General features: G+C 32.7%; 84 protein-coding genes and 1 pseudogene (1 of these 85 cut by a window edge). 45 read left to right on the top strand and 40 right to left on the bottom strand.

Annotated elements, in window-relative coordinates; all coding sequences use genetic code 11:
- Positions 1-39: 39 nt before the first annotated feature.
- Positions 40-3,024, bottom strand: a complete 2,985-nt coding sequence (locus tag DZ60_RS0108890; RefSeq protein ID WP_081740446.1) for a carboxypeptidase-like regulatory domain-containing protein — start codon at positions 3,022-3,024, stop codon at positions 40-42.
- Positions 3,025-4,077: 1,053 nt separating this feature from the next.
- On the opposite strand from DZ60_RS0108890, the gene DZ60_RS22750 reads away from it, so the two are divergent.
- The gene (locus DZ60_RS22750; protein WP_025741739.1) at positions 4,078-5,196 is read left to right on the top strand and encodes a M12 family metallopeptidase; all 1,119 of its coding nucleotides are present in this window, start codon (positions 4,078-4,080) and stop codon (positions 5,194-5,196) included.
- 230 nt (positions 5,197-5,426) lie between these two features.
- Here DZ60_RS22750 and tsaD read toward each other — a convergent pair whose 3' ends face one another.
- Positions 5,427-6,449 (bottom strand): tRNA (adenosine(37)-N6)-threonylcarbamoyltransferase complex transferase subunit TsaD, encoded by a 1,023-nt coding sequence (gene tsaD / locus DZ60_RS0108880; RefSeq protein ID WP_025741738.1) that lies wholly within the window; start codon positions 6,447-6,449, stop codon positions 5,427-5,429.
- Between the two features lie 286 nt (positions 6,450-6,735).
- Between tsaD and DZ60_RS0108875 the strand changes: the two genes are divergently transcribed.
- The 5 genes from DZ60_RS0108875 (at position 6,736) to DZ60_RS24140 (ending at position 15,478) form a co-directional block, all read left to right on the top strand.
- On the top strand, positions 6,736-11,115 hold the full coding sequence (locus tag DZ60_RS0108875; protein WP_025741737.1) for a translocation/assembly module TamB domain-containing protein: 4,380 nt from the start codon (positions 6,736-6,738) through the stop codon (positions 11,113-11,115).
- Positions 11,116-11,280: 165 nt separating this feature from the next.
- Positions 11,281-12,267, top strand: coding sequence for a 6-phosphofructokinase (gene pfkA, locus DZ60_RS0108870; RefSeq protein ID WP_025741736.1), 987 nt, complete (start codon positions 11,281-11,283; stop codon positions 12,265-12,267).
- Positions 12,268-12,316: 49 nt separating this feature from the next.
- Positions 12,317-12,679, top strand: coding sequence for a methylglyoxal synthase (locus DZ60_RS0108865; RefSeq protein ID WP_025741735.1), 363 nt, complete (start codon positions 12,317-12,319; stop codon positions 12,677-12,679).
- 313 nt (positions 12,680-12,992) lie between these two features.
- Positions 12,993-13,568 (top strand): toll/interleukin-1 receptor domain-containing protein, encoded by a 576-nt coding sequence (locus DZ60_RS0108860; RefSeq protein WP_025741734.1) that lies wholly within the window; start codon positions 12,993-12,995, stop codon positions 13,566-13,568.
- On the top strand, positions 13,565-15,478 hold the full coding sequence (locus DZ60_RS24140; RefSeq protein ID WP_025741733.1) for a tyrosine-protein kinase family protein: 1,914 nt from the start codon (positions 13,565-13,567) through the stop codon (positions 15,476-15,478). The genes DZ60_RS0108860 and DZ60_RS24140 overlap by 4 nt, the downstream gene beginning before the upstream one ends.
- Before the next feature lie 777 nt (positions 15,479-16,255).
- Here DZ60_RS24140 and DZ60_RS0108850 read toward each other — a convergent pair.
- Positions 16,256-16,636, bottom strand: a complete 381-nt coding sequence (locus tag DZ60_RS0108850) for a Rid family detoxifying hydrolase (RefSeq protein WP_025741732.1) — start codon at positions 16,634-16,636, stop codon at positions 16,256-16,258.
- Positions 16,637-16,695: 59 nt separating this feature from the next.
- The gene (locus tag DZ60_RS0108845; RefSeq protein WP_025741731.1) at positions 16,696-19,545 is read right to left on the bottom strand and encodes a putative LPS assembly protein LptD; all 2,850 of its coding nucleotides are present in this window, start codon (positions 19,543-19,545) and stop codon (positions 16,696-16,698) included.
- A 288-nt stretch (positions 19,546-19,833) separates the two neighbouring features.
- Between DZ60_RS0108845 and DZ60_RS0108840 the strand changes: the two genes are divergently transcribed.
- The 8 genes from DZ60_RS0108840 to DZ60_RS0108805 all read left to right on the top strand — a co-directional run bounded on the left by DZ60_RS0108840 (position 19,834) and on the right by DZ60_RS0108805 (position 29,005).
- Complete coding sequence (locus tag DZ60_RS0108840) at positions 19,834-20,970, top strand: N-acetylmuramoyl-L-alanine amidase family protein (RefSeq protein WP_025741730.1); 1,137 nt, start codon at positions 19,834-19,836, stop codon at positions 20,968-20,970.
- 86 nt (positions 20,971-21,056) lie between these two features.
- Positions 21,057-22,007 carry an MlaD family protein gene (locus DZ60_RS0108835; protein WP_025741729.1) on the top strand — a complete coding sequence of 317 codons (951 nt, stop codon included), beginning with the start codon at positions 21,057-21,059 and terminating at the stop codon, positions 22,005-22,007.
- Between the two features lie 7 nt (positions 22,008-22,014).
- Positions 22,015-23,340: a (Fe-S)-binding protein gene (locus DZ60_RS0108830; RefSeq protein ID WP_025741728.1), complete on the top strand. Its 1,326-nt coding sequence runs from the start codon at positions 22,015-22,017 to the stop codon at positions 23,338-23,340.
- Between the two features lie 56 nt (positions 23,341-23,396).
- The gene (locus DZ60_RS0108825) at positions 23,397-23,843 is read left to right on the top strand and encodes an LNS2 domain-containing protein (RefSeq protein ID WP_025741727.1); all 447 of its coding nucleotides are present in this window, start codon (positions 23,397-23,399) and stop codon (positions 23,841-23,843) included.
- A 63-nt stretch (positions 23,844-23,906) separates the two neighbouring features.
- On the top strand, positions 23,907-24,698 hold the full coding sequence (locus DZ60_RS0108820) for a (Fe-S)-binding protein (RefSeq protein WP_025741726.1): 792 nt from the start codon (positions 23,907-23,909) through the stop codon (positions 24,696-24,698).
- Positions 24,699-24,968: 270 nt separating this feature from the next.
- The gene (locus DZ60_RS0108815; protein ID WP_025741725.1) at positions 24,969-25,454 is read left to right on the top strand and encodes a hypothetical protein; all 486 of its coding nucleotides are present in this window, start codon (positions 24,969-24,971) and stop codon (positions 25,452-25,454) included.
- A gap of 7 nt (positions 25,455-25,461) precedes the next feature.
- A complete protein-coding gene (locus DZ60_RS0108810) occupies positions 25,462-28,386 on the top strand; it encodes a glycoside hydrolase family 3 N-terminal domain-containing protein (RefSeq protein ID WP_241448736.1) in 2,925 nt (974 codons plus the stop codon).
- A gap of 169 nt (positions 28,387-28,555) precedes the next feature.
- The gene (locus tag DZ60_RS0108805) at positions 28,556-29,005 is read left to right on the top strand and encodes a hypothetical protein (RefSeq protein ID WP_025741723.1); all 450 of its coding nucleotides are present in this window, start codon (positions 28,556-28,558) and stop codon (positions 29,003-29,005) included.
- Positions 29,006-29,055: 50 nt separating this feature from the next.
- On the opposite strand, the gene DZ60_RS0108800 is transcribed toward DZ60_RS0108805, so the two are convergent.
- From DZ60_RS0108800 to DZ60_RS0108790, 3 genes are read right to left on the bottom strand one after another with little or no spacing between them, the layout of a single operon-like run.
- Complete coding sequence (locus DZ60_RS0108800; RefSeq protein ID WP_025741722.1) at positions 29,056-29,595, bottom strand: RsmD family RNA methyltransferase; 540 nt, start codon at positions 29,593-29,595, stop codon at positions 29,056-29,058.
- Between the two features lie 3 nt (positions 29,596-29,598).
- Entirely contained in the window at positions 29,599-30,393 is a 795-nt protein-coding gene (locus DZ60_RS0108795; protein WP_161634379.1) for a DUF3822 family protein, read from the bottom strand.
- Between the two features lie 13 nt (positions 30,394-30,406).
- Positions 30,407-31,051, bottom strand: a complete 645-nt coding sequence (locus tag DZ60_RS0108790) for a hypothetical protein (RefSeq protein ID WP_025741720.1) — start codon at positions 31,049-31,051, stop codon at positions 30,407-30,409.
- 123 nt (positions 31,052-31,174) lie between these two features.
- Between DZ60_RS0108790 and DZ60_RS0108785 the strand changes: the two genes are divergently transcribed.
- The 4 genes and pseudogenes from DZ60_RS0108785 to DZ60_RS0108775 all read left to right on the top strand — a co-directional run bounded on the left by DZ60_RS0108785 (position 31,175) and on the right by DZ60_RS0108775 (position 35,187).
- Entirely contained in the window at positions 31,175-32,602 is a 1,428-nt protein-coding gene (locus DZ60_RS0108785; protein ID WP_025741719.1) for an ATP-dependent DNA helicase, read from the top strand.
- Between the two features lie 153 nt (positions 32,603-32,755).
- Positions 32,756-33,460, top strand: a pseudogene (gene kdsB, locus DZ60_RS25575) (3-deoxy-manno-octulosonate cytidylyltransferase); the annotation flags it as partial.
- 84 nt (positions 33,461-33,544) lie between these two features.
- Positions 33,545-34,606, top strand: coding sequence for an iron-containing alcohol dehydrogenase family protein (locus tag DZ60_RS25570; RefSeq protein WP_025741718.1), 1,062 nt, complete (start codon positions 33,545-33,547; stop codon positions 34,604-34,606).
- A gap of 20 nt (positions 34,607-34,626) precedes the next feature.
- Positions 34,627-35,187: a 1-acyl-sn-glycerol-3-phosphate acyltransferase gene (locus tag DZ60_RS0108775; protein ID WP_025741717.1), complete on the top strand. Its 561-nt coding sequence runs from the start codon at positions 34,627-34,629 to the stop codon at positions 35,185-35,187.
- Here DZ60_RS0108775 and DZ60_RS0108770 read toward each other — a convergent pair.
- The 6 genes from DZ60_RS0108770 to DZ60_RS0108745 all read right to left on the bottom strand — a co-directional run bounded on the left by DZ60_RS0108770 (position 35,184) and on the right by DZ60_RS0108745 (position 39,483).
- On the bottom strand, positions 35,184-35,696 hold the full coding sequence (locus DZ60_RS0108770) for a hypothetical protein (protein ID WP_241448735.1): 513 nt from the start codon (positions 35,694-35,696) through the stop codon (positions 35,184-35,186). The two genes, DZ60_RS0108775 and DZ60_RS0108770, sit on opposite strands and share 4 nt — an antisense overlap.
- Positions 35,697-35,891: 195 nt before the next feature.
- Positions 35,892-36,617 carry a YebC/PmpR family DNA-binding transcriptional regulator gene (locus DZ60_RS0108765; RefSeq protein WP_025741715.1) on the bottom strand — a complete coding sequence of 242 codons (726 nt, stop codon included), beginning with the start codon at positions 36,615-36,617 and terminating at the stop codon, positions 35,892-35,894.
- Between the two features lie 86 nt (positions 36,618-36,703).
- Positions 36,704-36,994 (bottom strand): 4a-hydroxytetrahydrobiopterin dehydratase, encoded by a 291-nt coding sequence (locus DZ60_RS0108760; protein ID WP_025741714.1) that lies wholly within the window; start codon positions 36,992-36,994, stop codon positions 36,704-36,706.
- Positions 36,995-37,007: 13 nt separating this feature from the next.
- Positions 37,008-37,949 carry a hypothetical protein gene (locus DZ60_RS0108755; protein ID WP_025741713.1) on the bottom strand — a complete coding sequence of 314 codons (942 nt, stop codon included), beginning with the start codon at positions 37,947-37,949 and terminating at the stop codon, positions 37,008-37,010.
- A 39-nt stretch (positions 37,950-37,988) separates the two neighbouring features.
- Positions 37,989-38,576, bottom strand: a complete 588-nt coding sequence (locus DZ60_RS0108750; RefSeq protein WP_025741712.1) for a Maf-like protein — start codon at positions 38,574-38,576, stop codon at positions 37,989-37,991.
- Between the two features lie 4 nt (positions 38,577-38,580).
- Positions 38,581-39,483 (bottom strand): geranylgeranylglycerol-phosphate geranylgeranyltransferase, encoded by a 903-nt coding sequence (locus tag DZ60_RS0108745; protein ID WP_051477610.1) that lies wholly within the window; start codon positions 39,481-39,483, stop codon positions 38,581-38,583.
- A 359-nt stretch (positions 39,484-39,842) separates the two neighbouring features.
- On the opposite strand from DZ60_RS0108745, the gene DZ60_RS0108740 reads away from it, so the two are divergent.
- Genes DZ60_RS0108740 through DZ60_RS0108725 form a run of 4 tightly spaced genes read left to right on the top strand, consistent with a single transcriptional unit; the run spans position 39,843 to position 42,860 of the window.
- Positions 39,843-41,240, top strand: a complete 1,398-nt coding sequence (locus DZ60_RS0108740) for a sensor histidine kinase (protein ID WP_025741710.1) — start codon at positions 39,843-39,845, stop codon at positions 41,238-41,240.
- A gap of 3 nt (positions 41,241-41,243) precedes the next feature.
- Positions 41,244-41,930: a response regulator transcription factor gene (locus DZ60_RS0108735; RefSeq protein WP_025741709.1), complete on the top strand. Its 687-nt coding sequence runs from the start codon at positions 41,244-41,246 to the stop codon at positions 41,928-41,930.
- Between the two features lie 41 nt (positions 41,931-41,971).
- Positions 41,972-42,403, top strand: a complete 432-nt coding sequence (locus DZ60_RS0108730; RefSeq protein WP_025741708.1) for a hypothetical protein — start codon at positions 41,972-41,974, stop codon at positions 42,401-42,403.
- 43 nt (positions 42,404-42,446) lie between these two features.
- Positions 42,447-42,860, top strand: coding sequence for a hypothetical protein (locus DZ60_RS0108725; RefSeq protein WP_025741707.1), 414 nt, complete (start codon positions 42,447-42,449; stop codon positions 42,858-42,860).
- Positions 42,861-42,917: 57 nt separating this feature from the next.
- Here the strand turns inward: DZ60_RS0108725 and rlmH are convergent, their stop codons facing one another.
- Positions 42,918-43,391 (bottom strand): 23S rRNA (pseudouridine(1915)-N(3))-methyltransferase RlmH, encoded by a 474-nt coding sequence (gene rlmH, locus DZ60_RS0108720; RefSeq protein ID WP_025741706.1) that lies wholly within the window; start codon positions 43,389-43,391, stop codon positions 42,918-42,920.
- Between the two features lie 119 nt (positions 43,392-43,510).
- Here rlmH and nadC point away from each other — a divergent pair, with 119 nt between their 5' ends.
- The 7 genes from nadC to priA all read left to right on the top strand — a co-directional run bounded on the left by nadC (position 43,511) and on the right by priA (position 50,510).
- Positions 43,511-44,368 carry a carboxylating nicotinate-nucleotide diphosphorylase gene (gene nadC / locus DZ60_RS0108715; protein ID WP_025741705.1) on the top strand — a complete coding sequence of 286 codons (858 nt, stop codon included), beginning with the start codon at positions 43,511-43,513 and terminating at the stop codon, positions 44,366-44,368.
- Positions 44,369-44,371: 3 nt separating this feature from the next.
- On the top strand, positions 44,372-45,289 hold the full coding sequence (locus tag DZ60_RS0108710; protein WP_025741704.1) for a YihY/virulence factor BrkB family protein: 918 nt from the start codon (positions 44,372-44,374) through the stop codon (positions 45,287-45,289).
- Positions 45,290-45,324: 35 nt separating this feature from the next.
- Complete coding sequence (locus tag DZ60_RS0108705; RefSeq protein ID WP_025741703.1) at positions 45,325-45,888, top strand: chalcone isomerase family protein; 564 nt, start codon at positions 45,325-45,327, stop codon at positions 45,886-45,888.
- A gap of 134 nt (positions 45,889-46,022) precedes the next feature.
- Positions 46,023-46,586: a chalcone isomerase family protein gene (locus DZ60_RS0108700; protein ID WP_025741702.1), complete on the top strand. Its 564-nt coding sequence runs from the start codon at positions 46,023-46,025 to the stop codon at positions 46,584-46,586.
- Positions 46,587-46,667: 81 nt separating this feature from the next.
- Positions 46,668-47,102 (top strand): DUF2147 domain-containing protein, encoded by a 435-nt coding sequence (locus DZ60_RS0108695; protein ID WP_081740443.1) that lies wholly within the window; start codon positions 46,668-46,670, stop codon positions 47,100-47,102.
- A gap of 134 nt (positions 47,103-47,236) precedes the next feature.
- Complete coding sequence (locus DZ60_RS0108690; RefSeq protein ID WP_025741700.1) at positions 47,237-47,803, top strand: chalcone isomerase family protein; 567 nt, start codon at positions 47,237-47,239, stop codon at positions 47,801-47,803.
- 253 nt (positions 47,804-48,056) lie between these two features.
- Entirely contained in the window at positions 48,057-50,510 is a 2,454-nt protein-coding gene (gene priA, locus DZ60_RS0108685) for a replication restart helicase PriA (protein ID WP_025741699.1), read from the top strand.
- On the opposite strand, the gene DZ60_RS0108680 is transcribed toward priA, so the two are convergent.
- Positions 50,507-51,214 (bottom strand): LytR/AlgR family response regulator transcription factor, encoded by a 708-nt coding sequence (locus DZ60_RS0108680; protein WP_025741698.1) that lies wholly within the window; start codon positions 51,212-51,214, stop codon positions 50,507-50,509. The two genes, priA and DZ60_RS0108680, sit on opposite strands and share 4 nt — an antisense overlap.
- A 475-nt stretch (positions 51,215-51,689) precedes the next feature.
- On the opposite strand from DZ60_RS0108680, the gene rpsF reads away from it, so the two are divergent.
- From rpsF to DZ60_RS0108650, 6 genes are all read left to right on the top strand, one after another.
- Positions 51,690-52,028, top strand: coding sequence for a 30S ribosomal protein S6 (gene rpsF, locus DZ60_RS0108675; protein ID WP_025741697.1), 339 nt, complete (start codon positions 51,690-51,692; stop codon positions 52,026-52,028).
- Positions 52,028-52,327 (top strand): 30S ribosomal protein S18, encoded by a 300-nt coding sequence (gene rpsR, locus DZ60_RS0108670; protein WP_174407710.1) that lies wholly within the window; start codon positions 52,028-52,030, stop codon positions 52,325-52,327. Before rpsF ends, rpsR begins: the two co-directional genes overlap by 1 nt.
- 16 nt (positions 52,328-52,343) lie before the next feature.
- Positions 52,344-52,793: a 50S ribosomal protein L9 gene (gene rplI / locus DZ60_RS0108665; RefSeq protein ID WP_025741695.1), complete on the top strand. Its 450-nt coding sequence runs from the start codon at positions 52,344-52,346 to the stop codon at positions 52,791-52,793.
- A 227-nt stretch (positions 52,794-53,020) separates the two neighbouring features.
- Complete coding sequence (locus tag DZ60_RS0108660) at positions 53,021-53,503, top strand: DUF6495 family protein (RefSeq protein ID WP_025741694.1); 483 nt, start codon at positions 53,021-53,023, stop codon at positions 53,501-53,503.
- Between the two features lie 145 nt (positions 53,504-53,648).
- Positions 53,649-55,019, top strand: coding sequence for a histidine--tRNA ligase (hisS, locus tag DZ60_RS0108655; protein ID WP_025741693.1), 1,371 nt, complete (start codon positions 53,649-53,651; stop codon positions 55,017-55,019).
- A 72-nt stretch (positions 55,020-55,091) separates the two neighbouring features.
- The gene (locus tag DZ60_RS0108650) at positions 55,092-55,592 is read left to right on the top strand and encodes a hypothetical protein (RefSeq protein WP_025741692.1); all 501 of its coding nucleotides are present in this window, start codon (positions 55,092-55,094) and stop codon (positions 55,590-55,592) included.
- Between the two features lie 258 nt (positions 55,593-55,850).
- On the opposite strand, the gene DZ60_RS0108645 is transcribed toward DZ60_RS0108650, so the two are convergent.
- The 6 genes from DZ60_RS0108645 to DZ60_RS0108620 all read right to left on the bottom strand — a co-directional run bounded on the left by DZ60_RS0108645 (position 55,851) and on the right by DZ60_RS0108620 (position 60,944).
- Positions 55,851-56,264 (bottom strand): DUF6691 family protein, encoded by a 414-nt coding sequence (locus DZ60_RS0108645; protein WP_025741691.1) that lies wholly within the window; start codon positions 56,262-56,264, stop codon positions 55,851-55,853.
- Between the two features lie 66 nt (positions 56,265-56,330).
- Positions 56,331-56,888 carry a YeeE/YedE family protein gene (locus tag DZ60_RS0108640; protein ID WP_025741690.1) on the bottom strand — a complete coding sequence of 186 codons (558 nt, stop codon included), beginning with the start codon at positions 56,886-56,888 and terminating at the stop codon, positions 56,331-56,333.
- A 197-nt stretch (positions 56,889-57,085) separates the two neighbouring features.
- Positions 57,086-58,492 (bottom strand): MBL fold metallo-hydrolase, encoded by a 1,407-nt coding sequence (locus DZ60_RS0108635; protein WP_025741689.1) that lies wholly within the window; start codon positions 58,490-58,492, stop codon positions 57,086-57,088.
- A gap of 227 nt (positions 58,493-58,719) precedes the next feature.
- Positions 58,720-59,352: a Crp/Fnr family transcriptional regulator gene (locus tag DZ60_RS0108630; protein ID WP_025741688.1), complete on the bottom strand. Its 633-nt coding sequence runs from the start codon at positions 59,350-59,352 to the stop codon at positions 58,720-58,722.
- On the bottom strand, positions 59,349-60,128 hold the full coding sequence (locus DZ60_RS0108625; RefSeq protein ID WP_025741687.1) for a patatin-like phospholipase family protein: 780 nt from the start codon (positions 60,126-60,128) through the stop codon (positions 59,349-59,351). The genes DZ60_RS0108630 and DZ60_RS0108625 overlap by 4 nt, the downstream gene beginning before the upstream one ends.
- 87 nt (positions 60,129-60,215) lie before the next feature.
- Positions 60,216-60,944, bottom strand: a complete 729-nt coding sequence (locus DZ60_RS0108620) for a LexA family transcriptional regulator (protein ID WP_025741686.1) — start codon at positions 60,942-60,944, stop codon at positions 60,216-60,218.
- Between the two features lie 398 nt (positions 60,945-61,342).
- Between DZ60_RS0108620 and DZ60_RS0108615 the strand changes: the two genes are divergently transcribed.
- A complete protein-coding gene (locus tag DZ60_RS0108615) occupies positions 61,343-61,537 on the top strand; it encodes a hypothetical protein (RefSeq protein WP_025741685.1) in 195 nt (64 codons plus the stop codon).
- A gap of 355 nt (positions 61,538-61,892) precedes the next feature.
- Here the strand turns inward: DZ60_RS0108615 and DZ60_RS0108610 are convergent, their stop codons facing one another.
- The 15 genes from DZ60_RS0108610 to DZ60_RS0108535 form a co-directional block, all read right to left on the bottom strand.
- A complete protein-coding gene (locus tag DZ60_RS0108610) occupies positions 61,893-63,701 on the bottom strand; it encodes an acyl-CoA dehydrogenase family protein (protein WP_025741684.1) in 1,809 nt (602 codons plus the stop codon).
- 85 nt (positions 63,702-63,786) lie between these two features.
- Positions 63,787-64,977, bottom strand: a complete 1,191-nt coding sequence (locus DZ60_RS0108605; protein WP_025741683.1) for an acetyl-CoA C-acyltransferase — start codon at positions 64,975-64,977, stop codon at positions 63,787-63,789.
- A 15-nt stretch (positions 64,978-64,992) separates the two neighbouring features.
- A complete protein-coding gene (locus DZ60_RS0108600) occupies positions 64,993-65,373 on the bottom strand; it encodes a four helix bundle protein (RefSeq protein ID WP_025741682.1) in 381 nt (126 codons plus the stop codon).
- A gap of 41 nt (positions 65,374-65,414) precedes the next feature.
- Positions 65,415-67,820: a 3-hydroxyacyl-CoA dehydrogenase/enoyl-CoA hydratase family protein gene (locus tag DZ60_RS0108595; protein WP_025741681.1), complete on the bottom strand. Its 2,406-nt coding sequence runs from the start codon at positions 67,818-67,820 to the stop codon at positions 65,415-65,417.
- Between the two features lie 18 nt (positions 67,821-67,838).
- Entirely contained in the window at positions 67,839-68,294 is a 456-nt protein-coding gene (locus DZ60_RS0108590; RefSeq protein ID WP_025741680.1) for a MarR family winged helix-turn-helix transcriptional regulator, read from the bottom strand.
- A gap of 195 nt (positions 68,295-68,489) precedes the next feature.
- Complete coding sequence (locus DZ60_RS0108580) at positions 68,490-70,259, bottom strand: AMP-dependent synthetase/ligase (RefSeq protein WP_025741679.1); 1,770 nt, start codon at positions 70,257-70,259, stop codon at positions 68,490-68,492.
- A 295-nt stretch (positions 70,260-70,554) separates the two neighbouring features.
- Positions 70,555-74,220 (bottom strand): phosphoribosylformylglycinamidine synthase, encoded by a 3,666-nt coding sequence (purL, locus tag DZ60_RS0108575; protein ID WP_025741678.1) that lies wholly within the window; start codon positions 74,218-74,220, stop codon positions 70,555-70,557.
- A gap of 222 nt (positions 74,221-74,442) precedes the next feature.
- On the bottom strand, positions 74,443-75,666 hold the full coding sequence (locus tag DZ60_RS0108570; protein ID WP_025741677.1) for an RsmB/NOP family class I SAM-dependent RNA methyltransferase: 1,224 nt from the start codon (positions 75,664-75,666) through the stop codon (positions 74,443-74,445).
- A 255-nt stretch (positions 75,667-75,921) separates the two neighbouring features.
- Entirely contained in the window at positions 75,922-76,374 is a 453-nt protein-coding gene (locus DZ60_RS0108565) for a hypothetical protein (protein ID WP_025741676.1), read from the bottom strand.
- A gap of 10 nt (positions 76,375-76,384) precedes the next feature.
- A complete protein-coding gene (locus tag DZ60_RS0108560; protein WP_025741675.1) occupies positions 76,385-76,924 on the bottom strand; it encodes a hypothetical protein in 540 nt (179 codons plus the stop codon).
- A gap of 30 nt (positions 76,925-76,954) precedes the next feature.
- Positions 76,955-77,449, bottom strand: a complete 495-nt coding sequence (locus DZ60_RS0108555) for an RNA polymerase sigma factor (protein ID WP_449500856.1) — start codon at positions 77,447-77,449, stop codon at positions 76,955-76,957.
- A 3,335-nt stretch (positions 77,450-80,784) separates the two neighbouring features.
- A complete protein-coding gene (locus tag DZ60_RS0108550; RefSeq protein WP_025741673.1) occupies positions 80,785-82,614 on the bottom strand; it encodes an ABC transporter ATP-binding protein in 1,830 nt (609 codons plus the stop codon).
- Between the two features lie 30 nt (positions 82,615-82,644).
- Positions 82,645-84,375, bottom strand: coding sequence for a phospho-sugar mutase (locus DZ60_RS0108545; protein ID WP_025741672.1), 1,731 nt, complete (start codon positions 84,373-84,375; stop codon positions 82,645-82,647).
- Positions 84,376-84,489: 114 nt separating this feature from the next.
- The gene (locus DZ60_RS0108540) at positions 84,490-85,437 is read right to left on the bottom strand and encodes a glycosyltransferase family 2 protein (protein WP_025741671.1); all 948 of its coding nucleotides are present in this window, start codon (positions 85,435-85,437) and stop codon (positions 84,490-84,492) included.
- 16 nt (positions 85,438-85,453) lie between these two features.
- The gene (locus tag DZ60_RS0108535) at positions 85,454-85,981 is read right to left on the bottom strand and encodes a DUF4199 domain-containing protein (RefSeq protein WP_025741670.1); all 528 of its coding nucleotides are present in this window, start codon (positions 85,979-85,981) and stop codon (positions 85,454-85,456) included.
- Positions 85,982-86,156: 175 nt separating this feature from the next.
- Between DZ60_RS0108535 and DZ60_RS0108525 the strand changes: the two genes are divergently transcribed.
- Together DZ60_RS0108525 and DZ60_RS0108520 are read left to right on the top strand one after the other, a co-directional pair.
- Positions 86,157-86,408, top strand: coding sequence for a type B 50S ribosomal protein L31 (locus DZ60_RS0108525; RefSeq protein WP_025741669.1), 252 nt, complete (start codon positions 86,157-86,159; stop codon positions 86,406-86,408).
- 185 nt (positions 86,409-86,593) lie between these two features.
- Positions 86,594-87,772, top strand: coding sequence for a GlmU family protein (locus DZ60_RS0108520; protein ID WP_025741668.1), 1,179 nt, complete (start codon positions 86,594-86,596; stop codon positions 87,770-87,772).
- Positions 87,773-87,811: 39 nt separating this feature from the next.
- Here the strand turns inward: DZ60_RS0108520 and DZ60_RS0108515 are convergent, their stop codons facing one another.
- Positions 87,812-89,437: an ABC transporter substrate-binding protein gene (locus tag DZ60_RS0108515; RefSeq protein WP_025741667.1), complete on the bottom strand. Its 1,626-nt coding sequence runs from the start codon at positions 89,435-89,437 to the stop codon at positions 87,812-87,814.
- 132 nt (positions 89,438-89,569) lie between these two features.
- On the opposite strand from DZ60_RS0108515, the gene mtaB reads away from it, so the two are divergent.
- A complete protein-coding gene (gene mtaB, locus DZ60_RS22740; RefSeq protein ID WP_034229179.1) occupies positions 89,570-90,880 on the top strand; it encodes a tRNA (N(6)-L-threonylcarbamoyladenosine(37)-C(2))-methylthiotransferase MtaB in 1,311 nt (436 codons plus the stop codon).
- 92 nt (positions 90,881-90,972) lie between these two features.
- On the opposite strand, the gene DZ60_RS0108505 is transcribed toward mtaB, so the two are convergent.
- Entirely contained in the window at positions 90,973-91,275 is a 303-nt protein-coding gene (locus DZ60_RS0108505) for a GNAT family N-acetyltransferase (protein WP_025741666.1), read from the bottom strand.
- 288 nt (positions 91,276-91,563) lie between these two features.
- On the opposite strand from DZ60_RS0108505, the gene DZ60_RS0108500 reads away from it, so the two are divergent.
- The 3 genes from DZ60_RS0108500 to DZ60_RS0108490 all read left to right on the top strand — a co-directional run bounded on the left by DZ60_RS0108500 (position 91,564) and on the right by DZ60_RS0108490 (position 93,829).
- Entirely contained in the window at positions 91,564-92,229 is a 666-nt protein-coding gene (locus DZ60_RS0108500; RefSeq protein WP_025741665.1) for a class I SAM-dependent methyltransferase, read from the top strand.
- 67 nt (positions 92,230-92,296) lie between these two features.
- Entirely contained in the window at positions 92,297-93,244 is a 948-nt protein-coding gene (locus DZ60_RS0108495; RefSeq protein WP_025741664.1) for a lytic transglycosylase domain-containing protein, read from the top strand.
- Between the two features lie 141 nt (positions 93,245-93,385).
- Positions 93,386-93,829 carry a sulfite exporter TauE/SafE family protein gene (locus DZ60_RS0108490; RefSeq protein WP_316929886.1) on the top strand — a complete coding sequence of 148 codons (444 nt, stop codon included), beginning with the start codon at positions 93,386-93,388 and terminating at the stop codon, positions 93,827-93,829.
- Between the two features lie 4 nt (positions 93,830-93,833).
- Here the strand turns inward: DZ60_RS0108490 and DZ60_RS0108485 are convergent, their stop codons facing one another.
- Both DZ60_RS0108485 and DZ60_RS0108480 read right to left on the bottom strand, forming a co-directional pair.
- Complete coding sequence (locus tag DZ60_RS0108485) at positions 93,834-94,613, bottom strand: TlpA family protein disulfide reductase (protein WP_025741662.1); 780 nt, start codon at positions 94,611-94,613, stop codon at positions 93,834-93,836.
- 151 nt (positions 94,614-94,764) lie between these two features.
- Positions 94,765-95,280, bottom strand: coding sequence for a tetratricopeptide repeat protein (locus tag DZ60_RS0108480; protein WP_025741661.1), 516 nt, complete (start codon positions 95,278-95,280; stop codon positions 94,765-94,767).
- Positions 95,281-95,453: 173 nt separating this feature from the next.
- Here DZ60_RS0108480 and rpmH point away from each other — a divergent pair, with 173 nt between their 5' ends.
- The 3 genes from rpmH to DZ60_RS0108470 all read left to right on the top strand — a co-directional run.
- Positions 95,454-95,612: a 50S ribosomal protein L34 gene (gene rpmH / locus DZ60_RS24670; protein WP_081414554.1), complete on the top strand. Its 159-nt coding sequence runs from the start codon at positions 95,454-95,456 to the stop codon at positions 95,610-95,612.
- A gap of 99 nt (positions 95,613-95,711) precedes the next feature.
- Positions 95,712-98,564, top strand: coding sequence for a carbamoyl-phosphate synthase large subunit (gene carB / locus DZ60_RS0108475; RefSeq protein WP_025741660.1), 2,853 nt, complete (start codon positions 95,712-95,714; stop codon positions 98,562-98,564).
- Positions 98,565-98,818: 254 nt separating this feature from the next.
- Positions 98,819-100,740, top strand: the 5' portion of a protein-coding gene (locus DZ60_RS0108470) for a glycoside hydrolase family 3 N-terminal domain-containing protein (RefSeq protein ID WP_025741659.1). The gene runs 373 nt beyond the window's last position; only the first 1,922 of its 2,295 coding nucleotides appear in the window; its start codon is at positions 98,819-98,821; the stop codon falls past the right edge of the window.

The raw sequence follows: 100,740 nt of genomic DNA, 5'->3' as shown, positions 1-100,740 counted from the left end.
TAATTACACACTTTGCGGGATAGTGTCTTAATTATCAAACTATATGCTAAACTTATCTAAGGTTACTTTGTCCTTTTGTTTATAAAGCTTAATTAACTTCACTGTTTTGGTCTCATTGACTAGTCCATAGTTTCTATAAATAGTATACTTCATAAACGTAGGGTTGAGTTGGGATACTTCGCCATAAGATTGCACATTAATAATCCATTCTCCCGACATTGATTCATCCACCATAAATTCTTTAGAGGTAATCCCATGTTTCACCTCTTCAAGAAGTAACTCTTTGTTTTTTTCAAAACTATGAGTCCACTTCTCATATTTCTTTTGGGGATTTACGAATTGAAATTCAAACTCAGCCTGTGGGTCATTCCAATCAAAAACAATACGAACGGGCATCCCCTTAACGTTTAGGAATTCAATAGGAATTTCTTCTTTTGGCAAGTAACTGCGATAATGATTGGTCAAATGTCTTAATTCTGACTCTACTTGCTTACGCACTTCTGCAAAGCCAATCTTATTGTTTTGATTCTGTAGTATCGTCTTATACAAATCAAATGCTTTTTGGTATTCCTTCGTATCTTTATAAATTCTAGCTAAATCCAAATATGATTGCGCATAATTTGGTCTTATGTCAAATATGTTTTCATAAACAACTCTTGCTTTATCTATTTCACCTTTTTCTTCTAGGATAAATGCTAGTGTACGCAATGCTCCATAATTAGTACCTGCTATTTCTGATAGATTAGAAATCACTTGTTTAGAAAAATCCTTATCCCAAATCTCAAAGTACTCTGACGAATACACATAAAAAGGCACTTCATACATATGATTTTTTTGAAGATCATAGTAGGTTTCTAAAGCCTCATTATAGGTAATACTATTTGTTAATTTATTAAGGTATTCGGGTTTATTTAGATATGAACTTATCAAATAATTAGATTCGTTATAGTCATTTCCTTTAATCAAAAGAGTGTCTTTTAATTTATTAGCACTCTCTAGAGAAGCTGCCAATTTAGTTTCGATTATAAAGGTGCCATTTCTTGCTGGTGTACCATACCTTATACTTCCTGCAATACCAGGGATAAGTGTTATACTGTGTATTTGGGGAGGTGTCAAATCCGGCATTCTACTTTGTACAACACCATCAACAACCCACAAAACACCATTTCTTAATGAAATTGAGCTTGAACCTCGCACTCTTATTGTTGCTCCTCCATTTTCTAAAATTGACTGAGCTCCTGGAAATCGACCCCGAATCAAATCGAATAAAGTTTGAGCTGCAGTAGGGAAATCATCACTAACCCTAGTATACGTAGCGTAACCCAACTTACTCCTATCAACTTTTTTATTGCCCAAATTTACTTTCTCCTCAGGTATTCTATTTTTCTTTTGATTTACTGCCACTTCCTTTAGCTCTTCATATTTTGATCCAAGTTGTACTACTATTTCTTTTGAAGTAGTAAGAGTTACTTCTTTATTTTTCATACTAAAATGCTGAAATGTCAATACTTCATTCTTATCAGCCTTAATAGAAAAATCACCATGTGCATCGGTTACTGTTTCAATCAGTGTTCCTTTTACAGATACTTTACAGCCTTGAACAGGTATTGTATCCGAAAATACTTTTCCCGATACTAATTCTTTTCTCAAATCATTACTGTATGTAATAGTATCTTCTAACTCATAGTTGATTCTAGTAAGTGCCTTATCGACAGATATTTTTGATAGATCTAAATATTGTCCTTCGCTTGCAGTACTACTTTCTTGTAGGGATGCATTATCAGCTTTTTCGATACTATTAATATAAAAAACAGGAGTTCCGTAGACGAATTGATGATCACCATAGGTGGCAAAGCCATCGGTAAAAACAAAATATTGGTCTGGTTTATCAGTTTCTAGAAACAATTTAGAAAAATCACTACCACCATTATACTTTAGGGTGGTAAGCATATCAATTAGTGCAGTACAATCACCATTAGTGACTGCAAAGCTTTTTCTTTTGCCCAAATCATCAGAAAACGTAACTACATCAACAGTTGTATGCTTAATTTTTGACAAATATTCTTTTAAAAAGGTAAATTCCTTTTCTAGATCCCGAGCTTGCATAGAAAGTGAAGTATCCCAATACAATACTATTTGTTCAGGTTTTTTAAGTGCTTCTAGCGGATTTAGAGATACAGGATAAGAAGTCTCTAGTTTAAAAGCGATACCCGCATCTTTATGTTCTTTCCAAGCATCTTGACTAATACGTTTTATAAACGATCGTCCTCCTTTACCCACACTTACAGCAAATTGAATATCATCACCATAAACTCTCACCAGTTCTAGACTAACCACAAAATCGCTATCAATTCTTATATTGTAAGGAGATAAATCAATTATTTCTTCTCCTTTTTTTCTAAATATAGTATGATAGATATTACCTTTTACAATATTTTCTTTAGGTTTTTTACCTTTTTTATTATAAATATTAACTCTTACTAATATGCTATCTGCAGTATTCTCGACGATATTAAACTTTAAATTATGTAGTTTTGTTCGCTCTTTTTTTACTTTAATAAGAGTGGATATTTCTCCTCCAAGCGCCTCTTTATCTTTCCAATACGCCAATAAATTGGGGTCATATAATGTGTATCCGATCGAGCCTTTTTCCATTTTCTCATCATCTCTAGGATCGAGAACCTTACTATTAGTAAAGGGTAACTTTTTTAAAAATATTTTATTATTATCTTTTAACTTGTCTAAGAGTTGCGACTGACTCAATTTTAATGACTCATAGCCATTACTGGATAGCTTAAATAGATCTTTGTCATTAATTTTATCTTCATCATATTGAAGATAGAACCTTCCTGTTCTGTTGGTAACCGTCCCTATTCCTTTATTAATAAATCCAACATTGACATAAGGAATAGGCTTTTTACTGTCCTGATCAATAACAAAAGCATGCATCGTAATTTTATATTGCCCAAAGGCTCCCATGAATTGTAATAAGAAAGCGAGAAGAAGTAGTTTCATTTTATTCATAACCCAAGTATTTAATGATTTGTATGTGATGTAAATAACCACATCAATTATTTTGCCAAAATCAGTACTATGAATACTAATAATTTGTTAATTAAAATTCATTTTATTGTTAGGAGAAGGTTGTTTAAGTTTTTGATTATCATTTTTTTGTTTTAAAATGGTCGTGTGAGATTAAGGGATTTTATATAAAGTAATTTGATTAATTACAAAGAAAAACGTAGAGTTATTAAAAATCAAGAAAGCGATTACGGATATCAATTAGAGGCATGACAATATACTGGTATTACCTTGTTAATACAGTTAGATAGTTTCAACTGTATTAATTTATCCCTGAATTCAGTTATTATATGGTGTGGCAAAAGTGTTGTTTTTTCTACGAAAATCCTTTGGACGTAATTTTTAGGTTAAAATTCACACCTTCTTATAAAGTATACCGAATTAGGTGCTTTTATGGAATGCAACATTTTAAAATTTAAAATTTTTTAAATAATACTGTTTTTGAATATGAAATTCATAAAAAAAGAAGAATTAATAAAGATATATTTATAAGTGTCTCCTTTAATTTCTGGGACTCCAAGAAAATAATAGGGAATTACCTCATTTAGGAGGCAAAAACTGGTAATTTATATATGTATTTTCTTACCCGAAAACAGGGTTTTGATTTTTACCTGAAAACCGTGACAGGTGTTATTTTAATAAGCTTCACTTTTGATCTATTCTAAAAATAGAAAGTTGTATGTAAAAAATTAAGCAGTGTATCTTTAATAAACCTATACATGGTTTTTATGCCACAAATACATGCACCATAATGTATATTTTGTTTTGTAAATGGAGTAGATCATTACGTAGCAAGAATAGAGAATATAAGTTATTTTAATATACTGTTATTTAGGGGAGGTAATCAAACAAGTGATATGATGACCAGTTCTATAGGGGAATTTAGGACTATGAATAATTTCTTCAAAAAACGATGAGTAAATAGAATTATAGGTACCACTTATTTAGAATAAAATTTATAACAAACTAAAATAGTACACTATAAAGTATTACACTATGAACAAATCTTTTTACCTGAATATCAAATTATCCATTTTTGTATTAGCAGGAATTTTTATTTCCTGTGAAAATGAAATTGAGGAACAGTATGCCGAAGTAGCACAAGAAATGGACACAGAAATGGCATATCCCCATCAAAAAGGGAAATTCGAAAGAATTTCTTTTTATGGATCAGAAGTAATCGCCGAAAATATTAATGATACGTACATTTTAGAAGGAGATATTGTTATTGCTCCAAATCAAATTCAAGTTTCAAAAGAAGAAATAAAAAGTAATGGTCGCATAAATCTATTATGGCCAAACAATATTGTCTTTTTTGAAATTGATAGTAACTTAGATAATCAAGAAAGAATCACCGATGCAATTGCACATTGGGAGGTTAATACCCATATTAGGTTTGTTCAAAGAACAAATCAGGTGGATTATGTTAGGTTTCAATCGGGTAGCGGATGTTCTTCAAATCTTGGTCGTATAGGAGGAGAACAAATCATAACAATTGGTGACGTATGCACAACCGGTAATACCATTCATGAAATTGGTCATGCTGTTGGGTTACTTCATGAACAAGGAAGAGAAGATAGAGATCAGTTTATAACAGTCAATTTTGATAATATGGATCTAGAGTCTCAACCATATTTCGAAACATGGAGACAACGAGGGTTTGTAGCTACGGATCTCACACCATTTGATTTGGGGAGTATTATGATGTATGCATCTTACGCATTTAGTAATAACGGGGAGCCAACAATAACAAGAAACGATGGTAGTGTCTATACAACCAATCGTGAGGTGTTATCTGCTAATGATATTGCAGGTGTCGATGTGTTATATCCTGCCGATAATGCTTCTGTCTGGTGGTTTAGTGAAACAGAAGGAGCTCCCGTTTTTTATCTAGAAGGTGATATCATTTATGAAATGACAGGAGGTAATATTGATTATGAATTTGAAATTGTATATCCAATATTTTCAAAGGTTATAATCGCTCGTGAGCCAGGACGAAATCTTCTTATGGCATTTCCTAAAACAGATTCTGGAGATTATAATCCTATATTTTGGTATGATGATACGAATTCAAAATGGAATACTTGGTTAGAGTATACCTACGTAGAAAATTAAAAAATCAAAACTTAGTTTTTATTGGTAAAATTAATTACAATAATTGCCAGTATACATTTGGGTTTCATTGGGGTATTTTCAAAGTATGCATGGTAACAATAACAAATGCTGGTAACCTCACCAGCATTTGTTTATTCTATTAAAAAAGTTTGTATGTTAGATGTTTTATTGCGTACACTTATATCGTCTAAAGAAAAATACACGGATTGCTAATTTTTGTAAACAGGCAATCAAATTTTCATCCTAGCTTCTGCACCAACGCTCATGTCGGTAAAATCTTTATTTAGATATTTTAGGTACCCCACAATAGCAATCATTGCTGCATTGTCAGTAGTATATTCGAATTTTGGAATAAATGTCTTCCACCCATATTTCTGTTCTCCTTCCTTTAAGGCTTTTCTGATTCCTGAGTTGGCAGATACTCCACCACCAATTGCAATACGCTTAATTCCTGTTTGCTTCGATGCTTTTTTGAGCTTATCCATCAGAATATTGATAATAGTATATTGCAAAGAGGCACAGATGTCGTATAAGTTTTCGGTAATAAAATCAGGATTTTCCTTAACCTGTTTTTGAACAAAATAGAGTACAGAAGTTTTAAGACCACTAAAACTAAAATTGAGTTCGTCTACCTTGGGTTTCGGAAAAGGAAACGCCTTTGGGTTCCCTAATTGTGCATATTTATCTACGAGAGGTCCACCGGGGTAGGGCAATCCAAATATTTTGGCGCTTTTATCAAAAGCCTCACCAACAGCATCATCAATCGTTTCGCCAATGACCTGCATATCAAAATGATCATTTACTTGCACAATCTGAGTATGCCCACCACTAATAGTCATTGCCAAAAAAGGAAATTCGGGAATATCAAAATCCTCTTCCTCAATAAAATGGGCCAAAATATGACCTTGCATATGATTCACTTCGATAAGAGGTATATCTAACGCTAGTGCCATTGACTTGGCAAAGGAAGTGCCAACAAGTAAAGATCCCATCAGTCCGGGTCCGCGTGTAAACGCAATAGCATGAAGATCTTCTTTCTTAATATTGGCTTGTTTAATTGCTTGATCAATTACCGGAATAATGTTTTGCTGATGTGCTCTAGAGGCAAGCTCTGGCACTACACCTCCATATTGTTCATGAACTTTTTGTGAAGCCACAACATTAGATAATATTTTTTGATTGCATAAAATCGCTGCAGAGGTATCATCACAAGAAGATTCAATCCCAAGAATGTATATTTTTTGTGGATTCATTATGAGGAAAAAGGCATAGAAATTGTTAATATTGTCTACAAAGTTAAAAACAATAATTGTACTTACAGTTTATTAAGAGAAATTCAGGGATTTATTCTATGTAATTAGTTACATAATTTACCTTTTTAAAAGAAATAATGAAACGTTTTTTTTAGTTCAATTGTTTTGTTTTCAGTTAGTAAGGAAGAGGGAGTTAAAAATCATAAGTAAGAATAAAAGTATCAAAAGAATTAGAAAAATATTGTTGAGAACATTTTTTGTTCTGTTATCACTATTTGTGTTTTTCGTGATCCTATTTTCTATACCCGCCGTTCAGACTCATTTTGGAAAAAAAATTACCACATACCTTCAAGAGGAATATGATGTAGATATAATTGTAAAGCGTTTAGGTATAACATATGCGGGTAATATACGTCTTAATGAAGTTTTTATAAAAGACCATCATCAGGATACACTCTTGTATGCAGGTCAAATAAAGACATCTATACTTAGCATGCGAGAAGTTTCTTTAGGAAAACCAATTTTAGGAAATGTTGCCATAGAGGATCTCATTTTTAATATGAAAATATACAAAGATGAGCAAAGTGATAATTTAATGACATTTGTCCGAAAATTTGATTCAGGAAAACCTCCTTCCGGAAAAAGGTTTGTTCTTACAACAGAGAATATACAGATTACGAATGGCGCTTACAGGTTTACAAACGAAAACCTAAACAACCCCAAAGCCGTTGATTATTATAATATTAACCTTGATGCAGAGAGTTTATTGGTTGATGGACCTGATGTCTATCTCGATATCAATGGATTAGGATATACAGATGCAAGAGGACTTGTGGTATCAAAATTACAGACATGTTTTACTATTACTCCTAAGTCTATGAATTTTCAGGAACTACGAATCACCACCAAAGAATCTAGTATACAAGGAGAAGTGTTAATGTCTTATGAGGTCGATGGCTTGAGTGATTTTGAAAATAAAGTAAAGATTAATGCTAACTTTGATGCTGCTACCATTTCGACGAATGATCTTATTCCTTTTTATAAAGAATTTGGAGATAATCGAATACTAAAATTAAAAAATACGACTGTTCTAGGGGTTCTCAATGATTTTGAAGTGATAAATTCGAATATTACGGGCTTAGGTAATTCTGTAATAAGAGGAGATATGCGATTACAAAATGCAGTGGGTAATACTTCTAAATTTATGCTTGATGGAGATTTTGAAAACATAACAAGTACTTATCAAGATTTAGTAGGCTTATTGCCAAATATATTAGGAAATTCTCTACCCAAGCTATTAGATCAGTTAGGAAATGTAAGAGGAGACGGAAATGTAATTGTTACCCAAAAAGCTGTCGATCTAGATATGAATTTGTACACCCAATTGGGTAAATTCAATGCTTTTGTACTATTAGAAGGATTAGATGACCCCGAAAAAGCTACCTATAATGGGTCCATTATATCAAACAATTTTAATGTGGGTGAATTATGGAAACAAAAATCAGTAGGGAGAGCCGCCTTTGATATTCATGTAGATGGCAGTGGTTTTACTTTAGAAAGTTTAAACACAAAAATTGAAGGAGATATAGGTAGACTAGAATTTAACGGATATTCGTATACTAGTTTACGTGCATTAGGGAACCTCAAAGAAGGTGTTTTTGATGGAACCCTTACCTCAGATGACCCTAATGTTAGATTTAGTTTTAATGGAGTTGCAGATATATCTGAGCAAATACATAATTATGACTTTGTAGCAAATGTTGATCACATCGATTTAAAAGCACTTAATATTTTTACACGGGACAGTACCTCAGTTTTTAATGGAGATGTATATATGAAAATGCATGGTACTGGTATAAATGATGTTTCAGGTACCATTTCTTTCGAAAAAACACTTTATACCAACCAGAATGCAGGGTATTATTTTGAAGATTTTGATATCATCTCTAGTTTTGATGAGAATAATGTTCGAACCATAAAAATTAATAGCCCAGATATTGTTGAAGGAAATATTCGCGGTGTATTTCGGTTCGAAAATGTATACGATTTATTCAGGAATTCTATAGGAAGTCTATACGCCAATTTTGAAGCAACCGAAATTACCGATAATGAGTTTATGGAGTTTAACTTTAAAATCTATAACAAAATTGTAGATGTTTTTTTTCCAGAAGTTCAGTTTGCACCTAATACAAGTATCAAAGGAAAGGTAGAAAGTAATGAATCTGATTTTAAGCTCACTTTTAAATCTCCATCAATAAAGGCTTTTGATAATGTTATGCAAGAAGTCGATGTTCAAGTTGATAATAAAAACCCTTTATTCAATACGTACATCGCTATTGATAGTATAAGTTCAAAATTTTATAAAGCATCAGATTTTAGTTTAATTAATGTAACACTCAAGGACACCTTGTTTATGCACTCAGAATTTAAAGGAGGCAAACATAATCAGGATACCTTTAATCTAGAGTTTTATCATACCATTAATGAAGAGAATAATTCGGTGGTGGGATTTAGGAAATCTGATTTTACTTACAAAGGATATACTTGGTACGCTAATAAAGAAAAGAGTAAGTCTGATAATAAAATTATTTTTGATAAGAATTTTAAAAAAATAGATATACAATCTATTGTTCTTAATTATGAAAATGAAAAGATTAAAGTTAATGGCGTAACCGATGGTACAGATTATAAAAACCTAACAGCAACTTTTGAAGATGTTGATCTTAATAAAATAACGCCGAGAATCGATAGTCTTAATTTTGGAGGAAGAGTAGACGGAGAAGTATATATACTTCAGGAAAATGGAATTTATTTGCCAAGTACGACCATCGTGGTTCAGGATTTAGACATTAATAAAACTCCTTTAGGAGAACTCAGACTCAATTTAGCAGGGAATGGAGATCTTACCGAATATAAAATAAATACGAGACTGATAAATAAAGAGAAGCAAAAAACATTAGCTGCTCTAGGAAAAATTAGTGTTGTTAAAGAGAATCCATTTATTGATGTCGACCTTGAGTTCAATGAGTTTAATGTTTCAGAATTTAGTGCATTAGGTACTACGGTATTAACCAATATAAGAGGGTTTGTTTCGGGAAATGCAAAAATTTCTGGGAGCTATAAAGCCCCTTCGATAGATGGAGTACTAAACTTAAAAGAAGCAGGACTTACGGTACCCTATCTCAATGTAGATTTGGATTTGGATAATACATCCAGAGTAATTTTAGAAAAACAACGTTTTATTTTTGATAACATTCCTTTCGTAGACACAAAGTATAGTACAATAGGAAGTCTAGGAGGATATATAGCGCATCGTAACTTTTCGAATTGGGAACTTGGTATCGAGATATCCGCACAAGATAAGTTATTGGTTCTGGATACAGAAGAAGATGAAGAGTCCTTATATTATGGTACAGGATTTATTAGCGGTGAGGCTGCCATTCGCGGTCCTATTGATGAATTAGTAATTGATGTTAATGCAACTACCGAAGAGGGAACAATTTTTAAGATCCCGTTAAATGAATCAGAAGCAATAGGAGATAATTCTTACATTCATTTTTTGAGCCCAGACGAAAAACGTGCTCGTTTAGAAGGTAAAGAAATTATACTCGAAGATATTAGAGGGCTAGAACTTAACTTTGATCTTGATGTAAATAACAATGCAGAAGTAGAGGTAGTTATAGATAAGGATACAGGAAGTTCTTTGAAAGGTCGAGGAGCGGGAACGCTATTGATAGAAATTAATACCAATGGTAAATTTAATATGTGGGGAGATTTTGTGGCGTATGAAGGTACATATAACTTTAGGTATGGAGCATTCGTAGAGAAATTATTTACAGTAAGGGATGGAGGGACTATTAACTGGGATGGAAGTCCAACGAGAGCTGTACTGGATCTAAGTGCCGTCTATAAAACAGAAGCAAACCCAGCTATTTTACTAGAAAGCTCATCGATAAACCGTAAAATCCCAATAGAAGTAGTTGTAGACCTTAAGGGAGAACTTATTCAGCCTAATGTGAACTTTAATATAGAATTCCCTAATTTAAGTTCTGTTGTAAAAAGTGAATTAGATTATAAGTTGAGTGATGAATCTAATAAAGAAATACAAGCTCTTTCATTAGTGTCTTCTGGTCAATTTTATAATGGTACTTTAGATGCAAATGCAATTACAGGAGGCTTAGTAGCAGAAAGGGCTTCGAGTCTTTTTAATGGTATTTTTTCTGATGAAGATGATAAGTTTCAAGTAGGGTTGAATTATGTTCAAGGAACAAGTACATTAGATGAAGAAGATGCAGATGAGTTTGGATTAACACTTTCTACACAAATTAGTAATAGAATTTTGATTAATGGTCGAGTAGGAGTTCCGATTGGTGGGGTTGCCGAATCAAGTGTGGTAGGAGATGTTGAGGTAGAATATCTTTTTAATGAAGATGGCTCCCTTAGAGGAACCATATTTAATAGAGAAGATGATATCCAATTTATAGGTTCAACGAATCAGGGGTATGAGCAGGGAGTAGGACTTTCGTATTCCGTAGATTTTGATAACTTTAAAGAATTATGGAAAAAAATTTTTAAAAGTAGAGTTCAAGATTCTATAATTAAACCAGTAGATTCGACGAACATTGAAACACCTAGTTTTATTAACTTTACCGAAAAAAACAAGTAAAACAATAATAATACCCTAAGCGTTTAGATTTTTTTGGGATTAGGAATTCTTGAGTTTCATTTAATGTTTTTTGAGAATGGAAAAAAAGAAAAGTCTTTAGAACTCAATAGATGAAACACATTTAAAAACACGGGGTAGTTAATAAATGACCAACTAAAAATAACTATGGCAAAAGAAATTAGAACCATTGGTGTAATGACCTCAGGAGGTGATGCTCCGGGTATGAATGCTGCAATACGCGCTGTAGCTCGTGCATGTGCATATTATAACGTAAAATGTATAGGTTTTTATAGAGGGTATCAGGGAATGATTGAAGGAGACTATTGCGAAATGAATGCAAGAAGTGTACGTAATATCATTAGTCGTGGAGGTACCATTTTGAAGTCAGCTAGATCACAAGAGTTTCGAGATGTAGAAGGTAGAAAGAAAGCAGCAAATAATCTCAAAAAAATAGGGGTAGATGCCATGATACTTATAGGAGGAGATGGAACCTTTAGAGGAGGCGAAATTTTTAGTAAAGAATATGATATTCCTGTCATAGGAGTGCCAGGGACAATAGATAACGATATTGCGGGGACAAATTTTACGATAGGTTATGATACAGCTCTAAATACGGTGATTGATGCAATTGATAAAATAAGAGATACCGCCAGTTCACATGATCGATTGTTTTTTGTTGAGGTAATGGGAAGAGATGCAGGTTTTATTGCTCTTAATACTGGAGTAGGAGCAGGAGCAGAGGAAATTCTAATACCCGAAGAAGATTTAGGACTGGATCGATTATTAGAATCGTTAAAAAGAAGTAAGCGTTCGGGTAAGAGTTCAAGTATTGTAGTTGTAAGCGAAGGAGATAAAATAGGGAAAAATGTATATGAATTAGCAGATTATATATCAGAGAACCTTCCTGATTATGAAGCAAAGGTAACAGTACTTGGGCATATGCAACGAGGTGGTTCACCAACTTGTTTCGACAGAACATTGGCAAGTAGGTTTTGTGTAAAAGCAGTAGAACTACTTCTTGATGGACAACAAAATGTAATGGTAGGAATTATAAACAACAAGATTACCGCTACAAGTTTTGAAGAAGGTCTAAAAGAAGGATATGGTATCAATAAAGAACTTTTACGTATTTCTGATATTCTTTCGACATAATTACTCCCTTAAACATTTAAATAATAATTTCAAAAATTAGATATCACGCATGACTATAGCTATAATTGCACATGACGGAAAGAAAGCAGAAATGGTACAGTTTCTCAATGAATATCAAGAAATACTACATTCAAAAAATATAAAGCTTATTTCGACAGGAACCACAGGAGAGAAGGCAAAAAGAGCAGGATTTGAAGTAGAGGCTTTGCTTTCGGGACCATTAGGAGGAGATGCACAAATTGCTGCCAGTGTAGCCGAAAAAAAAGTGGATATGGTTATTTTTTTTAGAGATCCTTTGGCAAAGCATCCACATGAACCAGATATTTTTATGTTAATGAGGTTATGCGATGTATATGACGTGCCTCTGGCAACCAATCCGGCAACTGCTCAATTATTGCTCAAGGCATTATAGTGTGTAGAATACAGAATTCTGGTATGCAATCTATATTTCATGTGTCTGTAGTGTTAATCTATATGATGCTATGGGAGTGACTAGTTACAATAATGATTTCAATAATTATTGTACCACATCTTGGTTAGAATACTTCTAAAAATATAGTAACTTTAAGAATTCTTAATGTTCAGTGATAAACTACTCCAAATTGAATACTATTTTTAGAATATTTCTTTTATTATTAGAGTCGAATACATAAGTTTTTTGGTCGAATGGCTGTTTAAACTTGTTATGAAACCTCAATAAAAGAAAAACAAACTTTTAAGGTACTATGAGTTATAAATATGATGTTTTTTTTAGTTACAAACGAAACCAACTAACAGAAACATGGCATAATAAATTAGTAGAACAATTAGAGTTTTGGCTTAACATGGAGATACAGGATAGAAATGTCTCTATTTTCTATGATAAAGAGTCAATAGAGATTGGTGATGAGTGGAAATCAAAAATTGGGGATGCAATTAGACACTCTAGATGTATTGTGGCTATATTGTCACCTGATTATTTTAAGTCAACTTGGTGTTATGCTGAAATATTATCTTTTCTAAAACGTCAGGAAATTATTGAGGATTCTACAGGTTTAGTCTTGGGGGCAAGATTTCATGATGGCCATAGTTTTCCTGAAAAAGTAAAAGCGATTCAGCAAGAGGATTTTAGTGATTATGCATCGGTAAGCGATTCTTTTTGGGATACAAGAAAAGCAGCAGAATTTGGAGATAGAATTAAAGAGTTTGCACGCGTAATAGCGCATCAAATAAAAAATGCTCCAGAGTTTCAACAAGATTTTCCGATCGTAATTCCAGAAGAAAAAGAGTTGTTGTCTACAAAAATAACAAAATTGGTATGAAAGGGAATAAGCAGGGAAAGGTATATACATTTTATTCGTACAAAGGAGGTGTAGGTAGATCAATGGCATTAGCAAATGTATCTGCACTGTTATCTAAATGGGGAAAAAAAGTATTGGTTGTCGATTGGGATTTAGAAGCTCCTGGCTTACATCAATACTTTGAGAAAGAGTACATCTCTTCAAAAGAAGAGGTAGGTACTCAAAAAGGAATATTGGACATGCTACTTTCGTTCAATACCAAAGAAAGTGTCGACTGGCGAAAAGAACTAGTTACTTATGACTTGGGAGAAAGTAGCGTAGATTTGTTAAGTGCAGGTAAACAAGATGATGCTTATACTACCAAATTACAATCGCTTGATTGGCAAGAATTGATAAATACAAATACAATATATGATTACCTAAATGCTATTCGTGAGGAATGGATACATGATTATGATTATGTACTTGTAGATAGTAGAACAGGAGTTACAGATATAGGAGATATCTGTACTGTTTTATTTCCTGATGTTTTAGTCATGCTTTTTGTATCGAACTATCAAAATATTGATGGGATTAAACGTATAATAAAAAGAGTAACTCCAGCCCATAACAACTTACCTGTAAATAGGAGCAAGCTTTTGATTTTACCAATTCCTAGTAGAACAGAGCCATATACAGAGTACGATTTAAATAGAAAATGGCAAAAAATATTTATATCAGAATTTGAAGAACAATATTACGATTGGATTCCCAAAAATGCAGAACCTAACGATATACTTAATAAAATATTTATTCCTTATATATCTAAATGGAGTTTTGGAGAAGCCATGCCTGTATTAGAAGATGATGATGAGATAGAAACTCCGACCTCAATGGGTAATGCATACTCTAGAATAGCCAATTTAATTTACAACAACCTTAACTGGAATAAAACGATAAATAACTCAGAAGAAACGCTTAGCAGAGATTTTAAGTTTATAGAGAAACAGAAGATCCTTTTACAAGAACAAAAAAAGACAACAAGAAGATCTTATATTAGTATTGTTGCGGCGGTTTTATCCGTAATTACCATTGTAATTTCTCTGTATTTGATTAATCAAAATAACAATCAAATAAGTTTAAGAAATCTAGAAGTATCTGCAAGTGACACTTTGTATGTTACTGAGTCTGTAAGTACTTATGGAGAGGTCTATCTAGATAGTCAATCTTATATAAAAATAGCTGATAGCCTCCAAAATGCAGAAATTGTTATCGAAAAATTAACCATTAACGGAGAGGCTACCTTGTTAGGAAATGGAAGTGACGGTACTTCTGGAAAAAGCGGAAGAAAAGGAAGTAGTGGTAAATCAGGACGAGATGGGTTGAATGGCGAAAATGGTTCTTTCGGAGAGTCAGGAGAAAATGGAAAAAACGTAATTCTAATTGCTAAGAAAATAAGTTGGAAGAAAACCGATACATTTTTCGTTAATATTAGTGGTGGTAATGGTGGTAATGGCGGCAATGGTGGTAATGGTGGAGACGGAGGTCCAGCTGATTGCTCAGGAAGTTACCCTAACAGTAATATCAAGGGTAAGCTTAGTACAACAAGCTATGAGAAAGAAGGAGTCGGAGGAGATGGTGGCAATGGAGGTAACGGTGGTGTAGGAGGTAATGGAGGTGGTATCGGTAGATTCGAATTGGTTGGGGATTCTGATTTCCTTCAAAATATTGTTGTAAAGGAAGACTATGGTAAAGGCGGTAAAGGTGGTGATTTTGGATATGGCGGCAAAGGTGGTAGTGGTAAGGATTGTTTTGGAACCTCAAAAAGAAGCGTGAAAAAAAATGGTGTAAACGGAAAAAATGGAATCAACGGCAGAAATGGGTTTGACTATAGTGAACTGCAACAAAAAATAGATAGTATCCAAAGCCAAGTGCAAGTAGAACAGGAATGATGTATTTCTTGATGCAGTCTAATTAGAAGATTTTTTCTGTCATCAAGTGCCAAAATAAGTAGATTAAGCCTATAATGCTCGAAATTGTTTTAAGTTTTTGATATAATTTCTGAAATGAAACATGAGGTTGCAGTAGGTTGTTTTTTTGTGTTAAGCTTATAAATATATCCATTTGTATAAGTTATAAAGCCATTCACTGAAAATCTGATTTTCAAAAGTTTTTTTTACCTAGTTTAGAACTTTGAATTGAATGTGATTTTTAATGCGGTTGGGCATTAAAAGTTAATGTTTTGTGTAGCATTTTTTCTAATAGTTACTAGTCATTTGTCTAGAGGTTCGTAGCTTCTTAATACTGTTTCTATTAGGAAATAAAACCTTATCTCTAGATTTTTTTGTGTATAAGTTCGTAATATGTAATACGATCAAAAACGGTTTCATAAGTATGCATCGAGAAGTTCTATTTAGATAAGGTTTTTTCTTTTAGTATTTTTGATTTCGCTGTCTATTTTATATTGTAATTATAATTATAATAGAAAGTTTCATAATCAGGTAGTTTTAGTAAAGAATTGTCTTAAAGAAGTGTTTTAATATATTATATGCTGTATTGGTAAGCATAGATATTAGCATATGTTACTCATATATAATGTTAGTCTTTAAAATAGGTATATAGAAGATGTAACTAACTTCATGAGTCTTTTATACTCATGAGTCGGAATAATTTTTTTAGTGAAATTTTTATTAGAAAAGTATTTAGAAAATAACTTGATTCGTTTTATCTTATTTTACTGCAATAACAGAAATTTCAACATTTACAAATTTTGGTAAAGCTGCTACTGCCACCGTTTCTCTTGCAGGTGCAGTGCTTTCATCAAAATAATTACCATATACTTCATTTACCTCTGCAAAATTGTTCATGTCGCTAAGAAAAATAGTTGTTTTGATTACGTTTTCGAAGGTCATGTCTACTTTATCAAGTATCGCTTTAAGATTTAGCATTACTTGATTGGTCTCCGTTTTTATAGTATCCAGAATTAGCACTCCGGTTTTCGGATGTATAGCAATCTGACCAGAAGTATATAACGTATTTCCTGTCATAATGGCTTGGTTATATGGTCCAATTGGAGCCGGAGCATTATCGGTAGTTATTATTTTTTTCATGATATATAAAATTGATGTTTTACTTTTAGTAACGAATAAAACTTACTACAGCGCTTACTTTACAGACTTTTATCGGCTTCTCGTCTTTTATCCCATTTGATATCACTCAACATTGAGGATTTGATCCCAATAAAGAAATTCCAGGAGGTTCTATCACTAAATGGAATCCAATTAAAGTTCATAACCCAACTTTCTAAATCTCTCTGAAATCTTAAATTTGTATAGGTAAAACCAGCATCTTTGAGATCATACCCAGAAGATACACCCACTGACCACTTGGGAGCAAGTTCTACATCTCCAGAAAACATAATAGAGTGCGATGATATCTCGTTTTGCCGGGCACTATTACTATAATTAACAGTATATGATAGTCGTAAGTTCCATGGGATCTTGTAATTATAATTTTTTATATCCTTTTCTTCACCACCTTCTTTACGCCTGTCATAGGATTGTCCTTCACCAAAGTCAGTTTCACCTCCGAAAAGATTATCAGGCCTTCCTTCGTTTCTGAAATTTTGATTCTCTAAAGGATCTTCGTTTTTGGCTCCCTTCTCAAAATCTGTACTCGAAAATGAATAGCCAAAATTAGTACTGGCACTTGTTAATCTAAAAAGACTCCCACCGTTATCAATATTCCAGACATCTATTTTGTTATTGTTATTATCAAGGGCATAGGGGTCTAGTCGAGCATTAAAATTAATATCTAATTTGTTAGTTATAATTGGGATATTACCAGATACAGAAATGGGGCTTAGCTTTAATGAATCACCAGCAATATTATAAGCAGTGCTAAAACTAAGGTTATTAAGTATTGTGACTTTTTTTGATTCGGTTGCTAGACTATCTTTACTTTTTACCTTCATCTCTAGATTGTTGCTTAGAGAAAATCCTATAGAACTAGAGAATACATTACTCGGAGCTCCCAATGCACCACCCGTAAACCTTGAGAATTCTACAGTTTCTTCTTCATCTACATCAGTAGTACTTAAATCATCAGGAATTACATAAGAGTCATAGTATTGACTAAATTTTGGATTGATGCTATAGCTAATAGAGGGGCGCATTGTATGGCGTATGGCTTCTATCTTTTTTCCTTTTTTGAAATTAAAGGTTCCGTAAATTGTGGTTCCGATACTGGTAGAAAAATTATACGTACGAAAAGAATCAAATCCTTTTATTGTGTCTCGTACAACTTCTCCGGCACCTTCATTAGCCGTTTCGTCGTAATCTTGATCAATGGTCTCAAAAACCCAGTTTTCCTGAAAGCTCGTTCCTGCACTAGCACTTAAATATTTGAAAAGTTTAAAATTCGTACTTATGGGGATCACATGTTTCATGCTTGTTTCTGCATCATCAAACATACCCGGAGCAAAAAGCTCTTCGTCTGTAGTTTGAACTGTGTTACTTCCAGTAAAATTATATTGCGTATTAATATTGTGGATAATTCCTTTTTTTACACCTATTTTCGGGGCAAAAGGAAAAATACGAGATACGCTGGTTGTTACCGTGGGTAAAGATAAATTTACAATACCAGTATTCGTGTTAGAATTATGTGTAGCGGCAATATTAAAATTCACCTGTGGGTCTCCCTGAAAAGTTTTTGAGTATGATACAGAAGAACTAAGTTGATTATTCAAAAAGTTACCTGTATTTAATTGATTGGTAGATTGCTGAAAGAAGTCACTACTACCAAAGTTTACCGAAGCCGAAAATCGTGAATTAGGGCTTGATTTTGCATCCTGACTATGGGACCATTGTATATTGTACGTTGTAGATTTTGTAAAGTCTGGAAACCCTCGTTCACTTTGTAAATTGTTTTCATATCTAAACCTTAGGTTTCCACGAAATTTATATCGTAATGCATAGGTAGATTGTACCGCAAAGGTGTAACTGCCATTTGTATAATAGTCTCCCTGAAGTGTTAGGTCAGCAAAATCATTCATCGCGAAATAATATCCACCGTTCTGTAAAAAATAACCACGATTATTTTCTTCTCCTGGGCTTGGCATTATAAAACCAGAACTTCTGTCTTCACTCAAAGGAAAAAATCCGAAAGGTAATGCAAGGATGGTAGGGACGTCGGCAATATACATATTGACAAGTCCTGTTACGATTTTCTTTTTAGGTACAAATTTTACTCTTCGGGCATAAAAATAGTATTCTGGATCATCTACATTTTCTGAAGTGGTGAACTTCACATTTTTCATAAATATTACAGAATCATTGACTCGTTTTGAGACTTCATTTTTGATTCTAAATCCATTCTGTTCTGTTCTCGAATTATAAATAAGAGCTTTCTCTGTGTCAAAATTAAAACGGATAGAATCAGGCTCTACAATATTTTGAGCCTGCTTAAAAATAGGTGTTTGTGTGTACTCTCCTAATGAATCTTTTATACCATATGCATAGACTTCGTTTTTATTATTATCAACTATAATATATCCAGCATTAAGTTGTACGTCTCCATAAATAACTTCAGCCTCATTGTATAAGTACATTTTGTTAGTTCTGCGACTCAATTGCATGTAATCCGTAGCTTTATACGTAACATTGTCTGTTAGAACTTCTTTTTTCGGAGGAATAGAGTCTATTTTAGTACTATCCTGATTTTTTTCATCCAATACTTTTTCAGATAGCGGAGTTAGTAGGTTTTTTAAGCCAGAAATCGTATCTGATTCTTCCTCTTGTATTAAATTTTCTGAACTGACTTTAGTGTCATTTTTAGTAGTAACCAGCGTATCTTGGTCTACAGGAATCTGTACCTCTTTAGATTTGTTTATTTCCTGCGCAGTGATTTGAAAAATGCAGAGCAGTGAAAAACTCAGTGAATAAAGTATATGACGTACCGTTGTTTGCAATGGTTTATATCCTATTTTTGTATAACTATGGCTCAGTTTTTGAAGTGCCAAAATTACATATATTTTTTATGCTTAGATTGTAATTAATAAAAAAATAAAAAATAATGTCAAAAGCGTATCTCTAAGACAAATAAAATAAAGAAGATACTGTTTTGTACTATTGGTTACAATCTTTAATTTTTTAACGTGCTATTTTAAATACTGAAATAAGGCAAAGATGTTTCAAGATTAGTTATAAATTTTATATAAATTAATAAATCAATATCATTTAAGTGTTTCTAGATATGTTATTTTTGCCGCATAAGACACTATATAGTGAGTAAAATTATAAAATCAAATATGAGGTATAATCGCGTACATATTACTTTTTTGATTGTTTTAAGTATAGGCATATCTGCGCTGACGAATTCAACCTTTTCTCAAGAAAAAGAAAAGTTTGTAGTTGTATTAGACGCGGGTCACGGCGGGCATGATCCGGGTAATAGAGGAAACGGATATAAAGAAAAAGAAATTGCATTAAATGTTGTTTTGGCAGTTGGGACAGTTCTTGAAAATGATGATCGTTTTGAGGTAGTGTATACACGAAAGAAAGATGAATTTATTGAGTTGCACGAGAGAGGAAGTATCGCTAATAAAGCAGGGGCAGATTTGTTTGTGTCTGTACATTGCAACTCACACCGATCTCAAGCATTTGGTACAGAGACTTTTGTTTTGGGATTGCATGCCAATGATGAAAATTTTAATGTTGCCAAAAATGAAAACTCGGTAATTCTTTTAGAGGATAATTACGAAGCCAATTATGATGGGTTTGATCCTAATTCGCCAGAATCTATAATTGGTTTGACCTTGATGCAAGAGGAGTATTTAGATCAAAGCCTCACACTAGCCAGTTTTGTGCAGAATAGTTTTACGAAAACATTAAACAGAAAAAGTAGAGGGGTTAAACAGGCAGGATTTGTTGTATTACATCAAACATACATGCCTAGTGTACTCATAGAGCTTGGTTTTCTAACAAATAATATAGAAGGAAAGTATTTGAATTCGAAAAAAGGACAAGCAAATATGGCGAAGGCTATTATAACTTCAATAATAAACTATAAAGAAAGCCTTGATGCAATATATAAAGTAACTATCCCAGAAAAGGTAGAAGTAGACGCAACAGAAATCCAAAGTAATAAGATAAATGAAGGTGATCAAGTGTATGAAGATGTAACTTTCAAAGTGCAAATAGGAGCAGGGGCTAGCGAACTAGAGTTATTGCCTTCTAATTTTAAAGGTTTAGATCAGCTTTCTAAATTGAAGATTGATGACTTGTATAAATACTATTATGGAAACACTTCTAATTATACTTTAATAAAGGAGTTAAGAGCAATTGCTATAGAAAAAGGATTTGACTCGTGTTTTGTTGTAGCCTTTAGAAATAACGAATTAATTCCTTTGATAGATGTACTTAAAACCCATACAACATCTAATTAATCTAAAGAAATACTGATAATTCCTTAAAAAATTGTAACTAGAAATGTATTTTTATTCTAAATTTGTCTCTTAAAATGTAATCTGTCTTGAAATTTACCAGAGAAGTTAAAACAGGGGTATTAGCAATTTGTGCAATCGCACTTCTTATTTTTGGATATAGTCTTCTGAAAGGAAAAAACCTCCTAGAAAATGATAGGACTTTTTATGCAATGTATAAAAATGTAGAAGGTTTAATCCCGTCTTCACCTGTTACCATAAATGGTTTGGTTGTAGGACAAGTGGTATCTATAAATTTTGCAGACCAAGAAGGTAATCTAATTGTTAAATTTAATGTAGATAATGACTTTTCTTTTTCTAAGAATAGTCAGGCAAAGGTATACGGAGGTGGATTAATAGGAGGTAAATCATTAGCAATTATGCCTATATACGAGCAAGGTCTTGAAGCAAAAGATGGAGATACGTTGCCCGGGAGAGTAGAAGCAGGATTGCTAGAGTTAGTAAATGACAGGTTAACTCCATTACAAGAAAAACTAGAAGCTGCGATTACAGATGCCGATACATTACTTAATTCTGTAAATGGTATTCTATCCGTTGATAATCAAAATAACCTAAATTCAATTTTTAAAGACTTAAGTGTAGGAGTTAAAAATTTTAGAACTACTTCAGAAAGATTGGATAAAATGCTAGCCGTAAATCAAGAAAAGTTGAATAGTACTTTTTCTAACGCTAACGAAATTTCTACAAAACTGAATAAAGTTTCAGATTCATTAGCGAATGTGAATATTGGTAAAATAGGTAAAGAATTAGAAACGGTACTTGCTAATTTTGAGAAAATATCTAAAGACCTAAATGCAGGGAAAGGAACAGCAGGTAAACTTCTAAAGGACGAGAAATTATATGATAACCTAAAAGATACAAGTAAGCAATTAGAACTGTTACTACAGGATTTACGACTTAATCCAAAAAGATATATTCATATTTCTGTTTTTGGAAAAAAGAATACTCCGTATGAAGAACCGACAGACCCTTTAAACTAAAATAATGATGCAATATATTCCTAATATTTTATTTATTATCGCTTTGGTAGCTGGTGTTGGATATTTTATAAAAAATATACGCAAGGTTATTCGAAATATTAGATTGGGTAAAGAACTTGATCGATCAGATAATAAGAAAGAAAGATTTAAGAATGTGGCAATGATTGCATTGGGGCAGTCAAAAATGGTACGCCGTCCCATCTCAGGGATATTGCATATTGTTGTTTATGTTGGTTTTCTAATAATTAATATAGAGGTTTTAGAGATAATTATAGATGGTATTTTCGGAACACATAGGATATTTGCATTTTTAGGAGGAGCATATGATTTTTTAATAGGCTCGTTCGAAATCCTGGCATTCTTAGTTTTTGTTGGGGTTGTTTTATTCTGGACCAGACGTAATTTGATTAAACTAAAACGTTTTTGGAACCCCGAAATGAAAGGATGGCCAAAAAATGATGGAAATATCATTTTGTATTTTGAAATGGTTCTGATGACACTTTTTTTAGTCATGAATGCATCAGATTTACAACTACAAGAACTAGGAGCGGATCATTATATAAAGGCAGGAGCATATCCTATTAGCCAGTTTATAGCTCCACTTTTTGATGGAATGTCTGAAACATCTCTGATGTTTATAGAAAGAGGGGCGTGGTGGTTGCATATATTAGGAATTTTGGTGTTTCTTAATTACTTATATTTTTCTAAGCATTTACATATTTTATTAGCTTTTCCTAATACATATTATGGTGATTTAAAGCCTAAGGGAGAGTTAGACAATCTAGAAGCAGTTACCAATGAAGTAAAATTAATGATGGATCCTACTGCAGATCCATTTGCTGCTCCTGCAGATGATCAAGCAGAAGGGGAGCCAGAGAAGTTTGGAGCATCAGATGTTACGGATCTTAATTGGGTGCAATTATTAAACTCTTATACATGTACAGAATGTGGTAGATGTACTAGCGAGTGTCCTGCAAATCAGACAGGTAAAAAGTTGTCTCCACGTAAAATTATGATGGATACTCGAGACCGTCTCAAAGAAGTGGGAGATAATATTGATAAGAATGGTAGCTTTGTAGATGATGGAAAACAATTATTAAACGATTATATAACGCCAGAAGAATTATGGGCCTGTACAAGTTGCAATGCTTGTGTAGAGGCATGTCCCGTTAGTATAAGTCCGCTATCTATAATTATAGATATGCGTCGTTATTTGGTGATGGAAGAAAGTGCAGCGCCATCAGATCTAAATAACATGATGTCTAACATCGAAAATAATGGAGCTCCATGGCCATTTAACCAGATGGACCGATTAAATTGGAGTAATGAATAAATTGTATTAAAGATTTTAACCAATTAAAAAACCAAAATTAGTTTAAAAAAGAAATCATGAAGAAGGAAGAAGTAGAAAAGTTATTGCATGACAAAGTAGAGGCAGGAGAACATATTAGCCCTGTGTTGCCAGAAGGTATTAAAAATTACCTAATTGACATTGATGGTACTATTACTGATGACGTACCTAATGAAGAGCCAGAAAGAATGGCTACTTGCGAACCATTTCCGGATGCGTTAGTAACGCTAAATAAGTGGTATGATGAAGGTCATATTATCTGTTTCTTCACTTCTAGAACAGAGAACCATAGAGAAGTGACAGAAACTTGGTTAAAAACACATGGTTTTAAATATCATAGTTTACTGATGGGTAAACCTAGAGGAGGTAACTATCACTGGATTGATAATCACTTAGTAAAAGCTACGCGATACACAGGGAAATTTACCGAATTAGTAGAAAGAGTAGTTACTATTGAGGTATTTGATGATGGTAAACATGATTAAATAATTCATTTTTGTTTTTAATCTCTTGATAAGAATACCTAAAACTTTTAAAAGAGGATATATATGAGTGAAACAGTAAAGGTGCCTACTATGGCAGAATATATGGCAGAAGGCAAGAAACCGGAAGTGTTATTTTGGGTGGGTTGTGCAGGTAGTTTTGATGATAGAGCCAAAAAGATAACGAAGGCTTTTGTGAAATTACTTCATAATGCTAATGTTGACTTTGCTGTGCTCGGTACCGAAGAGAGTTGTACAGGTGATCCTGCCAAAAGAGCAGGCAATGAGTTTTTGTTTCAGATGCAAGCAGTAACAAATATTGAAGTTATGAATGCGTACGAAATAAAAAAAGTAGTTACTACTTGTCCGCATTGTTTTAATACCTTAAAAAACGAATATCCAGTATTAGGAGGGGCATATGAAGTAATGCATCATACTCAATTCTTAAAATCTCTTTTGGATGAAGGTCGATTAAAAGTAGAAGGAGGAAAGTTTAAAGGAAAACGAATAACATTTCATGATCCATGCTATCTTGGTAGAGCTAATAATGAGTATGAAGCACCAAGAGACTTACTTAGGAAATTAGAAGTAGAATTAATAGAAATGAAGCGTTGTAAGCGCAACGGATTGTGTTGTGGAGCAGGCGGTGCGCAAATGTTTAAAGAACCAGAACCCGGAAATAAAGACGTCAATATAGAAAGAACAGAAGATGCTTTAGAAACAAAACCAGACGTTATTGCAGCAGGGTGTCCATTTTGTAACACTATGATGACTGATGGCGTAAAAAACAAAGAAAAAGAAGAAAGCATACAAGTTTTAGATGTAGCAGAACTAATAGCTACTGCTCAGGATCTGTAAGATTTTTCCTTTATTTACAATATAAGTAGAGTTAATATGTTTGTTCATATTAACTCTTTTTTATTCTAATTTTTTCTGTGAAATTTTGGAGCTATACAAATGAATTGTTTGTGTTATAGATAATGAAGAAAATTTATTAATACTAATAACAATCTATTGTACACCATAAAACAAGATTGAAAGAGTTTTTATAAGGTATTTTTATATGAGAGGTGCCATTATGCCTTGTTTGGGAATAGTTTTTGTTATTTTTGTAAAAAAAAAGAGGTAATGTTAGTAGAATTTAGTGACCTTCCGGAAACAGCACGCGTATGGATTTATCAGGCAAATAGGTCATTTACATCAGAAGAATTAGAACAGATAAAAAGTAAGTTAGATGTTTTTGTAAATCAATGGACAGCCCATGGAGCTGATCTTAAGGCTGGTTATGAGATCAAATATAAAAGATTTATTACTATAGGATTGGATCAAGATGTTAATGCGGCCACAGGTTGCTCAATTGATGCATCTGTTCATTTTATTATGGAGTTAGAAAAGCTATATAACGTTGATCTAATGGATAAAATGAATGTTTCATATAAACAAGGTGAATTTGTAGCCTATAAATCACTAACAGATTTTAAAAAAATGGCTAAAAATAGATCAGTATCTCCAAATACGATTGTTTTTAATAATTTGGTAACCACCATTTCTGAATATCGCGCCAATTGGGAAGTACCAGCAAAAGATAGTTGGCATAATCGATTTTTAAACTAAAATTTTCGTGCAATACATAGTTCAAAAGAATATTTTTTTTCTCCTATTACTTGTATCTTTTAGTTTCTATGCTCAAATAGAGAACCCTTTGATTACAGAGGATTTTGAGGAGCAAAAACAATGGGTAGATGATGTTTATAATACAATGACCCTTAAAGAGAAGGTTGGGCAGTTATTCATGGTACATGTGTCTTCTTCTGATTTAAAAAGCGAAACAGATAAAATAAAGGAGCTTATTGAGGCTTATCAAATAGGGGGGGTTATTTTTTCTACAGGAGGTCCAAAACGACAAGTCAAATTAAACAATGAATTTCAATCGTTATCCAAAATACCGCTATTGGTAGGAATGGATGCAGAATGGGGTGTTGGTATGCGATTAGACTCTACTCAAGCTTTTCCCTGGAATATGACGCTGGGTGCTATACAAGATAATCAGCTTATAGAAGAAACTGGTCGGCAAGTAGCAAGACACTGTAAGCGATTAGGAGTTCATATTAATTTTGCCCCCGTAGTTGATATTAATACAAATCCTAAAAACCCAATAATAGGAAATCGATCTTTTGGAGAAGATAAAGAAAAAGTAACTCAGAAATCTCTCTCATTCATGAAAGGCATGCAAAACGAGGGTGTTATGGCATGTGCTAAGCATTTTCCCGGGCATGGTGATACAGATAGTGATTCACATTTGACATTACCAACAATAAGTTTTGATGCGAAGAGAATAGATAGTATTGAATTGTATCCTTATAAAAAACTAATTAATGAGGGACTCTCAAGTGTAATGGTGGCTCACCTTAATATTCCTAGTCTAGAAAGTAGATCAGACTATCCTTCTTCTATTTCTAAAAGTGTGGTGTCAGAGTTACTTAAAAACGAGTTAGAATTTAAAGGCTTAGTATTTACAGATGCTCTTAATATGAAGGGAGCTTCAGATTTTAAAGCTCCGGGAGATATTGATTTAGCAGCTTTTTTGGCAGGTAATGATGTGCTACTTATGTCAGAGGATGTGCCTCTAGCATCTCAAAAAATAGTTTCTGCTTATTATTCTGGATTAATATCTGAAGAGCGATTATCAAATTCGGTTAAGAAAATCTTACTATCCAAATATAAGGCAGGACTTCATGACTATAAGCCCATACCTCTTGAATATTTATATGAAGAGTTAAATAGTTTTAAAAATAAGGTGCTGAATCATGAATTGGTAGAAAAGTCATTAACTGTTATCAAAAATGATAGAGCTTCGTTACCTATTAAGAATCTTCAGCTTAAGAAAATAGCTTATGTTTCACTCGGAGACGATTCTGGAGATGCATTTTATCAAGAATTAAGAAAATATAGTAAAGTTGATTGGGTAAAAGCATATCAGTTGGGTGATATGATCGAAAAGTTGAAGAATTATAATTACGTAATTGTAGGTTTTCATAAACCAAATGATTCTCCTTGGGCATCATATAAGTTCAAGGATAAAGAATTGGTATGGCTTTATGAGATTGCTAGAATGAATACAACAATTCTTACCATGTTTTCTAGGCCTTATGCTATGTTAGATATGCTGACAACGACAAATCTCGAAGGAATCTTAATGGCGTATCAAAATAGTGAGTTAGCTCAACAAAAAGCAGCGCAAGTGCTTTTTGGTGCTCTAGAATCAAAAGGAAAACTGCCTGTTAGTATTGGAGAAGATTTTCCTGTTGGTACAGGGTATGAAACAAGATCGCTCAAAAGATTGTCGTATGGATTGCCAGAGAGTGTTGGTATGAATTCATACAAACTAAACAGGATAGATTCTATTGTTGATTTTGCTTTGAAAGAAAGAATGACACCAGGTCTACAACTCATTGTTGCAAGAAAAGGGAAAGTAGTTTTTAATAAGAACTATGGCTATCATACATATGCCAAGCAACGTAAAGTTAAAGGAGATGATATTTATGACCTTGCATCATTGACCAAAATACTTTCGACATTACCATTGACCATAGAATTAAAGGATAAAGGAATTATTTCATTAGATACCAGAGTAGGAGATATGCTACCCAATTTTAAGGGGTCAAACAAGGAGCATATAACAATACGATCGATGTTATCCCATTATGCCCGATTGAAAGCTTGGATTCCCTTTTATATACAAACGTTAGATTCTGTGACACGAAGACCGGATAAAAAGTATTACAGAAATTTTAGATCTGATGAGTTTAATATAGAGGTAACGAATAATTTGTATTTCAGAAGTGATATGAAAGATTCATTGCTTTTGAAAATTAGAGATAGTGATTTGCGAAAAAGACTACGTTATAAATATAGTGATCTACCATTCTATCTTATGCAAAGATTTATAGAGGATCACTATGAAAATGAACTTAACGAATTAGCTCAGCAACACTTTTATAGGCCCATGGGAGCAAATAATATGTCCTATTTGCCTTTAGAAAAATTTAAGAAGAGAAGAATAGTACCAACAGAAAATGACCAATTTTTTAGAGGTGATATAATTCACGGATATGTTCATGATCAAGGAGCAGCTATGCTTGGAGGGGTAGGGGGCCATGCCGGATTATTTGCTAATGCTAATGATGTTACTAAGATCATGCAAATGTATCTTAATGGTGGTTACTATGGTGGTAAAGAATATTTCAATACCCAAACTCTAGAAGAGTTTAATAAATGTCACTATTGTTATAAAGATGTGCGCAGGGGGATTGGGTTTGATAAACCGCAATTAGGAGATTTGGGGCCAACTTGCGGGTGTGTTTCTATGACTAGTTTTGGACATAGTGGTTTTACGGGTACATTTGCTTGGGCCGACCCCGAGGAAGAAATTGTATATGTTTTTCTTAGCAACCGTACATTCCCTAATCCTGCGAATAGAAAACTGATATCTAATGATATTAGGTCTGAAATTCAGAGGATTATATATGATGCTATTGATTATTGATTTACGGCTTAACAGTATGATTGCGGTGTTAAAAAACTCGTTTCGTGTTATTTTTTGATTTTTTTTAATTATATTTCAATAATAAAGCCTACAAACGTATTTTTTCACATAATCATAATCATAAACCTAGTAGTCATAGAATAATTATACACTTAACCCCACAGCCACAATGAATAACTATAAACTAACAATCGTAGGATTGGTACTTTCCTCCTTTCTTTATTTTACATCTGTTTTTTTAGAATTAGAAGTGTTTGAACAACTTATTAATTTTTTAATTCGTTTAAAACATCACGGATTTGATAGCGTATTAATTCCTTTACTTGTATTCTTTGGATTTGTATATATTGATCACCGTAGAAGGCATAAAGAGTCTTTGATAGAAAAGACCAAATTAAAAATTTACAAAGCAATGCTAACTTCTAGTCATCATATTCTTAATAATTTTATATATCAAATGGATATATTTAAGGTTACTGCAGAAGATACTCCAGGGTTCGATACGCAGATTTTGGCCTTTTATGAGGATATAATAGATAATACATCAGATCAGATTTATTCTCTTAGTAATATTACTACAATTGATGAGTTTTCTATTCGTACATCTGTAATGCACTAAAAGAATTTTGATTTAATGTTTTTTTAAGTCCTTGTTAATAAAAGTTTATTCTAAATATTTTCGAAAAAACTAAAAACTGATCCACCGTATTTTCTTGAATTTCTTAAATTAACCGCACCTTCTAGAGAGGTGTGTTTTGAGTGTTCAATAATTAATATACCTTCTTCGTTTAATAAATTATTCTCAAAGACCAATGTTGCAATTTCTAGAAATTGATCTGTGGTAAAATCATAAGGAGGATCGGCAAAGATAATATCAGCTTTCGTTTTTACTTTTTTTAGATAGTCATATACGTCACTTTTTATTGTATGTATAGGTAAGTCAAGTTCTTTTGCGACATTTTTGATATAACCTACACAGGCATAATGTCCGTCTACGGCTATAATATTTTTAGAGCCGCGAGAAGCAAATTCATAGCTAATGTTTCCGGTTCCCGAAAAAAGGTCAAGTATAGATATCTCTGCAAAATCATAGACATTGGTTAGAATATTAAACAAGCCTTCTTTTGCGATATCGGTTGTTGGGCGTACAGGCAGTTTTTTTGGTGCAGTAAGTCGTTTTCCTTTGTATTTTCCTGAAATAATCCTCATGTGTCAAAAATGGCTTAGTAATGCGTAATGCTCGTGTGGTTGTATGTCATTTAGATCCTCTGTTAGTTTTATATTTTTATGACGTTTTCCAAAACGTATATTACGAATGTATTTATAAGCAATAGTAAAAAAATCACTATCATCAGAAACTTCACCGAGAAAAATTAGTTCGAATTCTTCTGGATTAAGCCCTAATTGCTCTGTAGTAAACATAAGATAATATAAAAAATCTTCTTTTGTATCGTACATAAATGTATTGCATAATAGTAAATTGCCTTTATTTATTACAATAAGGTCAAAACGAATGTTGCATATATTCACGAATACCGAAGTAGACTCACTGTTTTTTTCCTGTGCTAGCAAGGAATTCATTAAAATGGTGGTCGAATGTTTATAAGTAAAGGCTCCAAAAGTATCAAAAAAGAAATTATTAACATTTATGAGAGGTACATAAACTGTTATGAGATCATGCTGATTAAGTGTGTCGTATGCTATAAAATCATTTGACAGTACTTTTGTGTTATAGCGTAAATATTCTTTTAAAAATTTTTCGTCAAAAAGAGGTTGAGGAACGACTGTATAGAGGTCATTTTGATAGATAACTTCTATAGACTCAAAATCATACTTTAAATTTTTATTAAAGTTAAAATTGTATTTTATTTTGTCTAGTACTTGTTCAGGGGTTAATTGAATTCCGAAATTTTGATGCTCTAATGCAATTATTTCTTGATTATTAACTAGTGCTGAACAAAAAGAAAGTCCATTCAGGCTTACCTGAATGGACAGTTTTCTTGACATAGTGTCTATATTATTATTGGTCGTTTTCACCATATGTTCTTGGCCAATTACCAGAAGTCATTACTTCAGTCATAGATCCAACCGAAAGTGAAGGACCATTAACACCATCAACAGATACAACTTCTTTTTCTTGTGCTAGTAAATCTTTATCAAGATCACCCAATAAAACTTCTTTGTCTACTTTAGCTTCAAAAACAGGAATTCTTAGGTCATTCTTATTGATATAACCCGCATCCATCTTAAAAGTCGCGTCAACTCCCTCTAAAGGAATTTTCATCATATCTTTATGACTGTTGTTTTTAAATAAAGAATCCTTGATAGATGCATACCCCAAAGTGTCAATAACAACAGTATCTCTAGGTTCATCAATTTTAAGTATTTCATTAAATCTTATAAAACTAGAATCTCTTCTTTGAGTAAGTGTAAACTTAGCAGTATCTATAAAGGAAATTAACTTTACAGGATCTTTTTCAAACTTGCCGGTTACCGTTCTATGGGCTAACTGGGCTGTACGAATATCTCTTAAGTTTTCTACAGCTTTTGCGTATCTTACTTTTTTAACTTTATTGAATCTTACGGGTCCCATTACAGAATTGAATACCAAGTATCCTAAAACTCCTATAACTACCCAGAGAACTAATTGAATAACAATTTTCATTTTATGATTAAGCTTTAAACATTAGTGTATACGCAAATCTACAATTTTTTTTCAATCGTAAAAGTTTATTGCCAAAAAATCATCCCTATCTTTGATTTATTAAATTATTAATAGAAATTTTTGATGAAGGAAAATGAATTTTATAAGCTGTTAAAAGATGATTTTCCTTTTGCCCCGACGCTAAAACAGGATATAGTGCTGCAAAAGCTATCGCAATTTGCATTATCTAAGTCTAAAGAAGCTGTTTTTTTGTTAAAAGGATATGCAGGAACTGGAAAAACAACTCTAGTAGGTGCTTTGGTTAAAAACTTATGGAAAGCTAAGATGAATGCTGTTTTGCTGGCACCCACTGGACGAGCGGCTAAAGTGATTAGTAATTATTCTGGAAAACATGCACAGACAATTCATAGAAATATTTATTATCCGAAGAAAAATAAAAATGGTGGAGTAGCTTTTCAATTAAAACAAAATAAAAGTCGAAATACAATTTTTATTGTTGATGAAGCCTCTATGATTCCTGATACACCAAGTGATAGTAAATTATTTGAAAATGGTTCTTTACTTGATGATTTGATGCTATTTGTCTATTCTGGGTTTAATTGTAAAATTCTTTTTATTGGCGATACAGCACAATTACCACCTGTAAAACTAGAAGTTAGCCCTGCTCTTGACGCTAATATTTTGTCTGTTGGGTTTAATAAAGATGTAGAGCAGATAGAGTTAGATGAAGTTGTTAGACAAGCAGAAAATAGTGGTATTTTGATGAATGCAACCCACCTAAGAGAGGTATTGCATGATGAGTTTTATGATGCTTTTCAGTTTCAGATTGATGGATACCCTGATGTTATTCGTTTTTTTGATGGACATGAGATTATAGAAGCCCTTAATGATGCATATACCAATTTAGGGCATGAAGAATCAGTAATCATTCTTAGATCGAACAAAAGAGCAAATATATATAATCAACAAATTCGGTCTCGAATACTTTTTCAAGAAGAAGAGCTTTCATCAGGAGATTACCTGATGGTAGTTAAGAATAATTATTTTTGGCTAGACAATACAAGTGAGGCTGGTTTTATTGCTAACGGTGATATTATCAAGGTTTTAGAAATTTTTTCGATTAAAGAACTATACGGATTTCGGTTTGCGGTAGTAACTATTGATATGGTTGATTATCCGAATCAAAAGCCGTTTGAAACGGTTCTTATATTAGATACTCTAACCTCAGAAACCCCCTCTTTATCGTACGAAGAATCCAATAACTTGTATCAAGAGGTGTTAAAGGATTTTGCAAATGAAAGTTCGAAGTACAAGAAATTTATAGGAGTAAAAAATAATCGTTATTTTAATGCGCTACAAGTGAAATTCTCATATGCAATAACATGTCATAAGTCTCAAGGAGGACAATGGGATACTGTTTTTGTAGAGCAACCATATCTTCCTGATGGTCCTAATAAAGATTACTTGAGATGGTTGTATACTGCGGTAACCAGGGCAAAAAAGAAATTATACCTAATAGGGTTTTCTAAGGATTTTTTTGCAGAAGATTAATAGGGTTAGTTTATAAAGGATGTTTGAAGTGTTTTTTTAATTTCTTCTAAAACTAAGTAATAGGTCAATGAGTAATTTAATTTAAAAAAGTTATTTTTGTATTCACAAAAAAGCAATGAAATTTTGAGCAAAAATACTCTAAAAGTTATCGCAATGATTCCTGCGAGATATGCGGCTACGCGTTTTCCCGGTAAACTTATGCAAGATTTAGGTGGTAAAACAGTGATTACGAGAACATATGAAGCAACTATAAAATCGAAACTTTTTGATGAAGTTTATGTGGTGACCGACAGCGATATTATTTATAATGAAATTTCTTCACAAGGAGGAATTGCTATTATGAGTAAGAAAGAGCATACTTGTGGTAGCGATAGGATTGCCGAGGCAGTAGAGGATATGGAGGTAGATATCGTTGTGAATGTGCAAGGTGATGAACCTTTTACTGATAGAGAAAGTTTAGAGAAAGTTTTGGATGTGTTTTATCAAGAAGATTCTCATCGTATAGATTTGGCAAGCCTTATGACGCCAATGAATGATTGGGATGATATTATGAACCCAAATAGCGTTAAGGTAATTGTTGATGAAAATAATTATGCATTATATTTTTCTAGAGCTCCCATTCCATACCCAAGGGACAAAGAAATAAATCACGTCTATCATAAACATAAAGGTGTTTATGCCTTTCGGAAACAAGCGATTTTGGATTTTTACAGATTGTCAATGAGGTCATTAGAAGCTTCTGAGAAAATTGAATGTATACGATATTTAGAGTATGGTAAGAATATCAAGATGGTAGAGACAGCTCATGAAGGAGTAGAAATTGATACACCTGAAGATCTTGAGAGAGCAAAAAAAATAATTAATAAAGAAAATTCGTTGAATCAACATACTACAATTGAATCAGAACCAATAGTAACTGCTAAGAAACATAAGAATTTCCCTATGGTCCCTAAAGTGGTGTATGGGAAAGGATCATTTAATCAAATTAAGGAAATAATTTCTCCGGAGCGTAATGGTATTGCTCCTTTTATCTACTTGATTGATGATGTTTTTAAAGATCAAAAGCAGTTTGTAGAAGAGAGAATCTCTTTGTCCTATACAGATGAAATATTATATGTGTCAACAGCCGAAGAACCAAAAACTTCTCAGGTAGACAAAATTGTAGAAAAAATACTAAGCAATTCTCAATACATTCCTAGTGGCATTATTGGTATCGGAGGAGGGTCTATTTTGGATTTATCAAAGGCGGTTGCAATAATGGTTACAAATCCAGGAAGTGCAGCTGATTATCAAGGCTGGGATCTTGTAAAAAATAAGGCTCTATATCATGTAGGAGTACCTACCATATCGGGAACAGGAGCAGAAATTTCTCGCACAACCGTATTGACAGGTCCTGAACGTAAATTGGGTATTAATTCTGATTTTACACCGTTTGATCAGGTTATACTCGATCCTGAGCTAATTAAGAATGTTCCTAAGAATCAGTGGTTTTATACAGGTATGGACTGTTATATTCATTGTGTTGAATCTCTTAATGGAACTTTTTTAAACGCTTTTAGCCAAAGCTATGGAGAAAAAGCATTAGAGCTTTGTAATGAGATCTTTCTAGAAAATACGCTTAGTAAAGAATCTGCAGATGCAAAATTAATGATGGCCTCTTGGCATGGAGGAATGAGTATTGCCTACTCGCAGGTAGGTGTTGCGCATGCAATGAGTTATGGATTAGCATATGTATTAGGAACAAAGCATGGTATAGGAAATTGTATTGTATTTGATAAATTAGGCGAATACTATCCTGAGGGGGTTGCAACGTTCAAAAAAATGAAAGCATATCATAATATTGATTTACCGACAGGGGTTTGTGCAAATGTCACAGAAGATCAGTTAAATACTATGACAAGAGTTGCATTAAGCCTAGAACCACTATGGGAAAATGCTTTAGGAAGTGATTGGAAAACTAAGATCAATGCTGATAAACTAAAAGAACTTTATAGGTCTTTATAAAATACTTAATCTTTTGCCTTATGAGAAGTATTGCTCGATTTATATATTACAAACTCATGGGGTGGACCTATAGTGGCAATTTTAGTTCTGATACTGTAAAAAAGTGTATCATAATAGCTGTTCCTCATACTAGCTGGCATGACTTTTATATTGGTTTGCTCATTCGGCAACTAGAAGGTATCAAAATTAGCTTTTTAGGTAAAAAAGAGCTGTTTAAATGGCCAATAGGTTGGTATTTAAGAAAGGTAGGAGGTATTTCGCTTGATCGTACCCCCGGACAGAATAAAGTTGAAGCCATAGCCGAACTTTTTAAAACCAGAGAAGAGCTGCGATTAACAATTGCACCAGAAGGCACAAGGAAAAAAGTAAAAGAATGGAAAACTGGTTTTTATCATATTGCAAAAGCAGCAGATGTTCCTATCATAATGATCACTTTTGACTTTGGTAAAAAGCAAAATGTGATTTCAGAGCCATTTTATCCAACAGATAATATTAAGAAAGACTTCGAGTTTATGTATAGTTTTTTTAGTGGTGTCAAAGGTAAAGTACCTGAGTATAGCTTTGATTTTCATCCGAATTAAAACTTCTGGGTTTTGTTGTTTTTAATTTCTTCCTCAGGAGGTGGGTTATTATCTGTGTTTTTTCCTCCAAAAATAAGTGGGGTGCTAGAATAAGTCGTACCAAAATTTATATTGGCATAATATACTTGAGAAAGTGCACTTTCTAATTGGTTCTTCGTTAGCTCTTTTAGAGGATGAATGTATGCTGACCATAGAATGCCTTGTGATATTGCATATTTTACATCGAGAGCAGAATGAAAATTAGCGGTTAAAGCATCTAATATAATTTCCTCCGAAAGGCTTTGAGACGCCACTATAGGAGATATAATTCTCATTCTATTATTTTTTGAATCTGTTATACAATACATTGGGACTTTGTGGTAAAGAAATTTCCAATTACCAGTGATACCTGTAATGGTGTCTACCTTTTGTTTAATGATTATACCAATTTGATCTGTATTCATATGCTCATTTTGAGCAGATACTACCAATGAGAACCATACTAAGGAAAGTAGCAATAATTGTTTCATAACATGATTTATAGTTTTGTCGATTTTTTACGTCCAACATAACAAAAAAAGACCACCTTAATTAGGTGGTCTTTTTTAAGAGTATACTAACAATTTGATAGTTTTGTACTTGAAAAATTTATAACTCTCTCAGTTAGTGAGGTGAGTATATGAGTTATTTCTAAGCGAAATGACTATAAAATTGGTTAAGATTTTTTAATCTTCTGCAGAGGATTCTTCCATAGTATGATAGACGTTTTGGACGTCGTCATCTTCTTCTATTTTTTCTAAAAGCTTATCTACATCTGCTGCTTGCTCTGGGGTAAGTTTTTTAGTCACCTGTGGTATACGTTCAAAACCTGAAGACAATATTTCGATTTCTCGACTCTCTAATTCTTTTTGTATAGCACCAAAGCTTCCGAAGGGTGCATAAATTAATATACCATCTTCATCCTGAAAAACTTCTTCTGCTCCAAAATCAATAAATTCTAGTTCTAATTCTTCTGGATCTAATCCCTCTCCATTAATCCTAAAATTACAGGAGTGATCAAACATAAACTCTACCGATCCCGAAGTTCCTAGGTTTCCGTCACATTTATTAAAATAAGAACGGATATTTGCTACCGTTCTATTGTTATTGTCAGTTGCTGTTTCTACCAAAATAGCGATTCCGTGAGGAGCATATCCTTCAAAAAGGACTTCTTTATATTCACCCTGACTTTTGTCTGAAGCTCTTTTAATAGCACGTTCGATATTATCTTTTGGCATGTTCACAGATTTTGCATTCTGTATAACAGCTCTTAGACGTGAATTAGAGTCAGGATCTGGTCCTCCTTCTTTTACCGCCATTACGATGTCCTTACCGATTCGAGTAAACGCTTTTGCCATTGCTGACCAACGTTTCATCTTACGCGCCTTTCTAAATTCAAAAGCTCTTCCCATATTCTTATTTTAAAAATCTAAATACAAACATAAGTAGAAACCAAGTTTTTGACAAATGTTAATTTGGTTTATGTGATTAAAAGTTGCTATTGATCACCTTCTATAATGTCATCGATTGTTTTAGCTAATTTGAAGTCTTTTTCGGTTACACCATTTGCATCATGCGTAGAAAGACTGATTTGTAATCGGTTGTAAACATTTGACCAATCAGGGTGATGCTGTTGTAATTCTGCTTCAAAGGCAATTCTTGTCATTACAGAAAAGGCATCTTTAAAGTCATTGAATTCAAAAGAGGTATGAAGAGCATTGTCATTATACTCCCATCCATCTATATTTTTTAATTTTTCGTGTATTTCTAATGCTGATAATTTCGTCATTTCTTTTTTTAATTTATAATCCAAGTTCTTTTCTTAGGACCTCATCCTGATTGCTGTTTTTACGCCAATAGGGTGATTTTATTTGTTTTGTTTTAGTAGCTGTTGTGGTCATTTCTTTTGCACTATTTCCAAATCCACTGGTAAATGTTTCGCTCCATTCTTCAATTTCGTAAGGAAAACTAGTTGTGAATGTGATGCTAATACTACGTTTTAATTCTGGATACTCTAAGATATAGGTAGTCGTTGAATCATTTTTTTGTAGAGATGCCTTTGCTTTGTATGCTTTAATCTCCTTATGCTTTAACCTACAAAACTCAAAAGAAGGAATAATTTCAATAGTTCCCAGAGGAAGTTCTTCTGGACTAATTCTAATCTTTGTCCATATTTCATTTTCAAGAAAAGCTTTATCCAACGTAAATTTGGTGTCTGCTTCATTTTCAAAATACGAATGTGAAACAATCTCGAAGTGTTCACGGTTATTTAACTGCGAATAGACATGACCACACCATTCTTGCATTGAACTGGATACCTTTAGGGCATGCTGATTGTCTGCAACAGGATAAAATGTGCTTTGCATGATAGCGTATGGATAGATACCTGTATTAAAATTTTTGGTTGCATTAAGTTTTAGAACAGGAATGTTTCTGGTGTTTTGATTATCTGCTTTTACTTGCTTTTTTGGAAGAAAGTCTTCTGTTACATAAATAAGGACCGCAGTTCCTTTTCTTATTTCACCATATCTCGCTTGTTCTAAATAATAAGAAGAAATCTCTGCTTTGCCTTCATACCAGTAGTCTTTAAAACCATCGGGAAGATCCTTTTTTGGTTTGGTTTGCTCAATATGCTCAACAATACTTTTTTTTGTAGGCTCAACTACTGCCTCAGCATTCATTTGATTGCAAGCGGTTACAAGCAACAAACTGATTAAACTAGTTAATAGAAATAGCATTTTCATAGAAGAATTCTTTTGAAGAAATAGCAAATTACGATAAACCTATGATTCTGCAAGTTCTCTTAACGTTTCATAAACAAGATGCGTTGGGAGTCCCATTACATTAAAATAGCTTCCTTCTATACGCGATATGCCAATAAATCCTATCCACTCTTGTATTCCATATGCTCCAGCTTTATCGAGGGGTTTGTAGGTGTTTACATAATATTGTATTTCGTCTTCAGAAAGTTTTTTAAAAGTGACTTTGGTACTTTGGTAAACGATTTTAGTTTGTTCAGTAGTTTTAAAACAAACAGAGGTTATAACTTCATGAGTGTCATCAGAGAAAGAACGAATCATCTGAACTGCCTCTTCTAGGTTTTTTGGTTTTCCTAATGCCTTATTATTATGCCAAACAATCGTATCACTGGTAATTAAAATATCTTGTGCTTTGAGATCGTTAAAAGCATTCGCTTTTAGTTTAGCCAAGTAATTTGATATTTCTTCTGCAATAAGATGATCGGGATAAATTTCTTGAATTTCTTTTAGTTGAATAGTGAAATCCAAATTAAGATCTTTAAAAAATTGCTGTCTTCTTGGGGATCCAGAAGCAAGAATGATGTTTTTGTTTTTTAATAAATTTTGTAGCATTATTTTATTTTAAAACGAATTGATATAATAACAAAGAAAATGATGTAGTAACCAATATACCTTTTAGGACTAGACTCAAATGACGTAAACTTTTATCAGATTCTGAGTAAAAACACTTGATCATAAAATAAAGTAAAGGAGCAATAATAAGTGATAAAACAAAAAGCACCGCCTCAGTATTAGAAAAGAGGTACGTATAGATGTAAATAAAGACACACGCGATAGGCAGTGCCGTTAATACTCCGATAAGTTTTATTGTTCTGCTTTTACCAAGAATAACAGGAATTGTTCTTATTTGTATGTTATGATCTCTATCCATATGTAGGCAATCTTTTAAAATCTCTCTTAGCACAACGATGATAAATGAAAACAATGCGTAATCCAGAATAATCGAAAATATAACTGTTTGCGAAGCTTTATTTTTTGGGGTTATTGCAGGAAGAAGATCAAAAACTCCTATGACAATCAAACTAAGTCCTGCCAAAATAGCTGGAATACAATTTTTTAGAACAACAATTTCTTTGAGATATGAAGCATAGACATAAAATATTCCGGATACGATGATAAAAATAGCTGCAAATCCAGGTCGACCAATCATATTTGCCAGATAAAAACCTATAGAAACACCGATTACATTAAGGATAATAAACAATTTATTTGCTGACTTTTCTGAGATAGAACCATACAAAAGGTTTTTTGGATCTGAGGTTTCCCTATTATAGATTTCTATTATAATATTTCCGGCACCTGCTATCAATACAGTTGAAAGTATTAGTAAAAATATTCCAAAATGGTTAAGTGTAATATCGATACCAAATGGTTCAAAAAGACCATATTTCAAGCAGAGTTGTGCTAATGCTATTATTAATAAATTATCTAATTTTATAAGTTTAAGATAAGATCTCATATAATCAATAGTGAATAGGTTAGTTAGTGTCTGAACAAAAGTAACAATTATACGAATTGTACTTTGAATTCGATGTAAAAGAGCACTCCTTTTTTATCTTAAATTCTATATGAAATGGATAAATAATATATTTTTGAGCTATTAACTTATCCTCTGTACCACCTGTATATATTGTAAATCTCTGCTTTGTTAACGTTAACAGAGGGTTAACACCTTTCAAATTGAAGACTTATGATATTCTTTACCTTAATTTTGATACTATCATCAATCAAAAAACGAATATGTTTTTGTGTTAAGTAATTTTTTAGTAGAAACTGTATAGAATCAATCTGTAGAACTTAGTTCTGAAGGTAATATTTATGAAAAAACAAAAAATAACCATATTAATAGTACTATCGATATTGACATTACTGGCCCTTTCTGGGATTCAAGGATATCTTATTTATAACTCATATCAGCTTAAAAAAGATGTCTTTATCAAAGAAACCAAAAAATCGGTCTCTAATTTAGATAATACTAAAGAAATGGATTCTTTGGCAGAATTGTGGTATAATGAGTTAACCAAGAATTTATCAGAATATAAGAAAAAAAACTTAGGTAAGAGTGAGGCGATAGCCATTTTTGAGCCTTATCAGGATTCGTTAAACACAATTTTTAAGGAGTATTATTCTAAAGAAATTAACAAAGCTAATCTCGGTTTTAAAATAAAGTATAAAAAGGCAATAAAAACAGTAATCATTTTTGATGGACAAGAAGCCGATACTATTTTTTCTGCTAAGAAGGGTGATCAGTATTTTGTTTTCGGAGAAGACTTTCTGGATCGCGATGGGTATGTAATAAGTAGAGCCAAATGGTTTACCGAATATGATTTTGAGGATGAAAAGGAGGGAGAGTTTTTTGAAACCAAGTTAGATCTAGAAATTAGAACAGAAGACATGATCAATATTGTTGGATGGAAAAGAATTGTATTTGGTCAAATGACAAGTTTATTTGTCTTTTCAGTACTGTTATTTCTCTTTGTGGTTTTACTCCTTCTTTACGCAATTAATACACTGATTCGACAAAAGAAAATAGTAGATGTGCGAAATGATTTTATTAATAATATCACACATGAACTAAAAACACCTCTGGCTACTCTGGCGATAGCATCAAAAAGTTTGAGAAATAAAGATATTCAGAATTCGCCACTAGCTTTTTCTAACGCGCTAAATATATTAGATCGCCAAAATAACAGATTACAAAAACTAATTGATCAAGTAATGAATAATACCTTGGGGTCTGATGAAATAATTTTGGATAAGGAATCTGTGATAGATGATGATTATTTCAAAGAGATTTTAGAGGATTTTAAGCTTTCGGTAAAAAATGAAGAAGTAACATTACAGATACAGATAGAACTAAAAAAAGTATCGCTTTATATTGATAGGTTCTTGTTTACAACAGCAATATTTAATATTCTCGAAAATGCGGTTAAATACGGGAAGGAAAATATAGAAATTAAGATACAAACTATATGTAAGGATAACAAATATAAAATATTAATTCAGGATAATGGTGTCGGGATTTCAGAAAAGGAACAACATAAGATTTTTGAAAAATTTCATAGAGTTACAACAGGCAATTTACACGATGTTAAAGGTTTGGGATTAGGTTTGTTTTACGCAGATCAAATAATTAAAGCGCATAACGGAGAAATAAATATTGAGAGTGCACCGAATATGGGTACAACTTTTATAATAACAACCCCCATGAGTTAAAGTATGAAGAGATATATATTATTAGCAGAAGACGATTTTGATTTTGGTAGTATACTAAAGCAGTACCTCGAGATACATGAGTATCATGTTAGCTGGGCTAAGAATGGTAAAGAAGCACTTGATATGTTTAGTAGGCAGCAATTTGATATTTGTGTTTTTGATGTAATGATGCCCAAAATGGACGGGTTTACATTGGCAGAGAAAGTGATAGATCTGAACCCAGAGATACCGTTTATATTTCTTACAGCCAAAAAAATGAAAGACGATAAAATAAAAGGACTAAAGTTAGGTGCAGATGATTACATAGTAAAACCTTTTGAAGCAGATATTTTAGTTCTTAGAATTCAGAATATACTAAGACGTTCACAAAGAGTCCCGTCTGTAAAAGAAGAGGTTGTAGTCATAGGGAACTATAAATTTGATCCAATAAATCACTGTCTTAAATTAGATGACAGCCAACAAAAGTTAACAGAAAAAGAAACTAAATTAATTCAATACCTATATGATCACAAAAATAGAATGATTAAAAGAGAAGACCTGCTAAATGAAATTTGGGAAAATGATGATTTTTTTTCAGGAAGGAGTATGGATGTTTTTATAAGTAGACTGAGAAAATATTTTAAACAAGATCATAATATCACAATAGAAAGTGCCAGAGGAGTAGGGCTTACTTTTAGAGTAGAAGAATAAAATCAATCAATCTAATTAATAAAAATCAAAAAACGAACAGTATGAAAACAATAGCATTAATTTTGATCAGCCTTATTTTGGGGCTGTTATCTGCAAAATCACAAACAATTACGAAACAAGATAGTTGCTCTAAAGTATCAGTAAGTCAAGGAAATAATATCGAAGATGATAGGTATTATAGATCTTTTACAGTGCTAGATATGGATAATGATTATCGAATAAAAGTACGATTCATGGAAAATCTAAACACGCACGTACAAGAGTATTTGACAGATCAATTCGGTGAAGAAAACATGACCACTACCGAAGGTGTGAGTTTTTGGAAAAAAGAAGTGGAAGAAGAAGAAATATATGAAGTGCGATTAAAAGGAAACCGACTACGAATTAATGTAAACAAGGAACTCGCTTCGGATAAACTCGTCAAAAGATTTAAGAATATAGGAGAAGAATTAAAATTGATAACGTCAAGATAAATAACCTTTAAATCAATCAATTATTAATCAAAAAACGAATCTTATGAGAACAAGTATAACAGTCTTTTTTATAATGGTAAGTGTATTAATAACTAATGCTCAGACCAAAACAGTAATAGAAACTGTGAGAAGCAATTCAGATCACAAATCAGAAAATCAAGGATACCAAGTAAATATTAGTATTGCAAATGATGAGGAAGAATATACTCTTGAGGCTAGTTTTCCTTCTGATAAAACTCAACAACTTAAGCGCTATTTAGACAAACATTTGGATATCATAAAGATAAAAGATAAGGTGTTTTACTATGGTGATGAGACGAATGGTTCAGAAAAAAAATATCAAATAAAACTTAAAAAGGGAAAGTTAATCGCTTCTTTGGATAAGAATAATGTAGACACTCAATTCGAGGAAAAATTCATAAATATATTTAATTCAATACAGGATATTGTTAAATAATATAATGTCCAAAAAAAAACAAGTTTTATCATTATAGGTAACAATAGTAAGCGTTTGTTATCTATGATGATAAGGCTCGTTTCTCAAAATAGTAAATCCTCGATATAACTGTTCAATAAAAAATAGTCGTATCATTTGATGCGAAAAAGTCATTTTTGACAAGGATAACTTACCATTTGCGCGAGCATACAGTTTAGAGCTGAACCCATAAGGGCCGCCAATCACAAAAACTAATTGTTTGATTCCACTATTCATATGTTTTTGTAAAACATTAGAAAAATCAACAGAGTTATATTGTTTTCCATTTTCGTCTAGAAGCACAACAACATCAGAAGTATTTAATTTGGTCAAAATAAGTGTTCCCTCTTTATCTTTTTGTTGGGTTTCGCTTAGGTTTTTTGCGTTTTTTATATCTGGAATGATGTCAAAAGAAAATTTGATATAAAACCCTAATCTTTTTATATAATCCACAAGTAAGGCCTCTAAAAATTTATTATCTGTTTTGCCGATTGCGATTAGTCTAATGGTCATTTTTTTAATTTTTATTTAGAAAGATGCACTCAATGTAAAAAAACTCATAACTCTTAATTATAATATGAAGGGTAAAATTCCGACTTCTTTTTTTACTTTAGCAAAAATAACCATTCACTATGATTACAAAAGCTCAATTTGACAAAGAAATTGAATTAATAATAGCCAATGCGATTAGAGAAGATGTTGGAGATGGAGACCATAGTTCGTTAGCTTGTATTCCTGATCACATAACTGGTAAAGCAAAACTTCTGGTAAAGGATGAAGGTATTTTGGCAGGTGTTGATTTTGCTAAAAAGGTATTTGAGTATGTTGATCCAGAATTAAAAATTGAGGTTAAAATAGAAGATGGTACCCCTGTTAAGTATGGAGATATTGCTTTTTTGATTTCAGGAAGTTCACAGTCGATTCTTAAAGCAGAAAGACTGGTACTTAATGCTATGCAGAGAATGAGTGCCATTGCTACAAAAACTAATTATTTTGTAAAATTATTAGAGGGTACACAGACCAAAATTTTGGATACTAGAAAAACCACACCTGGGATAAGAGCATTAGAGAAGTGGGCTGTTAAAATAGGAGGAGGAGAAAATCATAGATTTGCATTATATGATATGATTATGCTCAAGGATAATCATATTGATTTTGCAGGAGGAATTAAAAACGCAATCGAGAAGACAAAAAAATACCTTGTAGATACCAATAAAGATCTTAAAATTATTGTTGAAGCACGTAACCTTAATGAGATCAAGGAAATATTAGAGACACCAGGGGTATATCGCATACTTATTGATAACTTTAATTTTGAGGATACGCGAAAAGCAGTAAAATTAATAGGTGATACCTGTCTAACAGAATCAAGCGGTGGAATTAACGAAAATACTATTCGAGAGTATGCAGAGTGCGGTGTAGATTATATAAGTAGTGGTGCATTAACTCATTCGGTACATAATTTGGATCTTAGTTTGAAAGCCATATAACATATGTCAAAACCTATAGAAGATAAGCTCAAAAAAATTCCGGTTATTAATGTTTTAGTATCAATCGGAAAAAAAATTATTCTTCCTGGTTTTGAAGGCTTATCGATATATGATTTAATAGAAATTTATGCAATAGGTATTATTAAAGGGACTTTTTCGGCTAGAGCTAGTGCTATATCATGGAGCTTTTTTCTATCCTTATTTCCTTTTTTATTGTTTCTACTTAATTTAATTCCGATAGTACCAATAGAAGGGTTTCATGATAACTTTTTTGATTTTATAGCATCAGCATTACCTAGTCAGTCAAAAGTCTTTTTTAAAGAAATATTCGATGATATAGCCTCGAACCCTAGGGGAGGCCTATTATCTACAGTTTTCGTTCTTTCTCTTTTTTTAATGACTAATGGTATAAATGCAGTTTTTTCTGGGTTTGAATATTCTTATCATGTCACCCTTAACCGTAATTTTATAAAGCAATACATAGTTGCTTTGGGAGTTTCTATAATTGTGGCATTCTTATTGCTTATAACAGTGATAGGAACCTTATACTTTTCGTATTTGGTAGATGATTTAAATAAAATTGGAGTAGTAGATGATACTGTTTTTTGGTTAACCATTGGAAAATATGCGTTGTTTGTTTTTATGGTATTTGTAATTATAGCAACCTTATTTTACTTTGGAACCTCAGAAGGAAAACAAAATAAGTTTTTCTCACCAGGAGCTTTTATGACCACAATTCTAATCATAGTAACGACCTATTTATTTGGTATTTATATTGATAATTTTTCAAATTATAATAAATTATATGGGTCAATTGGAGCCATGCTCATTCTAATGGTGTATATCTGGCTCAACGCAAACTTACTATTATTAGGATTCGAATTAAATGCGGCTCTAATTAAATTAAGAAAGAATTTTTAATATATTTAGGCATTAAAACATAAAAATTAAGAAAAATGAAAAAAATAAGCATCTTATTTGTCTTTTTAATAACAATAACAAGTACTCAAGCTCAAGTAAAAGTGGGTGACGCAACATTACCAGCTTCCGTTTCATTCGGAGGAGAAGAACTGGTTTTTAATGGCGCAGGATTAAGAGAGAAATTCTTCTTTGATATTTATGCAGGAGGTTTATATCTTAAGAAAAAAAGCTCTAGCGCTGATAAGATAGCAAAGGCAGATGAGACTATGGCAATCAAATTACATATATTGTCGGGGATGATGTCTAGAAGCAAAATGGCTGCAGCATTGAAGGATGGTTTTAAAAAGTCAACCAATAATAATACATCTTCTTTGGACAAAAGAATTAACAAATTTGTCGGTTTTATAAAAGATGAAATAGAAGTTGGTCAAATTTATGATATAGTGTACGAAAAAGGAAAGGGAAGTGTAATTTACAAGAATGGTCAAGAAAAAGGATATGTAGAAGGATTAGACTTTAAAGAAGCACTTTTTAAAATATGGATAGGAGATAAACCTGCGGATAAGGGACTAAAAAGTGAAATGCTAGGCTCTTTCTAGGTTAAAATACGTATTTATCCGATAAAACGCATGTATTTAGCATTTTTTTTAGAATTTTATATGTATGCATAACAAATTTTCTGTATTTTTGGTAAGTAAAATTTAATTTACGTCAATTAACACCTTGATTACCAATGAGAAATATTATTTTATTATGTTTAGTTTTTGTCTCTTTTACCAATGTCAATTCACAGATTAGGATTGGAAAGGCTATTTTGCCTTATGAACAAAAATTTGAGGAAGTAGATCTTAAGCTAAATGGAGCAGGAATGAGAGAAATGTTATGGATCGATTTGTATGCAGGGGGATTATATCTACAGAAAAGTAGTAATGATCCGAGAGTCATTCTCGATGCCGATGAGACCATGGCTATTAAGTTAGATATTGTTTCTGGTTTTGTAACTCAAAAAAAAATGATAAAAGCGGTAAAAGATGGTTTCTATAAGGCTACTTTCGGTAATACAAAGTCTCTTGACGAACGAATACTAAAGTTTATTAAGTTTTTTAATGAACCAATTGTAAAAAATGATGTATTTGATTTAGTATATGTTAAAGGAGTTGGAGTTAAAGCATTCAAGAATGGTAAAGAGCTTGGTGTAATAGAAGGTAGAGATTTTAAGTACAGCTTATTCAAAATATGGTTGGGTGATGAACCCGCTAGTGAAGCAGTAAAGAACGGAATGTTAGGTATACAATAAATTATATAAAAAACATAAAAAAATGGCTGCTTGAGAATTCAAGTAGCCATTTTTACGTTATAAGTAATACAAACTCAAACTATGAATATGATTTTTTTTAAAATGAGCGTGGCTTTATTACTATTGACCACCACAATTACGAATGCACAGCAAGAAGTATTAGGAAGTTGGAAAACGATCGATGATAATACAGGAAAACCAAGATCTATTGTCGAAATTTATCAAAAGGGGAATAAGATCTATGGTAAAGTAAAACAAGTATTAGAAGAATCAGAGAGAGGAAAACTATGTGTAGAATGTAAAGGTAATGACTATAATAAACCAATTGAAGGAATGGTGATTATTAAAGGGTTAGAAAAAGATGGAAATGAGTATGAAAACGGTACTATTCTAGATCCTGAAAATGGAAAAGTGTATAAATGTAAAATATGGGTAGACGAGGACAATCCTGAAATACTTAATGTTAGGGGGTACATCGCCTTTTTATATAGAACACAAAATTGGATTAAAATATAGTTAGTATTCAATAGGTTTTGTTATATTATTACTGCATTTATAGAGTTAAGATTTATTTTGTTAAATTTTAACGTTTTATACCGTTAGGTTTTTACTTTTTATAGACTAATCCATAGAATTATAAAAACTTGACGATGAAAAAAATAACTACCCTTGTATTCATATTTATTCTAGGATTGTCTGTAAATGCACAAAATAGGATAGGTACTATTGTTGTTCCTGACACGCTTTCTTTTGATGGCGAAAAATTAAGCTTTAACGGAGGGGCGATGAGAAAAGTCTTATCCTTTAAAACATATTCTGGATCTCTATATACCAAAACAAAATATACAGATGATAAAAAAGTATTAGACTCAGATGAGACGATGGCTATTCGATTAAATATAGCATCAAAAAAAGTTACCAATGAAAGAATGATAAAAGTATTCAGAAAAGGATTTGATGATTCTATGTTTGGTAATACTCAAAGTCTAGATGAGCGAATAGAGGACTTTCTCAAGCTTTTTGATTCTCCTATGGAGATTAATGATTTTTATGACCTAGTTTATATTAAAGGTAAGGGCATAAAAACGTATAAAAATGGTAAAGAGCTTGGTTTTATTACAGGTAGAGATTTCAAATATGCACTATTCAAAATATGGCTAGGTAATGAGCCCGCTTGTCAATTAATTAAAGGAGGAATGTTGGGTGTGGCAGAATAAAGAAAAGTAAAAGTGTTAAAACTTGTCCGACTACCTATTTTTAGTGAGTCGGTTTTTTTTGCACTATTGTATTCGAAGTCAAAAATGGTAGTGACTAAAGAAGGTTAATATGCTTTATGATATAGTTTATTTAGTATTATTACTAAAATTAATTCTTATCTATATCTGAAATCTTTATTTTTGTTTTGATGGACTTATGCTATTCCTTAGAGAGGGGTAGTAGTAATAAATTTGTAGTTCTTCATATCAACGAATGTCATATTTTATAAATGTAATTCTTCCTATACCACTTGATAAAGAGTTTACGTATAGTATCAATAAAAAAGAAGCAGACTTTTTACATCCGGGAATGCGGGTTGCTGTTCAGTTCGGGAAGAGTAAAATTTATGCTGCTTTGGTTACCAAAGTTCATCAAATAGCACCATCTGTATATGAAGCAAAAGAAATAGAACATATTCTAGATGAATCCCCAATCGTTACTTTACAGCAGTTAGATCTTTGGTCCTGGATTGCAAAGTATTATTTGTGTACCACAGGTGAGGTTATGAGAGCTGCCCTTCCCGGTGCTTTTTTATTAGAAAGTGAAACCACGATACAGAGAAACGATTCTTCTGTTTTTGATGAATCACTTCTTAAAGATGATGAATTTCTTATATACGAAGCACTACAATACCAAAGTCTGCTGCGTATTCAGGAAATCATGAATATTGTAGGTAAAAAAAATGTACTTCCTGTGATCAAGCGGTTATTAGAAAAACAAGTAATTACCGTTCAGGAGGAAATTTATGAACAATATAAACCGAAAACTGTTCGTTTTGTTCGATTACATGCAGATTATAGTCAAGAAGAAGCTCTAAGAGGGTTATTAGATACTATGAGTCGATCTCCAAAACAGAGAGAAGTGTTAATGCATCTGTTTACGATGCAGGCTCAGCAAACAAAACCAATAAAGTTTAGTGAGCTTTTAAAAACTTCAAAAAGTTCTTCTAGTACATTAAAATCACTAGTTGATAAAGGCGTTTTGCAGGAATATTATAAGCAAAGAGATCGTGTACAATATGAAGGGGAGGTGGCAATTGAAACCAAAGAGCTTAATCAATTTCAGTCTAAAGCTTTTGAAGAAATAAAAGTATCATTTGTCCATAAGGATGTATGCTTATTTCATGGAGTAACATCCTCTGGCAAGACCGAAGTATACGTGAAACTAATTAAAGAGGCAATTTCTGAAGATAAGCAAGTACTATATTTATTACCAGAAATTGCGCTTACCACACAACTTATTACGCGCTTACAAGAATATTTTGGAGAAAAATTAAGTGTTTATCACTCGAAGTACTCTGTTAATGAAAGAGTAGAAGTCTGGAATAATGTTAGAACAAAAAAATCAAAAGCACAAGTAATAATTGGTGCTAGGTCTGCTATATTTCTTCCTTTTGTTGATTTAGGTCTTATTGTGGTCGATGAGGAGCATGAAAATACATTTAAACAATATGATCCGGCCCCAAGGTATCATGCTAGAGATACAGCAATCGTTCTGGCAAAAATGTTTCAGGCAAAGGTCGTGCTTGGATCGGCAACCCCTTCTTTAGAAACGGCTTATAATGCTGAGCAAGGAAAGTATGCAATAGCAAAATTAACCAGAAGATATGGTGATGTTCTAATGCCAGAGATCAATCTAGTAGATATTAAGACCAAATACAAAAAAAAGCAAATGACAGGGCATTTTAGTGATACCCTTTTATTGGCCATAAGAGAGGCATTGCAAGAAGGAGAACAAGTTATTCTTTTTCAAAATAGGAGAGGGTATTCTCCTGTTGTAGAATGTAATACATGCGGGCATTCTCCTCAATGCCCTAATTGCGATGTTAGTCTTACTTTTCATAATTACAGAAATCAATTGAGGTGTCATTATTGTGGGTATCATATGGCAATGTTATTACAATGTATGGCATGCAGTAGTACAGAATTATCAACAAAAGGTTTTGGTACAGAGCAAATAGAAAAAGAACTACAAGAATTATTACCTGATCATACAGTAGGCAGAATGGATCAGGATACCACTCGTGGCAAGCACGGATATGAGCGAATAATTAATCGTTTCGAGCAAGGTGAAATAGATGTGTTGGTAGGTACACAGATGTTGTCAAAAGGATTAGATTTTAGGAATGTAAGCCTTGTTGGGATTATGAATGCAGATAATTTACTTAATTTCCCTGACTTCAGAGCACATGAGCGCAGTTATCAATTAATGCAGCAAGTGGCAGGTAGGGCTGGGAGAACAAAGAAAAGGGGTATGGTACTTATTCAGACGTATAACCCTTTTCATCAGATTTTACAGCAAGTTTCTGTAAATGACTATGCCGGGATGTATGCTGATCAAATAGAAGAAAGGTATCTATATAAATATCCGCCTTTTTATAAAATTATAAAAGTAACCGGAAAACATAAGGACTATAACAAAGTAAATGAAGCTATGAATTGGCTAGCCAAGTCGTATAGAAATATTTTTAAGGAGTATGTTCTTGGCCCTGAGTTTCCGCCAATATCTAGAATTCGTAATCAATATCACAAAAATCTGGTGCTAAAAATACCACAAGGGCAATCTTTACAAAAAACAAAAGAGGCTATAAAAAAAATACACACAACTTTTAGTGGTATAAAAGAATTTTCAGGAGTGCGAATTATATTAAATGTAGATAACTATTAATTATTAAGTGCTTCGATTAAGAAGTTCTTTTTGTGTCTACTTAACGGTATTTTCTCATCTGCAATCTCTATATTTCGACTGTTATAGCGTTCTACCTTGTCTAGATTTACGATATAAGATTTATGAATTCTCAAAAAACGGTCGCTTGGTAATTGAGCTTCAAAAGATTTCATAGTTGCCAGAACAACAATAGGATCTCCTTCTTCCATTATAAGTTTTACATAATCACCGAGAGCTTCAACATATTTTAATTGACTCAAGAATATTTTGCGCTTTTTTAGATTACTTTTTACAAAAATATAATCATCATCTTCTACAGCAGGGTTTTCACTACCAATACGAGACATACTCAATGCTTTTTCTACAGCAGCATTAAAACGATCCTTCTTTAAAGGCTTTCTCAAATAATCTATAGCATCATAATCAAATGCCTTGAAAGCATATTTCGTTTTACCCGTCACAAAAATTATGTGAGGTTTATTTTCTAAGTCATCTAAAAGATCAAATCCAGTAAGAATAGGCATTTCTATATCTAGAAACAATAAATCAACTTGAGTATCAAGCAATCCATTCTTTGTTTCAATAGCATTGTTCCACTCAGATACTAATTCTAGTGATGAATGTTCGTCTATTAGCTTTACTATAGCAAGTCTCTGTAGGCGGGAATCATCGACTACCGCGCATTTTAGTTTAGATTGTTCCACTCGTATTAGTGTTAAAATTCTAAGTACAATATTAGTGAATATAAATTATCCATACAAGGATTTTGGGTTTTTTGTCGATTAAAATAGTGTTTCATCGAAACAGTAATGTTTTGAAATCGTTCAATATTCTTAATCTAATTGGCTGTTTTTTTGCGTAAAATATTGTTCAAAATGTTAAAATAATGAAAATAGTGTTCATTTTTTGAGTGTTTTATTTTTGATCAAACTCTATTTGTTGTGAAGCTGTTTTATGTTAAAAACTTTTAACTTTTCCCTTAAAAATTATATTTAAGATCCATGTGTCTTAGTTTTGATTTAAGTAATTAAGAGTGGGTATTTCAAAAAAGTAGAACGAACGGGAAGATTTAGTTGTCTATATATTGTATAAGTTTTTTATTCTCTAGCTTTAGTGATTTGATAATCCAAAAAAATATCTTACTTTTGCAGCCAATTTTTTAATTTAAACTAGATTTTTATGAATCAATACGAAACTGTTTTCATCTTGAATCCCGTTTTATCTGATGATCAGATAAAGGAAACAGTTAAGAAATACGAAGACATTCTTGTTTCTAATGGTGCCAAGATGATATCAAAAGAGGATTGGGGGCTAAAAAAATTAGCTTATGCAATCCAACACAAAAAAAGTGGTTTTTATCACTTATTTGAATTTCAAGTTTCAGGTGAAGTTATTAACTCACTTGAAGTAGAGTTTAGAAGAGACGAACGAATTATGCGTTATCTTACTGTACGTCTTGATAAGCATGCAATTGCTTGGGCAGAAAAGAGAAGAAATAGAAACAAACAAAAAGCTTAATTATGTCATCTATAGAACAACAAGCTAAAGGAAAAAAAGACGGAGAGATCAGGTATCTTACTCCTCTTAATATTGATACTTCGAAAACAAAGAAATATTGTCGTTTCAAAAAATCTGGTATTAAATACATAGATTATAAAGATCCTGAATATTTAATGGCTTTTGTAAATGAGCAAGGTAAATTGTTACCTCGTCGTCTTACAGGAACTTCTTTAAAATATCAACGTAAAGTAAGTGTAGCGGTAAAAAGAGCTAGACATTTGGCTTTGATGACCTACGTTGGTGATTTATTAAAATAAACTTAGTCATAACATTATGGAACTTATATTAAAGAAAGACGTTGAGAATCTAGGATTCGTAGACGATGTAGTAGAAGTAAAGAATGGTTATGGACGTAACTTTTTGATCCCAAATGGCCTAGCTGTTTTGGCAACACCTTCTGCAAGAAAAGTACTTGCAGAAACATTGAAGCAACGTGCTTTTAAAGAGAAGAAAGAAATCGAAGACGCTGAGAAATTAGCGAAGAAAATTGCTGGATTCGAAATAAAGATTTCTGCGAAATCTGGAACAGGTGGTAAGTTGTTTGGTTCTATATCTAATGCAAATGTATCTGAAGCACTTGCTAAAGAAGATATACAATTAGATAAAAAGTTTATTACTGTACCAGGAGGAACAATAAAGCGTTTAGGGCAATATGAAGCCTCTGTTCGTTTACATAGAACTGTAATTGCAGCTGTGCCTTTTGAGGTAGTTGCTCAAGCATAATAATTTACAATTCAGGTTATAGTAAGTATTTTATTGTATTTCTGAATATACTGTATATAAAAAGATCGCTTTGATAGCGGTCTTTTTTTGTTATTTAATGGTGTAGTTTTTTAATTTGAATAGGATATAGTTGATGCTTTTGTCGCAGTAGATAATACAGTATAATGCGCTCGTTATAATTTTATAATCATCTTTTTATAAGTATTTTTGCACTCAATTTTTTTAGAATGAAATATCAAAGATTAAGTAAGGAGCAATTAGAAGAGCTTCATGTAGAGTTTATCAATTTTTTGGCAACTCAATCTATCACAGCTGACGAATGGAGCGCTATAAAAGAAAGTAAGCCAGAGGTGGCAGAAGAAGAGATTGATGTTTTTAGTGATTTGGTTTGGGAAAAAGCATTGACTAATGCAAAGTATCTAGAACATTTCTCAAGTGATCAAATACACTTATTTGAGCTTGCCGAAGATCAAATGTATTTAATAGCTGTCAAAGTGAATAATGAGGCTATTGATATAACTACAAAAGAGGGGTACCAGTGGTTGCAAAATAATTTGCTAAACGATGAAGTTGTTTTTTATAATGCATCAAAGGAGTATAGTACTGATAAGAATATCGATAAATTTGCATTAATTCAGCAAGGAGCAAATATAACACAAGGTGATTTGTATCGATACTTTGCTAAGTTAATTAAGGATAAAGAGGTGTAATCTGAGATGAGGAATTTTCTTGGCTTTTAATTAAGTACCTGCTTTATTTTTTTAGATATTTGTAGCCTTAAATATAGATATCCGTAGGTAATTACTACGATTAAATTATTTTGTTTAAGATTATACTATTCATAATACATAGATAATGGCACAAAAACCATCCATACCAAAAGGAACACGTGATTTTTCTCCAATAGAAGTAGCAAAAAGAAGCTATATTGTAGATGTAATAAGAACGCAGTTCCGATTATTTGGTTTTCAACCTATAGAAACCCCCAGTTTTGAGAATAGTGATACACTTATGGGGAAATATGGAGAAGAAGGAGATCGATTAATTTTTAAGATTCTCAATAGCGGAGATTATTTGAGCAAAGTAAATGATGATTTATATGCCGCTAGGAATAGTCAAAAAATGACACCACGCATTAGTGAAAAAGCACTGCGGTATGATTTAACAGTTCCTTTTGCAAGATATGTTGTGCAACATCAAAATGAAATAGACTTTCCGTTCAAAAGGTTTCAAATTCAACCTGTATGGCGTGCAGATAGGCCTCAAAAAGGACGGTTCAGGGAGTTTTATCAATGTGATGCCGACGTTGTAGGTAGTAACTCTTTATTGCAAGAGGTAGATTTTGTTAATTTGTACGATACCGTTTTTACCAAACTGAATCTTTCTGGAGTTACCATTAAGATAAATAATAGAAAAATTCTTTCCGGTATTGCAGAAGTTATCGGCGAAGGAGATAAGCTTATTGATTTTACTGTTGCATTAGATAAGCTTGATAAAATCGGAGAAGAAGGTGTAAAGAAAGAAATGCTGAGTAAAGGGATTTCTGAAGGTGCGATTACCCATGTAAAACCTTTGTTTAACTTTACGGGAACAACATCAGAAAAGATTGATAAACTTCGAGATATGCTGGCTTCATCAGAAGAAGGTACTAAAGGTGTACAAGAATTGCAGTTTATCATGAATATGATAGAAGAAACACCCTTGCAAACAGCTACATTAGACCTCGATGTTACTTTGGCTCGAGGGTTAAATTATTATACAGGAGCAATATTCGAAGTAGCAGCGCCTGATAATGTAAAAATGGGATCGATAGGAGGAGGAGGTCGTTATGATGATCTCACAGGGGGCTTTGGTTTAAAAAATATTAGTGGAGTAGGTGTTTCATTTGGTTTAGATAGGATTTGTATGGTTCTTGAGGAGCTAAATCTGTTTCCTGAGACAGTCGTTCCGACAACTCGAGTGTTGTTCATTAATTTTGGTGATGCAGAGGCATTATATAGCATGAAAGCTGTAAATATGTTGCGAAAAAATGAAATTAGTGCAGAATTATATCCAGATAATGCAAAAATGAAAAAGCAAATGGGATATGCGAATAAAAGAAAAATTCCATTTGTTGTTTTGGCTGGTACCTCAGAGATTGAAAATGAATCGTTTACTGTTAAGGATATGATAAATGGGTCTCAGAAAGAAATGAATTTTGAAGAATTGAGTATGGTATTACAATAATTTTTTGTACATTAATTTATTAAAAATTCAGAGATACTATTAATAAAAACTGATTGTCCTAAAATTGAAATTATGAAAAAATCCATGGTAATTATTCTTCTTTGTACAGCATTGCTGGCAAATTTTTCTTGTAAAAAAGACCCTAAGTCTGATAAACTGGAGGTTGTTGAGAAAGTTGAAGATTCTACTGCAGTGGCCGTGGAAGAGATTGTAGAGGAAAAGAAGCCGGCAGTAAAAAAGAAAAAAAAGACCGTTAAGAAAAATAAAAATGACGGGAAAAAGGAATTCGAAAGAAATAGTAAATTTATTCCAATACCTGGTACAGGGGCAAAAACATCTAATACGGATGCAAAAAAGTATATAAAAGATTACGAGCGATACATTTCTAATTACAAAAAAGCTGTCGAGGCAAAAGATATGGATTCTTTTCTAAAATTAAATGAAGCAAGTAGTGATCTAACGAAGCAATACAATTCATTGATGACTAAGCTTTCTGGTCAAGAAATAGAGAATATTAGTAAGTATATGCAAATCAAATCTGCACAGCTAAATAAGTTATCTGCTCAAATGTAAGGGGGTAACTCTCTTAGGATCTTATTACTTGTTGGTAAGAAAAATTATGTAAATACAAAGTCAATAAAAATATTAGAACACCCAATAAATAGTATTTATTGGGTGTTTTTTTGTTGCTATTTTTAAACTGTAAAACCTGTTTTTACCTAAAAATAAGCTTTATGATGTCTGTTCATTTATAAATAGGTAATTGTCAAACCCGTCTATTTTTGTGTTTTTTAGAAAAGCTTCGTATTTCTTTTATAGTAGGAAGAAAGCTTAATGAGGCAATTTGTTTTTTATCAATCCATATAAAAAAGTTCCTAAAATAGATGACAGAATAACTAGTGTTATAGGAATGTATCCAGCGCCCAAAAGAGCGAACATAGGACCAGGGCATGCACCGGCTAGAGCCCAACCTAATCCAAAGATAATGCCGCCAAAGATATATCTGAATATCGTTTTTTCTTTCGCAGGAATGTTGATCTCTTTTCCATAAATAGATTTTAGTTGTAGTCTTTTTATAAATTGTATGATTAGAATACCACTTAGGATAGCAGAACCAATAATTCCGTACATATGAATAGATTCAAATTGAAACATTTCATAAATTCTAAACCATGATGCAACTTCTGATTTTACTAATATAATCCCAAAGAAGATACCAATACAGAGATATGTTATAAATTTCATTGATTAATTTTTAACGATTATTACTTTTGATGATATTATTAATCGTGATGGTTATTTGATTTGATTTTAGAAAATTAATGGAAAAAGAAGGTGAACCATTATTAATCCTCCGATAAAAAAACCTATTACGGCAATTAGAGATGGTAGTTGCAAGTTACTTAACCCAGAAATAGCATGACCTGATGTGCATCCGTTAGCATATCTAGCTCCAAAACCGACCAATAGACCACCGACGATTAATGATATACAGGCTTTTGGATTTGATAATATATCATTTGAAAACAACATCTCTGGTAAGAAATTAGTGCCAGCATCGGTAATTCCCATCGATTTGAGGTGGTCTTTCGTTGCCTGCGAGATGTTTACAGATGTGTCTCTAGATAGATATGTGCTTCCAATAAATCCACCAATAATAACACCAAGAACTACCACTAAATTCCAGAGTTGAGATTTCCAGTCTACTCTAAAAAAAGAAGAAACTTTTCCTGCACCACAAATTGTACAAATAGTTTTTAAGTTTGATGACATTCCGAATTTTTTACCTACAAAAAGTAAAGCGAGTAATACCCATGCAATTAGTGGCCCCGAAATGTACCATGGCCATGGTTGATATAGTTGATCCATATAGCGTATAATTTATTTGTAAATAAATTGAATTATATAGCTTTGGTCAGTAACTTTTGTTACAAAGAGGTATGCTTTTGTTCTTAAAGCTGTGATTTGTAACAGTTTGTTTGTTTTTTGAGGTATTAAAATTATTAATTCACAGCAAATTGTGTTTTTATTAATTACTACATATAAGTCTTAGTATACTTGTTGTATTATTTTTGAGAGCAAGTAGCTCCAGTCATTTTTATAGATGTTTTTTTAATGGCTCCAATTCCACCTTCAACATTGACAAGATTATGGATGCCTCGACTTTTTAATATGGATGCTGCAATCACAGATCTGTAACCGCCTGCACAATGTACATAGAAGCTATTGTTTTCGGGATACTTGGTTAAGTGATCATTAATAGCATCCAAAGGGGTGTTTTTTGCATTGTTAATATGTCCGGAAAGAAATTCGCTTTCTTTTCGAACGTCAAAAACCTGAACTTCAGAATCAGTTATGATTTTTTGTAAATCTAATGCAGTGATAGAATCTATTATATCATATTCTTTAGTGGCTTTTTTCCAAGCGGGAAAACCACCTTTTAGATATCCTAGTGTTTTGTCAAAACCTACACGCGAAAGTCTAATTATACTCTCTTCTTCTTTTCCTTCTGGTGTCACAAGTAAAATAGGATGTTGTACATCGGCAATTAATGCGCCAACCCACGGAGCAAAATCACCGCCAAGTCCAATAAAAATAGAGCGTGGTATATGTCCTTTGATGTACTCACTTTGGTTACGAACGTCTAATATAATTGCGCCTGATTTATTGGCGAGGTCCTCAAATTCGTCGGGTGAAAGAGGGCGTTTTCCTCGTTCTAATACGGTGTCAATATCTTCATATCCTTCTTTATTCATTTTTACATTCAAAGGGAAGTACGATGGAGGAGGTAGTAAACCATCTGTAACTTCTTTTATGAATTCTTCTCTGGTCATGTTAGCTCTAAGAGCATAATTGATTTTTTTTTGGTTCCCTAGCGTGTCAATAGTTTCTTTCATCATATTTTTGCCACATGCAGATCCTGCACCGTGAGCTGGGTATACAATTATATCGTTAGATAAAGGCATGATTTGAGTACGAAGGCTATCATAGAGTATACTGGCTAAGTCTTCTTGTGTCATATCAGCTGATTTTTGTGCCAAGTCTGGTCTCCCAACATCACCCAGAAAAAGAGTATCTCCACTAAAAATAGCGTGGTCTTTTCCTTGTTCATCACGAAGAAGGTATGTTGTACTCTCTAGCGTATGGCCAGGTGTATGTAATGCAATAATTGTACAATTTCCCAAAGGAAACTCTTGTTTGTCTTCAGCAATTATAGCTTCAAATGATGGGTTAGCATTGGGTCCATAAATGATAGAGGCACCAGTTTCTTTTGCTAAAGTAACATGACCACTTACAAAATCTGCATGAAAATGAGTTTCAAAAATATATTTTATAGTGGCATTATCGTTTTTGGCTCTCTGTAAATAGGGGAGTACTTCTCGTAAAGGATCTATAATTGCTGCTTCACCATTGCTCTCTATATAATATGCTCCCTGAGCAAGGCATCCTGTATATATTTGTTCTACTTTCATAGGTTTTAATATGTATGATTCCCGATTTAGGGGAAGAAGGTAAGTTTTTTAAAATTTTATTTTCAAAAATACTTCTTAAAACCTCAAAGTATAGTAACATTTGTTACAGAGTCTAATTATAAAGAGAGTAGGGTGTTTTTTATTGATAACATAAGGAGGGCAGTATGTTATAACTACTATTGAAATTTTTACTAGGTAATTTATAAAGGAGGTGTTCTGGAGGGCAGTTATAGGGAGATGATTTCTATACTATTTCTGTTAAGTTGTATTTTTCCTTCATTTTCGAGTTTTTTAAGTAACCTAGATATAACAACTCTAGATGTATGCAGATCGTATGCAATTTCTTGATGTGTGTTTTTTATAATAGTATTCTGATTGATTTTTGTTTTGTTTTTTAAATATTTTAGTAAGCGTTCATCCATGTTCAGAAAAGCAATACTGTCAATGGTTTCTATAGCCTCTAGTAAGCGATTGTGATAGCTCTCAAAAACAAAATTTCTCCATGAGTAGTACTTTGTAATCCATTCTTCCATTTTTCTTATGGGAATCATGATTAGAGTAGTTTCGGTCTCAGTAATGGCTTTTATCTCGCTTTTATGTTGCCCAAAGCAGCAAGAGAGTGTCATTGCACAAGTATCACCCTTTTCTAAAAAATACAATAATAACTCATCTCCATTAGCGTCTTCTCTAATGATTTTTATAGCTCCTTCTATAATAAGAGGCATAGATGTGGTATAGCTCCCAGGTCGTATAATTGTAAATCCCTCAGGGATGGTTTTAAAGGTACCCACTCCATTAATTTCTAACAGTAATTCTTTTTCGAAAAGATTGCCATAATTGTCCTTTAATAATTGAATCATGACCTTTCTTGTTTTTTATAAATTTCTAATTGTTTTTTTGCTTCCTGGTAACCAATATCAAATACTTCATCTAATTTGGTGCTACTAAATATCCCATAATTAGCAAGGACCGTTGGTTGAACTATAATGTTACAGTGGTTAAATAGGGACTCTGAGTTAGGCATAGTACGCAAATAGTATGCTCGCTGTATTACATTATATGAATGTTTAAAATCTGTTATTTTTGGTTTTTTAATAGGAGATACATCTATACCTATGATCAAATCACAATTTTTGATAAGAGGAGAGACGGGAAAATTGTCTAAGATCCCACCATCGGCATATAATTCGTTATTGATCATTACTGGCGAAAAAATCCCTGGAAATGCTGCCGAAGCTATTATTGGGTTAATAAGTGATCCGCTACTGAAAATTTTTCGTGTTCCTTCTACCAAATTCGTAGCAGTAATATAAAGTTGTTTTTGTAATGCTTCAAAAGTATTCTCAGGAAAAAATGTAGCTAGATCTTCAGCAAATTTTTCAGAGTCCAAAACTCCTGGTTTTTTTCGAGTAAATTTATTTAATTTAAATATGGTTGTGCTGTAAAAAAAGTCTTTAATAGTTTGAGTTGAATATCCACCGGCATATAAAGCCCCTACTATAGCTCCTGCACTTGTACCTGAGATATGGGTAGGCTTAATACCAGCCTCTTCTATTGCGCGTATCGCACCAATGTGGGCTACTCCCTTAAAGCCTCCACCAGAAAGTACCAATCCTATATTTTTTGAGATTTCCATTGTTTGACTATTTTATTTCATCCATAATATTACTTATTTCGGTTTTACGGATTTTAATTCTCAGGTTTGTTGTAAAAAGGGTCAGAATTATCTCCGGTTTCGGTGTCTTCGTACATCAACAACATTGAATATTTTTGCAACATCTTTGAGGTGTACCTCAAAATCATTGTAATAATTATTTAATGAATGTAATGTAAGTATCCCTTGTTCTACATTGTGATTTGATATTCTCTTTAGTAATATCCCTTCTGTTTTGTGTACAATTACAAAATCCCATTTATTAATATGTAATTTACTGCTCCAAAAGTCTTGTCGCACCTCTCGACATAGAATAAGGTCGCTTTCTAGATAGCTTTCATAACTCTCATTGTCCATAGAATCTCCTTTTACTTCAAAAAACACATAATTACCTTTGTATTCTCTATCTGCTAGGTATGGCATTTTTGGTAGGTCCTCTATATAAGTAGTGTCAGTAAAACTATTTAGATATCCTGCATAGGCATATTGATTTATTAAAGGGATCATCATTACGTTTACATTATGAGGATTGATAGTATTGGTATTTCGCTTTGATTCTATATTTTGTAATAATTGACTAGCGGTAGTATCAAGTTTAATATTTTGAACTTTTTCTAAAAGTTCGAAAGGAGTCACTTCTAAAACATTGGATATTTTAAGAAAGGCTTCGAGTGTTATTGGGGTTTTGCCTTTCATGTAATTAAAGAGAGTCCCTTTCTTAATACCCGTACTTTCTATTAAATCCTTAATAAGTTTACCTTTTTGATCTGCTACTTCTTTGATTTTCTGTAGGTCCATATGCGAGAGTTAAAATTTTGAATCTAATTATTTGAAATTCAAAAAAATAAATTAAATAGTTCAATATAGTAAACTTTAATGTTGTTTTGTTTATTATTTTGTACTATATTTGTTTTGTATTTGATTCAAAGATACAAAAAAATAAACAAAATTCTTTTTTAACTATATATAACAGTAGATGATAGAAGAGAATATATAATAATGGTATGTGTAAGTTGAAAATTTTGAATCTTTAATTGTTCAAAAATGGTTTTACACTGATTAGATACATTACACATTAAAAAAAAAGTAGTAAAAGAAACAAAATATAAAATTACAACATATTGCCGTATGTATAAAAAAGGCAACAATCACAGATATTAATCTTTATTCATAAACTTTTTAAAACCAAAAACTCTATGAAATACAAGTCAACGTCAAAAAAAACAATTGCTCAAGCATACGCTGTTACCGACAAAACATTTGCCAATTGGGTTAGGCCTTTTGAAAACAAAATAGGTGAATATCGTTCTCGTTGTTATACACCCAAACAAATAGAAATGATCATATCGTATTTAGGGATGCCGGAACATTCTAATTTGGTATGTGCATAGAATAGATAAAGTAATATGTTTTCTTATGCTCTAGTTTTATGTCATGTGATTTCATAATAAATTACCAAGCTTTTATTTTTTATTCTTTGATTGTATGATATATATAATTGTAACGTATTGAAAACTATTTGTATAAGTGATGAAGCAATATAGGGAAAGGAGAAAAAGAGTATTTGGGAGTATCAGAATAGGCTATTTAAATATCATATTAGTTGTTAAATGATTCATCCTAATAACTCTTTTGGTGTATGTCTTTTTTGGAAATAAAAAACCACTTTTCTTAGGTAGAAAAGTGGTGTCTTAAATCAAAATCAAACAATTCCCTGATTTAAAGCCTCAGGGATGGCAATGTTGCTTATGAAAAGCAGTATCCATTTTCTGCAGCTACTTTATCTGCAATTTTAGTTCTTAATGCTACAACATTGGGCTGGTTAGCATATTTGGTAAAACGTTTCAGTCCCATTAGCATCATACGTTGCTCATCTCCTTCAGCAAAAGAAACAATAGCTTCTTTTCCTTTTTTGATAACGATATCAATGGCATTATATAAATACAATTGTGACATTGCTATTTGCGTTTCTTGAGAGTCTTCACCAAAACGTTTTGCATTTTTCTCTGTACGAAGAATAGTAGATTCGGCCATGTAAATCTCTATAAGAATGTCAGAAGCGGCCATCAATAATTGTTGATGTTCTTCTAACTTTGCTCCGAATTTTTGCATAGCAGCTCCTGCAACCATAAGAAACACTTTCTTCATTTTTGCGATCACTTCTTTTTCTTCAGAAAATAATACCGAATAGTCAGGGGTATCAAAAGAAGGAATACCAGTAAGTTCATCGGCAACTTTCATTGCAGGCCCCAGAAGGTCTACATGTCCTTTCATTGCCTTTTTTATTAGCATTCCTACCGCTAACATTCTGTTGATTTCATTTGTACCTTCATATATTCTTGCTATACGAGCATCTCTCCAGGCAGACTCCATCGGGGTATCTGCAGAGAATCCCATACCACCAAAGATTTGCAAACCTTCGTCGGAAGTATTTTGAACATCTTCTGATACAGCTACTTTTAGGATAGAACATTCGATTGCATATTCCTCAACCCCTTTAAGTTCTGCTTCCTGATGAGAGTTGCCTTCTGCTTGACGAATTGTAATTCTATCTTCAATATTTTTTGCCGCACGATAACTAGCAGACTCATCTGCGTATGTATTGGTTGCCATATCAGCTATTTTGGCTTTGATAGCACCAAAGTTCATGATAGGTGTTTTGAACTGAATACGCTCATTAGCATACTTTGTAGCTTCACCAATAACTCTACGTTGTGCATCTAGACAAGCAGCAGCTAATTTGATACGACCAACATTAAGAGCATTCATGGCAATCTTAAACCCATTACCTCTCTCTGATAACATATTTTCTACTGGTACTTTGGTATCACTAAAAAATACCTGACGAGTAGAAGAAGAGTGAATTCCTAATTTTTTCTCTTCATCTCCTAATGTAATCCCATTAGAGGGGTCATTTTCTACAATAAATCCAGTAATATTTTTATCATCCTCTATTCTTGCAAAGACGATAAACACACTACAAAAACCAGCATTAGATATCCACATTTTTTGACCAGAAATCAGATAGTTTTTACCATCGTCAGATAATACTGCTTTTGTTTTACCCGAATTGGCATCAGAACCTGCACCCGGCTCTGTCAAACAATAGGCACCGAACCATTCTCCTGTAGCTAACTTAGGAACGTACTTTTGTTTTTGTTCCTCGTTTCCGTAAAGTGTAATTGGCATAGTACCAATACCTGTATGTGCTCCGAAGGCAGTACTAAAAGATCCTGTGGCACCGGATATATAATCACAAACTAACATGGTTGAAACAAACCCCATCCCAAGACCTTCATAAGCTTCTGGTACAGAAACTCCAAGTAATCCTAGTTCACCTGCTTTACGCATGCACTCTTCTGTATAGGCATAATCTTTGTTTTCAAACCGTTCCCAATGTGCCCATAGTTCACGATCTACAAATTCTTTTGCACTATCTCGCATCATTTTTTGCTCCTCAGAAAAATCTTCTGGAGTAAATACATCTTCGCATTTCGTTTCTTTGACAAGGAATTGTCCTCCTCTCAGAATGTCTTTGTTTATTGTTTCGCTCATTTTTTATCCGATTTTAATAATTCATATTGAGTATAAAATATAAAGTAGGTGTACTTTATACTCAGGTTTTGTATCTCTATTCTACTTAGTTTAAAAATTCATATATCCCAGCAGCTCCTTGTCCTGTACCTACGCACATAGTTACCATACCGTATTTTCCTTTCATGTTTCGCTTACGCATTTCATCAAAGAGTTGTACCGATAATTTTGCACCTGTACAGCCAAGCGGATGCCCTAAAGCAATAGCACCGCCATTAACATTTACGATATCCTGATTTATATTAAGTTCTCTCATTACTGCTAGGGATTGTGATGCAAAAGCCTCATTAAGTTCTATCAACTCGATATCATCTTGTTTCAATCCTGCTTGTTTCAGTGCTTTTGGTATGGCTTTAACAGGACCAATTCCCATAATTCTTGGCTCTACACCGGCTGCGGCATAATTCACTAGTCGGGCAATAGGTTCTAGGTTTAATTCTTTAACCATTTCTTCACTCATAATCATTACAAAAGCTGCACCATCACTCATTTGTGAAGAATTACCCGCAGTTACACTACCGTTGGCAGCAAAAACGGGTCTTAATTTGCCAAGGACCTCTTTTGATGTTCCTGCTCTCGGGCCTTCATCTTTATTAACTGTGTATGATTTGGATGCTTTTTTACCATTTTCATCAACATAAACCTGATCTACATTAATAGGAACTATTTGATCTTGAAAGCGATCTTCTGCTAGTGCTTTTAATGCTTTCATATGTGAATTATAAGCGAACTCATCCTGATCTTCTCGAGAAACATTAAATTGGTTAGCAACAGCTTCTGCTGTATTACCCATTCCCCAATAGTAATCTTCATGTCCCGCTTTGGCTAAATCATAGTTTAATTCTGTTTTGTAACCTGTCATAGGAACAGAGCTCATACTTTCTGCACCACCAGCAATAATACAATCGGCCATTCCGGATTGAATTTTTGCTGTTGCAATACCAATAGTTTCTATACCCGAGGAACAAAATCTATTTACTGTAACTCCTGGGACATCGATAGAGTTTAACCCCATTAATGAGATTAAACGTGCCATATTTAGTCCTTGTGCCCCTTCTGGCATTGCATTACCAACAATAACATCATCAATGCGATCTTTATCTAGTTGTGGTAACTCTTTCATCATATGTTGAATTGTCTCTGCTGCCAATTCATCGGTTCTTTTAAATCTGAACACTCCACGTGGAGCCTTTCCTACGGCTGTTCTATATGCTTTTACTATATATGCTGTTTTCATTTTGAAAAATAGATTTTAGATTTTAGTATTGGGTACTGAGATTTTTTTCTCAATACTTCTTTGTAATGAATAATTCATTTTTTGAATTTCAGTGACGAATTGAATACTAGGTTTTACTTTTTCCTCTGTTAGGAGATTAAGTTCTATTGTTAGTATCAGAAGTGTTTGAAGTTCATAAGCTGATCCATTAGCAATACTCAAAAAATGTTTAAATTCTTTATTAGAATTTCTTCCTGCACCTTCGGCGATATTTGAAGAAATAGAAATAGCGCTACGATTTATTTGAGAAATCAATCCGTATTTTTCATTAGAAGGAAGAGCACTAGTAAGTTGATAAACAAGTTTAGCCAAATCAATTGACATTCTCCAAATTGTTAAATCTTCAACTTTATGCATCTTATTATTATCTAAGTACTTAATACTAAATTCTCAATATTTTAGTTTCTTAGCGGTTTCCCTTTTTTAAGCATATGTTCAATACGTTCTAATGTCTTACGTTCTGTACATAACGATAAAAAGGCTTCACGTTCTAGGTCTAGTAAATATTGTTCTGTTACCAAAGTGGGCTCAGAGAGATCGCCTCCTGCCATTACATATCCAAGCTTATTAGCAATTTTATGATCGTGCTCTGATATGTACTTACTAGCTTCCATAGAATCGGTTCCTACTAAAAACATTCCTAGTGCTTGTTTTCCTAATACTTTTACATCTTTACGACGCATAGGTTGTGTATATCCTTGATCAGCAATCAATTTTGCATGTGCTTTGGCCGTGGCTATTTGGCGGTCCTTATTGACTATAACTATATCTTTTCCTTTTTGTAGTAGGTTGGTGTCAAAGGCTTCGTAAGCCGAGGTAGAAACTTTGGCCATACCAATGGTTAGGAAGTGCTCTTGTAGTATATTAAGCTCTACATCGTCTTTCTTAAAAAGATCAGAGGCTCTTAGAGCCATTTCTTTTGATCCGCCACCACCTGGTATTACACCTACACCGAACTCTACTAACCCCATATAGGTTTCTGCTGCTGCAACAACTTTATCTGCATGAAGCGATAATTCGCATCCACCACCAAGTGTCATGCCATGGGGAGCGGCTACAGTAGGTATTGATGAATAACGCATGCGCATCATAGAATCTTGGAAATATTTAATAGCCATATTAAGCTCATCATATTCCTGTTCTACCGCCATCATAAAGATCATACCAATGTTAGCACCTACAGAAAAATTAGCACCTTGATTACCAACAACTAATCCTTGAAAATCTTTTTCTGCAATATCAATTGCTTTATTTAATCCAGATAGAACATCACCACCAATAGTATTCATTTTACTCTGAAATTCTACATTAAGAATTCCGTCGCCAAGATCCTCTACAACAACACCGCTATTTTTGAATACCTCATTTGATTTACGGATGTTATCAAGAATAATAAACGCATCTTGTCCGGGTATTTTTATTTGCTTCTTTTGCGGAATATCGTAGAAAAATGTTGCGCCATCCTGCACGGTATAAAATGAAGTGCTTCCTGAAGCAATCATATCGTTTACCCAAGCAGCAGGTTCATATCCTTCTGATTTCATTATTTCAATTCCTTTTTCTACGCCTATGGCATCCCAAATTTGGAAAGGTCCATGTTCCCAACCAAAACCGGCCTTCATCGCGTCATCAATCTTGTAGAGATCGTCTGTTATTTCAGGAATACGATTTGATACGTATGTAAATAAAGCCGAGAAATTCTTTCTGTAGAATTCGCCAGCTTTGTCTTTTCCTGCTACCAATACTTTAAAACGATCAACTACTTTGTCGATAGTTTTTGTCATTTCGAGAGTAGGGAACGAGGCTCTTTTCTTTTCTCTATATGCTAATGAATCAAGATCCAAAGAAAGGATTTCTTTTTTACCTTCTGCACTTACATTTTTCTTATAAAATCCTTGTTTTGTTTTGCTTCCCAACCACTTGTTTTCCATCATTGTGTTGATAAAATCAGGCAGTTTGAAAAGTTCGTGACGTTCATCTTCCTTACAGTTCTCAGCAATACCATTTGCTACATGAACCAAGGTATCAAGACCTACAACATCTACGGTACGAAATGTTGCTGATTTTGGTCTTCCGATAACAGGTCCGGTAAGCTTATCTACTTCTTCTATAGTTAATCCCATGTCTTTCACCATATGAAAAAGACTCATAATACTGAAAATACCCACTCTATTTCCTATAAATGCCGGAGTGTCTTTGGCAATGACCGAGGTTTTTCCTAAAAATTGTTCTCCGTAACCATTAAGGAAATCTAGAACTTCATTAGAAGTATTTGGGCCAGGGATAATCTCAAACAATTTTAAATACCGAGCCGGGTTAAAAAAATGTGTTCCGCAGAAGTGTTTTTGAAAATCTTCACTTCTACCTTCGTTCATAAATTTTATAGGGATACCCGATGTATTTGATGTAATTAATGTACCAGGCGTTCTATGTTTTTCTAAGTTTTCGAAGACTATTTTTTTGATATCAAGTCTTTCAACAACAACTTCGATAATCCAATCTACATCAGCCACTTTATGAATATCATCTTCTAAGTTACCTGTAGAGATTCGATTGGCAAATTTTTGATTGTAAATAGGAGAAGGTTTAGATTTTAAAGCCGCTTTAAGTGAATCGTTTACTAATCGATTGCGGACTACTTTATTGTCGAGGGTAAGGCCTTTTGCTTTTTCTTTATCATTTAGTTCTCGGGGAACGATGTCTAATAGTAGCACTTCGACACCAATATTAGCAAAATGACATGCGATACCGGATCCCATAATTCCTGACCCGACAACCGCAACTTTTCTAATGGTTCTTTTCATTTTTAACTTTTGGTTATATTAAGATGATATAGATTCTTGATTCGAATAAATTTTCTTTGACGCTATTAAGTCATTTATGATTTGAAAAACTTCTAAAAAAGTATCTAACTTTTCTTTAGGAATATTTTTTCGCACCACATTGTCAAATGTAAAAACGACCTCTCTTGAAAAATTCCTCATTTCTTTGCCAAATGGGGTTAAGTGAATTAAAACTCCGCGGCCATCCTGAGGGTTTTTCTTTCTGAAGATCAGTCCTTTTTCTTCCATCGCTTTTAGCGTTCTGGATAGACTTGTAGCTTCCATGCCCATTTTAGGACCCAATGAGGTAGAGGGTGTTCCGTTTTCTGGATCAATGCTTAGTAAGGCAAAACCAGTAGACATTGTGCTGCCTTTTTTGCCTGCTTCTTCATTATACATCTTGGTTACCGCCATCCAGGTAGCGCGTAACACGTAATCTATTGTCTTCTCTCTCATTTAAAATGATTAATATTCTCGTAAAGATAAGAAAATTTATTATGCATGCATAATAAAAAAAATAAAAAAAATGAGAAAAGTGTAAGTAATTTACGTTTTTCTATTGAATTAATAAAAAAACTCCCCAAAAATTGGGGAGTTTACTGATTAATAGTTGAGCTTGTGCACGTATAGTGCTGTAATCAGTGAATTGAATTAGCCGTAAATTTTCAAATATAGTGCTTTATACTTTTCTTTTATTATTTTTCTTCTAAGTTTCATAGTAGGAGTGAGGTGTCCTAATTCGATGCTCCATTCTTCTGGAGTAAGTTCGAATCTTTTTACCTGTTCCCATTTTCCGAATTTTTTATTGTGCTCGTCTATTTCTTCTTGGAAACGATCTATAACTGTTTGATTACTGATCATTTCTTCTACCGAATTACCGATTTGAATATTTTTACGTTCTGCCCATTCTTTTACAAACTCAAAATTTGGTTGTACGAATGCTGCAGGCATTTTTTCTCCTTCACCTACCACCATTATTTGTTCGATAAAGCGAGATTGTTTCATAGCGTTCTCTATCAACTGTGGGGCAACGTATTTTCCACCTGATGTTTTAAACATCTCTTTTTTACGATCAGTAATTTTCAGAAAACCTTCACTATCAATTTCTCCGATATCTCCTGTATGAAAATATCCGTTTTTTAATACTTCGTTGGTTTTGGCTTCATCTTTATAGTACCCAAGCATTACTTGAGGTCCTTTGACAAGAATTTCGCCATCATCGGCAATTTTTACTTCTGTCTCTGGGATAAGCTTTCCTACGGTACCAATTTTAAATCCTTTGTTTCTAACATCATTCACAGATATCACAGGAGAAGTTTCTGTAAGACCGTATCCTTCCATAACACCAATTCCTGCGGCATTAAATACTCTTGCAAGTCTGGGTTGTAGCGCAGCGCTTCCTGATGCTATTACCTTTAGGTTACCTCCTAGAGCTTCTTGCCATTTACTAAATATGAGTTTTTTTGCAAGACCAAGCTTTTTTTCATAAAACCACCCATTGGCACCATAGGGTTGGTATTGAAGACCTAAATCTACAGCCCAGAAAAAAAGTTTCTTTTTAATACCTGTTAAATCTGCTCCTTTTGCAATAATCTTATCATATACCTTTTCAAGTAATCGAGGTACAGCTGTCATTATTTCAGGTTTTATCTCCTTTAAGTTGTCACTTATGGTTTCTAAGGATTCAGCAAAATAAATACTTATACCTGCGTACTGATAGAAATACATGAGCATTCTTTCATAAATATGGCATACGGGTAAAAAGCTTAAAGATTTCACTTCGCCTTCTGGTATTGGAAACCGAGTGTAAGAGTTTAATGCATTACTTACAATATTTTTGTGACTAAGCATCACTCCTTTAGGTTTTCCAGTAGTACCAGATGTATATATAAGTGTAGCTAAATCATCTTCTTTTACAGAAGCCATTAGGGTTTCTACTTCATTTTGGTTACTATCATCATTTCCTAATTCTAATACTTCAGTCCAGTTTTTACAACCTTCTATAGAATTAAATGAATAGACTTCTTTTAAAGATGTATTTTTCTGTATGTTTTTGACTTTTTGATATACTTCATCATCAGATACGAAGCAATAAGTTGCTCCCGAATGATTCAATACATATTCGTAGTCTTCTTGAGAGATTGTAGGGTAAATAGGTACGTCTTGGGCGCCTATCTGAAGCACACCAATATCCGTAATATTCCATTCAGTTCTATTATTACTAGAGATTATGGCTATTTTATCGTTGGGTTTAACCCCCAATCGTAATAACCCCCTACTTATTTTATTTGCTTTTTCTACATATTCTTTTGTTGAAGTAGCAGTCCATTTTCCATCATATTTTGTTATCAAAGACTTTTCTAAATTGAACTTTTCTAGCTGGTAATGTGGAAAATCAAATAATCTAGTAATTGTTGTCATAAGCTGTTTTAGGATAGTTTTCTTAGTTATTTAAAATCATAATGTCTAAAAACAAGATGCATTACACTTAAAATAATCTTAGAAAAAAAATTATTATGCACGCATAGCTTCGCAAATTAAAAAAAATATCATAATTCGCAAGGGTAATATATGAAAAAAAAACCTGTTTTTTTTTATGAACTTGACAATATTTTACGTTTTTGTTGCTAATATCTCATTAATTTACCTTAGCTACTCTTGATTTATAAGTAGTTATAGAATTATCCTAATTAGTGTTTTTAAGATTTTCGGTGTATTATTTATCCTTTAGCCATTCTTTTGCATTAACGAATGCTTCAATCCAAGGAGAAATTTCATCTTGCCTATTGGCGGGGTAATTGGCCCAATTCCATTGAAAAATGGATCGTTCGATATGTGGCATCATTACCAAATGACGTCCGGTTTTATCTGTCAACATTGCGGTATTGTAATCAGATCCATTTGGATTTGCAGGGTAGGTGTCGTATCCATATTTTGCAACAATATTATATTGATCTTCTGATAAAGGTAGATTAAATTTGCCTTCACCATGAGAAATCCAAACTCCTAATGTGCTTCCTGCTAAAGTAGATAGCATTACAGAGTTGTTTTCTTGAATTTTTACCGAAGTAAAGTTACTTTCATGTTTCATCGAATCATTGTGATGAAGTTTTCCGTGTACCTTATGTTCAGGATTGATTATTTCTAGTTCCATAAACAATTGGCATCCATTACAAATACCTAAAGATAGCGTATCTTCTCGTTCAAAGAATTTTTTTAATGCGATGTTTGCTTTTTCATTGTATAAAAATGCACCCGCCCATCCTTTGGCAGAACCTAAAACATCACTATTAGAGAAACCTCCGACAGCACCTATAAATTGAATATCTTCTAGGGTTTCTCTTCCAGAAATTAAATCAGTCATATGTACATCTTTAACATCAAAACCAGCCAGATACATTGCATGAGCCATTTCTCTTTCAGAGTTGCTTCCTTTTTCTCTTATGATCGCTGCTTTTGGTTTATTTACATCTTTTTTGACAGCAGGTTTTATTCCTGTAAAATGATCGGGGAATTTGTAGCGTAAGGGCTGATTGACATAATTTTGGTATCGGGCTTTCGCTAAATTATTAGCAGTTTGTTTTTGATCTAATAAGAAAGAGGTTTTATACCATAGTGAACGATATTCTTCAATCGAAAGAGAGAAAGAATTCTCTTTATTCTTTATTTTTAGGATATTACCATCTTCTGCACGACCTATATTATAAAATTTTATTTCATTTTTTTGTAAAATTTCTTCTACATTAGCATCGAGTGCGCTTTGAAAAACGATTCCTGAATTTTCTGAAAATAATAATTTAATAGTATCTGATTCACCTATACTACTTAGGTCTAACTGTGCTCCTAAATTGGTGTCAGCAAAACATAGTTCTAATAATGTGGTAATAAGTCCGCCAGAAGCAACATCATGTCCTGCAATAATTTTATCCTGACCAATTAAATCCTGTATAACATTGAATGTTTTTTTGAATTCTGATGTATTCTTAATGTTGGGGGTTTCAGAACCCAATGTATTCATAATTTGTGAAAAAGAAGAACCTCCTAATTTATGAGTGTCATTTGACATATTTATATAGTAGATATCTCCTCCTTTTTTTTGTAATACAGGTTCTATTACTTTGCTAATGTTATTACAATGTGCAGCTGCAGAAATAACAACAGTCCCCGGAGATGTAACCTCTTCATTAGGATACTTTTGCTTCATTGATAAAGAATCCTTTCCGGTTGGAACATTTATACCAAGATCAATTGCAAATTCGGATATTGCTTTTACTGCTTGATATAACCTTGCGTCTTCTCCTTCATTTTTGCATGGCCACATCCAGTTTGCAGATAATGAAATAGACTGCAGTCCATCTTCTAATGGAGCCCACACAATGTTGGTAAGCGCTTCTGCAATAGAATTTCTACTTCCCGCTTCTGGGTTTATCAGTCCTGAAATTGGGGAATGCCCAATACTTGTAGCAACTCCATGATTACTTGTATAATCTAGTGCCATTACTCCACAATTGTTGAGAGGTAGTTGTAAAGCTCCAACACATTGTTGTTTTGCCACTTTACCTCCGACACATCTATCTACCTTGTTTGTGAGCCAATCTTTGCATCCTACAGCTTCAAGTTGCAAAACTTGGGCTAAATATGAGGAGAAACTGCTCTGTACGTATGATATTTCTGTATAATTACGTTTTACAGTTTTATCAGTCATTATTGTCTTAGGAGAACTGCCAAACATGTCTTCTAAGGCCAAATCCATAGGAGTATCCCCTTTGGTATTAGATTTGAAGGTAAATCTGTTATCTCCTGTTACATCTCCTACCTGATAGATGGGAGAACGCTCTCTTTCTGCAATACGTTGTAGGGTGTCGATATCTTTTTTACCTATAACAAGTCCCATTCTTTCCTGAGATTCATTTCCTATAATTTCTTTGGCTGATAGTGTCGGGTCACCTACGGGTAATTTATCTAGGTCAATTTTACCTCCTGTTTCTTCTACTAGTTCAGAAAGACAATTAAGATGCCCACCTGCACCGTGGTCATGTATTGATACGATGGTATTTTCTTTACTTTCAACCATACCGCGAATAGCATTCGCAGCACGTTTTTGCATTTCTGGATTAGATCTTTGTATAGCATTTAGTTCAATGCCACTGCTAAATTCTCCTGTATCGGCAGAGGACACTGCAGCTCCTCCCATACCAATCCTGTAGTTTTCTCCTCCTAGGATAACGATTTTATCACCTGATTTAGGTTGTGCTTTGATTGCTTGTTCAACCTTACCATATCCTATTCCTCCTGCTTGCATTATTACTTTATCAAAACCAAGTTTTCTTGCGTCTTCTTCGTGTTCAAAAGTAAGTACAGATCCTGTAATTAGTGGTTGCCCAAATTTATTGCCAAAATCCGAAGCGCCATTGGATGCTTTGATTAAAATATCCATTGGTGTCTGGTACAGCCATTTTCTTTCCTGCATTCCTTGTTCCCAAGGACGATTTTCTTCTAGTCTCGAATAGGAAGTCATATAAACAGCTGTTCCTGCAAGTGGTAAAGAGCCTTTACCTCCGGCAAGTCTATCTCTGATTTCTCCTCCAGAACCAGTAGCTGCTCCATTAAAAGGTTCTACTGTAGTAGGAAAATTATGAGTTTCTGCTTTTAAGGAAATAACGCTATTGAATGCAGTTTCTTCATAAAAGTCTGGCTTATCTGCTGTTTTAGGAGCAAATTGTGTTACTTCTGGGCCTTTAACGAAAGCAACATTGTCTTTGTAGGCAGAAATGATACCGTTAGGGTTTTCTTCTGATGTTTTTTTGATAAGCTTAAAAAGAGATACAGGTTGTTCCTGTCCATCAATAACAAAAGTACCATTAAAAATTTTATGACGACAATGCTCAGAGTTAACCTGAGAAAAGCCGAATACTTCAGAGTCAGTAAGTTTTCGTCCGATTTTTATACTAACACTTTCTAAATACTCTATTTCTTCTTTATTCAGAGCAAGACCTTCAGTAGCATTATATGCTGCAATATCTTCAATTTGTACAATTGGTTCTGGCTGAATATCTATAGTGTATATATTTTGATCTAGCTTTTCATATTTTTGTGATAGCATAGGATCAAAACTAGTATGATCTTTAGAAACGGATTGAAATTCTTCAATTCTCATTATTCCAGTAATACCCATATTTTGAGTAATCTCTACGGCATTTGTACTCCATGGAGTGATCATTGCGGATCGTGGACCAACAAAAAAAGCGTCAATCGACGCCCCACTTATTTTTGGTGTACTACCAAATAACCAAATGAGTTTTTTTATATTTTCTGCTGAGATTTCAGCGTTTGTTTGAACGGCAAATACTTTCTCGTTTTGGTTTCCGAAGAAAAGAATCATACTTCGATTGTTTGTTATAGTTAATTAATAGGTATATGCCAAAATTTGACATCAGATATAATACCCTGCAAATCTACTGTTTTTCTGTATAATTTTTTGCATAAAACTACGTATTCGGTTTGATAGTTATTCACTTAATTTTAACAATAATGGGTTACAGATAAAGTATGACAACATAGTATACATGCTCAGTCAAGAAAAGCTCAGTATTTTAATCCTGAATTATGTGCCTTGGTGCTGTTTTTTTTCTAATAATGCCATGTAAAAACCATCATAACCTGACTCATGCGAAAGGATTTTTTTGTCTTTTAAAAAGGTGAAATCTTTTCCTACCTCTGTGTTCAAGAATTTTTTTACCTGTTCTTGATTTTCTGAGGGTAAGATAGAGCAAGTTGCATATACTAATTTTCCTCCTGGCTTTACCATTTTCGAATAGTTTTCTAAAATTTCAGATTGAGTACGTTTTATGGTCTCAAGAAATTCAGGACGTAATTTCCATTTAGCGTCTGGATTACGCCTTAATATACCCAAACCACTGCAAGGAGCATCAATAAGAACACGATCTGCTTTGTTGTGTAGTTTTTTAATGTCTTTTGTACTCTCGATTACTCGAGGTTCTATATTATGAGCTCCTGCTCGACGAGCTCTTCTTTTTAATTCTTTTAATTTATTGCTATAGATATCCATTGCAATAATTTGCCCTTTGTTTTGCATTAGGGCAGCAAGGTGTAACGTTTTTCCTCCTGCACCTGCACATGTATCTACTACACGTTGCCCAGGTTTAATGTCTAAGAAATCTGCGACTAGCTGAGAAGATGCGTCTTGTACTTCAAAAAAGCCTTTTTTGAACACTTCTGTTGAGAATACATTGGTTCTTTCTGTAAGTTGTACCGCAGATGGATACCCTTTAACAAATTCGGTGTCAATATTTTCGTCTTCGAGAAGACTTCTTAGAGTCTCTTTGGTAGTTTTTAAAGAATTAGCTCTTAAAACGACAGGTGCTTGTGTATTTAGTGCACTTATTTCCTGATCCCACTTTTTTCCCAATTCTTCTTTTCCTATCTCGTCTATCCAGTCCGGTATAGATTCTCGAAACTTTCTTATTTTGCTGAGCTCATCAAATTTACCTTTGATACGTCTAGTTGGAGTAGGGGCGATTTGTTTCCAGTCAGGGAGCGTAATTCCTCTTAATGTGGCCCATACTGCAAATATTCGCCATAGATTATCTCTAGAGAAAGGAGCTGCTACTTCGCCAATCTCTGCGTATAGACGTTTCCAACGTACGATCTCATAAATAGTTTCTGCAACAAAACCCCGATCACGAGAACCCCATCTTTTATCTCGTTTCAGTAGTTTTTGAACTACCTTATCGGCATATGCTTCTTCATTAAATATTTCATGCAGTCCATCTATAACTGCAAAAACCAGATTTCTGTGTAAACGCATTAGGCTGTTTTTTTAAGGTCTGCAAAGGTATGTCTTTGAAGCCAATTAGCATTGCATTTGATGGTAATTTATTAAGTGTAAAAAGAACTAACATACTTATCATTAGTTTCTGACGGTATGTTTTACTTTTGATGTAGTACAACCTATTCAGTAAAAAAATGTTTTGATGTATACTATTCCTTATAGTTGTAAGAACATACCATTGGCATTTTATTCTAAGAAATAGGCTTCATTTTATAAATAATAGATAAAGAATCAATTATTTCTTTTTCGTTCTCTTATTTTATCTAGTATTCTCTTATTAAAATCGGATTCTATTTTGATCAATTGTATCACTTTTTTATCAGATATTATTTTTCTTAATTGAGTAATTGATGTTTCTTGGGATTCATTTTTCTTTTCCTCTGCGTCTAGATAGTTGTTCAATAACTCACTTACTCTTTCATTACTAAGATCTGATGAGTTTTGCGAAGTTTCTTTTAGACTTCTGATTATCTGTCGTCTTTGTTTCTTGAAATTATTAATTATTTCTTGATGCTTATTATATATTGGCCAGAATCGTTCTGCTTCAGAACTGGTTAAGTTTAAATGTTCTGTAATATAAGCAACTTTATATGCTTTTATTTTTTCTTTTGCACCACTCATATTTTGAGCGAATGCGCCTATTGTAATAAAAACAAAACTAATAAGCACCAGTATTTTTTTCATAGGTTTTATTTTATTCGGTAAATATTAATTCGTCCTCAAGCTCTTCTTCAGATAAGTAATTCATTAGTTCTTCATTGGTAGTCATATCATCTACAAAAACTTCTGAATACGTTATATTATCATCAAATAGCGATAATATATCTTCCTCATTTAGAACTAAGGTTTCTTCCGTAAGATATCCATAAAGCTCTGCTACATCAATATCATTAATATTTTGCGTTGACTTGTAATTGATATTCAATGAGAATAGTATGGCAATCATTGCTGCTATACCAGACACATAGATAATAGCACGTTTATTTGTTCTTAAATTTATAAGTTTTCCTTTTGTTACTCCTGAATCTGTTTTTTTAAGAATGTTTTTTTCTACATCGGTAAAATATTCTTTTGGAACCCGAAAACCGGAATCTGATTTTATGTTTGATAAATAACTATCGGACTTTGATGCATAGAATTCAGTGTTTTTTGAGAGTTCATCTTCAAAATTCTCAAAATAGTCTTTTGGGACCTTAAACCCTGATTTTCTTTTATGTATATCGTTTTCTTTCACTTAAGTATGACGTTTTAAATGTAAAAAGGTTTAATAGTTTTTTAAAAAATCTTCTATTTTTTTAGTTGCGATATGATATGAGGCTTTTAATGCTCCTTCACTTGTTTCTAAAATTTCTGACATTTCTCGATATTTTAATTCCTGAAAATACTTCATATTAAATACCTGTTGTTGTTTTTGAGGTAAAGTAGCAATAGCTTTTTGTAATTTTAATTGCATTTGATCACCATCATAGTATACATCGGCCTCGAGGTTGCGAACTAATTGGTTATTTAATTCATCAAGACTTATGTTGTGTTTTTTTGCTTTTTTATTTAAAAAAGTGATTGATTCATTTGTTGCAATTCGATACATCCAGGAATATAACTTACTTTCACCTTTAAAATTCTTTATATTCTTATGTATTTTGATAAAGACATTTTGAAGCACATCATTGGTGTCTTCATGGTTTTTCAGCATATTACGTATGTGCCAATATAATCTTTCTTTATAAAGGGATACAAGCTTACCGAAAGACGTATTAATATCTTTTCCAGATTGTAAATCGAATAGTAAGTCCTTCTCTTCTTGAGTGTTCAAAAATCAAATAAGTTTTAGTTACAAGTTTGGAGTATTATACCTTTATATGACTAATGTACATAAAAAAGGTTTAATTAAGGTTTTTGGGTATATATAATAAGTAGTGTAAATAAATTTGTAAGATGAACATAGATATCCAGAGATATAAGACAGATTAAATACATTTTTTGTTGTTTAAGTGATTCTCTCTATCGATTTATGTTTATAATTTGGGACATGTCATTGTTGGGATTAAATACATTGACTTTTAATTTTGAAATAAATCTTCTAATTTATTATGCTCTGTTCAAAATTAGAGAATTCTAAAGTGTATTTTGAATATAAAGTGTTTTAATTGGCTAAGGTTTTTTTTCTAAATTCGATATAAAAAATCGTTAAAAAACAATTTTATTTGGATAAAGTGCATTTTTTCTTGTTTTATATCAAAAAGTGTTTTATATTCGAAATGTGATTGTGATTTAATTGTTTCACCTTCCCCAAGGTGAATAAGATTTTAAAAAAAGTGAGTTTTAATTTTAGAATAAGCCCCTAAATTAAGATGATTTGTGTGAAGAAAAAGAGTGCGAAAGCGCTCTTTTTTGTTTTACGCCTTTTTAATGTTTATTCTAAAAGTAAGTTTTATCTTACATTTTTCATGATATAAAAGTTAAAAAACATTATTTATACGATAAAATGCATATTTTTCTTGTTTTGTATTAAAAAGTGTTTTATATTTGACCTGTGATTGTGATTTAATTGTTTCATTTTCCCCAAGATGAACAAGGTTTAAAAAAAGTGAGTTTTAATTTTAGAATAAGCCCCTAAATTAAGATGATTTGTGTGAAGAGAAAGAGTGCGAAAGCACTCTTTTTTGTTTTATGATGTTTTCTAACGTTTGTTTAATAAGTAAGTTTTATCTTACATTAATTGATTTATAAAAGTTTAAAAACATTATTTTGACGATAAAATACATTTTTTTCTTGCTTTGTATTAAAAAGTGTTTTATATTTGACCTGTGATTGTGATTTAATTGTTTCATTTTCCCCAAGATGAACAAGGTTTAAAAAAAGTGAGTTTTAATTTTAGAATAAGCCCCTAAATTAAGATGATTTGTGTGAAGAGAAAGAGTGCGAAAGCACTCTTTTTTGTTTTATGATGTTTTCTAACGTTTGTTTAATAAGTAAGTTTTATCTTACATTAATTGATTTATAAAAGTTTAAAAACATTATTTTGACGATAAAATACATTTTTTTCTTGCTTTGTATTAAAAAGAGTTTTATATTTGACCTGTGATTGTGATTTAATTGTTTCATTTTCCCCAAGATGAACAAGGTTTAAAAAAAGTGAGTTTTAATTTTAGAATAAGCCCCTAAATTAAGATGATTTGTGTGAAGAGAAAGAGTGCGAAAGCACTCTTTTTTGTTTTATGATGTTTTCTAACGTTTGTTTAATAAGTAAGTTTTATCTTACATTAATTGATTTATAAAAGTTTAAAAACATTATTTTGACGATAAAATACATTTTTTTCTTGTTTTGTATTAAAAAGAGTTTTATATTTGACCTGTGATTGTGATTTAATTGTTTCATTTTCCCCAAGATGAACAAGGTTTAAAAAAAGTGAGTTTTAATTTTAGAATAAGCCCCTAAATTAAGATGATTTGTGTGAAGAGAAAGAGTGCGAGAGCGCTCTTTTTTGTTTTATACATATTTCATTAAATATAGGTTAAATCTTACTTTTAATAAAAAACATAGTTGAAATTACGTTTTTTTACGATAAAATGCATTTTTTTCTTGTTTTATATTAAAAAGAGTTTTATATTTGACTTGTGATTGTGATTTAATTGTTTCATTTTCCCCAAGATGAACAAGGTTTAAAAAAAGTGAGTTTTAATTTTAGAATAAGCCCTAAATTAAGATGATTTGTGTGAAGAGAAAGAGTGCGAAAGCACTCTTTTTTGTTTTATGTATATTTTGTTTAAAAGTAAGTTAAATCTTACTTTTAATACGTTTAATGGTTAACATGTTTGTTTTTTACGATAAAATACATTTTTTCTTGCTTTATATTAAAAAGAGTCTTATATTTGACCTGTGATTGTGATTTAATTGTTTCATTTTCCCCAAGATGAACAAGGTTTAAAAAAAGTGAGTTTTAATTTTAGAATAAGCCCCTAAATTAAGATGATTTGTGTGAAGAGAAAGAGTGCGAGAGCGCTCTTTTTTGTTTTATACATATTTCATTAAATATAGGTTAAATCTTACTTTTAATAAAAAACATAGTTGAAATTACGTTTTTTTACGATAAAATGCATTTTTTTCTTGTTTTATATTAAAAAGAGTTTTATATTTGACCTGTGATTGTGATTTAATTGTTTCATTTTCCCCAAGATGAACAAGGTTTAAAAAAAGTGAGTTTTAATTTTAGAATAAGCCCTAAATTAAGATGATTTGTGTGAAGAGAAAGAGTGCGAAAGCACTCTTTTTTGTTTTATGTATATTTTGTTTAAAAGTAAGTTAAATCTTACTTTTAATACGTTTAATGGTTAACATGTTTGTTTTTTACGATAAAATACATTTTTTCTTGCTTTATATTAAAAAGAGTCTTATATTTGACCTGTGATTGTGATTTAATTGTTTCATTTTCCCCAAGATGAACAAGGTTTAAAAAAAGTGAGTTTTAATTTTAGAATAAGCCCTAAATTAAGATGATTTGTGTGAAGAAAAAGAGTGCGGAGGCACTCTTTTTTGTTTTATGTACATTACATTAAATGTAGGTAAAGTCTTACTTTTTGTAAAAAATATAGTTAAAAACATGTTTTTTTACGATAAAATGCATTTTTTTCTTGTTTTGTATTAAGAAGAGTTTTATATTTGACCTGTGATTGTGATTTAATTGTTTCATTTTCCCCAAGATGAACAAGGTTTAAAAAAAGTGAGTTTTAATTTTAGAATAAGCCCTAAATTAAGATGATTTGTGTGAAGAAAAAGAGTGCGGAGGCACTCTTTTTTGTTTTATGTACATTACATTAAATGTAGGTAAAGTCTTACTTTTTGTAAAAAATATAGTTAAAAACATGTTTTTTTACGATAAAATGCATTTTTTTCTTGTTTTGTATTAAGAAGAGTTTTATATTTGACCTGTGATTGTGATTTAATTGTTTCATTTTCCCCAAGATGAACAAGGTTTAAAAAAAGTGAGTTTTAATTTTAGAATAAGCCCCTAAATTAAGATGATTTGTGTGAAGAGAAAGAGTGCGAAAGCACTCTTTTTTTATTTTTCTTACTTACCAATCGTTAATGCATCCTTATTCGAATGACTGCATATTTACTAATTTTTGATAAACTCCATTTTTGGATAGAAGTACATCATGGCTACCTTGTTCTACTATTTTTCCTTTTTGCATTACAACGATTAAATCAGAGTTTTGTATTGTAGATAGCCTATGTGCAATTACAATACTTGTTCTATTTTTCATCATATTCTCAAGTGCAGATTGTACCAGACGTTCGCTTTCGGTATCTAAGGCGGATGTAGCCTCATCTAATATCATTATTGGTGGGTTTTTAAGAACTGCTCTAGCTATTGATAAGCGTTGTTTTTGCCCACCGCTTAATTTATTACCACTATCTCCAATATTGGTTTCTATACCTTGAGGTAAGTCTTTTACAAATTCCCAAGCATTGGCAATTTCTAATGCTTCAATAACTTCTTTGTCAGAAGCTGTTTTGTTTCCTACTAACAAATTATTCTTTATTGAATCATTAAATAATATAGAGTCTTGGGTTACTAGACCCATGAGATTTCTCAGAGAAGCTTTTGTAAGATCTTTGATATCTATATTATCTATTTTTATTGCTCCTTTGTTTACATCATAAAATCGAGTAACCAAATTTGCTATTGTTGATTTACCGCTCCCAGATTGTCCTACTAGCGCAATAGAACTTCCTTTGGGTACTTTAAGCGAAAAATTATTTAGCACATATTCATCCTCATATTTGAAAGATATATTTTCTAAGGTAATATCAGACAGGAACTCTTCTTTAGTTTTGGCATCTATTTTATCTTGTAAAGGAGATTTGGTATTTAGAATTTCTAATACACGTTCGGCAGCAGCATTTCCTTTTTTAACAGAGTAACTTGCCTTGGATATTGCTTTGGCCGGTGTGAGAATGTTATATGCGAGTCCCATATAAGCAAAAAATTCACTAGCATTTAGAGAATGATCAATAAAAACCATTTTACCACCATACCACAATAAAATTGCAATTACACATATACCTAAGAATTCACTTGTTGGGGATGCAAGGTTTTGTCGATTCAGTAATGAATTAGAAAACTTAAAGAATCTAGAGGTTGAATTTTGAAATTTACTTCCAAAAATTTCCTCTGCATTAAAGCCTTTTATAACCTTTAGTCCTCCGAGAGTCTCTTCTACAATAGATAAAAATTGTCCTTGTTCTCTTTGAACTTTTTCTGATTTTCTTTTTAAAGACTTTCCTATAAGTGATATTAGGAAGCCTGATACTGGGATAAAAATAAAAACAAATATGGTTAATTTAATACTTATAGCAAACATCATGAGGATAGTAAAGAGAATCATTAATGGTTCTCGTACTACTAACTCTAGTATGGAAAGAAAAGAATGCTGTATTTCTAGAACATCTGATGTTATTCTTGCAATAACATCTCCTTTTCTTTTTTCTGAAAAATAGCTTAAAGGTAGTGCTACTATTTTCTCATATAATTTATTTCTAATATCTCTTAGTACTCCGTTTCGTAAAAATGTAATAAAATACATTGCAGAATACCCGAAAATATTTTTTAGAAAAAACATTATGATTACTAAACCAACCATAGCAGTTAGGACATAAACTTCTCCTTCTTGCTCGGATTTTAGGGTAATGAAGTAATTTGAATACTCCATTAAATAATCTTTTATACCACTTAGTCCTTCTTTCCAAATTGGTTTTTCATATATGGGTTTACTTTCTTTAAGTAAAACGCTAAGCATTGGTATTAACGATATAAAAGATAAAGTACTGAATAAGGCATAAAAAATATTACAAATAATATTTAAAATACCGTAGGATTTATAAGGAATCGCAAAGCGAAGAATTTGTTTAAAGTAGTTCATTAAAAATTCGGAAACAGGTTCTACTGTTATTTAAGTTAATTTTAGGTCCTTTTTGATGGCTTCAATTCTATTTTCTAATTTTTGTTGTACGTTAGAAAAATCAGCAACATTTGCAAGAGGCTCTTGCACACTCATATAGAACTTTATTTTTGGCTCTGTACCACTGGGTCGAGCAGCGATTTTACTTCCTGATTCGGTATAGAAAATGAGCACATTTGATTTTGGAATATCTATTGTGTGCTCTTTCTGGTCTTGAGTGTTTTTGGCAATACTAGTCTGATAATCCTCAATCAGAACCACCTTTTCTTCGTTAATGAATTTTGGGGGATCGTTTCTTAAGTCAATCATGGTTTGCTTAATTTCTGCAGCGCCGTCAATTCCTTTTTTTACTAAGGACACTAGATTTTCTTTATAAAACCCATATTGACTATAGAGCTCTAGTAATGTGTTGTAAAAAGAACTTCCGTTTGCTTTAGTATATGCAACAATTTCGCAGGCTAGTAGGGTAGATGTTACAGCGTCTTTATCTCTTACAAAATCTCCTACCATATATCCAAAGCTTTCTTCACCTCCTCCGATAAAATTCTTTTCAGGAAAATCTTTAATCAATTTTGCGATCCATTTAAATCCTGTCAGTACTTCTTTGTACTCTACACCGTAGGATTCTGCCAAACTCCTCATCATTGGAGTAGAAACAATTGTAGAAGCAACAAATTCATTACCTTTTAGTCCACTTTGCTTTTTCTTATTCTCTAACAAGAACCAAGTCATTACAATCATTGTTTGGTTTCCGTTTAGCAATTGTAACTGACCATCTGCATTGCGCACGGCAATTCCTAATCGATCACAGTCAGGATCTGTTCCAATAACGATATCTGCATCTACTTCTTTAGCAAGATTCATGGCCATTTCTAGTGCTTCCGGTTCTTCGGGATTAGGAGACTTTACCGTAGGGAAATTACCATCTGGTTCTGCTTGTTCTTTTACTATATGAACATTTTTATAGCCAGCTTTTTCTAAGGTATCTGGCACTGCCGTAATAGACGTACCGTGTAATGATGTAAAAACTATTGTTGTATTATCTTTAGCTTCTTGAGAAGCAGCAAAACTACCGTTCTTTACACTATTCTCGATAAAAACGGGGTCAATTTCACTATCAATTTTTTGTATCAGATCTGTATTTGCTTCAAATTGAATGTCTGCGTAATTTATGGTGTTTATTTCGGATATAATTTCTCCATCTTGTGGTGGGACCAGTTGTCCACCATCTTGCCAATATACTTTGTAACCATTATATTCGGGAGGATTGTGACTTGCTGTTAAAACAATTCCACAATGACACCCTAATTCCTTTACGGCAAAAGATAATTCTGGCGTTGGACGAAGACTAGAAAATAGGTAAACTTTGATATTATTCGCAGAAAACACATCAGCTACAACTTGCGCTAAGGTATCACTATTGTGTCTACAGTCATATGCAATTACTGCTTTGGGTTGTTCTCCCGGAAATTGTTGAATTAGATAGTTACTCAACCCTTGAGTACTTTTACCCAATGTATATTTGTTAATCCTGTTGGTGCCAACTCCCATGATACCTCTCATTCCACCGGTACCAAATTCAAGATCCTTATAAAAACTTTCTTTTAGTTCTTCAGGATTACTTTTTTGTAAACTTTGAATTTCATTTTGAGTGGTTGCATCAAAAAATGGTGTTAACCACTCGTTAACTCTTGTATCTATAACAGAATCTGTGATTTGCATATTTGTGATTTTAGTTGCAAAAATACTATTTAATTTTGGTAAAAAACTTTAGAAATTATAAAGGTTTACAGCTTTTGGATACTGATGACTTCATAATTTAGATAGTTAATAATTCTAAAGATGAATACTTTCAGAAATTTTATAACGTTGTTTGCTTCTTTTGCTTGTTAATATGATTTCTCCAAGAAATCCTGCCAGAAAAAACTGAGTCCCTAAAATCATTGAAGTTAGGGCTATATAGAATTCAGGTCTTTGTGCAATTAATCTACCATTTATTTCTATAAAAAGTTTATCTATTGCTAGATATACAGAAAAACAAAATCCAACAAAAAAGAGCAATGTACCAATTAGACCAAAGAAATGCATAGGTCTTTTTCCAAAATGTGACATAAACCAAATGGTTACCAAATCTAGAAAACCGTTTATAAAACGACTCATTCCAAATTTTGTTTTTCCGTATTTACGGGCTTGGTGTACCACTACTTTTTCTCCTATTTTAGAGAAACCTGCATTTTTGGCAAGAACAGGTATATATCTATGCATTTCGCCATGAACATCAATGTTTTTTACTACACTATTTTTATAGGCTTTGAGTCCACAATTAAAGTCATGTAATTTTACACCAGATGTTTTTCTAGCAGCTGCATTAAAAAGCTTAGAAGGTAAATTTTTTGCTAACACAGAATCATACCGTTTTCTTTTCCACCCAGATATTAAATCATATCCTTGCTTGTGTATAAGATCATATAATTCAGGGATTTCTTCTGGACTATCTTGCAAATCAGCATCCATAGTAATTATTACCTCACCTTTTACGGCTGCAAAACCAGCATGTAGTGCCTGAGATTTTCCAAAGTTTCTAAAAAACCGAATTCCCTTTACATGCTCATCTTTTTTTGATAATGCCAAAATGGTTTCCCATGAACCATCCGTACTACCATCATCAATAAAGATAATTTCGTAAGAAAAAGAATTGGATTGCATAACTTTTGCAATCCAATCATATAATTCATTTAAGGATTCCTGCTCATTGAGCAGTGGTATGACTAAGGATATATTCATAACTAATAGAGCATTTCTAGTACAGCTCTTCTTTCTTTTGTAATATTAATCCGGTTATAAGGGATATAATAAATCCAAAAAATAAACTTCCTACTAGGCCAAGAGCAAATGCAATAGGTGGTTTTTGTAGCTTATCAGTCATTGCATAAATCTGTTCAACTTGTTCTTCTGTCATGTCGGGAGTATCACGTAACATTTTTTCTTTTTGAAACTCCATAACTTGAGCGGTATACTCAGGTTCTATGACTGTAGTAAGTGTCACATTCCAAATACCAGAAATAATACCGCCAATCATTGCTATACCTATTCCTATTTTTAATGCATCAGATAGAATGAGAAATCCATTGTTTTTTGTCTTAAAAGCTTTTATGCCCAGTGTAATGGCAAAAATCATAATAGCAAACCCAATGACACCTACGGACCAATGAGGTTGTTTGTACATGCCCGTCAGGTAGACAATCAGGCTAAATGTAACAGAAGCGATACCTAATAAAACTCCGTAGTTAATAATGATTTTTTTTGTGGATGGCTTTTCGTTTTCCATGTATAATTTTGTTTTGATTATGTTTAAAACATAAGTACACAAATATAGCAATTTGTTACATTTACGGTTTGAAAAAAGAAATTTTAGAGAAAATTGACAAAAAAAATAATTTTATTATTGTTCATTTGAAGATAATGATTAAATTTGCACCTCGAAAAAAGAAAAGAATAATACAATGAGAAAAGATATTCACCCAGAAAATTATAGATTAGTTGCTTTTAAAGATATGTCAAATGACGAAGTTTTTTTAACTAAATCTACTGCAAATACAAAAGAAACTCTAGAGGTTGATGGAGTAGAGTATCCATTGGTGAAATTAGAAATTTCAAGAACATCGCATCCATTCTATACTGGTAAATCAAAACTTATCGATACAGCTGGACGTATTGACAAGTTCAAAAACAAATATGCTAAATTCAAGAAGTAATTTAGTAATAGAATACATACACAAAAAAGCCTTTCTTTATAAAGAAAGGCTTTTTTATTTACAGATCTTTTAAATCCGAATAATTTTCTAATAAATCAATTGAATTACTCTTGATTTTGGTTTAGGGTTTTTATTTTTGTTTTGAAAATACATTGTAGTTAACAAATCTATTTGAAATCATACGTATGAATTATATTCTTTTTGATGGGGCATCACGTAATTCACTTTTGCCATTTACCTATACTCGACCTGTTGCTGAGATTCGTATCGGTATTATCACGATTCGTGAAAAATGGGAAAAGTATTTAGGGATAACAACTTCTACGATTACGGAAGAGTATCTTAGTACCAAGTATCCTATGGTAGAGCTAGAGGAAAATATAATGATTAATGCTTCATATATGCCTACTGAAGATCTCGTGCAGCAAATTAAGGGGTTAAAAATGGAGCAAGCCATTTTTTATGATAATGAACCAATAGCATTTTATGCAAAAGAGGATCAGGAGGTTGATTTTGATCTTTATGATATTATAGAATATGATAAAGATATTTTTACGGTTAAAAATACATGGGATATTTTTTCAAAAAATGAAGAAGCCATAAAGAAAGATTTTAAACTTTTGACAGCAGGAAGAGAAAGTGTACCTATTTCTGAAACTAATCGGGTAATTTCTCCAGAAAATATATTTATAGAAGAAGGTGCATCAGTAGAATTCGCAACTCTTAATGCAAGTAAAGGGCCGATTTATGTGGGTAAGAATGCCGAAATTATGGAAGGTAGTCTTATACGAGGACCTTTTGCTCTATGTGACAATTCTACGATTAAAATGGGAGCCAAAATTTATGGAGGTACTACCGTAGGGCCACATTCTAAAATAGGTGGAGAAGTTAGTAATTCTGTAGTGTTCGGTTATTCGAATAAAGGACATGATGGATTTATGGGAAATTCTGTTTTGGGTGAATGGTGTAATTTAGGTGCAGATACAAATACTTCGAATCTTAAAAATAATTATGCCCAGGTAAGATTATGGAGTTATGAGACAGAAGGTTTTGCAAAAACAGGGCTTCAATTTTGCGGTTTAATGATGGGGGATCACTCTAAGTCAGGAATTAATGTAATGTTTAATACAGGGACTGTAGTAGGAGTGTGCTCTAATATTTTTGGCACTGGTTTTCCTCGTAATTTTGTGCCAAGTTATAGTTGGGGAGGGAGTTCAGGTTTTGTAACATACTTAAGCAAAAAGGCATTCGAAGTTGCTAAGGTGGTTATGCTTAGAAGAAAAATCGAATTCACAACAGAGGAGCAAAAGATTTTAGAACATATTTTTGAGGATACTAAGCAATATCGATCAAGTTATGATTAAATAGTTTCTTTTTAAGTCTTTTGCAATGTAATATAGATGCTATTTCCTTTTCTCTTTCCATACTCGTTTTAATACAAGATGATTCTGAGGATTGGTTGTCATTCCTTTTACGTTTTTATGAATAAATTGTGTTACTTGATCATAATATAAGGGAACAATAGGAGCATTGGCTACTATTATCGAATCCATTTTGATGTAATGTTCTTCACGTGTTTTGGTATCTGTTATAAGAAAACTTTCCTCGTATAGTTGATCAAATGTGTCATTTTTGAAATGAGTATAGTTTGGACCATTTGGTGTGTGGTTTTTACTATAAAATGGAGATAAAAAGTTTTCGGCATCGGGGTAATCTGCGATCCAACTGGCTCTAAAAGTATCCAGTTCTCCTGACCATTTTTTTTCTCTAATAGTAGGAGGGGGCATAACATCTACTAGTACAGTTAACCCCATTTTTTCTAGCTCTCTTTGTATAAACTCACATATACTTTGGTAATTAGAATCTGTAGCGATACGAATTGTAGGGTTGGTATCTCCTGTTTCTTGTATATACGCTTGGATCAATTTTCTGGATTTTTCTGGATTGTAGTCATATCCTTTGATATTTCTGAACCCAGGTAATCCTTTTGGGATGAATCCACTTGTGGCAGGTATACCGATACCATTTTTTAGATAAGTAATCATTTTTTGACGGTCAAAACCATAGTTTACTGCCTTTCTGATATACTCTGACTGAATTTCTTTAGTGTCTCCGTCTAAATAAAATCCTAGGTATTCAGAATTAAGATAGGGGCCTTTTGATATTTTAATACGATTTTTATAGTGATCTCTTAATTTTCCTGTTGGTGTAAGTAATTCATCTTTATAGGAAGCATCTAAGCTATTAAGAAAGTCGAGGTTTCCTTTTGCAAATTGTAAAAATTCACTTTGCTTTTCTGGTAAAAAAGTAATTGCAACTGCTTCAAGATAGGGGAGTTGTCTTCCTTTTTCGTCTTTTTCAAAGTACAATTCGTTCTTGCGTAATACTAGCTTAACGTTTTCTTCCCATAATTTAAATTTAAAAGGACCTGTTCCTATTGGGTTAGATCTAAATAGGGGACCATAAAATTCTACAATTTCTTTAGGGACAACAGAGCAGTAACGCATACTCATTAATCCTAAAAAAGCTGGAAACGGTTTTTTTAATCTGATTTCGAATATACTATCATTTAAGGCCTGGTATTCCTCTACATATTTTAGAACCCAGTTGCCGGGAGATGCTACTTTTGGGTCGATGAGTCTGTTAAAACTATATACAAAGTCCTTGGCAACAACAAATCGTGTGCTGTCCTTAGTCTTAAATTGTGCGTGTTTATGAAATTTTACATCCTTACGTAAGGTGAATGTATATCGCAAAGCACTATCAGATATTTTCCAACTTTTTGCAATATCGGGCAATACTTGCAATGACTCATCGAATTGTACCAATCCATTAAATAGTTGATTGGTAGGCCATATAGTACCCGGGTTTCTTGCAAATGCAGGATCTAGTGATTCTGTGTTAGAGTATTCATTGTATCTAAACACTAGATGATCTCTATTTTCTTTAAAAGAATCTTTGCAGGAGATTAATGTGAAAAGAATATAAAATATTGCTAAATAGCGAATTATAAAAGAATAGTGAAAGATTTTCAATTTTAGTAAACGAATTATTGTTGGTATATTTGCACCCTGAAAAAATAGGAAGACTCACTTATATGAGTATTGCTAATGGTAAATATAAATAGATTTCTGTCTTTACGGAAATGACAGGTGTGTTTTATGAGAAAAAAAGTAGCGTTTTATACATTAGGTTGTAAACTGAATTTTTCGGAAACCTCTACTATTGCGCGTAGTTTTAATGCTGAAGGGTTTGATCGTGTCGATTTCTCAGAAGAAGCTGATATTTATGTTATTAATACATGTTCTGTTACCGAAAATGCGGATAAGAGGTTTAAGACTATTGTAAAACAAGCCCAAAAAGTAAATCCCGAGGCATTTGTAGCTGCAGTTGGCTGTTATGCACAATTAAAACCAGAAGAGTTAGCTGATGTAGATGGCGTTGATCTGGTTCTCGGAGCTACAGAAAAATTTAAAATTACAGACTATATTAATGATCTTTCTAAAAATGAATTTGGGGAAGTACATTCTTGTGAAATAGAAGAAGCTGATTTCTATGTGGGTAGTTATTCTATCGGAGACCGAACAAGAGCTTTTTTGAAAGTTCAGGATGGTTGTGATTACAAATGTACATACTGTACGATTCCTCTAGCTAGAGGGATTTCTAGAAGTGATACCTTAGAAAATGTTCTTGGCAATGCAAAAGAAATTTCACAAAAAGGGATTAAAGAAATTGTGCTTACAGGCGTTAATATCGGGGATTATGGTAAAGGTGAGTTTGGGAATAAAAAGCATGAACATACCTTTTTTGATCTAGTACAGGCATTAGACAAGGTGCAAGGGATAGAAAGGTTAAGAATTTCTTCTATAGAACCTAATTTGTTAAAAACAGAAACTATTGATTTTGTTTCAAAATCACGAACTTTTGTTCCTCATTTTCATATTCCTTTACAATCTGGAAACGATGAAATTCTAAAACTCATGAGGCGAAGGTATCTTAGTGATGTCTATGTTGAGAGGGTTCAAAAAATTAAAGAAGTGATGCCTCACGCATGTATAGGTGTTGATGTCATTGTCGGTTTCCCAGGTGAAACAGATGATCACTTTCTGGACACGTATAATTTCTTATCACAATTAGATATTTCGTATTTGCATGTATTTACATATTCAGAGAGAGAGAATACCGTTGCTGCTGAGTTAGGTGGAGTTGTTCCTCAAGGTGTTCGTAAAAAGAGAAGTAAGATGTTGCGTGGCTTATCTGTTAAGAAGAGAAGACATTTTTATGAAAATCAACTCGGAACAAAAAGGACTGTGCTTTTTGAGTCTGAAAATAAGGAAGGATATATTTATGGGTTTACTGAGAACTATGTCAAGGTAAAAATGCCATGGAATCCAGAGTATGTTAATACTTTACATGAAATAATTCTGAAAGAAATTGATGATGAAGGTGTTGTAAGGTTTAGGTTATTGTAAGAAAACTAGTTTTTTAATGCGATAGTGATGCTAGTGATTAATTTAAGAATAAGAAGAAATACACTATTAAATGTATATTTCTTCTCACTAAACTAAATATTAATCCCAACCGGAAGCAGATTTTTATATTTTCTACGATTTTTTCGCATAAACTTAGCAATAATAGGGCTTGTAGGGACTAGTTTGATATTGCGTTCTTCAATTACATTAAAAACAGCGATAATAAAATCCTGCTCATATCCTTTTTCAAGGTGCTCTTCATTCATGATAAGTTTGGTAAGAAAAACTTTTCTTTCTTGCAAGGCGTATTCTATTTTAGCCTTTTTACCATCAATCATGGTTTCGAATTGTCTTAGAAATTCGTTGTCGATAATTTCTAGTTCAACGGCATTCATATTCTCCATATTTATAAAATTATTCAATGATCATTTTGGATACCTACGAGGGCGTTATAGGGTTGGTTCTTCTATATTATCTATTTAAGTCTCAAAATATTAAAAACGAAACGTCAAAAAAATGATTTCAATTCTGACAATATTTGGCTAATTGATGTTATTTTTTGTTGTTCTTAAAATAAAAATTAATTTATTATTTCTTTTTTCTAAAATAGGAATACTATAATTTTGAAACACAAAGATAATGAAATTAGGAGTTTAAACTTAATATGTACTGTTAAAATACCTATGCAGCAGGAAGTTACCCATGTTTATTTTATGCCAGGAATGGCGGCAGATGTTTCTATATTTGATTTCATCAAGCTTCCGTCAGACCGATATATTGTGCATACACTCGCCTGGAAAATCCCTTCTAAAAATGAGTCGGTAGAAAAGTATGCAAAAAGGATGTGTGAAGATGTGATGCACGAAAATTGTGTTTTAATAGGAGTTTCTTTTGGAGGGTTAATCGTTCAGGAAATGAGCAGATTCCTAAAGCTTAAAAAACTTATCATTATTTCGAGTGTCAAAAGTAAGTTCGAATTGCCAAAACGAATGAAAATTGCTCGGGCTACAAAAGCGTATAAGTTAGTGCCGACAGGAATGATTTCTAAAATTGATGATTGGGAAAAATTAGCTTTGGGAGACTTCGCTAAAAAAAGAGCCGCACTTTATCAAAAGTATTTGTCCGTTAATGATAAAGTGTATTTGGATTGGGCTATAGAGAAAATGGTTTGTTGGGATCAAGAAAAACCACCCAAGGGGCTTGTACATATTCATGGTGATAATGATATTATTTTTCCTGTTTCTAATATAAAAGATTGTATTATTGTAGCGGGGGGAACTCATGTTATGATTATAAATCGAGCAAAATGGTTTATAGAAAATTTACCTGAAATAATTGAGGATAACTAGCATTAAGTTAAGTTTTTACGTATATTGTGTAAATTATATTTTATTCCCCAATAAAATCTACCAAGAAATGAAAATGATTAAAAAAATTTTAGCCCTATTGGGTATTTTGTTTACGTTCGGAATTTTAGTAAACGCCACACAGGAAGAACCTAAAAAGCCTGTAGAACAAGAAGTTTTCGAGGAAAATTTGATAAATGATTATAATGTGTATGCAATACCTATGCCTGATAATCTCAATTTTGCTGGAGAATTAGTACCTATTGAGAATCCTGATATTAAAGAAAGGATGGATAGAGAGTTGTTAGTTAATACCTATTGGCAATCTAATGGTTTACTTCTTTTTAAACGCGCAAATAAATACTTTCCTCTAATAGAGTCTATTCTCAAAGAAAATGGTGTTCCAGAAGATTTTAAATATCTTGCTGTGATCGAAAGTGGTTTGACTCAAGCAGTTTCTCCTGCTAGGGCTACCGGATTTTGGCAAATTTTAAAAGGTACTGCAAAAGAATATGGACTTGAAGTGAATGAGAATGTAGATGAAAGGTATCATATCGAAAAATCAACAGAAGTTGCATGTAAGTATTTGAAAAAGGCAAAAGAAAGATTTGGTTCCTGGACTCTGGCGGCAGCAGCGTATAATGCAGGTAGTGGAGGTATTAATAAAAGGCTAACAAAACAAAATGTTTCTACTTATTATGATCTTTTATTAGGGCAGGAAACAGGGAGGTATGTTTTTAGAATAGTTGCCTTAAAGGAGATTTTAAGCAACCCTAAAAAATATGGTTTTAATTTTAGTAATGAAGATTTATATAGCCATATACCTACTTTCAGTGTACTAGTAGATGAGCCTATAACGGATTTTACAAAATTTGCTGCACAGCATAATATTAATTATAAAATATTAAAGTTACATAACCCTTGGTTGCGAGAGGATCACCTTAATAACTATGGAGGGAAAGAATATTTGATTAAAATTCCGAGAGAAGGGTACTATAAAACAGGTGTAGGACAATAACAGTTGTTTTTTTATCAGTAACTTTTTTATTCCATTTTTGACTTCTGCTTGTTTGTATTAAAAGTTGTGAGAACACGTTTTTTTACATTGCAATATACTCTTTGATCTTTGTTTTGAGATGTTGTTATTAGATATAATTAAATAAATAACTATGATCAAATTGTAATTACTGTTATTTTAGCCTATTTCTACATTAGGTTTAATATGAATAAGCAGATGAATACATCTATATTGATTTCTCTTATCTTGATCGGTTTATTGGCTGGTTTTTTTAGTGGTACTCTAGGCATAGGAGGTAGTGTTGTTATGATACCTCTCTTGATATTATGGGTTAATTTCTCTCAATTAGAGGCACAAGGCACCAGTCTCGCTGTATTAGCTGTGCCAGTTACACTGCTAGCCGCATATAACTATTATCAAGAAGGTTATGTAAATTGGAAATATGCTGTAATAATAGCTGTGTGCTTTATAGTAGGAGGGTATATAGGTAGTAAGCTTGCGATTTCTATAAATCAAGCCTTGTTAAAAAAGATTTTTGGCGGAGTTTTACTATTAGTAGCTCTTAAGATGATTTCAGGGAAATAATTTATTAATTATCTCTTATGCTATTTAGAGAATCGCGTTCCCTTTCATATTGCTCAAATTCCCGATCAATATCTCGTTCTTCGTCAGTCCGTGTATCTTCTTCGTTTTCTTCAGGAGTGTCGAGGTTTGCTATTAATAGCGAAACGCCTTTTGATAATGAATTGAAGTGAATGTTGTAGGAGTTACTAAGAGTCTCGCTTGAATGGTGCGTAACAATCTTCCTAATGTCTAAAATTTCTTTATTTTCATCAATAAAATACATCATAGGGAAGCCTAACGCGTGCTTTAGTTTATTAATTATATAAGAGTCTTGATTGGTTTTTTCGTCAATATGCACCAATTGTATGTTTTCTGTGTATTCTCTTATTTTTTCTTTCAGATTTTCTTTATTGTCCCAGAAAAGAACAACAAAATCAATTTGATCATGAAATTTATCCACTAAGTCATTTAATGCAGGTATTTCTCCTATTCCAGGTACACACCAAGAGGCATAAGTGATAAGAAAAATGGGTTTTTCGTATTCTTCTAATGATATAGGTTCTCCTTTTAATGGATATACATTAAAGTTATCCATATATGTGCCACTTAAATGGTTTACTACCAATGAGTCAAAAAGAAATTCAGCTCTTTCAAGATCTTTATCCTGATATGCAGCATCAATTTTTTGATTGTATTTTACAATATGTGAGGAAATAGCGACTGAAAATGGTATTTTTCTTTCTTCCTGAGCAAAAGAATTAATGGTAAAAAAAATAAGTATTCCTGATATTAAAAATTTCTTCATTGGGATATATTATGGTAGCTAAAATACTACAATGCCTTCAAAAAAACATTTTTCAGGTATGAAATTTAAGTTTACACCATTAATTAACGCTTTTAAAGGTAAATAGCTATTGTAAAATAGTTTAACGTAATTTCTGGTGCAATTAGTATGCCTAAAATTTCTTCATTTGCTGTTTCATCATTGTTATTTGATCCTTTAGCATATTATTTTTATCTAATTTTTTTGCTTCTGTTAGCAGCATTTGCGCTTCTCTTTTACGTCTTTTTGTCATAGCAATGCCAGCTAGATTAAGTTTTGCGGCAGCAAGATCATGATCCATAGATAATCCTAATTTGACAGCTTTTTTAAGATACTTTTCTGCTTGTGTGATATTTGTCTGTGAAAGTATAATGCCATGAAGGTAGTTGTAATATCCTTCTTGTTTAGTAACAAGAGCGCTTTTTGGATTTTTAATTTTATTCAACCATTTCTGAGCGCCATCCATATCTTGTTTTCGTAAACGTAAAAAAGACATTAAGATGAGTTCGTTTTTAAAATATAAAAATACAAAAATAGCAGCTAGAAAAATTAAGAGGATGCCATTACCTACATATCCGTCTATTATTTGCCATATGGCTACTCCAAAAACGATTGTTGCTAATACTAGTTTTATATTTTTATTGTACATTGAAAAGGATTATTTATTAAGTAGGCGCAAAGGTAATAAAAACAAATAAAAATAATTTCATAATTACGTTTGTCAAAGTAAAAACTCTTTGTATATTTGCCCGCAGTTTTGAGAAGAAGTTCTCGAAAGATTAAGTTTAGATATTTCAAGAAGATATACAAATATAGATAGCAATGAAAAGAACGTTTCAACCATCGAAGAGAAAGAGAAAAAACAAACACGGTTTCAGAGAGCGTATGGCTTCTGCAAATGGTAGAAAGGTGTTAGCTCGTAGAAGAGCAAAGGGAAGAAAGAAGCTATCTGTTTCTTCAGAGTTAAGACATAAGCACTAATGCAAGTGTGGATTAAAATATTTAAGGTGTTACTTTTAGAAGTAACGCCTTTTTTTATATCTGGTACAAAATTTAATACAACGCCAATACTTTTATTACATGCCTAAAAACAAAAAACTAAAGAGTATACTAATTATCGGATCGGGACCAATTGTTATTGGTCAAGCATGTGAATTTGATTATTCAGGAACACAGGCTTTACGCTCCTTGAGAGAAGATGGGATAGAAACGATTTTAATTAATTCGAATCCAGCTACAATTATGACGGATCCTTCAATGGCAGATCATGTGTATCTTAAGCCATTGAACACAAAATCTATCATTGAGATTTTGAAAGAGCATCCGCAAATTGATGCAGTGTTGCCAACTATGGGAGGGCAAACAGCATTAAATCTTTGTATCGAAGCTGATGAAAAAGGAATCTGGAAAGATTTTGATGTAGAAATCATAGGAGTGGATATCGATGCAATTAATATTACTGAGGATCGTGAGCAATTTAGAGAGTTGATGATCAAAATTGGAATTCCAATGGCTCCTCAGGCTACAGCTAATTCTTATTTAAAAGGGAAAGAAATTGCTCAGCAGTTTGGGTTTCCTTTAGTAATCAGAGCGTCCTATACTTTGGGTGGTGATGGTGCATCTATCGTTTATAAAGAAGAAGATTTTGATGAATTACTTACTCGAGGATTAGAGATTTCTCCGATTCATGAGGTAATGATAGATAAAGCCTTAATTGGTTGGAAAGAATACGAGCTCGAGTTACTTAGAGATAATAATGATAATGTAGTTATCATTTGTACTATTGAGAATATGGATCCTATGGGGATTCATACTGGTGATTCTATTACGGTGGCACCAGCAATGACCTTGAGTGATAAGACTTTTCAGCGAATGCGTGATATGGCAATCCATATGATGCGTAGCATAGGGGATTTTGCGGGAGGATGTAATGTTCAGTTTGCTGTGAGCCCTGATGATAAAGAAGATATTATAGCAATTGAGATCAATCCTCGTGTTTCACGTTCTTCAGCTTTGGCATCAAAGGCAACAGGATATCCAATTGCCAAAATAGCAGCAAAACTTGCTATAGGGTACAATTTGGATGAGTTGGATAATCAGATAACAAAATCGACTTCGGCATTGTTTGAGCCGACATTGGATTATGTAATTGTAAAAATACCAAGATGGAATTTTGATAAGTTTGAAGGGTCTGACCGTACTTTAGGCCTTCAAATGAAGTCCGTAGGAGAAGTAATGGCGATAGGAAGATCTTTTCAGGAAGCTCTACATAAGGCAACTCAGTCTTTAGAGATAAAAAGAAATGGACTAGGCGCAGATGGTAAGGGGTATAAAGATTATGATCAAATAATAAAAAAGCTTACCTACGCAAGTTGGGATAGGGTTTTTGTGATATATGATGCTATTCAAATGGGGATTCCTTTAAGTAGGATACATGAGATCACCAAAATTGATATGTGGTTTCTTAAGCAGTATGAAGAGCTTTATAATCTCGAAAAAGAAATATCAACATATACTATACAATCACTTACTAAAGAGTTGATTCTAGAAGCAAAACAAAAAGGTTTTGCAGATAGACAGATAGCGCATATGGTATCTTGTTATGAGAGCGAGGTATACAATAAAAGAGATGAGTTAGGAATAAAAAGAGTGTATAAACTTGTAGATACATGTGCTGCAGAATTTAAAGCTAAAACACCATATTATTATTCTACTTTTGAAGCAGAAGTTGCGACTCCTCAAGGAGAAGTGTACGTTTCTAACGAAAGTGTTGTTTCTGATAAAAAGAAAATTATTGTTCTAGGGTCAGGACCCAATAGAATTGGTCAAGGAATAGAATTTGATTATTGTTGTGTGCATGGTGTGTTGGCATCTTCAGAATGCGGTTACGAAACAATTATGATTAATTGTAATCCAGAAACAGTGTCTACGGATTTTGATGTTGCTGATAAACTGTATTTCGAACCAGTTTTTTGGGAGCATATTTATGATATTATAAGACATGAGAAGCCAGAAGGTGTGATTGTGCAGCTAGGAGGGCAGACGGCTCTTAAGCTTGCAGAGAAACTAGATCGATATGGTATCAAGATTATAGGTACAAGCTACCAGTCTCTTGACCTGGCAGAGGATAGAGGGCACTTTTCTAGGTTATTGCAAGAAAACAATATTCCTTATCCAGAGTTTGATACTGCAGAGACAGCTGATGAGGCTATAGCTGTTGCAGATAAGTTGGATTTCCCTATTTTGGTTAGACCATCTTATGTGTTAGGAGGTCAAGGAATGAAGATTGTAATTAACAAGGAAGAATTAGAAAAGCATGTTGTTGATCTATTACGTAAAATACCAAATAATATGTTGCTTCTAGATCATTATTTAGATGGAGCTATTGAGGCAGAGGCAGATGCTATTTGTGATGGAGAAAATGTTCATATAATTGGTATAATGGAGCATATAGAGCCATGTGGAATTCACTCAGGAGATTCTAATGCGACATTGCCACCATTTAATTTGGGTGAATTTGTAATGCAACAAATTAAAGACCACACGCATAAAATAGCACTGGCTCTTAATACAGTTGGATTAATTAATATTCAGTTTGCTATAAAAGATGATAAAGTCTACATCATAGAGGCCAATCCAAGAGCTTCTAGAACTGTGCCATTTATAGCAAAAGCGTATGGGGAACCCTATGTTAATTATGCGACTAAGGTAATGTTGGGAGAAAATAAAGTTACAGATTTTGATTTCAAACCTTATTTAGAGGGATATGCGATTAAACAACCTGTTTTTTCTTTTAATAAATTTCCTAACGTTAATAAAAAATTAGGACCAGAGATGAAAAGTACGGGAGAAAGTATACTGTTTATAGATGATCTTAAGGATGATCAGTTTTACGACTTATACTCAAGACGAAAAATGTATTTGAGTAAATAATTTTACTCGAAAATAGATGGCAGAATAAGCAAAAGCCTTCTTACTTTATTTAAATAAAGTAAGAAGGCTTTTTTGTGTTTTTTTGTTTGTGGTAAGATGCAAAAATAATTTAGAATTATGTCTATGTTTTTATGGTGTTGTGCTCTTTTAACTATAGTGTATAGAATATACTGAGCTAAGGAAATAAATAAAATTTAGATGCATTAAGTCTACTCATATTCTGGAGTTTATTGCATGCAACATACAAAATCAACATGAGAATCAATTCAACATTAACCATACTTCTATTTACAATTATATTATCTTCTTGTTTTTTTTCAAACAAAGAAAATGTTGATATTGCATCTTCAGAAAATGATAATGTATCGGATCCAATAGAGGCCAAAGTTTCGGCTTTATTGTCTACGATGACCCTTGAAGAAAAGATTGGCCAAATGACTCAGATCACTTTTGAGGTATTAGAAACAGAAGGCAAATTAGATACGGCAAAACTTAAGGAAGCAATTCATAAATATAAAATAGGGTCTATTTTAAATACTCCCACAAGTGGAGCGCCAACTCCTCAAGAATGGAATAAAATATTAAGTCAAGTTTTAGATCAGACGAATCAAACCGATAAAAAAATTCCTCTAATGTATGGTATAGATGCTATTCATGGATCAAGTTATACAAATGGGGCAGTTCTTTTTCCTCAACAAATCGGATTGGCAGCAACTTGGGATCCCGATCTTGTTGAGAAATGTACCGAAGTTTCTGCATATGAAACCAGAGCATCATCTATACCATGGGTTTTTTCTCCAGATTTGGATTTGCCTAGGAATCCAGTTTGGTCAAGGTTTTGGGAGTCCTTTGGAGAAGATGTTTATTTGTCTTCAGAAATGGGAGTGGCTATGGTAAGAGGTTTTCAAGGTGAGGATATTGGTGCTATGAGTAAAGTAGCCGCCTGTGCTAAGCATTTTATAGGGTATGGAAGCAATACTACTGGTAAAGATAGAACGCCAAGTATCATTCCGGATAGGGTTTTAAAGCAATATGATATTCCTATTTTCAAGAAAAGTATTGATGCAGGTGTAAAGAGTGTTATGATTAGTTCGGGAGAAATTAATGGTGTCCCGGTGCATGTGAATAAAAAATTAATAACCAATGTTTTAAAAGGAGAGCTTGGTTTTAAGGGGTTTGTGGTAACAGATTGGGAAGATATTGTGTACTTGAATACACGTCATAAAGTAGCTGCTACAATGCGTGAAGCTGTGAAAAAAGCAGTAATGGCAGGTGTTGATATGAGTATGGTTCCTTATAATTATGTTTTTTGTGATGAATTACTCTCGTTAGTCCATGACGGGGAGGTTCCTTTGTCTAGAATTAATGATGCCGTTAGACGAATATTAAGAGTAAAATATGAATTAGATCTATTTAGAACACCAGTTACAGATCCAAAAGATTATCCTGATTTTGGATCAGACTCTTCTGTAGCATTGGCTTATATAGCTGCATCTGAGTCTATAACATTATTGAAAAACGAGAATAATGTATTGCCAATTTCTAAAGATAGTAAGGTATTAGTTACTGGGCCTACTGCTAATAGTATGAAGTCTCTTAATGGTGGGTGGTCGTACACATGGCAAGGGGAAAAAAGTGACGAATTTGCCAAGGATAAGTTTACGGTTTTAGAAGCTTTTCAGAATAAAATAGGGGAAGATAGAGTGCTATATACTCCAGGTGTTTCAATCTTTGAGGAAATTGATATTGCCAAAGCATCTTTACTAGCTAGAAATGTGGATTATATAGTTTTGTGTCTCGGGGAGCACAACTATACAGAAACCCCCGGTGATATTAATGATTTGAATATCACAAAACCTCAAATCAAATTGGCAAAAGAATTAGCTAAATTGAATAAGCCGATAATTTTGGTGTTAAATGAAGGTCGTCCTCGAATCATTAATGAGTTTGAGGTTGAAATGGATGCTGTTTTACAGTGTTATCTTCCAGGAAATGAAGGAGCGAGAGCTTTGGTAGATATTGTGTATGGAGATGTTAATCCAAGTGGTAAACTTCCTTACAATTATCCTAGATATGCTAACTCCTTGCAAAAATATAATAGAAAATATACTGAAAGTATTGGGAGTGAAGAGCAAAATGATGATACTGGATATGCCAAAAATTATGATCCTCAATA

Source organism: Aquimarina pacifica (assembly GCF_000520955.1).
Classification (GTDB): domain Bacteria; phylum Bacteroidota; class Bacteroidia; order Flavobacteriales; family Flavobacteriaceae; genus Aquimarina; species Aquimarina pacifica.
Note: the sequence above shows the minus strand (reverse complement) of the source record. Positions and strands in the feature narration are given on the sequence as shown.

Excerpts from the sequence above, each read along its gene's own strand:
- DZ60_RS0108890 (WP_081740446.1), bottom strand. The coding sequence starts at position 3,024 with ATGAATAAAATGAAACTACTTCTTCTCGCTTTCTTATTACAATTCATG.
- DZ60_RS22750 (WP_025741739.1), top strand. The coding sequence starts at position 4,078 with ATGAACAAATCTTTTTACCTGAATATCAAATTATCCATTTTTGTATTA.
- tsaD (WP_025741738.1), bottom strand. The coding sequence starts at position 6,449 with ATGAATCCACAAAAAATATACATTCTTGGGATTGAATCTTCTTGTGAT.
- pfkA (WP_025741736.1), top strand. The coding sequence starts at position 11,281 with ATGGCAAAAGAAATTAGAACCATTGGTGTAATGACCTCAGGAGGTGAT.
- DZ60_RS0108865 (WP_025741735.1), top strand. The coding sequence starts at position 12,317 with ATGACTATAGCTATAATTGCACATGACGGAAAGAAAGCAGAAATGGTA.
- DZ60_RS0108860 (WP_025741734.1), top strand. The coding sequence starts at position 12,993 with ATGAGTTATAAATATGATGTTTTTTTTAGTTACAAACGAAACCAACTA.
- DZ60_RS24140 (WP_025741733.1), top strand. The coding sequence starts at position 13,565 with ATGAAAGGGAATAAGCAGGGAAAGGTATATACATTTTATTCGTACAAA.
- DZ60_RS0108850 (WP_025741732.1), bottom strand. The coding sequence starts at position 16,636 with ATGAAAAAAATAATAACTACCGATAATGCTCCGGCTCCAATTGGACCA.
- DZ60_RS0108840 (WP_025741730.1), top strand. The coding sequence starts at position 19,834 with ATGAGGTATAATCGCGTACATATTACTTTTTTGATTGTTTTAAGTATA.
- DZ60_RS0108830 (WP_025741728.1), top strand. The coding sequence starts at position 22,015 with ATGCAATATATTCCTAATATTTTATTTATTATCGCTTTGGTAGCTGGT.
- DZ60_RS0108825 (WP_025741727.1), top strand. The coding sequence starts at position 23,397 with ATGAAGAAGGAAGAAGTAGAAAAGTTATTGCATGACAAAGTAGAGGCA.
- DZ60_RS0108820 (WP_025741726.1), top strand. The coding sequence starts at position 23,907 with ATGAGTGAAACAGTAAAGGTGCCTACTATGGCAGAATATATGGCAGAA.
- DZ60_RS0108815 (WP_025741725.1), top strand. The coding sequence starts at position 24,969 with ATGTTAGTAGAATTTAGTGACCTTCCGGAAACAGCACGCGTATGGATT.
- DZ60_RS0108805 (WP_025741723.1), top strand. The coding sequence starts at position 28,556 with ATGAATAACTATAAACTAACAATCGTAGGATTGGTACTTTCCTCCTTT.
- DZ60_RS0108800 (WP_025741722.1), bottom strand. The coding sequence starts at position 29,595 with ATGAGGATTATTTCAGGAAAATACAAAGGAAAACGACTTACTGCACCA.
- DZ60_RS0108795 (WP_161634379.1), bottom strand. The coding sequence starts at position 30,393 with ATGTCAAGAAAACTGTCCATTCAGGTAAGCCTGAATGGACTTTCTTTT.
- DZ60_RS0108790 (WP_025741720.1), bottom strand. The coding sequence starts at position 31,051 with ATGAAAATTGTTATTCAATTAGTTCTCTGGGTAGTTATAGGAGTTTTA.
- DZ60_RS0108785 (WP_025741719.1), top strand. The coding sequence starts at position 31,175 with ATGAAGGAAAATGAATTTTATAAGCTGTTAAAAGATGATTTTCCTTTT.
- DZ60_RS25570 (WP_025741718.1), top strand. The coding sequence starts at position 33,545 with ATGGTCCCTAAAGTGGTGTATGGGAAAGGATCATTTAATCAAATTAAG.
- DZ60_RS0108775 (WP_025741717.1), top strand. The coding sequence starts at position 34,627 with ATGAGAAGTATTGCTCGATTTATATATTACAAACTCATGGGGTGGACC.
- DZ60_RS0108770 (WP_241448735.1), bottom strand. The coding sequence starts at position 35,696 with ATGAAACAATTATTGCTACTTTCCTTAGTATGGTTCTCATTGGTAGTA.
- DZ60_RS0108765 (WP_025741715.1), bottom strand. The coding sequence starts at position 36,617 with ATGGGAAGAGCTTTTGAATTTAGAAAGGCGCGTAAGATGAAACGTTGG.
- DZ60_RS0108760 (WP_025741714.1), bottom strand. The coding sequence starts at position 36,994 with ATGACGAAATTATCAGCATTAGAAATACACGAAAAATTAAAAAATATA.
- DZ60_RS0108755 (WP_025741713.1), bottom strand. The coding sequence starts at position 37,949 with ATGAAAATGCTATTTCTATTAACTAGTTTAATCAGTTTGTTGCTTGTA.
- DZ60_RS0108750 (WP_025741712.1), bottom strand. The coding sequence starts at position 38,576 with ATGCTACAAAATTTATTAAAAAACAAAAACATCATTCTTGCTTCTGGA.
- DZ60_RS0108745 (WP_051477610.1), bottom strand. The coding sequence starts at position 39,483 with ATGAGATCTTATCTTAAACTTATAAAATTAGATAATTTATTAATAATA.
- DZ60_RS0108740 (WP_025741710.1), top strand. The coding sequence starts at position 39,843 with ATGAAAAAACAAAAAATAACCATATTAATAGTACTATCGATATTGACA.
- DZ60_RS0108735 (WP_025741709.1), top strand. The coding sequence starts at position 41,244 with ATGAAGAGATATATATTATTAGCAGAAGACGATTTTGATTTTGGTAGT.
- DZ60_RS0108730 (WP_025741708.1), top strand. The coding sequence starts at position 41,972 with ATGAAAACAATAGCATTAATTTTGATCAGCCTTATTTTGGGGCTGTTA.
- DZ60_RS0108725 (WP_025741707.1), top strand. The coding sequence starts at position 42,447 with ATGAGAACAAGTATAACAGTCTTTTTTATAATGGTAAGTGTATTAATA.
- rlmH (WP_025741706.1), bottom strand. The coding sequence starts at position 43,391 with ATGACCATTAGACTAATCGCAATCGGCAAAACAGATAATAAATTTTTA.
- nadC (WP_025741705.1), top strand. The coding sequence starts at position 43,511 with ATGATTACAAAAGCTCAATTTGACAAAGAAATTGAATTAATAATAGCC.
- DZ60_RS0108710 (WP_025741704.1), top strand. The coding sequence starts at position 44,372 with ATGTCAAAACCTATAGAAGATAAGCTCAAAAAAATTCCGGTTATTAAT.
- DZ60_RS0108705 (WP_025741703.1), top strand. The coding sequence starts at position 45,325 with ATGAAAAAAATAAGCATCTTATTTGTCTTTTTAATAACAATAACAAGT.
- DZ60_RS0108700 (WP_025741702.1), top strand. The coding sequence starts at position 46,023 with ATGAGAAATATTATTTTATTATGTTTAGTTTTTGTCTCTTTTACCAAT.
- DZ60_RS0108695 (WP_081740443.1), top strand. The coding sequence starts at position 46,668 with ATGAATATGATTTTTTTTAAAATGAGCGTGGCTTTATTACTATTGACC.
- DZ60_RS0108690 (WP_025741700.1), top strand. The coding sequence starts at position 47,237 with ATGAAAAAAATAACTACCCTTGTATTCATATTTATTCTAGGATTGTCT.
- priA (WP_025741699.1), top strand. The coding sequence starts at position 48,057 with ATGTCATATTTTATAAATGTAATTCTTCCTATACCACTTGATAAAGAG.
- rpsF (WP_025741697.1), top strand. The coding sequence starts at position 51,690 with ATGAATCAATACGAAACTGTTTTCATCTTGAATCCCGTTTTATCTGAT.
- rplI (WP_025741695.1), top strand. The coding sequence starts at position 52,344 with ATGGAACTTATATTAAAGAAAGACGTTGAGAATCTAGGATTCGTAGAC.
- DZ60_RS0108660 (WP_025741694.1), top strand. The coding sequence starts at position 53,021 with ATGAAATATCAAAGATTAAGTAAGGAGCAATTAGAAGAGCTTCATGTA.
- hisS (WP_025741693.1), top strand. The coding sequence starts at position 53,649 with ATGGCACAAAAACCATCCATACCAAAAGGAACACGTGATTTTTCTCCA.
- DZ60_RS0108650 (WP_025741692.1), top strand. The coding sequence starts at position 55,092 with ATGAAAAAATCCATGGTAATTATTCTTCTTTGTACAGCATTGCTGGCA.
- DZ60_RS0108645 (WP_025741691.1), bottom strand. The coding sequence starts at position 56,264 with ATGAAATTTATAACATATCTCTGTATTGGTATCTTCTTTGGGATTATA.
- DZ60_RS0108640 (WP_025741690.1), bottom strand. The coding sequence starts at position 56,888 with ATGGATCAACTATATCAACCATGGCCATGGTACATTTCGGGGCCACTA.
- DZ60_RS0108635 (WP_025741689.1), bottom strand. The coding sequence starts at position 58,492 with ATGAAAGTAGAACAAATATATACAGGATGCCTTGCTCAGGGAGCATAT.
- DZ60_RS0108630 (WP_025741688.1), bottom strand. The coding sequence starts at position 59,352 with ATGATTCAATTATTAAAGGACAATTATGGCAATCTTTTCGAAAAAGAA.
- DZ60_RS0108625 (WP_025741687.1), bottom strand. The coding sequence starts at position 60,128 with ATGGAAATCTCAAAAAATATAGGATTGGTACTTTCTGGTGGAGGCTTT.
- DZ60_RS0108620 (WP_025741686.1), bottom strand. The coding sequence starts at position 60,944 with ATGGACCTACAGAAAATCAAAGAAGTAGCAGATCAAAAAGGTAAACTT.
- DZ60_RS0108615 (WP_025741685.1), top strand. The coding sequence starts at position 61,343 with ATGAAATACAAGTCAACGTCAAAAAAAACAATTGCTCAAGCATACGCT.
- DZ60_RS0108610 (WP_025741684.1), bottom strand. The coding sequence starts at position 63,701 with ATGAGCGAAACAATAAACAAAGACATTCTGAGAGGAGGACAATTCCTT.
- DZ60_RS0108605 (WP_025741683.1), bottom strand. The coding sequence starts at position 64,977 with ATGAAAACAGCATATATAGTAAAAGCATATAGAACAGCCGTAGGAAAG.
- DZ60_RS0108600 (WP_025741682.1), bottom strand. The coding sequence starts at position 65,373 with ATGCATAAAGTTGAAGATTTAACAATTTGGAGAATGTCAATTGATTTG.
- DZ60_RS0108595 (WP_025741681.1), bottom strand. The coding sequence starts at position 67,820 with ATGAAAAGAACCATTAGAAAAGTTGCGGTTGTCGGGTCAGGAATTATG.
- DZ60_RS0108590 (WP_025741680.1), bottom strand. The coding sequence starts at position 68,294 with ATGAGAGAGAAGACAATAGATTACGTGTTACGCGCTACCTGGATGGCG.
- DZ60_RS0108580 (WP_025741679.1), bottom strand. The coding sequence starts at position 70,259 with ATGACAACAATTACTAGATTATTTGATTTTCCACATTACCAGCTAGAA.
- purL (WP_025741678.1), bottom strand. The coding sequence starts at position 74,220 with ATGATTCTTTTCTTCGGAAACCAAAACGAGAAAGTATTTGCCGTTCAA.
- DZ60_RS0108570 (WP_025741677.1), bottom strand. The coding sequence starts at position 75,666 with ATGCGTTTACACAGAAATCTGGTTTTTGCAGTTATAGATGGACTGCAT.
- DZ60_RS0108565 (WP_025741676.1), bottom strand. The coding sequence starts at position 76,374 with ATGAAAAAAATACTGGTGCTTATTAGTTTTGTTTTTATTACAATAGGC.
- DZ60_RS0108550 (WP_025741673.1), bottom strand. The coding sequence starts at position 82,614 with ATGAACTACTTTAAACAAATTCTTCGCTTTGCGATTCCTTATAAATCC.
- DZ60_RS0108545 (WP_025741672.1), bottom strand. The coding sequence starts at position 84,375 with ATGCAAATCACAGATTCTGTTATAGATACAAGAGTTAACGAGTGGTTA.
- DZ60_RS0108540 (WP_025741671.1), bottom strand. The coding sequence starts at position 85,437 with ATGAATATATCCTTAGTCATACCACTGCTCAATGAGCAGGAATCCTTA.
- DZ60_RS0108535 (WP_025741670.1), bottom strand. The coding sequence starts at position 85,981 with ATGGAAAACGAAAAGCCATCCACAAAAAAAATCATTATTAACTACGGA.
- DZ60_RS0108525 (WP_025741669.1), top strand. The coding sequence starts at position 86,157 with ATGAGAAAAGATATTCACCCAGAAAATTATAGATTAGTTGCTTTTAAA.
- DZ60_RS0108520 (WP_025741668.1), top strand. The coding sequence starts at position 86,594 with ATGAATTATATTCTTTTTGATGGGGCATCACGTAATTCACTTTTGCCA.
- mtaB (WP_034229179.1), top strand. The coding sequence starts at position 89,570 with ATGAGAAAAAAAGTAGCGTTTTATACATTAGGTTGTAAACTGAATTTT.
- DZ60_RS0108505 (WP_025741666.1), bottom strand. The coding sequence starts at position 91,275 with ATGAATGCCGTTGAACTAGAAATTATCGACAACGAATTTCTAAGACAA.
- DZ60_RS0108500 (WP_025741665.1), top strand. The coding sequence starts at position 91,564 with ATGCAGCAGGAAGTTACCCATGTTTATTTTATGCCAGGAATGGCGGCA.
- DZ60_RS0108495 (WP_025741664.1), top strand. The coding sequence starts at position 92,297 with ATGAAAATGATTAAAAAAATTTTAGCCCTATTGGGTATTTTGTTTACG.
- DZ60_RS0108485 (WP_025741662.1), bottom strand. The coding sequence starts at position 94,613 with ATGAAGAAATTTTTAATATCAGGAATACTTATTTTTTTTACCATTAAT.
- DZ60_RS0108480 (WP_025741661.1), bottom strand. The coding sequence starts at position 95,280 with ATGTACAATAAAAATATAAAACTAGTATTAGCAACAATCGTTTTTGGA.
- rpmH (WP_081414554.1), top strand. The coding sequence starts at position 95,454 with ATGAAAAGAACGTTTCAACCATCGAAGAGAAAGAGAAAAAACAAACAC.
- carB (WP_025741660.1), top strand. The coding sequence starts at position 95,712 with ATGCCTAAAAACAAAAAACTAAAGAGTATACTAATTATCGGATCGGGA.